Below are 111,189 nucleotides of genomic sequence, written 5' to 3' on the forward strand. Positions count from 1 at the left end.
CCCGGCGGGCGGGCGGGGCAGCCGTTTGTTCGGGCGGGCCCGAGTGCTTGCCCTCGGGCCCGCCCGAATCGCTTGCCAAGGGTGTTGGAGCTCTTACGGGTGGCCTGGCCGGGCCACCCGAAGGTTGTTGTGCTTGGGGCGGGTGGGTGGGGAGATCTGGTGTTCGGGCGGCCCAGCGTCTTCAGATGCCGGGCTGCTGGTCTCCCAGGTTTCCTGGGTCGGTCTCCGGTATGTGTTCCGCCCCGCCGCGATGTGATCGCGGCGGGGCGGAAGGCAGCCGGCGCCGGGGGCGTCCCGGGTCCTGCGCAGGAAGTCGGCCCCGCCGACTTCCTGCGCAGGGTCAGGAGCGGCCGCGGAGGTTGCGGAGGTGGGTGGCGATGGGGGCGAGGGCTTCGTACATGGCTTCGAGTTGGGCCGGGGTGAAGCGGTCGATGTAGTGGGCGCGGACGCTGCGGACATGGTCGGGGGCGACGCGCTGCATGGTCTCCCAGCCCTGTTCGGTGAGGTGGGCGTAGAGGCCGCGGCGGTCGCCGGGACAGTCCTGGCGCAGGACGAGGCCGGCGTTCTCCATGCGGGTGATCTGGTGGGAGAGGCGGCTCTTGGACTGCAGGGTGGCGGTCGCGAGGTCGGTCATCCGCATCCGGTGGTCGGGGGCCTCGGAGAGGACGACGAGGATCTCGTAGTCGTTGATCGCCAGGTTGTGGGGCTGGAGCTCACGGCTGAGCTGGTACTCCAGCAGCTTGGCGACCTCCAGATGGGCGCGCCACATCCGCTGCTCCCCGGCGGTCAGCCAGGGAGTCTCCTCCTCGGGTTTGGCCGGAGGAGTGTCGGCGGTGTCGGTCGTGTGCGTATCCATGGCGTCCACCATACCCGATTTAGTTAAATATTGTACAAGTTTACAGGCCGAAACGACGCCCGAGTTCGCCAAGGTTACCGAGCCCCGGTTGGGCGGGCACGGAACCCGCGTGCGCAGAGCCCGTCGGGACGCCCGCCTCGTTCTCGACCACGCCGACCGCCCGTTCCGCCATCAGCTGCTCGCTGGACTGCAGCAGCACCTGGCCGGCGCCGATGAACTCGAACTGGTGCTCCTCGCCGGAGGCCCCGCCGATGCCGGTGAGCCGGCGCAGGCCCCCGACCACCCCGTGGAGGTACTCGTGGTCGTAGTGGTGGCACGGCGCGGGGCAGTCCGCCCAGCCGACCAGGGCCTGAGGGTCCACCCGGATCGGCGGCTCGACGAAGTGCACCGGCCCGTTGGAGGCGGCGACGAAGCGGCCGGTGCCCAGCAGGGTCAGGAAGCCGGGGATGATCGACTGCTTCAGCCGCAGCGTCGGGTCGAAGGCGAGCAGGTTGCCGGAGCGGACGGTGAGGTTGCCGTCGTCCAGGTCGTAGGAGTTGAGGTCGAAGGAGCGGTCGGCGAGCAGCAGCTTGCCCCGCCCCTGGGCGACCACCCAGTCCGCCGCGTGCATCGGGGAGTTGAAGTGCATCCCGAGCATCCGGTCGATCATCCCGGCGCCGACGCCCCGGAAGGTGATGTCGCCGTAGTAGGCGATCATCTTGCCCTTCTGGAGGAAGTAGGAGCCGTCGAGTTCCACCGAGAAGGCGTACGGGCTGACGTTGTCGTTGACGGGGAGCGAGTACGCGTCGTGGACCGCCGGGGCCTCGACCTGGGCGGCGTACGGCTGCCCGGCGGGCTTCGGCGGCACGGGCGGGACGACGAAGCCGGGCTGCGTCGGCTGGTCGTGGTACGGGGACGACGGCGGCGGTGGCGGTGGCGGGTAGGACGACATCAGAGCTTCTCCTCGCTCGCCTGGACGAACACCGTTCCCTGGCCGGACAGTTCGAGCTGGAACGCCTCACCCGACCCCCGACCGACCATCTCGCGCCATCCGATCGCGGTGGACAGCTTGTTGCGGACGTCGCCGCGGTGGCCCACGTACGCCTGGGGGTCGACGTGCACCGACTGCCCGGGGAGGATGGGCAGTTCGAAGACGCCGCCGTGGGCCAGCACCGCGGCCGAGCCGTGGCCCTCCAACCGGGTGGTGAACAGGCCCTGCCCGCTCACCTGGCCGCGCACCATGCCCATCACCCCGCCCTGGGAGCCCAGGAACACGGTGGACTGGCGCAGCGTGCCCTCGAAGGCGAGCAGCCGGTCGGCCTCGACGAACAGGGTGTCGCCCGCCAGGTCGATGACGTGCACGTGGTGGCCGCCGTGGCCGAACATCACCCGGCCCTGGCCCTCGACGGTCATCAGCGGGGTGTCCTCGTTGGCGACCCGGCGTCCGATCATCGACATCACGCCGCCCTGCCCGCCGGTGATGTTCGGCGTGAAGCGGACGTCCCCGGTGTACGCGAGCATCGCGCCGCGCTGACTGAACAGCCGCTGACCGGGCTGGACGTGGGCCTCGATCATCTTGCCGTTGATCCGGGTGAAGGCCATCAGACGTCGCCCCCGAGGGTGGTCTTCTCCGAGGGCTGGACGTACACCAGGCCCTCGCCGGTGAACTCGACCTGGACGGCCTCGCCGCCGCCCTCGCCTATCACCGTCGTCCAGCCCGCGCCGGACTTCAGCGCGCGGTGGAGGTTGCCGGTGTGGGCGACGTACGCGCCCGGGTCGACCCGCAGCGGCATGTCCCGGCCGACGCGCAGGATGACGGCGGGCCCGTTGGAGGTGAGGGCGGCCCAGCCGTGGCCCTCGACCTTGGTGGTGAACAGGCCGTTGCCCGAGGACATGCCGTTCAGCCCGGTGAAGCTGGTGCCGGTGTGCAGACCGGCCTCCGTGCAGAGAAGGTTGTCCGCCTCGACGTACAGCGCCTCGCCGGTCAGCCGCACCAGGTTGATCTCGGTGGCCCGGTCGGCGAAGTAGCAGGTGCCCTGCCCCTTCACCTCCATGACCGTCATCTTCTCGCCGGTCAGCCGGCGGGTGACGACCCCGCGCAGGCCGTCCCCGCCGCCGGTCATCTTCTTGAAGGTCATCTGCCCGGTGTACGCGACCATCGAGCCGTGCCGGGCCTTGACCGCGTCGCCCGCCAACTCGACCGCGAGTACCCGCGATCCCTGGAGTCTGAACTGTGCCACGGCCGCAATCTAGCGGCAGCGGCCGCGGCACGGGGAGGGGGCATGCCCCCAGGGGGTTCGGGCCGGGGGTTCGGGCCGGGGGTTCAGGTACGGGCGTGTGCGCCGTGGCCGGGGCGGGGGACGGTGCCCGCCGCCTCCTCGACCTCCAGGAGGGAGGCCGAGTGGCGCTCCGCCTCGAAGGCCACCACGCCGCCGCGCAGGCCGAACAGGCGCTTGGAGAGCATGATCCAGAGCACGGCGGCGATGTTCAGCAGCAGCGTGCAGATCTTGAGCGGGCTGACGTGGTGGCTCAGCTCGTAGCCCTCGAGCGGCAGGAAGGCGGCGGTGGCGACGACCGTCAGGTACTCGGCCCAGCGCTTGTTCAGCCAGAGGCCGACCGCCTCGACGATCTCGACCAGCGCGTACGCCACCAGCGCGCCGGCGACGATCAGCAGGGTGCTCTTCTTGTAGTCGAAGGTCTTGCGGACCGTCTCGACGATCGGCGCGTGGTCGAGGTCCCAGTGGAAGTGCTCGGTGACGGGCTTGAAGACCGTGAGGTTCTCGTCGAAGACCCGGTGCACCGCGTCCTGGCTGTTGGAGAACTTCCACACGCCCCAGGCGATCAGGATGATCACGATGCCGCGGATCACCCGCTCGACCGCCAGGAACCGCAGGATGAACAGGTCGCGCAGGGCCTTGCCGCGCGGCACCAGCGGGGCGTTCTCGGCGGGGCCGGAGCCGTGCGGGTTGCCGAGGGCGAAGTCGCCGCAGCGCAGGCAGCGCCAGGCGTCGCCGAGGGCGGTGGCGGCGTGCAGCCGGGCGGCGAGTTCGGGCTCGGCGGGCCGGTACGTGATGTGGCCGCGCTTGGCGCAGGTCCTGCGGTCCCAGTCCCTCTTGAACATCTGGTGGCTACCCCCGTGTGCGTTGCCTCGTGGACGCCCGGATCGGTGGGCGCGCGGGCAGCAGGATAGGGGCTGCGGGTGACGGGGCGCTGCGCCAGCGGGGCTTCTGGCGCAGGTCTGTGACATCGGGCACGTGGGCCCACCCCGGCCGGGGGTTCGGACATGTGCTCGGTGATAATGACCCGGAGCTTGTGAGTCGGTTCACAAGTGATCACCGACCCCCCGCAGTGAGGTATCCATCGTGAACAGCAGCGCCGTCCACCGCCTGCGCCTGGTCTCCGTCCCCGAGGGGATCTCGTTCATCCTGCTGCTCACCTGCTCGGTGCTGAAGCGGACGACCTCCTTCGACGCCGTCCCGGTGATGGGCATGGTCCACGGGATCCTGTTCATCCTGTACGTGGTGTTCTGGATCCAGGCGTGGCAGACGCAGAAGTGGGAGCCCAAGCGCGGCATCCTGCTGTTCGTCCTCTCGGTGCTGCCCTTCGGCGGTTTCTTCGCCGAGAAGACCCTGGGCCAGGAGGAGCGCGGCGAGCTGGAGCCCGCCACCGCCTGAGCGCCCCCGAAACGCACGGTCGACAGGCTGCCACGGCCTCCTCTCCCAAAGGGCCGCGGCAGCCTGCCGCCGTTTTTCACCGGAAGTGGCTCATGAGGGGAGTCAGTTGACGTTGACGCCGCTCCAGGCGGCGGCGACCGCCTTGTACTCGGTGCTGGTGGCGCCGTACAGGTCGCTCGCGGCCTTGAGGGTGCCGGTGCGGGCGGCCTTGTAGTTGGTGGTGGAGGTGAAGTAGACGGTCAGCGCGCGGTACCAGATCGCCGCGGCCTTGTCCCGGCCGATGCCGGTCACCTTCGAGCCGTTGGAGGTCGGGCTGTCGTAGTTGTACCCGTTGATGCTCTTCGCACCACTGCCTTCGGCCAGCAGGTAGAAGAAGTGGTTGGCGACGCCCGAGGAGTAGTGGACGTCGAGGTTGCCGACGCCCGAGTACCAGGAGTCCGCGGACTTGCCGTCCTTGCTGGGCTTGTCCTGGTAGCGCAGCGGCTTGCCGTTGCCGAACAGGTTGATCTTCTCGCCGATCCAGTAGTTCGGCGGGTTGGCCGGCAGGTTGGCGTACCACTCCACCATCGTGCCGAAGATGTCCGAGGTGGCCTCGTTGAGGCCGCCGGACTCGCCGGAGTAGTTGAGGCCCGCGGTGGCGGAGGTGACGCCGTGGGTCATCTCGTGGCCGGAGACGTCGATGGCGGTGAGCGGGTTGTTGTTGCCGGAGCCGTCCCCGTACGTCATGCAGAAGCAGGAGTCGTTCCAGAACGCGTTGACGTAGCTTGCGCCGTAGTGGACGCGGCTGGCGGCGCCGACCCCGTTGTTCTTGATGCCGCTGCGGTTGAAGGTCTTCTTGTAGTAGTCCCAGGTGGCGCCCGCGCCGTACTGGGCGTCCACGGCGGCGGACTGGCGGTTGGAGGCCAGGCCGTTGCCCCAGCTGTTGCTGGTCGAGGTGAAGAGCGAGCCGCTGCCCGAGGTGGCGCCCTTCAGGTCGGTGGTGGACTGGTTGCCGCGGGTGGCGTCCTTGAGGGAGTACGTGGAGCCGCTCTGCGTGGTGGTGAGCGGGACGGTGCCGACGTTGACGCCCTTGCCGGTGCCGGCGGCCGTCTGTATCTCCTCGTGGGTGGAGAGCACGGCGCCGGTGGCGGCGTCGGTGACGATCTGCTGGCTGCTCGGGGTGCCGTCCGCCCGCTCGCCCGTGACGGTGGTGCGGTGGGCCAGGCGGGGGGAGCCGTCCACGGCCCAGACGACCAGCTGGGCCGCGCCGGCGCCGTCGACGCGTACGAGGTCGGCCGCGTCCTCGTCGTCGGAGAGGCCGATGGTGGCCCGGACGGCGGCGAGGGCCTGCTCGGAGGCGTGGTCGGCGGCCAGGCCGGGGGAGAGGGTCGGCAGGGACAGCCGGCCGGCGAAGGCGCGGTCGACGGAGCCGACCGAGCCGTCCGGGCGCTGGTGGACGACGAGGTCGCCGCCGATCACCGGCAGGCCCGCGTAGGTGCGCTCGTAGCGCAGGTGCCGGGTGCCGTCGCGGTCGGCCACCACGTCCTTGACGACCAGGCTCTCCCGGCCGTCGAGGCCGATCGCGCCGGCGATCCGGCTGCTCTGGCCGTCTGCGGACGCGAGCAGCGAGGACTGCTGCTGCTCGGGTGCCGGGGCCTGGTCGACGGGAACGGCGGCGGCCTGGGCGACGCCGGCCAGCAGGGCGGCGACGGTGAGCGCGGCGGTGGCTGTCAACTGACGCTTCACGTAGGGGGGTTCCCTTCCATGAGGCCCGCGTGTGGGCGCGGGTGCGCCGCCTACCGGGGCGCCGGTCGGCGCCCTTGGGGGCGGTGGGGCGCGGACGTGCTCCTCCCGTGCGGCGCCTGACGCTCCGCCGGTGGGTGGGGCGGCGGAGGTCGGACGGGAGCGTGGTCATAAGCATGACAACCGAGGACGGGAATGGACAGACCGCGAACGGGATTGGCCAGGAATCGTCAGTAACGGAACGTCGCCCGGACGGGCGGACGCCCGGGGCCTCCCCTCCACGGGGACCCCGGGCGTCTCTACTGCCGTGAGCCGTACGTCAGTTGACGTTCACGCCGCTCCAGGCCGCAGCCACCGCCGCGTACTCGGCGCTGCTCGCGCCGTACAGGTCGGAGGCGGCCTTGAGGGTGCCGGTGCGGGCCCCGGCGTAGTTGGTGGTGGAGGTGAAGTAGACGGTCAGCGCGCGGTACCAGATCTGCGCGGCCTTGTCGCGGCCGATGCCGGCGATCGAGGAGCCGTTGGAGGTCGGGCTGTTGTAGCTGAACCCGTTGATGGTCTTCGCGCCGCTGCCCTCGGAGAGCAGGTAGAAGAAGTGGTTCGCCACGCCGGACGAGTAGTGCACGTCCAGGCTGCCGACCGAGGGGGACCAGGAGTCGGCCGAGCCGCCGTCCTTGCTGGGCTTGTCCATGTAGCGCAGCGGGGTGCCGTCGCCGTTGAGGTTGATCAGCTCGCCGATCCAGTAGTTCGGCGGGTTGGTGGGCAGGTTGGCGGAGAACTCGACCATCGTGCCCATGATGTCCGAGGTGGCCTCGTTGAGGCCGCCGGACTCGCCCGAGTAGTTGAGCGCGGCGGTCGCGGCGGTGACGCCGTGGGTCATCTCGTGGCCCGCCACGTCGATCTCGGTGAGCGGGGCGGAGTTGCCCGAGCCGTCGCCGTAGGACATGCAGAAGCAGGTGTCGCTCCAGAACGCGTTGACGTAGTTGGAGCCGTAGTGGACGCGGCTGAGCGCGCCCTTGCCGTCGTTCCTGATGCCGTTGCGGCCGAAGGTGTTCTTGTAGAAGTCCCAGGTGGCCGCCGCGCCGTACTGCGCGTCCACGGCGGCGGACTCGCCGTTGGCGACGGTGCCGTCGCCCCAGGTGTTGGTGGACTTGGTGAAGAGCGTGCCCTTGCGGGTCGTGTTCTTCATGTTCTGCGTGGACTGGCCGCCACGGCTCGCGTCCTGCAGCGAGTAACCGGTGCTGGTCTGGGTGGTGGTCAGCGGGACGGTGCCGACGAAGACGCCGGTGCCGCTGCCGGCCGCGGTCTGCACCTGCTCGTGGGTGGAGAGGACCTGGCCGGTCGCGGCGTCGGTGACGAGCAGCTGGCTGCTCGGGGTGCCGTCGGCGCGCTCGCCCTCGACCGTCGTGCGGTACGCCAGGCGCGGGTTGCCGTCGCTCGCCCAGATCACCAGCTGGGCGGAGCCGGTCTGGTGCACGGCCTTGATCGGGGACTCGTCCTTGTCGGCGGCGACGCCCACGGTGGCCTGCACGGCGCCGGTGGCCTGCGCGGCGGCCTGGTCGGCCGGGATCTTCGGGGTGAGGCTCGGCAGGCTCAGCTGGGCGCCGACCGCCTTGTCGACGGACTCCACGGCGCCGGTGACGCTCTGGTGGACGACCAGGTCGCCGCCGAGCACCGGCAGGCCCGCGTAGGTGCGCTCGTAGCGCAGGTGGCGGGTGCCGTCCCGGTCCACGACGGCGTCCTTGGCGACGAGCTTCTCCTGGCCGCCGAGCTTGAGGGCCTTGGCGAGCTGGCCGGCGTCGGAGGGGGCGCCGGTGGGGCCGGCCTGGGCGGAGCCCGCCTGGACGATGCCGGTGAGCAGGGCGGTGGCGGAGAGTACGGCGACTGCTGCGAGCTTTCGCTTCACTGACGGGTCCTTCCGGGAAACCGCGGTCGGGCGCGGTCGCACCTCGTCCCGGGGAGCCGGGCTCGGCCCCTGAGGGGCGGGACGGGCGCTGACGTGCAGTGACCCCGCGCGGCCGGACGGCCGGCCACCGGTGGGTGGGGGTGGTGGCCTGCCTGGCGGGGTTGGCGGAAAGCATGACAATCGAGCAAATCAAATGACAGGTCTTGTTCATGGATTGGCCAAGTCCCGCCAGCGACGCGTTATGTGAACAGGGGGACGAAACGGGGCGAACCACCCCGGCCGTTCGGCGGGTTACCGGCCGAATCCCGGCCTGGTACAGGGCAGTTCGAGCGGGTGGTCGGCAACTCCCGTGCGAGGTGGCCGGGTTGCCGTGCGTTCACACCGGTGCAATGTCCTGGTATGGACCTGGCCGCCCGATTGGCGGGATCCCGCCACGCGTCGCGCTTGTCCACCATCAGGACGGCTGGTAGCCCACGTACCGTGCGCCGGTACGGTAAGGAGGTGGCCAAGCCCCTCGCACTCGACTTCGACCCGATCGCCCGCGCCGACGAACTGTGGACCCGCCGATGGGGCGGAGTGCCCTCGATGGCGGCGATCACCTCGATCATGCGCGCCCACCAGATCCTGCTGTCCCGGGTCGACGCGGTGCTCAAGCCGTACGGGCTGACCTTCGCCCGGTACGAGGCCCTGGTGCTGCTCACCTTCAGCCGCACCGGCGAACTGTCGCTCTCCAAGATCGGCGAGCGGCTCATGGTCCACCCCACCAGCGTCACCAACACCGTCGACCGCCTCGAGCGCGCGGGCCTCGTCGCCCGCCGCCCCAACCCGCTGGACGGCCGGGGCGTGCTCGCCTCGATCACCGAGCGCGGCCGGGAGGTCGTCGAGGAGGCGACCCGGGAGCTGATGGGGATGGAGTTCGGGCTCGAGGAGTACGGCCCCGAGCAGTGCCGCCAGGTGTTCGAGCTGCTCAGGCCGCTGCGGGTCGCCGCCGGGGACTTCGCCGACCCGGACGAGGGGGCTGAGGGGGAGCGCGCGTGAAGGCGGCTACCCTCGATGCCATGAAGCAGAGTGTGCTGACCCGCTACCGGGCCATGGCGTATGTCACCGGTGTCCTCCTCGTCCTGCTGACCGCCGGTGTGATCGCCAAGTACGTGCTCGGTATCGACGGCGCGTCCGGATTCACCACCGCGGTGGGCTTCGCGCACGGCTGGCTGTACGTGGTCTACCTGGCCTTCGCCTTCGACCTGGGCAGCAAGGCGAAGTGGCCGATCGGCAAGCTGGTGTGGGTGCTGCTGGCCGGGGTCGTCCCGACCGCCGCCTTCTTCGTCGAGCGCAGGGTGTCCCGCGAGGTGGCGCCGCTGATCGTCGCTCCGGAGCCCGTCTCCGCCTGATCGCCCGGCTTCCGGGGCCCCACTCCCTCCGGGGGAGTGGGGCCCTCGGCGTTCCCCGGTTTTCCAGGGGTTCTCCGGCGCGCCTCCAAGACGACCGTCGACAACTACTAGGACGTCCGAGTAAATTAGTAGGACGTCCTATCACTGTTTGCCGCCCGGTGCCGAGGCGGCCGCACGGAGCGGAGTTCTGGCATGGACGCCGAGGAGATCGAGCGCGGACGTCGGCGCTGGCAGGAGCGGTACGACAAGGCCCGCAAGCGTGACGCGGACTTCACCACCCTGTCCGGCGACGACGTCGAGCCGGTGTACGGCCCGCCCGCCGGGCAGCCGTACGAGGGTTTCGAGCGGATCGGCTGGCCGGGCGAGTACCCGTACACCCGCGGTCTGCACCCGACCGGCTACCGCGGCCGGACGTGGACCATCCGCCAGTTCGCCGGCTTCGGGAACGCGCAGCAGACCAACGAGCGCTACAAGATGATCCTGGAGGCGGGCGGCGGCGGCCTCTCCGTCGCCTTCGACATGCCGACCCTGATGGGCTACGACTCGGACGACGCCCGCTCGCTCGGCGAGGTCGGCCACTGCGGCGTCGCCATCGACTCCGCCGCCGACATGGAGGTGCTGTTCGACTCCATCCCGCTCGGCGAGGTCACCACCTCGATGACGATCAGCGGCCCGGCCGTCCCGATCTTCTGCATGTACCTCGTCGCCGCCGAGCGCCAGGGCGTCGACCCGGGGGTGCTCAACGGCACCCTGCAGACGGACATCTTCAAGGAGTACATCGCCCAGAAGGAGTGGCTCTTCGCCCCCGAGCCGCACCTGCGCCTCATCGGCGACCTGATGGAGCACTGCGCCCAGGGCATCCCCGCCTACAAGCCGCTGTCCGTCTCCGGCTACCACATCCGCGAGGCCGGGGCCACGGCCGCACAGGAGCTGGCCTACACCCTCGCGGACGGCTTCGCCTACGTGGAGCTGGGCCTGTCCCGGGGCCTGGACGTGGACGTCTTCGCCCCCGGCCTGTCCTTCTTCTTCGACGCGCACCTCGACTTCTTCGAGGAGATCGCCAAGTTCCGCGCCGCCCGCCGGATCTGGGCCCGCTGGATGCGCGACCGCTTCGGCGCCAAGACCGACAAGGCGCAGTGGCTGCGCTTCCACACCCAGACCGCCGGCGTCTCGCTCACCGCGCAGCAGCCGTACAACAACGTGGTGCGCACCGCCGTGGAGGCGCTCAGCGCCGTCCTCGGCGGCACCAACTCGCTGCACACCAACGCCCTCGACGAGACCCTGGCGCTGCCCTCCGAGCAGGCCGCGGAGATCGCGCTGCGCACCCAGCAGGTGCTGATGGAGGAGACCGGCGTCACCAACGTGGCCGACCCGCTGGGCGGCTCCTGGTACGTCGAGGCGCTGACCGACCGGATCGAGCAGCAGGCCGAGGTGATCTTCCAGCGCATCCTGGACAAGGGCCGCGAGGACCACGAGATCGGCCCGATCACCTCCGGCATCCTGCGCGGCATCGAGGAGGGCTGGTTCACCGGGGAGATCGCCGAGGCGGCCTTCCAGTACCAGACGGCGCTGGAGAAGGGCGAGAAGCGCGTGGTCGGCGTCAACTGCCACCCGCGCAGCGTCACCCCCGAGCTGGAGATCCTGCGGGTCAGCCACGAGGTCGAGCGCGAGCAGGTCCGTGTCCTGCGTGAGCGCAAGGCCGCCCGCGACGACGCCGCCGTCCGCGCCGGCCTGGACGCCATGCTCGCGGCCGCCCGCTCCGGCGAGTCGATGATCCCCCCGATGCTCGACGCCGTCCGCGCCGAAGCCACCCTCGGCGAGATCTGCCACGCCCTCCGCGACGAGTGGGGCACCTACCAGGAGAACGCGATGTTCTGACCCCCGAGCCACGCCCTCCAGCCGCTGCCCGCCCCCACCAGGGCGGGCAGCGGCCTGTGCGCAGGAAGTCGACCCAGCCGACTTCCCACACACCTCTTTGACCGCCGTCCCTGTTGGGTTCGCCGGCCCTGGCTTTCCTTCGGGTGGCCCGGCTGAACCGGCCGGGCCACCCGAAAGCGCGATCGGGCCGCAGTATCTGCGCGTGCCCGTGGGGGCTCTCGAAGGTGGCGGGGGTCAGGCGAGGGCGAGGGGGCCGAGGAGGAGGTCGGTGAAGCGGCGGGTCCAGGCGGGGGTGATGGGTTCGCCGCTGACGAGGACGCGGTGTTCGACGGTGCCGGCGATGGTGTCGAAGATGATGTCGACCTCCTCGCAGGCGGTCGTGTGGTCGGCGTCGGAGGCGAGTTCGCCGCGGGCCTGGGCGGCGGCGCGGCCCTGGCGGACGAGGCGCTTCTGCGGGTCGACGATCGACTCGCGGATGCGGCGGCGCAGTTGGGGGTCCCGGGTGCCCTCGGCGAACAGGGCGAGCAGGGCGGCCTGGGTCTCCGGGCGGGCGAGCAGGTCGGCGAACTGGCCCACGACGGCCTCGATGTCGGCGCGCAGGCTGCCGAGGTCGGGCATCTCCAGTTCGTCGAAGAGGCTGGCGACGGCGTCGACCACCAGCTCGTTCTTGGACGGCCAGCGACGGTAGAGGGTGGTCTTGGCGACCTTGGCGCGGGTCGCGACGTGGCCCATGGTGAGCCCGCCCCAGCCGAGTTCGGCCAGGGCCTCGCGGGTGGCGTCGAGGATCGCGCGGTCGGCGGCGGCGCTGCGCGGGCGGCCCTTGGCACGGGAGGCGGCCTCGGGGCGGGAGTTGTCCGGGCTCTCGGGGGGCTGGGCGGCCGACACCGGGGCCTCCTTGCGCTTTACTCATGGGTAACTTGGGTGGGGCTGGTAACGGTAGCGACTGTTCGCCGATTCGGGGAGGCGCGCGGGACGGGAAAGTGGGGCACGTCACGTCCTCGAACCACCGGTGGGGCTTGCGGTCACGCCCCCGGCTCCAGTTACGCTACGAGTCGTAGCGAAAGCTGACGACAACCAGAGCGCCGCGACCCGTGGGACGGGAGCGGCGCAGGCGCGGGTGGGGACCCGCGCCGAATGGTTCAGGCTACCGGGGGGACGGCACCGCGCCCCGGAATCCGCGCCGCACAGCCCGTGCGGGGCGAACTTCCGGAGGTTGGTGCCCGCGAGCAGCGCGGACGGGGGAGGATAGTGCCATGCAGCCACGGAATTCGCGTCTCAACAGCTCCGCCCTGCGCGGTGCCGTCGACCTCGCCGCAGTGAAGGCCGCCGGCGAGGCCGCCCAGAAGGCCGAGCAGGCCCGGGCCGATCGGGCCCGCCAGGCGGCCGCCGCGGAGGCGGCCGGGGGCGCCCCCGCGCAGGCCCCGTACGAGCTCGTCGTCGACGTCACCGAGGACACCTTCGAGACCGAGGTCGTCCAGCGCTCCACCGAGGTGCCGGTCGTCATCGACTTCTGGGCCGAGTGGTGCGGCCCCTGCAAGCAGCTCAGCCCGGTGCTGGAGGGCCTGGCCGAGGAGTACGCCGGCCGCTTCGTGCTCGCCAAGATCGACGTGGACGCCAACCCGCTGATCTCCCAGCAGTTCGGCATCCAGGGCATCCCGGCCGTGATGGCCGTGGTCGCGGGCCAGCTGGTCCCGCTGTTCCAGGGCGCGGAGAGCGCCGCGAACGTCCGCAAGGTGCTGGACCAGCTGCTGCTGGTCGCCGAGCAGCGCTTCGGCATCGTCGGCGGGGCCGGCGCGCCCGTCGCCGACGGTGAGGGCCCGGCCGCCGCGCCGCTGCGCCCGGAGGACCCGGCGCTGGCCGCCGCGCACGACGCGCTGGACCGGGGCGACCTGGGCGGCGCCATCCAGGCGTACAAGAACGTGCTGGCCGACCAGCCGGGCAACACCGAGGCGAAGCTGGGCCTGGCGCAGGCCGAACTGCTCAGCCGTGTCGAGATGTTGGACCCGCAGGCCGTCCGCGCGGACGCCGCGGCCGACCCGAAGGACGTTGAGGCCCAGCTCCGGGCGGCGGACCTGGACCTGGTGGGCGGTCACGTCGAGGACGCCTTCGGGCGCCTGGTGAACACCGTCGGGCGGACGGCCGGGGAGGACCGGGATGCCGCCCGGGTCCGGCTGCTGGAGCTGTTCGAGGTGATCGGCGCGGAGGACCCGAGGGTCGTCGCGGCCCGGACGGCGCTGGCGCGCGTGCTGTTCTAGCGGCACTCCCGCCGGTCGGACGGCACGGCGGGTGACCTGCGGTGTCGTCGGGGGATTTGCCGACAATCCGGTCAGCCGTCGAGACGTTTACCAAATCTTGATTTCACCCGTGGGTAGTCACTTTCAGTGACTGCCCACGGGTGTTTCACTGGTGTTTCCGGGGGATTTCGTCCACGGCCCGACCGTGGGATGTCACGCAGGGTGCAAATGGCGTCAATTTCGCGCGCGGCGTCACCGGATGTTGCATTACCCGTCAGTAAGCAACCCCTTGTGCTTCGCCGGGGATTCAAGCACGATCGGCCACGCCCGGTCCCCAGACTCCACACCCTCCGACAGCCGGTCGGCGCGAGGAGCGAGGGGAACCCCACCGGGTGCTCCGTCGGCTCCGGTCGGCGGTAGGGAGGGCAGGGGGGTATCCGCGGTCCCACGGCGGTTCCTGTCCTTCGACACGGCCGCGCACCCCTGCGCGGTCGCTGGTTGTCGCTCGGGGGTGATCGCCGAATTGTCGCCGGTCCAGCCCGCCGTCCCATCCGGACGGTCGGCGGAGGGACGGGAGTGCCGCCGTACACCGGCCGCTCCCGCGACCGACGACGCCCAAGGCGCTCTCCGCTACCGAGGACGTAGCTCTCTCCCATCCCAGGCTCCCACCGGTGCGGGACGCGCCGCCGGGAGGCCGGAGATGTACGTCCTAGAAGGAGGACTCGCATGTCCCAGACCTACGGCAAGACCCGCTGGAAGCGCTTCGCCCTGGTGATGGTGCCCAGCGTCGCGGCCACCGCGATGGTCGGTGTCTCGATCGCGAACAGTGCGCTCGCCGCCTCGTTCAGCATCTCCGGCCAGCAGTTCAAGGTGACCACCACGCACCTGGAGGGCACCAACTTCTCGCAGTTCGGCACCGTCGACATCGAGGCCAGCGGCAAGCCGCACCCGGTCGCCGTGTCCGCTTTCGACAAGGCCACCCTCAGCAACCTGTGCCAGTCGGTCGTGACCGACCTGTCCGCGTTCGGCCTGGGCAAGATCACCCTCCGCCTGGAGGCCGGCACCGACCCGGCCAAGCCGGTCGAGGCCGAGAAGCTCCTGATCGACCTGGAGGAGCTGAAGGCCGACGCGACCTTCAAGGAGCTCAACATCGGCCAGGACGCCTCCACCCTCCCGGGTGAGGCCACCCAGGGCTGGCACCCCCACCCGGGCGTGACCAAGGCGGGTGGCGGCGCCGGCCTGCCGACCGGCATGACCGGCTTCGCCCAGTCGGCCAAGTCGGCCAGCCTGGACGACGTCAAGCAGACCGCGCGGGCCACTTCCGCCGGTTCGTTCAAGCTCAGCAACCTGAACCTGTCGCTCAAGAACGGCGACGGCAAGGGCAACGAGTGCTACTGAGTCCTGCCTGACGTCCCGTCCCGACGCCCCGGCGCCCTGCGTCGCGGCGAAGGGCGGGGCCGAGTGACGGGTCTTCGCGAGGCCGGGGGCGGCGGGCGACCGCCGTTCCCGGCCAACCCCCTTTTGTTCCTTCCCTCGTAGCTACATCGAGGAGCTGCACCATGTCCAGCGCAACGGTCGAACCGCGGCCCGCCCCCCAGAATCCCGTCGTGTGGCTCTGGCGGCACTTCCGTGAATTCCGCCGCACCAGGCCCTTCTGGGGCGGCCTGCTGGCCATGATCGCCGGCGTCCCGATCCTCTACTTCCCGTACGCGCACCTCTCGCTCGGCGGCGTGACCATCGCGATGTCCACCACGGCGGGCGCCGGGTCGCTGATCATCGGCGTGCTGATGATCATCCTCGGCCTGACCGCCTGGTTCCAGCCCGCCGTCCGGGTCTTCGGCGGCATCGCGACCATCCTGCTGACCCTGGTCTCCATCCCGGTCTCCAACCTGGCCGGCTTCGGCATGGCGCTGCTGCCCGGGCTGATCGGCGGCGGCCTGATGGTCTCCTGGGCGCCGCTGCCGGAGCCGAAGGCCGAGGGAGCGACCAAGGGGCGGCGCGGCCACCGGGCCCGCAAGGGTGCGGCGGTTGCCGAGAGCGTCGCGGCCGAGCCGGTCGCTGAGGCCGCCGAGCCGACCGCCGGGGCGCCGACCGCCAAGCTGCCCGCCCAGTCCTCCGCCGAGCCGCTCTCCAAGTGGTCCGCGAAGTCGCCCGCCAAGGGCGGAGCGGCCAAGCCCGCCGCCGAGGCGAAGCTGCCCGAGCAGGCCGCGCGGGAGCGGGCCGCCGAGAAGCCGAGCGCCGGGGAGCCGAGCGCCGAGAAGCAGGCCACCGACGAGCAGGCCGTGTCCATGGACAAGCAGGCCGCGGAGGAGCGGGAGGAGACGCGGTGAGCGAGCGGGCCGAGCAAGCGGACGGCGGGGCCGTCCCCGAGCGCAGGGCCGGCCGGCACGCCGCGCCGCGTACGCCCGTACGGGTCCGGCTGCGGGGTCGCGCGCTGGCGATGGCGGCGGTGCCGACCGCGCTGCTGATGGCCGCCGCCTACACGCCGAACCCGGCCGTCGCCGACGCCGCCGCGGGCAAGTGCGGCACCGCGCCCGCCGCCGTGCCGGACGTCGCGCCGATCGAGACGCCCGTCCCGAAGAGCGAGCTGCCCGCGCCGCCGCCCGGCCCGTCCGCGACGCCCACGGGCGCGCCCACCAACCTGCCGACGGGCGGCCCGAGTTCGGTGCCCGCCCCGACACAGGTGCCGACGCAGGCGCCGACTCAGACCCCGACGACCGCGCCCGTGAAGACACCGGCCGTCCGGTCCGCCGCCACCGGCGGTGCGAACACCGTCAGCGCCGTCTACCAGGGCACCGACGCCGGTGCGGGCACCGTCGCCCAGGCGGGGTTGATCGACGACATCATCGGCGGCGTCAACCACCTGCTGAACCCGGGCAGTTCGACCCCCTCGCCGACCGCGACCCCGACCACCCAGGCCCCGGCCCCGGCCGTCCCCGCCCCGCGCGTGGGCACCCCGGCGCAGCCCGTACAGCCGCAGGCCCAGCAGGCCCCTGCGGCCCAGGCCGCTCCGTCCGCCGGGAAGCCCGCCGCGCCGCAGAAGACACCCACCACGGGCACGCCCTCCGCCGCCCCGACCGCGGGCGCCAAGACGGCCCCGTCCGCGAGCGCGACCCCGTCGGCCTCGCCGACCGCCTCGCCCACCGCCGACCCCAACTGCGCGGTGGACGCCCGGAAGCTGACGGCCGGCAAGGCGGCCGCCGAGCAGGTCGTCCCCGAGCAGAACTGGACGCTGCTGACCAGCAGGCTGGGCCTGCACGGCGCGGCCTTCCACGGCGTCTACGACGTGAAGACCCCGAGCGGCAGCAAGCGGGTGCTCAAGTTCGTGGTCAGCGGCGTCGACATCGAGAACCTCGACATGTCGACCCTCGAGGGCAACGGCGTCACCTTCCACGTCCAGGGCGCCCCCGGGTCCACCTCGACCATCCGGGACGGTCAGGTCACCATGTACGTGGAGCGGCTCTCCGGCCACCTCTCCAAGGTGCTGGGCCTGCCGATCCCGATCGACCTGGGCGAGATCACCCTCACCCCGGACACCCTGCCCCGCTGGCTCTACGACCTGATCGGCTCCGTCCCGATCCCGCTGGACCTGGAGCTGACCGGCGTCACCGCCAAGCAGGCCGGCCAGTTCGGCGGCACCCTGCACATCCCGGGGATGCACCTCTTCAACGACAACGCGCCCTACAGCGACAAGTAGCAGCGCCCGTACAGCAGTCGAGGCGGCCCTCCCGGGAAGGGAGGGCCGCCTCGACGGCGTTTCAGCGGGGTGTCACTGGCCCCGGTTGCCCAGGTGGTGGACCTGCACCATGTTGGTGGTGCCGGGGATGCCGACGGGGACACCGGCGGTGACGATCACCGTCGCGCCCTCCTCCAGGCGGCCCATCTTGAGCAGCTCGCGGTCGACCTGCGCGACCATCGCGTCGGTGGTGGCGACCTGCTCGGTCACGTACGACTCGACGCCCCAGCTCAGCGAGAGCTGGTTGCGGGTGGCGCTGTCCGGGGTGAACGCGATCACCGGGATCGGCGAGCGGTAGCGGGACAGCCGGCGCGCGGTGTCACCGGACTTGGTGAACGCGACCAGCGCCTGCCCGTTCAGGAAGTCGCCCAGCTCGCAGGCGGCGCGGGCGACGGAACCGCCCTGGGTGCGCGGCTTGCGGCCCGGGTTGAGCGGCTGGAGGCCCTGGGCGACGAGCTCCTCCTCGGCCTTCTCGCAGATCCGGCTCATGGTGCGCACGGTCTCGACCGGGTACTTGCCGACGCTGGACTCGGCGGAGAGCATCACCGCGTCGGTGCCGTCCAGGATGGCGTTGGCGACGTCGGAGACCTCGGCGCGGGTCGGGCGCGAGGCGTGGATCATCGACTCCATCATCTGGGTGGCGACGATGACGGGCTTGGCGTTGCGGCGGGCCAGCGTGATCAGCTTCTTCTGGACCAGCGGCACCCGCTCCAGCGGGTACTCGACGGCCAGGTCGCCGCGGGCGACCATGATGGCGTCGAAGGCGAGGACGATCTCCTCCATGGCCTCGACGGCCTGCGGCTTCTCGATCTTGGCGATGACCGGCACGCGGATGCCGACCTCGTCCATGACCGCGTGGACGTCCTTGATGTCGGCCGCGTTGCGGACGAAGGACAGCGCGACCATGTCGACGCCCAGGCGCAGGGCGAAGCGCAGGTCGTCCTTGTCCTTCTCGGACAGCGCGGGCACGTTCACGGCCGCGCCGGGCAGGTTGATGCCCTTGTTGTTCGAGAGCACGCCGCCCTCGACCACCACGGTCCTCACCCGCGGGCCGTCGACGCTGACGACCTCCAGGGCGATGACGCCGTCGTTGATCAGGATCGGGTCGCCGGGCTTCACGTCGCCGGGCAGGCCCTTGTAGGTGGTGCCGCAGATGTGCTGGTCACCGGGGACGTCCTCGGTGGTGATGGTGAACTCGTCGCCGTTGTCGACGGTCACCGGGCCGTTGGCGAAGGTCGCCAGACGGATCTTGGGACCCTGGAGGTCGGCCAGGACGCCGATGGCCTTGCCGGTGTCCTCCGAGACCTGGCGGACCTTGCGGTACCGCTCCTCGTGGTCCGCGTGGTTGCCGTGGCTCATGTTCAGTCGGGCGACGTTCATGCCCGCCTCGACGATGGCCTTCAGCTGTTCGTAGGAGTCCGTCGCGGGACCCAGGGTGCAGACAATTTTCGCTCGGCGCATATCCGTCAGTCTATCCGTTCGAGTTGAGGGCGCATTCGGCGGGAATAGGGAGGAATCGCCGTCGAATCGTCCCGGGGAGCGAGACCGAACTGTCTCACTTCCCGGACTCGCCACCCTCGCGGTGGACCAGGGCGAAGGTCTGGCGGGCGATCTCCAGCTCCTCGTCGGTGGGCACCACGGCGACCGCGACCCGGGCGTACGCGGGCGAGATGATGCGCGGCTCGCCCGAGCGCACCGAGTTCAGCTCGGGGTCCACGGCGATGCCCAGTTCCTCCAGCCCGGCGGTGGCCGCGGCGCGCACCGGTGCGGCGTTCTCCCCGACGCCCGCGGTGAACGCGATCGCGTCGACCCGGCCGAGGACGGCGTAGTAGCCGCCGATGTACTTGCGCAGCCGGTGGACGTACGTGTCGAAGGCGAGCTTCGCGTCCGCGTCCCCGGCCTCCGCGCGGCGCATGATCTCGCGCATGTCGTTGTCGCCGCTCAGGCCCCGCAGGCCGCTGCGGCGGTTGAGCAGGTCGTCGATCTCGTCGACCGACATCCCGCCGACCCGGTGGAGGTGGAACACCACGCCGGCGTCGATGTCGCCCGAACGGGTGCCCATGACCAGGCCCTCCAGCGGCGTCAGGCCCATGGAGGTGTCCAGGCAGCGGCCGCCGCCGACGGCCGAGGCGGAGGCGCCGTTGCCCAGGTGCAGCACGATGACGTTCACCTCGGCCGGGTCCTTGCCGAGCAGCCGGGCCGTCGCCCGCGAGACGTACTGGTGCGAGGTGCCGTGGAAGCCGTAGCGGCGCACCCGGTGCTCGTCGGCCACGGCCTTGTCGATCGCGTACCGGGCGGCGTACTCGGGCATCGAGGCGTGGAAGGCGGTGTCGAACACCGCCACCTGCGGCAGGTCGGGGCGCAGCGCGCGGGCCACCTCGATGCCGATGATGTTCGCCGGGTTGTGCAGCGGCGCGACGGGGATGAGGCGGCGGATCTCCTTGAGCACCTCGTCGGTGATGACGGTCGGTTCGGTGAACCGCTTGCCGCCGTGCACCACCCGGTGGCCGATCGCGGCGAGTTCGGGGGAGTCCAGCCCGAGGCCGTCCGCGGTGAGCTCCTCGGCGACGGCCTTCAGCGCCGCGGTGTGGTCGGGGAAGACCTGGAGCGTCTCGCGCGGCTCGCCCGAGCGGGGGGTGTGCACCAGGCGGCCGCCGGGCTCGCCGATCCGCTCGACCAGGCCGGCGGCGAGCCTGGCGCCGTCCAGCATGTCGATCAGCTGGTACTTGACCGAGGAGGAGCCGGCGTTCAGGACGAGAACGCGCGTACCTTCACTCACTGTTCGGTCCCCTTCCTGTCCTGCGACTGGATGGCGGTGATCGCGACGGTGTTGACGATGTCCTGCACCAGCGCGCCGCGCGAGAGGTCGTTGACGGGCTTGCGCAGCCCCTGGAGCACCGGGCCGACGGCCACGGCGCCCGCCGAGCGCTGGACGGCCTTGTAGGTGTTGTTGCCGGTGTTGAGGTCCGGGAAGATCAGCACCGTCGCCCGCCCGGCCACCTCCGAGCCCGGCAGCTTGGTGGCCGCGACCTTCGGGTCCACCGCGGCGTCGTACTGGATCGGGCCCTCGACCAGCATGTCCGGCCGCAGTTCGCGCACCAGCTCGGTGGCCTTGCGGACCTTGTCGACGTCCGCGCCCGAGCCGGAGGTGCCGGTCGAGTACGAGAGCATCGCGACCCTCGGCTCCACCCCGAACTGGGCGGCGGTGGCGGCCGACTGGATGGCGATGTCGGCGAGCTGCTGGGCGTCCGGGTCGGGGTTGACCGCGCAGTCGCCGTACACCAGCACCTTGTCGGCCAGGCACATGAAGAAGACGGAGGAGACGATCGCGGCGCCCGGCGAGGTCTTGATGACCTCGAAGGCGGGCCGGATGGTGGCGGCGGTGGAGTGCACCGCGCCGGAGACCATGCCGTCGGCGATGCCCTCCTGGACCATCAGGGTGCCGAAGTACGAGACGTCGGTGACGAGGTCCAGCGCCAGCTCGACCGTCATGCCCTTGTGGGCGCGCAGCTTGGCGTACAGCTCGGCGAACTGGCGGCGCAGCGGGCTGGTGGTCGGGTCGACGATCCGGGCCTGGGCGCGGTCGGCGCCCGGGCTCTCCTGCGGCAGCTCGATGCCCAGGCTCGCGGCCTTGCGGCGTACGGCGTCGACCTCGCCGAGCAGGGTGAGGTCGCAGATGTTGCGGCGCAGCAGGATCTCGGCGGCGCGCAGCACCCGCTCCTCGGTGCCCTCCGGCAGCACGACGTGCCGGCGCTCGCCGCGGGCGCGCTCCAGCAGCTCGTGCTCGAACATCATCGGGGTGACGCGCTCGGAGCGGCCGACCTCGATCCGGTTGGTCAACTCGGCGGTGTCGACGTGCAGTTCGAACAGGCCCAGGGCGATCTCGGCCTTGCGGGGGCTGGCCGCGGTGAGCTTGCCCTCCAGGTGGGTGAGGGTCGCGGCGGTGGGCCAGCTGCCCTCGGGGACGACGGCCACCGGGGTGCCGGGGGCGAGGCGGGCGGCGAGCGCCATCACGTTGGGGCCCGGGTGCTGGCCGAGGGTCAGCAGCACCCCGGCGATCGGCGGGGCGCCGGCGGCGTGGGCGGCCAGCGAGCCGATCACCAGGTCGGCGCGGTCCCCGGGGGTGACGACGAGGGCCCCCTCGGTCAGGGCGTCCAGGAAGGTGGGGAGCATGGCGCCGCCGAAGACGTAGCCGCGCACGTCCCGGGCCAGGCCCGCGGCGTCCCCGAGCAGGACCTCGGCGCCGGTCGCCTCGACCAGCTGCCCGACGGTGGGCGCGGCCAGGGCCGGCTCCTCCGGGATGACGTACGCGGGGATCGGCAGCTTCTCGGTGAGGGTGCGCTGGACGCGCTGCTTGACGCCGGGGGCGACGCGGTTGGCGATCATCGCCAGGGTCTCGCAGCCGAGGTCGGTGTACGCGCGGTGGGCGTTGCGCACCTCGGCGATCACGGCCTCGGCGTCCTCGCCGTGCCCGCCGACCACCGGGAGCACGGCGGCGCCGAACTCGTTGGCGAGGCGGGCGTTGAAGGCCAGTTCGTCGGGGATGTTGGTGTCCGCGAAGTCGGTGCCGAGGACCAGGACGGCCTGGCAGCGGCGCTCCACCGCGCGGAAGCGGTCGATGAGGACGGAGACCAGCTCGTCCTGGCCCTGGGCGGCCTGGAGGGCGGCGGCCTCCTCGTAGGTGAGCCCGTACAGCTCCGTGCCGGGCAGGTCGATCCGGTACCGGCCGCGCAGCAGCTCGACCACGTGGTCCGCCCCGGGCTCCCCGGGGGCGCTCGCGTGCACCAGCGGCCGGAACACCCCGACCCGGTCCACCTGCCGGGTGAGCAGTTCCATGACCCCGAGCTCGACCGCCTGCCGGCCGTCCCCCCGGTCGATCCCGGTCACGTACACGCTGCGCGCCACCCGGCTGTCTCCGTCCCGTCGCCTCGGCAGATGGTCATGTCGACCATACATTCGCACCGCGAACGCCCGCCCGCGAGCAGAGGGCGGAGGAGGGAACAAGGGGGCGAAGGTCCCCCACCGGAGGACCTTCGCCCGGGCGCTCACCGCACGGGGCTCACCGCACGGGGCTCACCGCACGACGCTCATCGCACGACGCTCATCGCGCGGCGCTCACCGCACGGGGCGGAGCCAGAGCGTGGCGAGCGGGGGGAGGACGAGTTCGGCGGAGCGGGGCTGGTCGTTCCAGGGGACGGGGTCGGCCTTGACGGGGTGGGAGTTGCCGATGCCGCTGCCGCCGTACTCCTCGGCGTCGGTGTTGAGGGCCTCCTCCCACAGCTGTTCGCGGCCGTCGAGGGCGGGCAGGCCGACGCGGTGGCCGTGGCGGACCACGGGGGAGAAGTTGCAGACGGCGACGAGCGGGGTGCCGTCGGCGGCGTGGCGGACGAAGGAGAGCAGGTTGTCCTCGGCGGCGCCGCCGTCGAGCCAGCGGAAGCCCTCCGGGGTGGTGTCGAGCTCCCACAGGGCGGGGGTGTCGAGGTACGTCCGGTTGAGGTCGCGGACCAGGTTGCGCACGCCGCGGTGGTCGCGATGGGCCGGCCACTGCTCGTCGAGCACCCACCACTGCGGGCCCTGCTCGTGGTCCCACTCGGATCCCTGGGCGAACTCCTGCCCCATGAACAGGAGTTGCTTGCCGGGGTGGGACCACATGAAGCCGAGGTAGGCGCGGTGGTTGGCGCGCTGCTGCCACCAGTCGCCGGGCATCTTGGAGACGAGCGCCTGCTTGCCGTGCACGACCTCGTCGTGGGAGATCGGCAGGACGTAGTTCTCCGAGTAGGCGTACACCATCGAGAAGGTGATCTCGTTGTGGTGGTAGCGGCGGTGGACGGGCTCCTTGGACATGTAGACCAGCGAGTCGTGCATCCAGCCCATGTTCCACTTGAGCCCGAAGCCCAGGCCCCCGGCGTCGGTGGGCCGGGTGACGCCGTCCCAGGCGGTGGACTCCTCGGCGATGGTGACGGCGCCCGGGCAGCGCCGGTAGACGGTGGCGTTCATCTCCTGGAGGAAGGAGGCCGCGTCCAGGTTCTCCCGGCCGCCGAACTGGTTGGGCGTCCAGGCGCCGCTGTCGCGGGAGTAGTCGAGGTAGAGCATCGAGGCGACGGCGTCGACCCGCAGGCCGTCGACGTGGAACTCCTCGCACCAGTACACGGCGTTGGCGACGAGGAAGTTGCGCACCTCCTTGCGGCCGTAGTCGAACTCCAGGGTCCCCCAGTCGGGGTGCTCGGCGCGCAGCGGGTCGGCGGGCTCGTACAGCGGCTCGCCGTCGAAGCGGGCGAGGGCGAAGTCGTCCTTGGGGAAGTGCGCGGGCACCCAGTCGACGATCACGCCGATGCCGTGCCGGTGCAGGGTGTCGACGAGGTGGCGGAAGTCGTCGGGGGTGCCGAGGCGGGCGGTGGGGGCGTAGTAGCCGGAGACCTGGTAGCCCCAGGAGCCGCCGAAGGGGTGCTCCATCACCGGCATGAACTCCACGTGGGTGAAGTTCAACTCCTTCAGGTAGCGCGGCAGTTCCTCGGCGATGGCCCGGTAGGAGGTGAGGTCGGGCCGCCAGGAGGCGAGGTGCAGCTCGTACACCGACATCGGCGCGCGGTGGTGCGCGGCGCGGGCCCGGCGCTCCATCCACTCGCCGTCCTGCCACCGGTACGCCGAGGAGGTGACCACCGAGGCGGTGCCGGGCGGGCACTGGGCGGCGCGGGCGAGCGGGTCGGCCTTGTCGAGCACCCAGCCCTGCCGGGTGTGGATCTCGTACTTGTAGGCCGCGCCCTCGGCCAGGCCCGGGACGAACAGCTCCCAGACCCCGGAGGAGCCGAGGGAGCGCATCGGGTGCCCGGTGCCGTCCCAGTGGTTGAAGTCGCCGATGAGCCGGACCCCGGCGGCGTTGGGCGCCCAGACGGCGAAGGCGGTGCCGGCCACGCCGTCGACGGTGCGCGGGTGCGAGCCGAGCACCCGCCACAGCTGCTCGTGCCGGCCCTCGGAGATCAGGTGCAGGTCGAGCTCGCCGAGGGTGGGCGGGGTGCGGTAGCCGTCCTGCTGGCGCAGCGGCTCCCCGCCGGGGTACGTCACCAGCAGCTCGTAGTGCGGGAGTTCGCCGCCCGCCAGCAGGCCCGTGAACAGCCCGCCCTGCTGGTGGGTGAGCTCGGCGGGGCCCTGGCCGGTCTCGACCACCACCCGCTCGGCGAGGGGCCGCAGCACCCGGATCGCGGTGCCGCCGTGAACGGGGTGCGCGCCGAGCAGGGAGTGCGGGTCGTGGTGCTGCCCGCCGACCAGCCGGTCCACTTCGGAGGGTGGCAGCGGCGCCTCGGGCAGCCGCAGCGGGGCCGGGCGGGCGGGCTCCCGGGGCTCCTCGGTCGGTACGGGCGCCGCCGGCCCGGCCAGGAAGGTGGCCGGTACGGGGCGGGTGGGGCGGCCGGTCGGGTCGAGCGGCGTCACGACGGGTCCTCCTGCGACGGCGACGGGTGGGCGGACTGCGGGGTGGGCGAACTCCGGGGGAAGGCGGTAAGGCGGTCGGGCGGTTCAGACGGTTGGACGGTTCAGCGGTTCAGCGGTTCGGACGATTCAGATGGTTCGGGCGGTTCAGACGGTGAGGGCGAGCCGGTTGATGGCGGCCAGCGGGATCGGCAGCCAGCCGGGCCGGTGCCGGGCCTCGTACACGACCTCGTAGACGGCCTTGTCGATCTCCAGCGCCCGCATCAGCTCCGGCGAGGCCGCCGGGTTGGCGCCGCCCCCGGCGGTGTAGCCGGCGCAGAAGGCGGTGCGGTTGCGCTGCGCCCAGGCGGCGGCGAGGTGGGCCAGCTCCGGGTCGGGCGGCCCGCCGGCGAGCAGGTGGGCGGCGGCGTAGTCGAAGGAGCGGAGCATCGCGGCGACGTCGCGCAGCGCGGGCTGCGGCTCGCGGCGCTCGTTGACGGACTTGGCGGGCTCGCCCTCGAAGTCGAGCAGCACCCAGCCGTGCGGGGTGCGCATGGCCTGCCCGAGGTGCAGGTCGCCGTGGATGCGCTGGACGGGCAGGCCGTCCGGGTGGGCGTCGGCGAGCTGCTGGAAGGCGGTGCGCAGGGCGGCGCGGTAGCGCAGCAGTCCGGGGACGGCGGCGACGGCGCTGTCGAGGCGGTCGGCCATGGCGGTGGCCAGGCGGCCGGTCTGGGTGCGGTCGAGCCGGGCGACGGGCATGGAGCGGGAGAGCACCCGGTGGACCTCGGCGGTGGCCCGGCCGAGCCGGTGGGCCTCGATGGCGAAGTTGCCGGGGGAGCGGTCGCCCTTGAGCCGGCCGACCTGGTCCAGGGCGAGCTCCCAGCCGTCCTCGGCGTCGGGCAGGTAGCGCTGCAGCAGGCCCAGGGTGGCGGGCTCGGCGCGCTCCATCCGGCTCTCGAACCAGGCGGCGACGCGGGGGATGCGCGTGGAGCCGGCCCGGGAGAGGGCGAGGGAGAGTTCGAGGTCGGGGTTGGTGCCGGGGTGGATGCGGCGGAACAGTTTGAGGATGTACGAGGTGCCGTAGATGACGGAGCTGTTGGACTGCTCGGCGGTGGAGGCGCGGCCGGGCAGGTTGGTGGGGAGCCCGGAGCCGGGGGTGCGGCGGAAGGAGAGGGCGCCGAACCGGTCGCCGGTGGCGAGGTGCTCGAGCAGCCGCCCGGTGAGCTCGGGGTCGTGGACGGCGTCGTAGAGCGCGGCCCCGTCGTACTGGCCCTGGCTGAGGCGGCCGAGCACGGCGGCCGGCTCGACGCCCGCGGGCCCCTGGGAGCGGATGCCGAGCAGGAGTTGGTAGACGTCGCCGTGGGGCAGGCCCGCGGTGGTGGCGTGCTCGACGCGCAGCAGCAGGTGGAGCAGGGCCGGGTCGCCGACCTGCAGCGGGGTGCCGACGACGGGGGTCAGGCCGGTGATCGGCCGGCCCTTGCCGGCGTACCAGCGCTGGGTGGGGAGCCACTGCGCGATCAGCGGCAGGGCCGCCTGGACGAGCTCGCTCACCCCCAGGGCGGTTCTGCGGGCCCCGGAGCCCCGCGCGCCCGCCGGCGCGTCGTGTTGAACGTTGGCTTGAGAACGGGAGGTTTCGGACATGACTCCCTTTCCCCGGAAGCGCGCGGGCGGCCCGACGGTCGTTGCCGGGTCTGGCAGTCTTCCGGATTTCGGCGGCGCGGCGGTGGCGGCACGCGAGCTCGGCTCGGGTGTCACGCCTTCGTGTGGGTGGCCGTTGGGCTGTTCTCCGTACGCGGTGGTGCAGAGAACTCCGGGGGCGCGGGGTTCAACTCGCGCCCCCGGAGGGTCTGGTGGTGCTTCCCGGCCCTCGGCGCGGTGGATCGTTACTTCGGGCGCCCGGTGCCGCTGGGGCGCGGGGGCTGCCGGAGCTGGAACCAGTAGAAGCCGTGGCCGGCGAGGGTGAGCAGGTAGGGCCACTCGCCGATCGACGGGAAGCGCACCCCGCCGATCAGCTCGACCGGGTACCGTCCGCCGTACCGCCGCAGGTCCAGCTCGGTCGGCTGCGCGAACCGCGAGAAGTTGTTCACGCACATGACCAGGTCCCCCTCGTGCTCGCGCACGAAGGCCAGGACGGCGGGGTTGCTGGACGGCAGCTCGGTGTAGGTGCCCAGGCCGAACGCCGGGTTGAGCTTTCGGATCTCGATCATGCGACGCGTCCAGTGCAGCAGTGAACTCGAACTGCTCTGCTGCGCCTCGACGTTGGTCACCTGGTAGCCGTACACCGGGTCCATGATGGGCGGCAGACTGAGCCTGCCCGGGTCGGCGGAGGAGAAACCCGCGTTGCGGTCCGGGGTCCACTGCATCGGCGTGCGCACGCCGTCCCGGTCGCCGAGCCAGATGTTGTCGCCCATGCCGATCTCGTCCCCGTAGTAGAGCACCGGGGAGCCGGGCAGGGAGAGCAGCAGGGCGGTGAAGAGCTCGATCTGGTTGCGGTCGTTCTCCAGCAGCGGGGCGAGCCGGCGGCGGATGCCCACGTTGGCGCGCATCCGGGGGTCCTTGGCGTACTCCGCGTACATGTAGTCGCGCTCCTCGTCGGTGACCATCTCCAGGGTCAGCTCGTCGTGGTTGCGCAGGAAGATGCCCCACTGGCAGCCGCCCGGGATCGCCGGGGTCTTGGCGAGGATCTCCGAGACGGGGTAGCGGGACTCGCGCCGCACGGCCATGAAGATCCGCGGCATCACCGGGAAGTGGAAGGCCATGTGGCACTCGTCGCCGCCGGCGGTGAAGTCGCCGAAGTAGTCGACGACGTCCTCGGGCCACTGGTTGGCCTCGGCGAGGAGCACGGTGTCCGGGTAGTCGGCGTCGATCTCCTTGCGGACCCGCTTGAGGAACTCGTGGGTCTCCGGCAGGTTCTCGCAGTTGGTGCCCTCGCGGGCGAACAGGTACGGCACCGCGTCGAGCCGGAAGCCGTCGATGCCGAGGTCCAGCCAGAACCTCAGGCCGGCGATCATCTCGTCCTGGACCCGGGGGTTGTCGTAGTTGAGGTCCGGCTGGTGCGAGAAGAAGCGGTGCCAGTAGTACTGCTTACGGACGGGGTCGTACGTCCAGTTGGAGGTCTCGGTGTCGACGAAGATGATCCGGGCGTCGGGGTACTGCTTGTCGTCGTCGGCCCACATGTAGAAGTCGCCGTAGGGCCCGTCCGGGTCGGAGCGGGACGCCTGGAACCACGGGTGCTGGTCGCTGGTGTGGTTCATGACGAAGTCGATGATGACGCGCATGCCGCGGGCGTGGGCGGCGTCGACGAACTCCATGAAGTCGGCGAGGTCGCCGAACTCGGGCAGCACCGACTTGTAGTCGGCCACGTCGTACCCGCCGTCGCGCAGGGGTGAGGCGAAGAAGGGCGGGAGCCAGAGGCAGTCGACACCGAGCCACTGCAGGTAGTCGAGTTTGGTCGTGAGCCCCTTGAGGTCCCCGACACCGTCGCCGTTGCTGTCCTGGAAGGACCGCACCAGCACCTCGTAGAAGACCGCGCGCTTGAACCAATCCGGGTCCAGGTTCTTCGTCGAGGTCTCCGGGAAGGTGTCGGGGACGGGCTCGTTCACTGTCACGCTGGGTTCCTCCGAACCGTGAGGAGGTGAGCCGGCTCGGCTGAGGGATCGAGCCGGACGTAGTTGTGCCGGCCCCAGGTGTACGCGGCGCCGGTCAGCTCGTCGTGCACCAGGTGGGGGCCGTCGCCGTCCAGCGTGACGGTGGCCTCCTGCGCGTGGTGCGGGTCGAGGTTGACCACGGTGATGACCTGGTCGGTGAGGCCGTCCTCGGTGGTCGCGGTCTTGGAGTAGGCGATCACCCGGTCGTTGTCGGTGGCGAGGAAGCGCAGGTCGCGCAGCTGCTGGAGGGCGGGGTGGCGCCGGCGCAGCCGGTTGAGCACGGTCAGCAGCGGGGCCAGGGTGTCGGTGCGGTTCCAGTCGCGCGGGCGCAGCTCGTACTTCTCCGAGTGCAGGTACTCCTCGGAGCCGGGGTGGGCCGGCTCGTTCTCGTACAGCTCGAACCCGGCGTAGACGCCGTAGCTGGGGGAGAGGGTGGCGGCGAGCACGGCGCGGATCGCGAAGGCGGCGCGGCCTCCGTGCTGGAGGTAGGCGTGCAGGATGTCGGGGGTGTTGGCGAAGAAGTTGGGCCGCATGTAGGCGGCGGCGTCACCGGTGAGTTCGGTGAGGTACTCGGTGAGTTCGGTTTTGTCGTTGCGCCAGGTGAAGTACGTGTACGACTGGTGGAATCCGATCTTCCCGAGGGTGTGCATCATCGCGGGGCGGGTGAACGCCTCCGCGAGGAACACCACGTCCGGGTCGGTGCGGGCGATGTCGGCGAGGACCTTCTCCCAGAACACCACCGGTTTGGTGTGGGGGTTGTCGACGCGGAAGATCCGTACGCCGTGGGACATCCAGAAGCGCAGGAGGCGGAGGGTTTCCTTGACGATTCCGTCCATGTCCTGATCGAAGTTGATCGGATAGATGTCCTGGTACTTCTTCGGCGGGTTCTCGGCGTACGCGATGGTGCCGTCCGCGCGGTGGCTGAACCATTCCGGGTGCTTGTTGACCCACGGGTGGTCGGGGGAGCACTGGAGGGCGAAGTCCAGCGCCACCTCCAGGTGCAGGGCCTGCGCCTCGGCGACGAAGTGGTCGAAGTCCTCGATGGTGCCCAGGTCCGGGTGGACGGCGTCGTGGCCGCCCTCGGGGGAGCCGATCGCCCAGGGCGAGCCGACGTCGTGCGGACCGGCCGTCAGGGTGTTGTCCGGGCCCTTGCGGAAGGCTCGGCCGATCGGGTGGACGGGCGGCAGGTAGACCACGTCGAAGCCCATCGCGGCGACGGCCGGCAGCCGCTCGGCGGCGGTGCGCAGGGTGCCCGAGCGCGGGGGCTCCACGCCCGTCGGGTCCACCACGGCGCCCTCGGAGCGGGGGAAGAACTCGTACCAGGAGCCGAACAGCGCGCGCTCGCGGTCCACCTGCAGCGGCAGCGGGCGGGAAGCGCTGAGCAGCTCCCGCAGCGGGTAGCGGGCCAGCAGCTCCAGCACCTCGGGGGCGAGGGCGGCGGCCAGCCGGGACAGCGGCGGCAGGCCGGGGTCGCGCAGGGAGTCGGCGGCGGCCAGCACGTGCGCGCGCCCCTCCTTCTTCGGCACCCCGGCGGCGGCGCGCTCCAGCAGCCGGGCGCCCTCCTCCAGGACGAGCGCGGTGTCGATCCCGGCGGGCAGCTTGATCGCGGCGGCCTTGCGCCAGGTGGCGACCGGGTCGCTCCACGCCTCCACCAGGTACGACCAGCGGCCGGGGGCGCCCGGGGTGACGTACGCGCCCCAGCGGTCGGTGCCCTCGGCGAGCTCGCGCATCGGCGTCCACGGGCCGCTGCGGCCGCGCGGGTCGCGCAGCACCACGTTGGCGTTGACGGCGTCGTGGCCCTCGCGGAAGACGGTCGCGGTGACCGGGAAGGACTCGCCGACGACCGCCTTGGCCGGGCGGCGGCCGGCGTCGACGAGGGGGCTGACGTCCAGGACGGGGATGCGGCCGATCACGGTGTCGCTCTCTGTCGTCTTGCGGGCGGCGGTCTTGCGAGCGGGGGTCTTACGGTCAGGAGCCTTACGGTCAGGAGCCTTACGGGCCGGTGCCTTGCCGCTGGGCGTTCCGCCGGGTGTGCCGGCGGGCGTTGCGGCGGCGGGCGCGGGCTTCGCGGCGGTGGTCGCGGTGGCGGCGGTGCGGCGCGTGGTGGTGGCGCGCCGGCGGGGTGTCGCCGTCCGGCCCTCCTCGGCCCCGGGGTGTCGGGCCTCGGCCTGTTCCTCGTGGACGGCACCGGCGGCCCGGGGGGCCGGCATCGCCGTGTCCGTCCGAGGGTCAGAATCCGTCCGTACGGCGGATTCCGCGACCGGTGCGCCGAGGGTTTCGGCCACCGGTGTGGACTGGTCCCGCGTGTCGCCGTGCATGCCAAGCTCCTGCCCGAGATCGGCGGCAGCTCCCGCGGCCCGCGGGCAGGGGGAGTACCGGGAGGACTGCGTGGGTGGGGGTGGGCGCGCGACCGGAACCCTGTCCGTGCCGCTCGCCCCGGCAACCTGCCCGGCGCCCGTCGAGCCGGTGGCGGGGAGCCCCGGCAGCCGCGCGCGTCCCGGCGCGCGGCTGCCGCGACGCGCCCCCGGGCGGTCCGGTCCACCCGTGAACGAGCGGCCCGGGCGAGAGGACACGCGGCGGTGCGCGGCGCACGCCGAATGGGCTAAGGAGGAAGGGGAAGGGCCGACACGAAAAGGGTTCGGACGTGCTGCCGAAGGGGGCGTCACCCGTCGCCGTAGTCCCCACGACATCTAACGACTCCGGCCCATCCTCGCACCGGGGAGAGGATTTTTGCAGCGGTACGACAGTAGTTTCGGGCGCGGCCGTGATCCCAGGAGACTTCGGAAATGGATCTGTTCCACGGAGTTCACATACGAGGTGGTGTGAACCCCCGAAATGTGCGCCCCGCGCGCCCCCCGTGCAGACGGATGCGCCGAATGCGATCTCATCAATAGGCCGAACGGATGCCCAATAGCCCACTTGACGCACTGTCATGACGGCCGTCGGGGCTACGCTTCACGCCGTGAAGGCAATCCGCAGATTCACCGTCCGCACCGTCCTGCCCGAACAACTCCAGCCGTTGCACGAGCTGGCCCTCAATCTGCGCTGGTCCTGGCACCCCGAGACCAGGGACCTCTTCCGGTCCGTGGACCCGGAGGTCTGGGCGGCGACCGGTGAGGACCCGGTGCGGCTGCTCGGAGAGGTCCCGGCCGCCAGGCTCGCCGCCCTCGCCACCGACCGGCGCTTCCTGCGCAGACTCGGCGACCTCGCCGACGACCTGCACGAGTACCTGACCGGCCCGCGCTGGTACCAGGCGCAGCAGGGCGGCGAGCCCGCCCCGCCGCCCGCCGCCATCGCCTACTTCTCCCCCGAGTACGGCATCGCCGCCGCGCTGCCCCAGTACTCCGGTGGGCTCGGCATCCTGGCCGGCGACCACCTCAAGGCCGCCAGCGACCTCGGCGTGCCGATCATCGGCGTCGGCCTGTTCTACCGGCACGGCTACTTCCGGCAGTCCCTGGACCGCGACGGCTGGCAGCAGGAGCGCTACCCGCTGCTCGACCCGGACGAGCTCGCCGTCAGCCTCCTGCGCGAGGCGGACGGCTCCCCCGCCCGGGTGGACCTCGCCCTGCCCGGCGGCCGCACCCTGGCCGCCCGGATCTGGAAGGCCCAGGTCGGGCGCGTCCCCCTGCTGCTCCTCGACTCCGACACCGAGGAGAACTCGCCCGCCGAACGCGACGTCACCGACCGGCTCTACGGCGGCGGCAGCGAGCACCGCCTGCTCCAGGAGATACTGCTCGGCATCGGCGGCGTCCGGGCCGTGCGCGCGTACTGCCGCCTCACCGGGCACCCCGCGCCCGAGGTCTTCCACACCAACGAGGGCCACGCCGGCTTCCTCGGCGTCGAGCGCATCCGCGAGCTGGTCGCCGACCGGGCCGCGGGCGGTGACACCCAAGGGCTCGACTTCGCCGCCGCCCTGGAGTCCGTCCGGGCGGGCACCCTGTTCACCACCCACACGCCCGTCCCCGCCGGCATCGACCGCTTCGACCGCGAGCTGGTCGCCCGTCACTTCGGCGGCGAGACCGCCCTGCCCGGCGTCCCCGTCGAGCAGGTGCTCGCCCTCGGCGCCGAGACCTGGCCCGGCGGCGACCCCGAGCTGTTCAACATGGCCGCCATGGGCCTGCGCCTGGCCCAGCGCGCCAACGGGGTCTCCACCCTGCACGGCGAGGTCAGCCGGGCCATGTTCGACGGCCTCTGGCCCGGCTTCGACCCCGCCGAGGTGCCGATCACCTCCGTCACCAACGGCGTGCACGCCGCGACCTGGATCGACCCGGCCGTGGTGCGCCTGGGCGCCGCCGAGATCGGCGCCGACCGCGCCGAGGAGGCGATGACCACCGGCGAGACCCAGCGCTGGACGGGCCTGGAGCGCATCGGCAACACCGAGATCTGGGACCTGCGCCGCAGCCTGCGCGCCCAGCTGGTCGAGGAGGCCCGCCACCGGCTGCGCGCCTCCTGGCGCCAGCGCGGCGCCGGCGAGGCCGAGCTCGGCTGGATCTCCTCCGTGCTCGACCCCGACGTGCTCACCATCGGCTTCGCCCGCCGCGTGCCCTCGTACAAGCGGCTCACCCTGATGCTGCGCGACGCCGACCGGCTGCGCGCCCTGCTGCTCCACCCGACCAGGCCCGTCCAGATCGTCGTCGCCGGCAAGGCCCACCCGGCCGACGACGGCGGCAAGCGGCTGATCCAGCAGATGGTCGCCTTCGCCGACGACCCGACCGTGCGCCACCGGATCGTCTTCCTGCCCGACTACGACATGGCGATGGCCCGGCACCTCTACCCGGGCTGCGACGTGTGGCTCAACAACCCGCTGCGCCCGCTGGAGGCGTGCGGCACCTCCGGGATGAAGGCGGCGCTCAACGGCTGCCTCAACCTGTCCGTCCTGGACGGCTGGTGGGACGAGTGGTACGACGGCCAGAACGGCTGGGCGATCCCCACCGCCGACGAGGGCGCCGGCGTCCTCGACCCGGACAGCGGCGAGGCCGAGCGGCGCGACGACATCGAGGCGGCCGCGCTCTACGACCTGATCGAGGACCAGGTCGCCGCCCGCTTCTACGACCGCGACGGGGACGGGCTGCCGCACCGCTGGATCGCCATGGTCCGGCACACCCTGGTCACCCTCGGGCCCAAGGTGCTGGCCGGCCGGATGGTCCGCGAGTACGTCGACCGGCTGTACACCCCGGGCGCGCTGGCCCAGCGGGAGCTGGCGGCGGGGCGGCACGCCGGGGCGCGCGAGCTGGCGCTGTGGAAGGCCAAGGTGCGCGAAGCCTGGCCGGCCGTGCGGGTCGAGCACGTCGAGGCGGAGGGGACGGGCGAGGCGCAGGAGCTCGGCGGGGCGCTCGCGCTGCGGGTGCAGGTCGCGCTCGGGGCGCTGGAGCCCGGGGACGTCGAGGTGCAGGTGGTCTCCGGCCGGGTGGACGAGGGGGACGGCATCTCCGACGCCGCCGTGCTCGCCCTCAAGCCGGTCGGCGGGCCCGACCTCGACGGGCGGACCCGCTACGAGGGCTCGCTGGAGCTCGACCGGACGGGCCCCTTCGGCTACACCGTCCGGGTGCTGCCCTCCCACCCCCGGCTGGCCTCCCCGGCCGAGCTCGGGCTCGTCGCCCTTCCGGCCGAGTCGGCCGGGATGGACGCGGGGCTGCTGCGCTGACCTCCTCGCCCGACACGCCGGTTACCACGGACGGCAGCCGTCCGGTTGCCCGGCGTGTCGGGCGGCGGGAGCGTGAGGGCCATGATGCGAACCCTGCGCGCGGTCGCCCTCGCCGCGCTGTCCGTCGTCCTCGTGGCGGGCCCGGCCCAGGCCGCCGCCCGCCCCCTGGCCGCCCCTCCGGCCGAGGCACAGATCTCCGTGGAGCTCTGCCCGCCGGACGCGGTCGTCCCCGGCGAGACCGGGACGCTGGAGGTGAAGGTCACCAACAACGGCCCGAACGCCACCACCGACGCCACCCTGGTGGTCGTGCACTTCCCGCCGCCCGGGGTCGTGAAGTCCGCCGACCCGCCCGTGGCGCTCACCTACTTCGGTACCGGCAGCTCCTACTCGGTCCCGGCGGGCCTGGCCCCCGGCGCCGCCTCGGTGGAGAAGCTGGCGATGTACGTCGCGCCGATCACGCTGCCGGGCGAGACCATCAGCGGCGACGTCAAGGCGTTCTACCCGGGCGACCCGGACCAGTCCGGCCACACCACGCCCTACAGCTTCGTCACCGCCGACACCAAGGCGCACATGATGGTCGGCGCCTCCTCCGCCTGGCAGGCCGGGCACCCCGTCCCGCAGCCGGGCGACCTCACCGGCAAGCCCGGGTCGACCATCAACCTGCCGCTGTGGGTGTACAACGCCGGTCCGTCCTACTCGCGCCACCCGATCGACCTGATGGTCACCGTGCCCGAGCACACCGCGCTGACCGGCACCCCGCCGTTCGGCTGCACGGCCACCGGGCCGAGGTCGCTGACCTGCCACTTCGGGGAGGGGCCGCGCTTCCAGAACGCGATCTTCATCGACCCGGCCGTGGAGATCGACCCGGACACCGTCGCGGGGCAGGTCCTGCCCGGCGGGACGCTGGACGTGATGCCCTCGCCCGAGGAGGACTGCGGGCCGATGTCCGACTGGCACACCGGCTTCGTGGTGACCGTGGACTGACCCGCTCCGGGAGACGTAAAGGCCCGGCCGGGTACGTGACGGCGCACCCGGCCGGGCACATCTGTGGCCACGCTAGACGAGACTGTCCCGCCATGCGCGGTGGAGGGCGGCGAAACGCCCGGAACCGTCGATCAGCTCCTGCGGGGAGCCGTCCTCGACGATCCGGCCCTGGTCCATCACCAGGACGCGGTCAGCGATCTCCACGGTGGAGAGCCGGTGCGCGATGATCACCGCCGTACGGCCGGCCAGCACCGTCCGCATCGCCCGCTGGACGGCGCGCTCCCCGGGGACGTCCAGCGAGCTGGTCGCCTCGTCCAGGATCAGCACGGCCGGGTCGGCCAGCAGGGCGCGGGCGAAGGCCACCAGCTGGCGCTGGCCGGCCGAGATCCGGCCGCCGCGCTTGCGCACGTCGGTGTCGAAGCCGTCGGGCAGGGCGGCGATGAACTCGTACGCGCCGATGTCCCGGGCGGCCTGCTCGACCTCGGCGCGGGTGGCGCCGGGGCGGCCGATGGCGATGTTCTCGGCGACGGTGCCGGAGAACAGGAAGGACTCCTGCGTCACCATCACCACGCCGCGGCGCAGCTCGGGGGTGGCGAGCACGCGCAGGTCCACGCCGTCCAGGAGGACGCGGCCGTCCGTCGGGTCGTAGAAGCGGGCCAGCAGCTTGGCGACCGTCGACTTGCCCGCGCCCGTCGCGCCGACCACGGCGACGGTCTGCCCGGCCGGGACGGTCAGGTCGAAGGGCGCCAGCACCTGCTTGCCGGTGCGGTAGCCGAAGGCCGTCCGCTCGAACCGGACCTCGCGGCCCTTGCCGCCCCGGTCGGCGCGTACGGGCAGGGGCGCGGGCTCGGTGGGCTCGGCGACCGTCGGCTCGTGGGCGAGCAGGCCCGCGATCTTCTCCAGGGCGGCGGCGGCCGACTGGTACGAGTTCAGGAACATCGCCAGGTGGTCGATCGGGTCGAAGAGCCGGCGCAGGTACAGCGTCAGGGCGGTGAGCGCGCCCAGGGCCAGGGTGCCGTCGGAGACGCGGTAGGCGCCGAGCAGCACCACGCCGGTGATCCACACGTTGGCGGTGACGCGGGACAGGCCCACGTAGCGGGCGATCTCCAGCAGGCCGTCGGCCGTCGCCCGCACCGAGTCCTCGTTGACCACCGCGAAGGCCGCGTCCCCGGCCCGCTCGCGGCGGAACGCCTGGACGGGGCGGATGCCGTTCATGGTCTCCGTGAACCGGACGATCATGGAGGCGGCCTTGGTGCGGGAGCGGCGGTAGACCCGCAGCGAGCGGCGGCGGAAGGAGCGGGCGATCAGGCCCAGCGGCACGAAGGAGGCCAGCGAGACCAGGCCGAGCCGCCAGTCCATCACCAGCATCAGCACCGAGATGTAGCAGACCGACAGGAAGACGGTCAGCAGCTCCTGGAGGCCCTCGGAGAGCAGCTCGCGCAGCGCGTCGATGTCGCTGGTGGCGCGGGAGATGATCCGGCCCGAGGTGTAGCGCTCGTGGAAGTCCAGGCTGAGGCGCTGGGCGTGGCGGAAGATCCGGCCGCGCAGCTCCAGCAGGACGTCCTGGTTGATCCGGGCGCCGATCTTGACGAACGCCCACTGGAGCAGCGGGCCGAGCACCGCGCAGAGCGCGTACGCGCCGATCACGGCGATCAGCGGCCCGGCGTCGTGCTCGCGCAGGGCCGGGATGCCGCGGTCCATCGCGACGGCGACCAGCAGCGGGCCGGACTGCAGGACGGCCTGCTGGACGAGGATGGCCGTCATCGCGACGGCGATCCGGCCCCGGTGCGGGCCCAGCAGCGAGCGCAGCAGCGCCTTCGCCGCGCCGGGCGGGACGGGGATGTCCTCCTCGTCCTCCGGCGGCGGGGGCAGCTCCTCCTCGACGGGCTCGACCGGATCGACGAGTTCGGCGGGCTTCGCGGGCTCGGCGGGCTCGACGGGCTTGGCCTGGACGGTCGTCACGCGCTGCTCCCCTCGGGGACGAGGGACGCCTCGCCCGACATCAGTGCGCGGTAGCGCGGACAGTCGCGCAGCAGGTCCTGGTGGGTGCCGACCGCCTCGATCCGGCCGTCGGCCAGCAGCGCGACCCGGTCGGCGAGCAGCACCGTGCTCGGGCGGTGGGCGACCACCAGGGCGGTGGTGGAGCCCAGCACCTGGCGCAGCGCCCGCTCGACCAGGGCTTCGGTGTGCACGTCCAGCGCGGAGAGCGGGTCGTCCAGGACGAGGAAGGCCGGGGTGCCGACCACCGCGCGGGCCAGGGCGAGCCGCTGGCGCTGGCCGCCGGACAGGCTCAGGCCCTGCTCGCCGACCTCCGTGTCCACGCCCTCGGGCAGCTTGTCGACGAAGCCGGCCTGGGCGGTGGCGAGGGCGGAGGCCAAGTGCTCCCCGCTCGCGCCGGGGGCGCCCATCAGGACGTTCTCGCGGACGGTGGCGGAGAAGAGCGTCGGCTCCTCGAAGGCGACGGCGACGAGCTCGCGCAGCCTCTCCCGGGGGAGCTCGCGGATGTCCACGCCGTCCAGGGTGATCGTTCCCTCGGTGGCCTCGTACAGCCGGGGGAGCAGGGAGGTGAGGGTGGTCTTGCCGCTGCCGGTGGCGCCGACCAGGGCCATCGTCTCGCCGCTGCGGACGTGCAGGTCGACACCGGTGAGCAGGTCGGGGGTGCCGTCGGGGGCGTCGGGGTAGCGGAAGCGGACGCCGGTGAGGCGGATGCCGTCCTTCCCGCCGTCGAGGCCGGTGACGGTGCCGGTGCCCCCGTCCCAGGAGGTGGAAGCCTCGGTGGCGGGCTCGTCCATCACCTCGAAGAAACGGTCCGTCGCGGTGGCGGCCTCGTTGGTGTAGGCGAGCAGCCAGCCCAGCGACTCGATGGGCCAGCGCAGGGCGAGCGCCGTGGACAGGAAGGCGACGAGGCTTCCGGCGCTCATCTCGTCGTGGGCGACGAGGTAGGCGCCGACGGCGAGGGCGCAGCAGAGGGCGACCTCGGGCAGTCCGATGACCACGGCCGACAGGCGGGCCAGCAGGTGGGCCTTGTGCATCTCGGTGCGGCGCAGCCCCCGGGACTGGGCGCGGAAGCGCTCGGCCATCGAGCGGTGGCGGCCGAACGCCTTGAGGATGCGGATGCCGAGCACGGACTCCTCGACCACGGTGGCGAGGTCGCCGTTCTGGTCCTGGGCGAGGCGGGAGGCGGTGGAGTAGCCCGTCTCGAAGCGCTTGGTGAGCAGCAGGATCGGGGCGGCGGGCGTCAGGAAGAGCAGCGCGAGCCGCCAGTCCTGGGCGAACATCACCACCGCGCCGGCCACGAAGGCCGTCGTGTTGACGAGGAGGAAGACCAGGGCGAAGGCCAGGAACAGCCGGATGACGAACAGGTCGGCCGTGGCCCGGGAGAGCAACTGGCCGGAACCCCAGCGGTCGTGGAAGGCGACGGGCAGCCGCTGGAGCTTGGCGAAGAGGTCGGCGCGCATCCGCCCCTCCACCTCGGCCAGCGGGCGGGCCAGCACCACCCGGCGGGTGTAGAAGAGCCCGGCCTCGACCAGGCCGAGGAACAGCACCAGGCCGACCAGCGGCCACAGGCCCGCGAGGTCGGGCCGGGTGAGCGGGCCGTCGACGATCCGGCCGAGCACCACGGGGACGGCGATGGTGGTGAGCATGCCGAGGGTGGCCGTCGCCATCGACACGGCGATCCGGCGGCGCACGGGCCGGGCGTAGGGCCACAGGCGCAGCAGGGAGCGGACCGTGGAGCGGCGCCCGGTCGGGAGGTCGGCTTGTCTGTTCTCGGCCATCGCGGTGAGGGTAGGCCGGGAGCCCGACATTTATCATCCGGTTTTTCGCCCCTGTCGCCGCGGCCCGTGGAGAACCGGCCACTCGAACGGGCGGGGCGGGCGCGAATCGCGGGGCGCGCGCGGCCGTTCGTGCAGGGAACAGTGCGCCGTGCGCCTCTTGCGGGCGCCCCCACAACGGCCGATTACATCTCCTGACGAGTGTTCAGCTGTGAAACGAGTGGCGGGAGATTCAGGACATGACGGTCGATACCGAACCCACGACCCCGGGCGGCGGCGCCGCACTGGTACAGGTACGGGCCCAGCTCAGCCTCAGCACGGCAGCCGCGCGGAACCTGGCGACGACGACCAAGTCGGCCCCGCAGATGCAGGAGATCACCTCCCGCTGGCTGCTCAGGATGCTGCCCTGGGTGCAGGTCAACGCCGGCACGTACCGCGTCAACCGGCGGCTGAGCTACGCCACCGGGCGCGGCCGGGTCGGCTTCGCCAAGACCGGCTCCTCGGTGACGGTGATCGCCCCCTCGCTGACCGAGGTGCCCGCCCTGCGCGGATTCGGGGACGAGGCGGTGCTCGAGGAGCTGGCCCGCCGGTTCGTGCAGCGGGACTTCGCGCCGGGCGACGTGCTGGTGCGCGAGGGCGAGCCGATCTCCGAGGTGTTCCTGATCGCGCACGGCAAGGTCGAGCGGCTCGGCACCGGCAAGTACGGCGAGGAGACGGTCGTCGGCACACTTGCCGACGGCGACCACATCGGCGACGAGGGGCTGACCGAGGCGTCCGGCAACTGGCCGTACACCGTGCGGGCGGCGACGCCGGGCGTGGCGATGGCGCTGCAGTGGTCGCAGTTCCAGGAGCTGACCGACCGCTCGCCCGGGCTGCGGGAGCACCTGCTGGGCGTCGCGGCCGACGCCGCCCAGGCCCGGAACGCGCACGGCGAGGCGGAGATCGACCTCTCCGCCGGCCACGAGGGCGAGTACGAGCTGCCCGGCGCCTTCGTCGACTACGAGCTCAGGCCGCGCGAGTACGAGCTGAGCGTCGCCCAGACCGTGCTGAAGGTGCACACCCGGGTCGCCGATCTCTACAACCAGCCGATGAACCAGACCGAGCAGCAGCTGCGGCTGACCGTCGAGGCGCTGCGCGAGCGCCAGGAACACGAGCTGATCAACAACCCGGAGTTCGGGCTGCTCAGCAACACCGACTTCGACCAGCGCATCCAGACCCACTCCGGGGCGCCCACCCCCGACGACCTGGACGACCTGCTCGCGATGCGCCGCGACACCGACTACCTGTTCGCGCACCCGCGGGCCATCGCCGCGTTCGAGCGCGAGTGCAACCGGCTCGGCGTCTACCCCGGCACCGCGGAGGTGCTCGGCAAGCAGCGGCCGACCTGGCGCGGGGTGCCGCTCTTCCCGTGCAACAAGATCCCGGTGGCGGCCGACCAGACCAGCTCCATCATCGCGATGCGGGTCGGCGAGCAGAACCAGGGCGTCATCGGGCTCAACCAGATCGGCATCCCGGACGAGGTCGAGCCCTCGCTGAACGTCCGGTTCATGGGGATCGACGAGAAGGCCATCGCCTCGTACCTGGTCAGCGCGTACTACTCGGCGGCGGTGCTGGTGCCGGACGCGATCGGCGTGCTGGAGAACGTCGAGGTCGGGCACGCGCGGGGCTGATCCTCCCGGGCGGGCACGCGCAGGAGCAGCAGCGCGTGCCCGCCCAGCGGGACCGCGGCGTGCGGGTGCCGCTCGGTGGTGCCGGTGGTGTCGACGAGCGTGGTGTACGGGGTGTCGGGGGCGGCCCAGGGCTCCTCGGGGAGGGTGAACAGGGCCGGTTCGGGCCCCGCGTTGAGCAGCAGGAGGAAGCTGTCGTCCGCCAGTTCGGTGCCGGAGAGCAGCATGCCCAGGCAGGCCGTGGGGGTGAACCAGTCGGCCTCCGTCATCTCCTTGCCCTGGGGGGTGAACCAGGCCAGGTCGGGCCGGCCGTCCGGCGCGTTGGCCCGCCCGGAGAAGAACGCGCGCCGGCGCAGCACGGGGTGGGCGCGGCGCAGGTGGACCAGGCGGGCCGTCAGGTCGGTGAGCTCGCGCCAGTCGGGGTGGTCGAGGAGCGACCAGTCGAGCCAACTCGTCTCGTTGTCCTGGCAGTAGGCGTTGTTGTTGCCGCGCTGGGTGCGGCCGAGCTCGTCGCCGGCGGTGATCATGGGGACGCCGGTGGAGAGCAGCAACGTGGCCATCAGGTTGCGGAGTTGGCGCAGGCGCAGGGCGGTGACGGCCGGGTCGGAGGTCTCGCCCTCGGCGCCGTGGTTCCAGGAGCGGTTGTCGTCGGTGCCGTCCCGGTTGTTCTCGCCGTTGGGACGGTTGTGCTTGCGGTCGTACGAGACCAGGTCGCGGAGCGTGAAACCGTCGTGCGCCGTCACGTAGTTGACGGAGGCGTAGGGGCGCCTTCCGCCGCGCTGGTAGAGGTCGGAGGAGCCGGACAGGCGGTAGCCGAGCTCGCGGACGTCGGGGCGGGCGCCGCGCCAGAAGTCCCGTACGGTGTCGCGGTACCGGTCGTTCCACTCCGCCCACAGCGGCGGGAAGCCGCCGACCTGGTAGCCGCCGGGGGCCACGTCCCAGGGCTCGGCGATGAGCTTCACCCGACTGAGGAGCGGGTCCTGGGAGACGGCGGCCAGGAACGGGTGGTGCATGTCCACGCCGTCGGCGGTGCGGGCCAGGGCGGCGGCCAGGTCGAAGCGGAAGCCGTCGACGCCCATCTCGGTCACCCAGTAGCGCAGCGAGTCGGTGATCAGGCGGATCACCTGGGGGTGGCGGGTGTTCAGGGTGTTGCCGCAGCCGGTGAAGTCGGCGTAGCCGCGCGGACGGTGAGGGGCGAGGCGGTAGTAGGCGGCGTTGTCGACGCCCCGGAAGCAGAGGCTCGGGCCCAGCTCGGCGCCCTCGGCGGTGTGGTTGAACACCACGTCGAGGATCACCTCGATTCCGGCCGCGTGGAGGGCGCGGACCATACGCTTGAACTCGCCCACCTGGGCCCCGCGGGAGCCGGAGGAGGAGTAGGCGGCGTGCGGGGCGAAGTAGCCGATCGTGTTGTAGCCCCAGTAGTTGACCAGGCCCCGGGCCTGGAGGTGGTCCTCGCTGGCGAACTGGTGGACGGGCAGCAGCTCGACGGCCGTCACGCCGAGACGGGTGAGGTGGGCGATCGCGGCCGGGTGGGCGAGGCCCGCGTAGGTGCCGCGCAGGGGCGGGGGGACGTCGGGGTGGCGCATGGTGAAGCCGCGCACGTGCAGCTCGTAGATGACGGTCTCCGCCCAGGGGGTCTTGGGGCGGTGGTCGTCGAACCAGTCGTCGTCGTCGTGGACGACGACCGAGCGGGGCACGTGCGGGGCGGAGTCGCGGTTGTCGCGGACGGTGTCGGCGACGGAAGCCTCCGGCCAGTTGCGGACGGCGGCGCAGGCGGCGTCGTGGGAGGCGTAGTCGCCGTCCACGGCGCGGGCGTACGGGTCCAGGAGCAGCTTGGCGGGGTTCCAGCGGGCCCCCGTCCACGGGTCCCACCGGCCGTGCACGCGGAAACCGTAGCGGGTGCCGGGGGTGACGCCGGGGAGGAAGCCGTGCCAGACCTGGAAGGTCTGCTCGGTGAGGCGGTGGCGGGTCTCGTGGCCGTCGTCGTCGAACAGGCAGAGGTCCACGGCCTCGGCGTCGGGCGCCCAGAGGGCGAAGTTCGTCCCGTCGGAATGCACGCGGGCCCCCAGGGGCTGCCAGCTACCGGGCCACGGGGGCATTGCGGTGTCCATGGCTGTGCCCTCCGTGCGTGGGGGTGGGTGGGGGCCCGCTCGTTTTCTCTTTCCCGGATTGTGGCGAGGGGAAGCAGATGAACAACACCTTGCCAGCGGCTGGCGTCCCGGCCCACCTCGCACCGGGGCGGCCGCGCGGGCCGTGCCCCGCGCGGCCGCCGACCCGTCCGCCCGCCCTGCAGGGCCTGTCGTCGCCGGCGCCCGAGCCGCTCGTCCTGCCGGGGCTGTTGGGGTGGTTGGCGTGTCTCCGCCGGGATGGGGCTCGTTGTGCCGGGGGTAGCGGTTGTGGATGGTGGGAGGCCCCGGGATGTGGGTGTGGGCGCGGCGTGTGGGGGCGGCGGCCTGGGGGCTGGTGTTGCTGAGCGGGTGCAGCAGTGGTGCCGCTCCTGCGGGCGATGCGGTTTCGGCCGGGCCGAGTGCTCCGCCGGCGGTGTCACGGGCGGTGCTGAGCGCGCAGCCGGCGGACGGGGCGCAGGACGTGCAGCCGGAGGGCGCGGTGCGGGTGAGTGCGGCGCAGGGGCGGCTGGTCTCCGTACGGCTGGCGGACGCCAAGGGCGCGGAGGTGTCCGGGACGATCGCCACGGACGGGGCCTCCTGGGCGCCGGACGGGCCGCTGCCGCTCGGGACGGCGTTCACGCTGGATTCCGTCGCCGAGGACGAGCAGGGCCAGAGGGCCGCCCAGCACTCGGAGTTCTCGACCGTGGCCCGCGCCCACACCTTCGTGGCCTTCTTCACCCCGGAGGACGGCTCGACGGTCGGCGTCGGCATGCCGGTCTCGCTGCGGTTCAGCCGCCCGATCGTCGACCGGGCGGCCGTGGAGCGCGCCGTGCAGGTGAGCGCGGACCCGCCGGTGCCGGTGGCCGCGCACTGGTTCGGCAATCAGCGGCTGGACTTCCGTCCGCAGCAGTACTGGGCGGCGGGCACGAAGGTCTCGGTGGCGCTGCGTCTCAAGGACGTGCAGGGCGCGCCGGGGGAGTTCGGGTCGCAGAGCCGTGATCTGCGGTTCGTCATCGGCCGGGCGCAGGTGTCCACCGTGGATCTGGACGCGCACACGCTGACGGTCCGGGCGGGCCAGGGCGGGAAGGTGGTCCGGGTGCTGAAGGTGTCGGGCGGGAGCCCCGAGCACTCGACGTACCGCGGTGTGATGGTGGTGTCGGAGAAGTACCAGGTGACGCGGATGAACTCGCAGACGGTGGGGATGGGCGACGAGTACGACATCAAGGACGTCCCGCACGCGATGCGGCTGACGGCTTCGGGCACGTTCGTCCACGGGAACTACTGGGCCAACCCGTCGGTGTTCGGCTCGGCGAACACGAGCCACGGCTGCATCGGCCTGGCCGACACCAAGGGCGGCACGGGCAGGGACACCCCGGCGGGCTGGCTGTTCGAGCACACCGTCCCCGGGGACGTGGTGGAGGTGCGGGCCGCGACGGGGGACGTGGTGCCGCCGTCGAACGGGCTGAACGGCTGGAACCTGCCCTGGGACCAGTGGTTGGCGGGCAGCGCGCTGCGCTGAGAGCGGCGGGGGCGGGTTTTCACGGAGGCTTCACCCCTGCTCCACCCACCTCCCCTCGGGATTCACTCAGACGGCCCAGCTATCCTTCTCCGGCGCGCCGGGGTCCCGGCGCGGAAGATCGGCGCCCGGTGCAACTCGGGAGGGCGTTCGAGGCGTCATCTGAGTGGACACCGGGAGGGAGAGAACCGTGAGTACGGGTACGGCGGCAGGCGCCGCGATACGCACTGGCCGGCGCTTCGGGCGCAGGGGTGCTGCGGCGGTGCTGATGGGCGGGGTGCTGCTGCTCACGGCGGCGTGCAACGACGACAAGGGCGGCGGGTCCACGGACGCGGCCGCCACGGCGCCGGCGGACGCGGGCGCGGGTACGGGCGGGGGTACGGGCGCGGCTTCGGCGGCGCCGAAGAACTCGGCCGCGGTGCTGAGCGTGGAGCCGAAGGACGGCGCCCAGGACGTGGCGCCGGGCGCGCTGGCGGTGTCGGTCGCCAACGGCAAGCTGACGACCGTCGAGGTGACGGACAAGAACGGCAAGCCGGTCGAGGGCGCGATCACCCCGGACGGCACCGGCTGGAAGCCGTCCGCGGCGCTGGCCGTGGGCATGGCGTACAAGGTGAACGCGCAGGCGAAGGACGCGGACGGCCTGGTCGCCGCGTCGACGACGAACTTCACCACGCTGACGCCGGCGAAGAAGGTCTCCACCAACGACAACATCAGTGACGGCTCCACCTACGGCGTCGGCATGATCGTTTCCGTCGAGTTCAACAAGGACGTCAAGAACAAGGACGCCGTGTTGAAGGGCATCACCTTCGCGACGGACAACAACACCGAGGTGAAGGGCCACTGGTTCGGCGACCGGCGGCTGGACTTCCGTCCGGCCGAGTACTGGAAGCCGGGCACCAAGGTGACCATCAAGTACCGGCTGAAGAGCGTCGAGGTCGCGCCCGGCATCTACGGGGACATCGACAAGGACGAGCCGTTCACCGTCGGCCGCTCCCGGGTCTCCACGGCGGACGCCAAGTCGCACATGATGACCGTCGAGACGGCGGGCAAGTCCACCACCGTGCCGGTGACCCTGGGCGCGGACGCCACGCCTTCCTGGGGCGGGACGATGGTGATCATGTCCAAGGAGAAGGTCACCCGGATGAACTCGCAGACCGTCGGTCTCGGCGGCGAGTACGACATCCAGGACGTGCCGCACGCGATGCGGCTGACCACCACGGGCACGTTCGTCCACGGCAACTACTGGGCCAGCCCGTTCGGCAAGACCAACGCCAGCCACGGCTGCGTGTCGATGGCCGACGAGAAGGGCGGCAGCGACAGCTCGGTGGCCGGGAAGTTCTTCAACGACTCGATGGTCGGCGACGTCGTCAAGATCGTGAACAGCAAGGAGAAGACCGTCTCGCCCTCGAACGGGCTGGGCGGCTGGAACGTCCCCTGGGCCAACTGGTAGGCCCTACCCGGGAGTCGGCCTGGTGAATCCGGGCTTCCCGGGGGTTTGTGCGGGGTTTTTCACAGCCGGGCGGTCCGACCTCACCCGTTGGGGTCGGGCCGCCCGGGTTTTCGGGGCAAGAAGGCCCTCGAAGGGCGCAACCTTTCCGAGGGCTTGAGCGTGTAGCGGTCGGGGCTTCTGGCCCGTGGGGAGCAAGGGAGGGATCGACTGTGAGGTCGATACGCAGGGTCGTGGCCGCCGGACTGGTCGGCGGGGCGATGGTGATGACGGCCGCGTGCAGCAGCGGCGGCAGTGGCGGCGGCGGCGGTGCCAAGGCCGACATCGGGGCCGGCGCGGCCCCCACCTCGGCGTCGGCGGCGCCGACCAGCGCGGCGCCGAAGGTGTCGCAGGCCAAGGTGAACATCGAGCCGAAGGCGGGCTCGGTGGACGTGGCACCGGGCGCGCTCAAGGTCGGTGCGACGGGCGGCAAGCTGACCACCGTCAAGGTCAGTGACAAGACCGGAAAGGAAGTTCCCGGCACCATCGCCGCGGACGGCCTCTCCTGGACGCCGACGACGGGCCTGTCGGTCGGCACCGCGTACCTGGTCAGCGCGATGGCGGCGGACGCCGACGGCGCTGTCGCGGAGGCGGACAGCAACTTCACGACGCTGACGCCCGAGGCGCTGGCGAAGGCGGCGGACAACGTGGACAACGACGCCACGTACGGCGTCGGCATGATCGTCTCGGTCGACTTCAGCAAGGACGTGAAGAACAAGGAGGCGGTGGCGAAGGCCATCACCTTCGACACGGACAACGGCACGGTGGTCAAGGGCCACTGGTTCGGCGACCGGCGCCTGGACTTCCGTCCGGCCGAGTACTGGAAGCCGGGCACCAAGGTGACCGTCCACTACCGGCTGAAGAGCGTGGAGATCGCCCCCGGCATCTACGGCACGGACCGGGACGAGCCCTTCACTATCGGGCGAAGCCAGATCGCGACGGTTGACGCGGCGGCGCACCAGATGACGCTGGTCTCTGCCGGGCAGACCTCGCAGCTCGACATCACCTCCGGTTCGGACGACCACCCGACCTGGAACGGCACGATGGTGATCATGTCGAAGGAGGGCACGGTGCGGATGCAGTCCAGCACCCTGCCCGGCATGAGCGGCGCGCCGTACGACCTCCAGGTGCCGCACTCCATGCGGCTGACCACCTCGGGGACGTACTTCCACGGCAACTGGTGGGCCAGGAACGGGGTGTTCGGCGGCGACAACGTCAGCCACGGCTGCGTCGCGCTCAAGGACGCGGAGGGCGGCAGCGACTCCTCGGCGGCCGGCAAGTTCTACGCCGGGTCGATGGTCGGGGACGTGGTGATCGTCAAGAACTCCGTCAAGAAGGAGACGCTGGAGCCGGACAACGGGCTCAGCGGGTGGAACATCCCCTGGAGTGCCTGGTAGGTCGCTGTGCGGGTCAACCCGGGCTTGACGTACGTCGGCCCGGGTTGGCCCTTTTTCGTGGCCGGCTTGCTTCCGGCATATGCCGACTCGTGGGAGATCGTTTGCTCATTGTCCGTACGCGGCCGCTTGCGTTCCGCAATGATGGTCCGCATGGCGGGTTGGGGCGAAACAGATCAGTCGACGGTTCCCGGGGTCGGCCCGGTCGCCGGGGCGTCCTGGATCGACGTGCAGGGCACGCTCTCGGCGCTGGAGCGGCTCAGCTCCGAGGAGCTGGAGGAGATGTATTCCGGGAGGCTGTGCGACCCGTCCTCGCCCAGTGAGGTGCGGTTGCCGTCCAGGGCGGAGTCGGGGCCGGTGGCGCGGCGGCTGGTGCTTTCGGTGTTGGAGTCCTGGGAGCTGCACCAGCACCTGGAGGTGGGGGAGTTACTCACGAGTGAGTTGGTGAGTAACGCGGTGAGGCACGCGGCCGGGAGGACGATCGGGCTGCATGTCGGCCGGAAGCCCGGGTGGCTGCGGATCGAGGTGAGGGACTCGTCGCGGGCGCTGCCGTGCATGATCCTGGCGGAGCCGCACCCGGTGAACGAGCGGGGGCGGGGGCTGAAGATCGTGGATGATCTCGCGGACAGGTGGGGGGCGGACCTGCTGCCGCGCGGCAAGGGTGTGTGGTTCGAGCTGAAGGTGCGCGAGCGCGGCTGAAGTTGGGGATGTGGAGCGGGAAACACGCAGGGCCCCCGGGTGCGCCGTTTGTTCGGCGGAGGGGGCCCTTGCTAGTCATCGCGCCGGCCAAGGGGGTGCGTGCCGCGCGATGGTCGTCGGCAGTGCCAGGTCGGGCCCGCCGAAGTCGTGTCTTGACTATCGCATGGATCTCAGCATGTGGGCAAACCGGGTGGCTTGGAATGAAAGGTTTGTAACCTACTTCACCTTTGGATTTTGCATAGGTTAACGCTGGCGCCTGTGAATATTCACCGTGGTGGCGAAGGTGAGGAAGGTGGACCAGGCGTCGGGGGAGAAGGTGAGGGAGGGTCCGGAGGCGTCCTTGGAGTCACGGACGTGGATGGCGGAGGGGGAGGGGGCGACCTCGACGCAGTTGCCGCCCTCGTAGTCGCTGTAACTGGACTTGAACCACGTCATCTTGGCACTCATAGTTGCTCCATCGTCTTCCTGATGAGCCTCACTGAACCCTGAACGTTTAGGGCCTGCGCGCGGATCATCGCGTGTCGCCTACTGAGTTCGCCGACGAGACACGGGTCTGAGTGGAGCGCGTTCGTTCCGTGGGTCTCGACGTACGCGTACTGCTCGTTGTTGATCGTTTCCATGATGACCAGTGATCCCGAGAGTGCAGATGGGATCGCATGCCCGATCGGGATGACCTGGGTCCGGATGTTGCGTGAGTGCTCAAGCTCAAGCAGCCGCAAGAGCTGGCCCCTCATGACTTCCTTGCCGCCGATGAGTGTGTGCAGGGCGGCTTCGTAGATGGTGAAGCTGAACAGCACCGTGGACTTCTTCAACCGATCATCAGAGTCCTTGGGAGTACGAGGAATCGGGCACTCAGCCCGCCGACTCCATCGAGTGGATGCTCCCCCGCCACCCCCGCAGCGCGGGCCGCGCTCGCATCCAACTCCTCCGGCAAGCCTTCGAGTGGCAGATCCCCGACGAGTCCACCGAGATCGCGATGCTCCTCCTCAGCGAACTCGTCTCCAACGCCTGCCGCCACCCCCGCGTCCCCCGCGACCGCCTGATCGGCGTCGGCCTCCTCCTCCCCACCCTCACCACCCTCCGCGTCGAGGTCACCGACGCCGCCCCCGACCTCCCCGCCCTCCGTCACGCCGCCCCCGACGACGAGTCCGGCCGGGGCCTCGCCCTCGTCGACGCCCTCGCCACCACCTGGGGCGCGCACCCGCGAGGCCCCGGCTACCTCGGCAAGGTCGTCTGGTTCGAACTCGCCCTGCTCTCGCCCGCCAGGGTCGCCTCAGATAAGCTCCGCCGCCGTGCTGGACTCGGCTGAGCACGGCGAAACGATCATCGTTACCCGAGGGGGTCGCCGCATCGCGGTGATCGGGCCCGCGCCTTCCGGGAACGGCGCCGCGCTCAATGACCTCCTCCGGCGGTTCGGACCGGACGAAGACTTCGCGGCGGATGTGGAATCCGTGCGTGACCTGCTCAGCAACGAGGTGGCTGAGTGGCCCGCCGACTGATTCTCGACACCGGCGTCCTGATCAAGGCGGACTGTTCGCCTCGGATGACGACGTGGCCATCGCCGCGATCACTGCCGCAGAACTGCACCTTGGGGTGGAGACGGCAGACGATGCCCGACGCCTTCGCCGACTTCTCGGACCTTTCCGGCGTCCAGGCAATCACCCTGGGCGCCCTCGGCTGAAGACGCCCTGGTGCGCAGGAAGTCGGCTGGGTCGACTTCCTGCGCGGTCGTCCATCTGCCCTGTCGCCGCTCACAAATCGCGCGCCCGGCGTCACACCTCGCCCATCCTCCTGCCGCCGATCGGGTCGCCGAGTAGCATCGGCTCCGTGAACCTCTACTGGCGCGTCTGCCTGCCACCGCTCGCCGCCTGACCGGGCGTACGCGACGGTGGTCTGAGTTCTGCGTGCGCCCGTTCTCGAAACCACCCCATCCGCTGGTTTTCGACGACGGAAGTTCACGACTGTGTCGACGCGTACGTTCCCCCCTGCCCGCCTCCTCGACGGGCCCGCTCCCATCCTCGCCGCCGCCCTGCTGTGGGGCACCACCGGGACCGCCAGCTCCCTGGCACCCGGCGGCGCCCCGGCAGCCGGCATCGGCGCCGCCGCCCTGGTGCTCGGCGGGCTGCTGCTCTTCCTCACCTCCCGCGCCGCCTGGGCCCTTCCCCTGGTCTGCCGCACACGCGAACGGTGGCTGCTCGCCCTCGGTGCGCTGGGGGTGGTCGGGTACCCGGTCACCTTCTACCCGGCCGTCGTCCGCACTGGGGTCGCCGTCGCCACGGTGATCGCCCTCGGCAGCGCACCGGTGTTCACGGGCCTCCTCGCCTGGCTCACCGGTCAGGGACGCCCCAGCGCACGCTGGAGCGGGGCGACGGCGCTCTCCGTCCTCGGATGCGCCCTCCTCGTCCTCGGCCCCCGCCTCTCGGGCGGCACGCCGATCGACCTCCTCGGTGTGCTGCTCGCGGCGCTCGCCGGGCTCTCGTACGCCCTCTACTCGCTGATCGGCGGGCGCCTCATCACCGCCGGGCACCCCTCCGGTGCCGTCATGGGCGCGATGTTCGGCGGAGCGGCGGTCCTGGTCCTGCCCGTGCTCGCCCTGGAACCGTCCGACTGGCTCGCCTCCGTACGCGGCACCGCCGTCGTCCTCCACCTCGCCGTCATCACCACCTACCTCGCCTACCGCCTCTTCGGCCACGGCCTCCGCCACACCACCCCCCAAACCGCCACCACCCTCACCCTCGCCGAACCCGCCGTGGCAGCCCTCCTCGGCGTCCTGGCCCTCGGCGAACACCTCCCACCCCTCTCCTGGTGCGGCCTCGCCCTCCTCGCCACGGGCCTGGCCGCCCTCGCCGCCTGATCACGGGAGTTTGCGAAGGAGTTCCTTCTCCTCGACGCAGGACTGGTCCGGGTCCGTGACGAGGCAGAGGTTGAGGCCGTCGTCATCGCGCTTGACCGTTGCGTCGACGTAGCAGGACGTGGACGCCTGGGGGCTCAGTTGTAGGGAGAACGTGTCCTTCCTGGCTGTCTTCGATCTTTCCAACTTCCAAGCGGCGTCCGTCGCGACGGTCGGACACCCCGAGGGGAGGGTGGCAGGGTCGAGCCCGCTCACGGTGGCGCTGTGGTCGGCCGCCACGTGCAGTCGGGCGCCGGAGCCGCTGCCCCAGTCGCCCACCATGTCGGCCTGCTCGACGAGGGCAGCATCGCCACCCACTTCACATGAAGGAGCCGATGACGCGGAGGACTACGAGGAGGCCCACCAGCAGCACATACCCCCCGATCACCGAGCCGCAGCCGATCGCGCACCCGTTGAACAACCTTCCGGCCCAACTCCGCCGCTGCTTCTGCTTGTACACCCTGCCCCCCACGCCCGATCCGATGTGCCGAGTCCGGCACATCAATTTGAACGCGTTCAACACCACTCAAGGTGAGCCAAGCCGAGGCCCCGGTCCGAGGTCGCAAAGCCCCACCCGAGGTGGGGTCCTGGCAACCATGGGGGCGTGCGGCCACCAACGCCGGCAGCTTGTGGCGGGCCGGGGTCTCAGCGCGGCTGCGCGAGGCTTCGCCCCGCGCAGCCGCAAAACCCCACCCGGGGTGGGGCCTTGCGGGTTGGAGTCCTCTCGGCCACAGGGCGTGTGGCCACCAATGCCGGCGGCTTGAGTGGGTCGGGGTTGTGGTGCGGCCGTGCCTGAGGTGGGGTTTTGGGGTGGGGGCCGGGCGACGCGCGGCCCGTGGGGCTGCTGTGGCTGGAAGTTCGTCTCGGGCCGGGGTCTCATCGCGGTTGTGCGAGGCTTCGCCCCGCGCAACCGCAACGCCCCACCCGGGATGGGGCGTTGCGGGCTGGGGCCCTCTCGGCCGCAGGGCGTGTGGCCGCTATGGCTGGCAGTTTGAGCGGGCCGGGGTTGTGAAGCGGCTGTGCGAGCTTCGCCCGCACAGCCGCAAGGTCCCACCTGGGGTGGGGACCTGGCAGCCGTGCGGCTGCTGTGGCTGGTGGCTTGTGTCCGGCTGGGATTGTGGCGTGGCCGTGCGAGGGTTGCCGCGCACGGCCGCAGGCCCTACCTGAGGTGGGGGTGTGGTGGGGGCCCGGCAGCCGTGCGGCTGCTGTGGCTGGTGGCTCGTGCCGGGCGAGGTCCCGGCGCGGCTGTGCGAGGCTCCGCCCCGCACAGCCGCAAGGCTCTACACCTGCGGTGGGGTTTTGGGGCGGGAGCTCGGGGTGCGCGGCTCGTGTGGCTGTTGTGGCCGGCAGTTGGTGTCGGGTCGGGGTTGTGACGCGGCCGTGCGGGGCTTCGCCCTGCACGGCCGCAAGGCTCTACCTGGGTGGGGTTTTGGGGCCGGGGCTCAGGGTGTGCGGCCGGTGTGGCCGGCAGTTGGCGTCAGGCTGAGGCTCTCGCTCAGCCGCAAAGCCTCACCTGGGGCTGGGCCGAGGCCGGCAGCTCGTGTCGAGCCAGGGTTGTGGCACGGTCGCAAGGGCCCAGATCGTGCAGCCTGCGAGGTCACCGCCGTATCCAACCCCACTCTGCCGGGAGAGGGCCAAGAGTCGCTGCGCAGGGCACCCCCCGACCCCGGCCAGGTGCCCCCGGCAGCCGCGTGACAACCCCAGCCCCACTCAAGCTGCTGGGAACCGGTCGCGCAGGAAGTCGGCCCGGCCGACTTCCTGCGCGTGGGCCACCTTGCCAGAGGCAGTTGAACGCGTTCAAAAAATCTGCGAAGCTGGCGGCGGGCTGATGGTTCGTGTCATCTCGACGCGTCGCGGCCCTTGATCCGTGGGGGCGGCATGGGTTTGGCGCGTGTGCCGAAATGGGCCTGGGCACTGGCTCTGTGCATCGTGGTGCCAGTGGGATGCGGGACGTTCTACGATTTCGTCCTGCCAACTGATGCCGGAGGCGACCGAGTCGTCATCGAGCAGGCCGACTTCGTGGGCGACTGGGGCAACGCGGCCGGCGCCCGATTGCACATCGCAGCCGACCACAGCGCCTCTGCGCGCGGGCTCGACCGTGCCCTGCCCGACGGGTTGTGTCGGCCGACGCTTCCGGTCGCGCACTGGGAGTTCTTCTCCGAGCCGGACAACATCCTTGGCCATGATCGGTCCGACCCTTCGCCGACCAAGGGCCGTGACTTCTACCTGACACCGGAGGCGGACCCGGTCGCCCGCCCCGATCCTTGCAGTGTGTCGGGGCGGGTTCACCGGGACAGCGGTGGATACAGCCTCTGCCTCGTCAATGACCTGGACCAGACCTGTGCGGACGGCGACCTACTTCGTAGGGCCGCGCCGCGATCCGGCTGATCGCCCCGCACAGGAAGTCGGCTGGGCCGACTTCCTGTGCGGGTGGGCGGGGCGTCGATAGGGTGGCGTGACCGTGTGATCTATGGGGGCCGGACATGTCGGATGTGCTGCAACTGCTCGCCCGCTACCGCCGGGCGATGCTCGATCTCGACGCGGACGCGCTGGCCGGGCTCTACGCCGAGGACGGGGTGCACGAGTTCCCGTTCCTCTTTCCCGGGATGCCCGAGCGCTATTCGGGCCGGGAGGAGGTCCGGGCCGGGTATCGGGCCGCCTGGGGTGCGAGTGCCGCGAGGCCGCAGGAGATCCGGGAGGTGGCCGTCCACCCGGGTGCCGACCCCGAGGTGCTCACCGTCGAGCAGACGGTGATCGGCACGATCGCCGGCACCGGCGCGCCGTTCGCCCTCCCCGGCCTGCTGGTGCTGCGGGCCCGGGACGGGTTGCTCGTGCACGTCCGCGACTACATGGACGGCCTCGGCGTCGCCCACGCGATGGGGCGGCTGTCCGCCGTCGCGGCCAGGCTGGAGAGCGGTAGCTAGAGCCCGAAGTGGGTGGCGATGCCGTCGAGGACGCAGTTGAGGCCCGTGTGGAAGTGCCAGGCGGGGTCGTCCTTGCGGGTGGCGCGGTGGAGGTACTGCTCGTAGGCGGGGTAGCGGCCGGTGCCCATCAGGTAGGACATCCGGGGGGCCAGGGCGGCGCGGGTCTCCTCGCCGTCGGCCCAGCCGTGGTCGCGGCGCAGGTTCTCCAGGGCGAGTTCGGTGGCGACGGAGCCGTGGACGTAGCCCGTGACGGTGCGGAAGACCGCCATGGTGGTGTCGGCGTCCAGGCCGTGTTCGGCGAGGGCGGCGAAGGCCCGTTCGGGAACCGCGAGTTGGTTGGGGCTGAGGACGGTCGGGGCGGCCGCCCGGACGATCCAGGGGTGCTCCAGGTTCATCGCGCGCAGGTGGACGGCCAGTGAGTGCATGGTCGCGCGCCAGCCGCCGGCCGGGGTGTCCAGGGGGAGGCGGCCGTAGACGAAGTCGACCATCAGCTCGATGAGTTCGTCCTTGCCGGAGACGTACCGGTAGGCGGCCATCGGGGCGACGTCGAGGACGGCGGCCAGGCGGCGCATGGTGACGGCGTCCAGGCCCTCGGTGTCGGCGATGGCGACTGCGGCGGCGGCGATCCGCTGAGGGGTCAGGGTGCTGCGCGGCGCGGGGCTCGGGCGGTCGAGCCGCTCCCAGAGTGAGGGCTGGTCGGAGGGTGTCTGCTGGGCGGGCATGGGCCCCACGGTACCACTCGAGTGTACGTCGTATCGGTGAGTGGACGACGTACGCGCCGATGTGTACGTTGTATCGAAGGTGATACGGCGTACACAGAGTCGCCGTGCCCGTCGTCCGGAGGGGATCTCCATGTCCACGCACCAGAACCTCAAGGTCGCCGTCCTCCTGGGCAGCACCCGCAACGGCCGTTTCGGCCCGGTCGTCGCCGACTGGCTGCTCGGCCACCTCAAGACCCGCGGCGACATGACCGCCGACCTGGTCGACCTGAAGGCCACCCCGCTGCCGACCGTCATGCCCTCCTTCGGCGGCGAACTCCCGCCGGAGGAGATCGAACTGCTCGGCGCCGTCTCGCCCCGGCTGGAGGCGGCCGACGCCTTCGTGGTCGTCACGCCCGAGTACAACCACAGCTTCCCGGCCGCGCTGAAGAACGCCATCGACTGGCACAACCACCAGTGGCACGCCAAGCCGGTCGGCTTCGTCTCGTACGGCGGGCTCTCCGGCGGGCTCCGGGCTGTCGAGCAGCTGCGCGTGGTGATGGCCGAGCTGAACGCCGTGACGATCCGCAACACCGTCAGCTTCCACGGTGCCGCCCAGAGCTTCGACGAGCACGGCAGGCCGCGCGACCCGGCCGCCGACGCCGCCGCCGACGCGCTGCTCGACCAACTGGACTGGTGGGCCCGGGGGCTGAGGGTCGCCCGGCAGGCCCGTCCGTTCGCAGCCTGAGCCGGGAAGGGCACGGCGCCACCATGACCACGGAACCGGTCGCCGACGACCGCCCCAAGCCGCCGCTGATCGGCGTGATCGGGCTGATGCTCGGCATCTTCCTCGCGGCCCTCGACGGGCAGATCATCGGCACCGCACTGCCGACCGTCGTCGGCGACCTCGGCGGGCTGGAACACCTCGCCTGGGCCGTCACCGCCTACCTGCTCACCTCCGCCGCTGCCACCCCGCTCTGGGGCCGGCTCGGTGACCTCTACGGGCGCAAGGGCGCCTACCAGTGGGCGGTGGTGGTCTTCCTGGCCGGCACGGCCCTGTCCGGACTGGCGCAGGACATGACCGAGCTGATCGCCTTCCGCGCCCTCCAGGGCGTCGGCGCGGGCGGGCTGATGGTCGGTGCGCTCTCGGTGATCGGGGTGCTCGTGCCCGCCTCCGACCGGGGCCGGGTGCAGTCGGTGATCGGCGTGCTGATGCCCGTCGCCTTCGTCGGCGGGCCGCTGCTCGGCGGGTTCCTCACCGACCGGCTCAGCTGGCGCTGGGCCTTCTACGTCAACCTGCCGGTCGGCCTGTTCGCCCTGTTCGCGGTCGGCGTCGGCGTACGGCTGGCGAAGGCCGAGCCGGTCCGCGCCCCCTTCGACCGGGCCGGGGTCGCCCTGCTGACCACCGGCATCCTCGGGCTCACCCTGGTCGGCAGCTGGGGCGGGACACAGTACGCCTGGACGTCTCCGCTGATCCTCGGGACAGCCCTGGTCGCGGTGGCCGCACTGGCCGGCTTCGTCCGGACCGAACGGCGCGCCCCCGGGCCGCTGATCCCGCCGACGCTGTTCCGCAGCCGCAACTTCACGGTGTCCCAGGTGCTGGGCTTCCTCACCGGCGCGGTCATGATCGCCCTGATCGGCTACGTGCCGCAGTACTTCCAGTTCGTCCAGGGCGTGTCACCGACCACCGGCGGCCTGCTCCTGCTGCCGCTGATGCTCGGCATGATGGGCACCCAGCTGGTCACCGCCCGGCTGATGGGCCGTCCCGGCGGCGAACGGCGCTACCCGCTGCTGGGCGGCGTGCTGACCCTGACGGGGGCCGCGCTCCTGCTGCTCCTGGGGACGGACACCCCGGTGGCCCTGGCCTCCGGGCTCACGGCGGTCGCCGGGATCGGCATCGGACTGCTGATGCAGAGCACCATGCTGACGTCGATGGGCTCGGTGCCGCTCCAGGACATGGGCGCGGCGATGGGCGTGGTGACCCTGCTGCGCAGCATCGGCGGCTCGCTCGGCATGGCCGCCCTCGGCGCGGCCTACACCGCGCGGCTGACCGCCTCGCTGGAGGAACGCGTCGGCCCGGCGGAGGCCGCCCGCCTCACCGGTGGCGGCCTCACCCCGGCCTCCCTGGCGGGGCTGCCCACCACCGTCCGACACGCCGTCGGCAGCGCCGTCACCAGTGGTCTGCACGCCACGGTGGTCGGCGGCGTGGCCCTGGCGGCGGTGGCCACGGCCGTCGCCTGCCTGGCCCGGCCGAACGCGAACCCGGTGCTCGCCCCGAGCCCGGCGCCCGCCCCCAGCCCCGGCGAGAGCCCGGTGTCACAGCAGGCGTGACTCCGGCCCGGGGAGAGGGCCCGTCAGCCGCCCGGGGTGGCCGGCGTGGCCGGGCAGTGGCCGGCGAGGCAGAAGGAGGACGCCAGGGACTGCTGGACGTCGCGCAGCGGCGTGGGCCAGCCGGTCTCGGGCCCGGCGACGAGGAGGGCGTACACCTGGCCGTCGGGCGTGGTGACCATCTGGTCGACGGTGTGCCGCACGCCCTTGCCCGCGAGGTCGTACGCGTACTCCAGCACCGCGCCGCCGCCCGGGGTCTGGGTGAGCGAGAGCTTCCGGTAGCCGGGGAAGCGGGACGGGTTGGCGGCGAGGCTGGCATCCGTGGCGACGGCCTGGTTGTACGGGCTGTCGGTGCCCATGGAGAACACCTGGATGAGGCTGCTGCCGTCCGGCGAGTCGTAGAAGACGGACGTGCCGTCCACCCGCCGCTGCCACCCGTCCGGCACGGTCAGCGTGAAGCCGGCCGCGTCCTGGACGGTGGTCGAGCGCAGCCCGGTGGTCGGGGTGGGGGTCGGCGTCGCCGTCGGAGCGGCGGTCGGCGAGGCCGGGAACGTGAAGTCCGAGGAGGGCGGCGCAGCGCCCGGGGTGGTCGGAAGCGGCGTGGCGAGCGCGGCCGGCTTCACCTTGGAGCCACCGTCGTTCCGCGAGTACAGGTACCACCCGCCGCCCACACCCGCCCCGGCGAGCACCCCGACGAGCGCCGCCACCAGCACCGCCCGCGGCCGCATCCGCCCACCCGAGCGCGCCGGGGGAGGCGGAGGAGCAGCCGCAGGGGGCGCCGAGGGAGAGAAAGGCGGAGGCGGCACCGGCTGCGAGCCCAGCAGCGGCGCCGTCAGCGGCGGCGGAGCCATCGGCGGAGGCGGCACCGCCCCGATGGGCGGAGGCACCGCGCCCAGCGGGGGCGCGGGCGGAGCCTGCTGCACCCACTGCCGCCGCTGCTCGTCCCAGTACGCCCCCACGCCGCCCCCCAAGTTCGAGACCCGCCCGTCCGGCGACGGCCGGGGGCGAGACCGGAGACTACCGCTACAGAGCGCCGCCCTGTAGCGGTAGCCCCTGTTCCGCCGACAACGCGCTCCCGGTCAGCACTCGATGACGTTGACGGCGAGGCCGCCGCGCGAGGTCTCCTTGTACTTGATCTTCATGTCGGCCCCGGTCTCCTTCATCGTCTTGATCGCCTTGTCCAGCGAGACGTGGTGCCGCCCGTCCCCGCGCAGCGCCATCCGCGCCGCCGTGACGGCCTTCACCGAGGCCATGCCGTTGCGCTCGATGCAGGGGATCTGGACGAGCCCGCCGACGGGGTCGCAGGTGAGGCCGAGGTTGTGCTCGATGCCGATCTCGGCGGCGTTCTCGACCTGCTCGGGCGTGCCGCCCAGGACCTCGGCGAGGCCGCCGGCGGCCATGGAGCAGGCGGAGCCGACCTCGCCCTGGCAGCCGACCTCGGCGCCGGAGATGGAGGCGTTCTCCTTGAAGAGCATGCCGATGGCGCCGGCCGCGAGGAGGAAGCGGACGATGCCGTCCTCGTCCGCGCCCGGGATGAAGTTCAGGTAGTAGTGCAGGACGGCCGGGATGATGCCCGCCGCGCCGTTGGTGGGCGCGGTGACCACCCGGCGCCCGGAGGCGTTCTCCTCGTTGACGGCCATCGCGTAGAGCGTCACCCACTCCATGGCGTTGGCCGGCCCGATGCCCTCGGCCCGCAGGGCCCGCGCCGCGGCGGCGGCCCGGCGGCGCACCTTGAGGCCGCCCGGCAGGATGCCCTCGCGGCTCATGCCGGCCCGGACGCACTCCTGCATCACGGCCCAGATCTCCAGCAGGCCGGTGCGGATCTCCTCCTCGCTGCGCCACGCCTTCTCGTTCTCCAGCATCAGGCCGGAGATCGACAGCCCGGTCTCCCGGGTCAGGCGCAGCAGTTCCTCTCCCGTACGGAAGGGGTAGCGCAGCGAGGTGTCGTCCGGCTTGACCCGGTCGGCGCCGATCGCGTCCTCGTCGACGACGAACCCGCCGCCGACGGAGTAGTACGTCTTCTCCAGCAGCGTGGAGCCGTCCTCCGCGAACGCCCACAGGGTCATGCCGTTGGCGTGGTACGGCAGCGAGCGGCGGCGGTGCAGGACCAGTTGGGTGTCGGGGTCGAAGTCGACGGTGTGCTCGCCGAGGAGGCTGAGCCTCTTCTCGGCGATGATCCGCTCGACGTCCTTGTCGGCCTGGTCGACGTCGACGGTGCGCGGGGACTTGTTCTCCAGGCCGAGCAGGACGGCCTTCGGCGTGCCGTGGCCGTGGCCGGTGGCGCCGAGGGAGCCGAAGAGCTCGGCGCGTACGCCCGTCACCCGGGGCAGCAGGGCTTCGGACCGCAGACGGCGGGCGAACATCCGGGCCGCGCGCATCGGGCCGACGGTGTGGGAGCTCGAGGGGCCGATGCCGATGGAGAAGAGGTCGAAGACGCTGATGGCCACGGGGGACGTCCTTGTCTGGTCTCGTGGAAGGACAGAGCAGAAGGCGAGTGGGGACACGGGACGGGGCACCGCACGCACTGTCCAGTGTGCGCGGTGCCCCGGGGTCCCAGGTACGCGTACGGGGTGAGGCCGGTCACCCCGGCCCGGTACGGCGTCAGTCCTGGTTGGCCAGGTTCGGGTACAGCGGGTACTTCTCGGCCAGCGCGGTGACGCGGGCCTTGAGCGCCTCGGCGACGGTGTCGTCGAAGCCCGGCTTGAGGGCCTCGGCGATGACGTCGGCGACCTCGCGGAAGTCCTCGGCCTGGAAGCCGCGGGTGGCCAGGGCCGGGGTGCCGATGCGCAGGCCGGAGGTGACCATCGGCGGACGCGGGTCGTTGGGGATCGCGTTGCGGTTCACGGTGATGCCGACCGTGTGCAGACGGTCCTCGGCCTGCTGGCCGTCGAGCTGGCTGTTGCGCAGGTCGACCAGGACGAGGTGGACGTCGGTGCCGCCGGAGAGCACGGAGGCGCCGGCCTCGGCGACGTCGGCCTGGAGGAGGCGCTCGGCGAGGATGCGCGCGCCGTCCAGGGTGCGCTGCTGGCGCTCCTTGAACTCCTCGGAGGCGGCGACCTTGAAGGCGACCGCCTTGCCCGCGATGACGTGCTCCAGCGGGCCGCCCTGCTGGCCGGGGAAGACCGCGGAGTTGATCTTCTTGGCGAACTCGGCCTTGGACAGGATGACGCCGCCGCGCGGGCCGCCCAGGGTCTTGTGGGTGGTGGTGGTGACCACGTCCGCGTACGGCACCGGGTTGGGGTGCAGGCCCGCGGCGACCAGGCCCGCGAAGTGGGCCATGTCGACCATCAGCAGCGCGCCGACCTCGTCCGCGACGCGGCGGAACTCGGCGAAGTCCAGCTGGCGCGGGTAGGCGGACCAGCCGGCGATGATCAGCTTCGGCTGGTGCTCCTTGGCGAGGCGCTCGACCTCGGCCATGTCGACCTGGCCGGTCTTGTCGTCCACGTGGTACGCGACCACGTTGTAGAGCTTGCCGGAGAAGTTGATCTTCATGCCGTGGGTCAGGTGACCGCCGTGGGCCAGGTTCAGGCCCAGGATGGTGTCGCCCGGCTGGATCAGCGCGAACATGGCGGCGGCGTTGGCCTGCGCGCCCGAGTGCGGCTGGACGTTGGCGTGCTCGGCGCCGAACAGGGCCTTGACCCGGTCGATCGCGATCTGCTCGACCACGTCGACGTGCTCGCACCCGCCGTAGTAGCGGCGGCCGGGGTAGCCCTCGGCGTACTTGTTGGTGAGTACCGAGCCCTGGGCCTCCATGACCGCCACCGGGGCGAAGTTCTCGGAGGCGATCATCTCCAGGGTGGTCTGCTGGCGGTGCAACTCGGCGTCGACCGCGGCGGCGATCTCCGGGTCGAGGGCGTGCAGGGACTGGTTCAGAACCGTCATGGTGTGGTCTTCCCGGGAGGAGGAGAGCGAGGGGGACGGTGGTGGGTGGGCCTCGCCGTCAAGGCCCACCCGGGTCACGCGTGCGTCAGCCGGCGTGGGTGAGCGCGTCGTACTCGTCGGCGCTGAGCAGCTCGTCGGTGTCCTCGACGCGGACCTTGAACAGCCAGCCACCCTCGAACGGGGCGCCGTTGACCAGGGCGTTGTCGTCCAGGACGTCCTGGTTGACCTCGATGACCTCGCCGGTCACCGGGGAGTACAGGTCGCTGACCGACTTGGTGGACTCCAGCTCGCCGCAGGTCTCGCCGGCGGTCACGGTGTCGCCCACCTCGGGCAGCTGCACGTAGACGATGTCACCGAGGGCGTCGGCGGCGTGCTTGGTGATGCCGATCGTCGAGACACCGTCCTCGGCGTCGCTCAGCCACTCGTGCTCCTTGGTGTACTTCAGGTGCTGGGGGTTCTTGCTGCTCATGGCGTCATTCTCCAGGATGCGAAGCGGGTACGACGACGCGGGCCGCCACCGGGACGGCTGCGACGTGCGGATACGGGGGAAACGCGTGGGTCAGCGGGCGCGCTTGTAGAAGGGCAGCGCCACGACCTGGACCGGCTCGTGCTTGCCGCGCACGTCCACCGCGACGGTGGTGCCGGGGGCGGCGTGGGCGGCGTCGACGTACGCCATGGCGATCGGCTTGCCGAGCGTCGGGGACGGCGCGCCGGAGGTGATCCGGCCGATCGGGGCACCGTCGGTGGACACCACGGTGTACTCGGCGCGCGGCACGCGCTTGCCCTCGGAGACCAGGCCGACCAGGACCTTCGGCGGGTTGGTCTCGGCCGCGGCGGCGGCCTGCTCCAGGGCGGCGCGGCCGACGAAGGCGCCGTCGTTGGTGGTCTTGTCGAAGCGGACGACCCGGCCCAGGCCCGCGTCGAACGGGGTGAGGTCGGTGGAGAGCTCGTGCCCGTACAGCGGCATGCCGGCCTCCAGGCGCAGCGTGTCGCGGCAGGACAGGCCGCACGGGACGAGCCCGCGGCCCTCGCCGGCGCCGGTCAGCGCCTGCCAGATCGGCTCGGCGTCGGCCGGGGCGCAGAAGATCTCGAAGCCGTCCTCGCCGGTGTAGCCGGTGCGGGCCAGCAGCACCTGGCGGCCGGCGACCTGGGCCGGGAGGATCGCGTAGTACTTGAGGCCGGGCAGGTCGGCGTCGGTGGTGTCGGCCAGGATCGCGGTGGCCTCCGGGCCCTGGACGGCGATCAGGGCGTAGGTGTCGCGGTCGTCGGTGACGACGGCGTCGAAGCCCTTGGCGCGGGCGATCAGCTCGTCGAGGACCAGCTGGGCGTTGGAGGCGTTGGCGACGACCAGGAAGGCGTCCTCGCGCAGGCGGTAGACGATCAGGTCGTCCAGGATGCCGCCGTTCTCGGCGCAGATCATCGTGTAGCGGGCGCGCAGCACGCCGAGGGCGGAGACGAAGCCGACCAGGGCGTGGTCGAGCATCTCGCCGGCCTGCGGGCCGGTGACGGTGATCTCGCCCATGTGCGAGAGGTCGAACAGACCGGCCTGGGTGCGGACGGCGAGGTGCTCCTCGCGCTCGCTGCCGTAGCGCAGCGGCATGTCCCAGCCGGCGAAGTCGGTCATGGTGGCGCCGAGGCTGCGGTGCAGCGCGTCGAGCGCGGTCAGGCGGAGGGACGACATGGCCAGGAACTCCTCGGTCGGGGCAGGGGCACTCAGGGGTGCGCGCGCCGGACCGGGCCCGCTCGGGACCGACCCTGCGCGCGGGCATGCGGCGGCGTGGGTCTCCCCATCTGTCGTCGGACCTGAGAGCTTCACCGCACACCTGCCCGAAACCAGCTTCGGGCACGGCATGGCGGCTTGCACCGTGGGTGGGCGCACGACCGGGGCCGTGCGCCGCTTTCCAGATGTGCCTAACCCGTGCGGTAGGGGGGCCTGAGAGATTCCGGGGAGGACTTGCTCCTTCGGCGCCGGCCGTACCGCCTCGAGGCGGCACTCCGGGCTCTCCCGCACGGGTTCGAGCGGCCGGTGTGGAGTTGTGGGGCCCGCGGCGCATGCCGTCGGACGCGGACATCATGGCACGTCCGGGTCGTTCAAGGGAGAGGGGACCTCGTCACACCGGCCGCCCGTACCGAACAAGGGCCCTAAACTGCTGCGCGTCGGTGCGGCACAGGGCGGCCGGCGGTACGGCGGCGGATGGGATACCCGTGGAGCAGCAGCAGGGGTGGGGCGGCCCGGAGGCGGCGCCGTCCGGGGGCGCGTGGCCGGCCAACGAGCTGGAGCAGGTGCTGACCGCCGCGCTGGGCGATCCGGGGGCGACGCCCCGGGTGTTCGAGGTGCTGGGCCGCAGCCAGGTGTGGATCCCGCTGCCCGCCGGGGGAGACCCGCAGGGGCAGGGGCTGGACCTGCCGACGATCGAGCTGGGCGGGGACCCGTACGTGCCCGTCTTCTCCTCGCAGGAGGTGTTCCTGCAGCAGGCACCGGGGATGGCCTTCGCGGTCGCGCCGGTCTGGGAGTTCGCCCGGGGGCTGCCGCTGGGCGTGGGGATCGCCGTCAATCCGGAGGCCGCGGTGGGCATCCCGGTGCCTCCGCAGGGGGTGGCCGAGCTGCGCCGCGGGCCCCGGGAGGACAGGTGGGAGCACCCGGAGGCGCCCACCGGCGGGCGGGTCGCGCTGCGCGAGCCCGTGCCGGGGGAGGACCCGGAGTACTTCCTCGCCGCCTGCCGGGCCGAACTGGCGGCCCTGCCCGGGGTGTTGACCGCGCGCCGGGCGCTGGCGAGCATCGAGGGCGAGGCGACCGTGATGTTCGTGGGCGTCCAGCTGGACCAGGCGGCCCCGGCGGACCCCGCGGCGGTGAACGAGGCACTCGGCCGGGCGCTGGGAACCGCGCCGCTGCCCGGTGGCGTCCACCTCGTGCTGCTCGACCTCGCCGACGACCCGGTGGTCGAGTGGCTGCTCACCCGGGTGATGCCGTTCTACTCGCGGGTGTGAGCCGGGCGCGAGCCGGGCGTGAGCGGGGTTCTCGAGCGGTGTTCTGTCGAAGTTCTGTCGAAGGCACGTCGCCGTGGCGGTGGCCCTCTGCCGCGCCATAGGGTGCGTGCAGACGGCTGACGGCCGGCGGGATGAGCGAAAGAGGCGCGGCGAGGTGGGCGCATGAGTGCGGGAGCGGGAGCGGTCGGTGGACCGGGGCCCTGGGGCCAGGCACCGGCCGGGCGCCCCGGGGCGGACCCGGGCGCGTTGGAGCGCGCCCTGCGCGAGGTCGCACCGGAGCGTTACGAGGCGTACGAGCAGCTGCTGCACGCCCTGGCCGCGGGCCAGGTCTGGATGCTGCTGTGGCACGGCACGCCGGGCAGCCCCGACGCCCAGTACGGGAACATGGAGATCAGCGGCCACGGCTACGCGCCGGCCGTCACCTCCCCCGAGCAGCTGACGGCCTCGGGCTGGACGCGGGCCCACGAGGTGATCTCCGGGCGGGAGATCGCCGCCTCGCTGTACCGGACGCGCTGGGGCCTGTGGCTGAATCCGCACGCCCCCGGCGGCGGCGTCGGCGTGCCCTGGGCGGACCTGCGGCGGATCGCCGCCGGGCTGGACCGGCTGCCGGCCGGGCCGCTGAAGCTGAGCGAGCCGCAGGTCAACGCCCAGCAGTTCTTCGCGCTGCTGGAGCGCCAGGCCGCCGAGGTGCGCGCCGTACGGGCGCTGCGCCGGGCGTGGGTGCAGCCCTCGGTGGGGGAGCCGTACCTGGCGATCGGGCTGGAGCTGTACGAGAGCTCGCCGCCGGCGGTGGAGGCGGTGCGCGCGCTGATGCAGCGGGCGATCGCGGTGGCCCCGGAGGGGCTGGCGGTGTCCACGGTGGCGATGGCGGACGAGTTCGACCCGGTGGCGCTGTGGATGCGCGCCAACGCCCGGCCGTTCTACGACCGGGAGGCCGGGCGGCCGCCGGTGTACCCGCAGCGGCCCGCGGGCCCGTACGGCTATCCGCACCAGCCCCAGCCCCAGCCGCCGACCGGCGGATGGCCCGGGCAGCCGCCCTCGGGGGCCTGGCCCGGGTACCCGGCGCGCTGATCGCCGAACCTCTGCGATGAAGCCGACCTGATGCACCGTCAGGTCGGCTTCGGTGTCTTCCTGAGGAGTTTCCGGACGGGTGTCGGGGGCATCTTGACATGGCTGTTACAGCCGTGTGAAGAGGGATATGCCGCGAGCCCGGGAGGTGCATGCGCACAGATCACAGTTGGGCATCTCTCGCCTGGCAGGGCTGGCGCAAGCCAGTTCGGATGACAGAGAGTTCTGCGCACAACGAAAAGCACAGCGCGAACTGGTAACCCCACGAAGGTGAACGCGCACGCCGACCGCTCGATCCACGCGACGCCCATCCCGCGTGGTGGCAGTACCTCCGCGCACGGCCCAGGGCCGCGCGCACCCGTTCTCATACGCACCTCCGCACGTCCGCTGCCAGCCGTACCGCCGACCCCCGGCGACCGGCGCCCGTGGGCCGGCCACCGTCGGCGAGGGGACCAACTGACCATGACCGCACCCGTAGCAACCGCCGGGAACGAACCGGAGGCCCCGGCCTCCGCGGACCCGGCCAAGAAGATCGAGGGCCGTTCCCTCGGCCGCATAGCCTGGACCCGCTTCAAGCGGGACAAGGCCGCCGTCGCCGGCGGCATCGTGGTGATCCTGCTGATCACCCTCGCCGTGCTGGCCAAGCCGATCGAGGCGCTGTTCGGGCTCGACCCCGACGCCCTCCACCAGGATCTCCTGGACGCCGACCTCGGCGGCATCCCGTTCGGCGACTGGGGCGGGATGAGCGCGGACCACCCGCTCGGCGTCGACACCGTCCAGGGCCGCGACCTGCTCTCCCGTGTCATCGAGGGCTCCTGGGTCTCGCTGCTGGTCGCCTTCGGCGCGACCGTGCTCTCCAACACCATCGGCACCGTCCTCGGCGTCGTGGCGGGCTACTACGGCGGCTGGGTCGACACCCTGATCAGTCGGCTGATGGACATCTTCCTGGCGTTCCCGCTGCTGCTGTTCGCGATCGCCATCTCGGCCTCGCTGCAGGGCGGCGCCTTCGGCCTGCACGGCCTGCCGATGCACATGGCGGTGCTGATCTTCGTGATCGGCTTCTTCAACTGGCCCTACATGGGCCGGATCGTGCGAGGCCAGACGCTCTCGTTGCGCGAGCGGGAGTTCGTCCACGCGGCCCGCAGTCTCGGCGCCCGCGGCCCGTTCATCCTGTTCAAGGAGCTGCTGCCGAACCTGGTCGGTCCGATCCTGGTCTACTCGACCCTGCTGATCCCGACCAACATCCTCTTCGAGGCCGGCCTCAGCTACCTCGGCGTCGGCATCCAGCCGCCGCAGGCGTCCTGGGGCGGGATGCTCCGCGACGCCATCCAGTTCTACCAGGTGGACCCCCAGTACATGGTGGTGCCCGGTATGGCGATCTTCATCACCGTGCTCGCGTTCAACCTTCTCGGCGACGGGCTCCGCGACGCCCTCGATCCCAAGAGCAACTGACGTCCCGTCAGAATCCTCCTTCCTCCACATCCTCAAGGGGTTGATCTCACCCATGCGTAGGTCACGTACTGTCGCGCTGACCGCCGCGGCCGCCGCCGCGGTCCTGGTCGTCACCGGCTGCGGCTCGAGCTCCAAGGGCGGCTCCTCGTCCGCCTCGGCCGGCACCAACGACTCGAGCGCCGGCGAGAACGCCGCCACCAAGAACATCGTCAACGTCTCGGACAAGAAGGGAGGGACGGTCACCTACGAGATGAAGGGCACCCCGGACTCGCTCGACCCGGGCAACACGTACTACGCCTACATCTACAACTTCTCGCGGCTGTACGGCCGTCCGCTCACCACCTTCAACCCGGCCGCGGGCGAGGCGGGCAACAAGCTCGTCCCCGACCTGGCCGAGTCCCTCGGGCAGCCGAGCCCGGACGGCCTGACCTGGACGTACAAGCTGCGCGCCGGTCTGAAGTACGACGACGGCACCCCGATCACCTCGAAGGACGTCAAGTACGCCGTCGAGCGCTCCAACTTCGCGCCGGACGTGAACTCCAACGGCCCGACGTACTTCAAGGAGCTGCTGGTCGACAACGAGACCCCGTACGCCGGTCCGTACAAGGACAAGGAGGGCAGTCTCAAGTCGATCGAGACCCCCGACGACACGACGGTGGTCTTCCACCTGAAGCACGCGTTCGCGGACTTCGACTACCTGGTCAGCGCCCCGCAGACCGCCCCCGTCCCGCAGGCCAAGGACACGGGCTCCGACTACGTCAAGCACGTGCTCTCCTCGGGCAGCTACAAGTTCCAGACGTACGAGGACGGCAAGCAGGCCGTCCTGGTGCCGAACGAGAACTGGAGCGCGAGCAGCGACCCGATCCGCAAGCAGCTCGCGGACAAGATCGTGCTCAAGATGAACATCGACCAGGCCACCATCGACAAGGACCTGATGGCCGGCAACGCCCAGGTCGACCTGGTCGGCGGCGGCGTCGACCCGCAGACCCAGGCGCAGATCCTGCGCGACCCGAAGCTCAAGGCGAAGACCGACAACGCCTACGGCGGCCGCCTGACCTATGTGGCGATCAACAGCAAGGTCGCGCCGTTCGACAAGCTGGAGTGCCGCCAGGCCATCCAGTACGCGATCGACAAGGTCTCGGTCCAGACCGCCTTCGGCGGCCCGATCCGCGGCCAGATCGCCAACACCGTCCTCCCGCCGGACATCCCGGGCCACCAGGACTTCAACGCCTTCGAGACGAAGGACAACAAGGGTGACGAGGCCAAGGCCAAGGACGCCCTCAAGGCGTGCGGCAAGGCCGACGGCTTCAGCACCGTGCTGAGCGCCCGCACCGAGCGCACCGCCGAGGTCCAGGCGGCCACCTCCATCCAGGCGGCGCTGAAGAAGTTCAACATCAACGTCGAGATCCAGCAGTACCCGCAGGGCAAGTACCTGACGGACAACGCGGGTGCCCCGCAGTTCACCCAGGACCACAACATCGGCCTGATGATGATGCAGTGGGGCGCCGACTGGCCGACCGGCTACGGCTTCCTCCAGCAGATCGTCGACGGCCGCGCGATCAAGGCGTCCGGCAACAGCAACCTCCAGCAGCTGAACGACCCCGACGTCAACAAGCTGCTCGACGACGCGGCCGTCAACCCGGACCGCGCCGCCCGCGAGAAGATCTACGGCCAGATCGACAAGAAGGTCATGGACTCGGCCACGATCGTGCCGCTGACCTACTTCAAGGTCTTCCTGTACCGCCCGGACAGCGCCACCAACCTCGGCTCCACCCCCGCCTTCTCAGGTGAGTACGACTACCTGAACATCGGCACCACCAAGTAAGAGCCCGAGCGAGAGCACGAGCACGGCTCCGCATCCCTGAAGGCAGGTGAAGGCAGCGGCGCCCGCCGCCGGTCCGGACGATCCCGGACGGCGGCGGGCGCCGGAGCCGCCCAACTGTGTTTGCCTACATCATCCGCAGGATCTTCGCGGCCCTGGTGCTGCTCCTGGTGGTCAGCGCGGTCACCTTCGCGATCTTCTTCCTGCTGCCGCGGCTCGCCGGCGAGACCGTCGACCAGCTGGCCGCCCAGTACATCGGGAAGAACCCGTCACCCGAGACGATCGCGGCGGTCAAGCAGAACCTCGGCCTCGACCAGCCGCTGTACACCCAGTACTGGAACTTCCTGAAGGCGCTGTTCACCGGCGCCGAGTACCAGTTCGGCCCGGAACCGGCCACCTGCAACGTGCCCTGCTTCGGCTACAGCTTCAAGAACCACCTCGAGGTCTGGCCCGAGATGACCAGCCGCATCCCGGTCACCATCTCGCTGGCCACCGGTGCAGCGGTCATCTGGCTCGTCTCCGGCGTCGCCGCCGGTGTCGTCTCCGCCCTCAAGCCGCGCTCGATCTTCGACCGGCTCGCCATGGGCGTCGCCCTGGCCGGCGTCTCGCTGCCCGTGTTCTTCACCGGCGCCCTGCTGCTGACCCTGTTCAGCTACGAGTGGCCCATCCTCGACAACCTGCAGTACGTCGACTTCACCGAGGACCCGCTCAGCTGGGCCCGCAACCTGATCCTCCCCTGGATCTCGCTGGCCTTCCTCTACTCCGCGCTCTACGCCCGCCTCACCCGGGCCGGGATGCTGGAGACCATGAGCGAGGACTACATCCGCACCGCCCGGGCCAAGGGCCTGGCCGAGCGCAAGGTCGTCGTCCGGCACGGGCTGCGCTCCGCGCTCACGCCCATCATCACCATCTTCGGCATGGACCTCGGTCTGCTGCTCGGCGGTGCGCTGATCACCGAGCAGGTCTTCTCGCTCCAGGGCGTCGGCCAGTTCGCCGTCCAGGCGATCTCCGACAACGACCTGCCGAAGATCCTCGGCGTCACGCTGCTCGCCGCCTTCTTCATCGTCGTCTGCAACCTCGTGGTCGACCTCCTGTACGCCCTCGTCGACCCCCGGGTGAGGATCTCGTGACCGACCTCGACAAGACCGCGACGCCGCAGCCCGAGGACCCCCAGTCCTCGGACGCCGCAGCCGACGCCGCCGCAGCCGACGCCGCGCCGCGCCTGCCCGCCGGGGACCCGTTCCTGTCGGTGCGCGACCTGCGCATCCACTTCGACACCGACGACGGCCTCGTCCGCTCGGTGGACGGCGTCAGCTTCGACCTGCACAAGGGCCGCACCCTCGGCATCGTCGGCGAGTCCGGCTCCGGCAAGTCCGTCACCTCGCTGGGCATCATGGGCCTGCACCGCTCCAAGCGGGCCCTGATCAGCGGCGAGATCCGCCTCGACGGCGAGGACCTGATCGCCGCCGGACCGGACCGGGTGCGCCAACTGCGCGGCCGCGAACTGGCGATGATCTTCCAGGACCCGCTGACCGCGATGCACCCGTACTACACGGTCGGCGCCCAGATCGTCGAGGCGTACCGGGTGCACCACCCCGAGGCGACCAAGAAGCAGGCCCGGACCCGAGCGGTCGAGATGCTCGCCCGCGTCGGCATCCCGCAGCCCGACCGGCGGGCGGACGACTACCCGCACCAGTTCTCGGGCGGCATGCGCCAGCGCGCGATGATCGCCATGGCGCTCGTCAACGACCCCTCGCTGCTGATCGCCGACGAGCCCACCACCGCCCTCGACGTCACCGTCCAGGCGCAGATCCTGGACCTCATCCGCGACCTCCAGGACGAGTTCGGCTCCGCCGTCATCATCATCACCCACGACCTCGGGGTGGTCGCCGAGCTCGCCGACGAGATCCTCGTCATGTACGGCGGCAAGTGCGTCGAGCGCGGCCCCGCCGAGACCCTCTTCGACGCGCCCGAACACCCCTACACCTGGGGCCTGTTGGGCTCGATGCCCCGCCTCGACCGCGAACTGCAGGACAGGCTGGTGCCGGTCAGGGGCACCCCGCCCAGCCTGATCAACGTGCCGTCCGGCTGCGCCTTCCACCCGCGCTGCCCGTACGCGTCGCAGACCGGCGGGCGCTCGGAGAACGAGGTGCCGGTGCTGGCCGAGGCCACCCCCGGGCACTTCGCGGCCTGCCACCTGCCCGCGGCCGACCGGCACCGCATCTTCACCGAAGAGATCGCGCCCCGGCTGTGAGCCAGGCCCCGTACCACCATCCTGGAGAGAACCGATGACGGACACTCAGGCGGCCGGGACCACCGCGACCGCTCCGGCCGCGGACCGCGAGCCGCTGCTGAAGGTGACCGGCCTGACCCGGCACTTCCCGATCCGCGGCGGGCTGCTGCAGCGCCAGACCGGCGCCGTGCGGGCCGTCGACGGCATCGACTTCACCGTCAACGCGGGCGAGACGCTCGGCGTCGTCGGCGAGTCCGGCTGCGGCAAGTCGACCATGGGCCGACTCGTCACCCGGCTCGACGAACCCACCGGCGGGACCGTCGAGTTCGAGGGCACCGACATCACCCACCTGGGGGTCGGGGCGATGCGGCCGCTGCGGCGCGACATCCAGATGATCTTCCAGGACCCGTACTCCTCGCTGAACCCCCGGCACACCGTCGGCACCATCGTCAGCGCGCCCTTCAAACTGCAGAACGCGACCCCCGAGGGCGGGATCAAGAAGGCCGTCCAGGACCTGCTGGAGCTGTGCGGGCTCAGCCCCGAGCACTACAACCGCTACCCGCACGAGTTCTCCGGCGGCCAGCGCCAGCGCATCGGCATCGCCCGGGCGCTCGCCCTGCGGCCCAAGATGATCGTCGCCGACGAGCCGGTCTCCGCGCTCGACGTCTCCATCCAGGCCCAGGTCGTCAACCTGCTGGACGACCTCCAGAAGGAGCTCGGCCTGACGTACCTGATCATCGCGCACGACCTCTCGGTGGTCCGGCACGTCTCCGACCGGGTGGCGGTGATGTACCTCGGCAAGATCGTCGAGATCGCCGACCGCGACTCGCTCTACCGCAACCCGCGCCACCCGTACACCACGGCCCTGATGTCCGCGGTGCCCGTCCCCGACCCGCGCCGGCGCCAGCGCTCGGGCCGCGAGCGCATCCTGCTCAAGGGCGACGTCCCCTCGCCGATCAACCCGCCCAGCGGCTGCCGCTTCCGCACCCGCTGCTGGAAGGCCCAGGACGTCTGCGCGAGCCAGGAGCCGCCGCTGGCCACCCTGGCCACCGGCCACCAGGTGGCGTGCCACTTCCCCGAGGGAACCGAGGGGAACGAGGGGAACGGCCGGCGCAGCCCGGAGAGCACGGAGGCGGAGCCGGCCGCCTGAGCCGCTGTACGCAAGAAGTCCGCCCGCCCCTGACGTTCGGGGACGGGCGGACTTCTTGCGTACGGGCCTCAGCGGGAGCCGGTGAGCACCTGCTCCGCCGCGGCCGTCGCAGGAGCCTCGGGGGTCTGCGCCGCCTGGCCGGGAATGGCCGGGGCCGCGGGGGCGGCGGCCGGGAAGCGGCGGTTGACGGCCTTCACGGCCTTGCGGCCGAGGTTCTGGAACGGGATCTCCACCAGCCGGTAGGAGAGGTAGCTCACCAGTACCAGCGCGCCCATGAACGCGGTGAACTGGATGCCCCGGTCCTTCCAGGTGACGATCGGTGCGTGCCCCTCCAGCAGCCAGTTCATGCCGTGGATCAGAGGGTTGTGCAGCAGGTAGACCGAGAAGCTGATGGAGCCCAGCCAGCTGAGCCAGCGCGGCCAGCGGCGCTTGCGCAGCAGCATTCCGGCCGCGAACACCACCCAGGCGGCGAGGTAGGCGAAGGAGAACGCCTTCCACGAACCGCCGGTGAAGGTCCGGCCCATGGCCGCGCCGTGGTTGTAGAGGTAGCCGACCACGACGCCGGAGACGGCCACGAAGGTGCAGGTCAGCAGGGCCGGGAGCCGGTCGATCTGGCCGTGCTCCAGGCGGTAGAGGACGGTGCCCGCGAACATCGTCGCGAAGATCATCATGGTCTCGAAGCCGGTGGACCGGCTGTTCAGCAGGATCAGCGTCAGCCCGAGACCGCCGAGCATGAGCCCGCCCCAGCGGGTCATGTCGAGGCGACCGGTGAAGATGCACGCCATCGCCATGAGGACGACCAGGGCGGCGGCGCCGACGAGGTGCCGGGTCGAGGCCAGGTCGGTGGAGATGGTTCCGAGGGCCAGCCAGCCGCCGAGCACCAGGGCGAAGCCCGCGAAGCCGATCGCGATGGGCGCGCTCCTGCGGTGCCACCCCATGACGAACAGGGCCGTCACGAAGTAGTAGAAGATCATCTCGTAGGTGAGCGTCCACATCACGCCGACGATGTTGGGGACGCCCATCATGTCCTGCAGCATCAGGCCGTTGGCCACCGTGGACAGCAGCGGGTGGTCGAAGGCGAAGCCCTGCACCACCGTGTACGGCCGGGGCAGGACCAGGAGGCTGCCGACCACGGTGAGGATCACGACCGGGAGGATCCGGAAGAACCGGCCCGCCCAGAACCCGCGGACGTCACCCCGCCGCTCCAGGGAGGCCGGGATGATGTACCCGCTGACCAGGAAGAACAGCATCACGCCGAATACCCCGGGGTCCGCGTACGCGGGAACCTTGGTGCCGTGGGGCACCCAGTAGAACGGCAGCGCGAGGTGGTACACCGCGACCGACAGGGCGGCTATGCCGCGCAGCGCGTCGAGCCAGGCGAGTCTCGACGAGGCGGGGGAGGCGGGAGCGCCCTCGGCGGTGCGACCGCCCGTGCGTCGCCTGGATACGCGTTCGATCAGCTTCACAGGCGGGAGGCTAGCCGACGCCGGGGCGCGGGGATCGTCCGAGGAAGGAGGAACGGGCCCTCGGGGGCACTTCGTGGCCGGGTCGTGATCCGGGGGCGGTTCCGGGCGGGGCGGCCGTACGCGGAGGGGAGGGTTCCGGACGGGTCATAGTTGTCTCCGTGACCTCCCAGATCTTCCCCTCCGACGTGCAGCAGTCGCTGGACCTCGTCGGCATCTTCGTCTTCGCCCTGTCCGGGGGCCTGCTCGCCGTCCGCAAGAACATGGACATCTTCGGCATCGCCGTGCTGGCCGAGGTCACCGCCCTGGGTGGCGGGGTGATGCGGGACCTGGTGATCGGGGCCACGCCCGTCGCGGCCTTCACCAACCTCGGGTACTTCGTCACGCCGCTGGCCGCCGCGCTGGTGGTGTTCTTCCTGCACCCCGAGGTGGAGCGGATCAACCGGGCGGTGCAGACGCTGGACGCGCTCGGGCTCGGGCTGTTCTGCGTCACCGGCACCGCCAAGGCGCACGACTACGGGCTGGGCGCGGTCTCGGCCGTCGCGCTCGGGATGGTCACCGCCGCCGGCGGCGGGGTGATCCGTGACGTGCTGGCCGGGGAGATCCCCTCGCTGCTGCGCTGGGACCGGGAGATCTACGCCGTCCCGGCGCTGGTCGGGGCCGCGCTGGTGGCCGTCCTGATCGGCCTGGACCGGCTCACGGGCATCACCGGCACCGCCGCCGCGCTCACCGCCTTCGGGCTCCGGATGCTCGCCCTGAAGTACGGCTGGCGTGCGCCGCGGGCTTGGCGCCGCAACGGTTCTCGCACCAGCGAGGAGTAGGCGAGCCGCCGTACGCCAGCGAGATCGCCTCCGCCGTGCAGAGCAGCTCCGGCACCATGCGGGCCAGCTCCGCCGGGGCCACCCGGCTGGCCGGGGCGCTCAGCGCGCAGGCCGCCACCGCACGGCCGTCGCTGCCCGCCACCGGCGCGGCCACGCAGGTCACCGGCTCCCGGTGCTCGGCCGACTCCGCCGCCCAGCCGCGCCGGCGCACCGCCGCCAGCTCGGGCGGCAGCTCCTCCTCGCGGGCGTCGTCCTGCGGAAGCCCGGCCAGCAGCACCCGGCCCACCGCCGTCCCCGTCACCGGCGCCCGGCGCCCGATCCGCGGCGGCCGCTCGGCCCAGTGCCCGGCCACCTCGTCCACGTACAGGACCTCGCCGTCGTGCAGCACCGCCAGCTGGACGGTGTAGCCGCAGCGCGAGCTCAGCGCCGCGAGGTGCGGCGCGGCCACCTCGCGGACGTCGATCTCCTCCAGCGCCCGGTGGGCCAGCGACAGCAGCCGGCCGCCGAGGCGGTAGCGCAGGTCGGGCTCCCGGCGGGCGAAGCCGTGCTCCTCCAGGTCGCGCAGCAGGCGCAGCGCCGTCGACTTGTGCACGCCGAGGCGGGCGGAAGCCTGGTCGAGGGAGAGCGGGCCGTCGCCGAGCGCGGCGAGCAGCGTCAGCGCGCGGTCGACCGACTGCGACATGGCGGCCCCCGGGAGGTCTGGAGAGAAGTGCTCGTCAGGCTAACCGCTGGGTGGCGCACCGGTACAAACCGGTACCGGACGCCGGTGTCCGTCGGGCGGCACGGGCCGGGCGGGGCGGGTTGGCCGGATCGGTGCGGGCCGGGAACGGCGCCCCGGGCGGCCCACTACAATCGGGGGGTTATGCCATACCTGGACCATGCGGCGACATCGCCGATGCTGCCCGAGGCGATCGCCGCGATGTCGGCGCACCTGGGGGTGGTCGGCAACCCCTCGTCCCTGCACGCGGCCGGCCGCCGCGCCCGCCGGGTGGTGGAGGAGGCCCGCGAATCGCTGGCCGATTCGCTGGGCGCGCGCCCGAGCGAGATCGTGCTCACCGGCGGCGGCACCGAGTCCGACAACCTGGCCGTCAAGGGCCTGTACTGGGCCCGCCGCGACGCCGACCCGGCCCGCACCCGGGTGCTGTGCAGCCCGGTCGAGCACCACGCGGTGCTGGACGCGGTGCACTGGCTCTCCGAGCACGAGGGCGCGGAGGTCGAGTACCTGCCGGTGGACGCGCTCGGCCGGGTGCACCCCGAGGCGCTGCGCGCGGCGATCGAACGGGACCCGTCCTCCGTCGCCCTGGTCACCGTGATGTGGGCCAACAACGAGGTCGGCACCGTCCAGCCTGTGCACGAACTCACCGCCGTGGCCGCCGAGTTCGGCATCCCGATGCACGCGGACGCGGTGCAGGCGCTCGGCCAGGTGCCGGTCTCCTTCGCCGACTCCGGGCTCACCGCGCTCACCGTCACCGGCCACAAGATCGGCGGTCCGTTCGGCATCGGCGCCCTGCTGCTGTCGCGCGGGGCCGCGCCCGTCCCGCTGCTGCACGGCGGCGGGCAGGAGCGCGACGTGCGCTCCGGCACCCTCGACGCCCCCGCCGCCGCCGGCTTCGCGGCCGCCACCGCCTGGGCCGTCGAGCACCGGGAGAAGCACGCGCTGACGCTCGGGGCGCTGCGCGACGAGCTGGTCGCGGGCGTGCTGGCCGCCGTCCCGGACGCGGTGCTCAACGGGGACCGGGCCCCCGAGGGTCGGCTTCCCGCCAACGCCCACTTCTCCTTCCCCGGCTGCGAGGGCGACGCCCTGCTGATGCTGCTCGACGCGGCCGGCATCGAGTGCTCCACCGGCTCCGCCTGCTCGGCCGGGGTGCCGCAGCCCAGCCACGTGCTGCTCGCCATGGGCGTGGACCCGCTGCTGGCGCGGGCCTCCCTGCGGTTCTCGCTCGGGCACACCTCGGTGCGGGAGGACGTGACGGAGCTGGTGGAGGCGATCGGGCCGGCGGTGCAGCGGGCGCGCAACGCGGGGCTGGCGTCCGTACGGCGGTGATCATCGCGGCTGTCGGGAACAGGGCGGCCACCCCGTACCCTTGTTGCCATCATGACTGACTTCCCGGGCGCCCCGACCACCCCTTCCACCGGCCGTCTGCGCGTGCTCGCGGCGATGTCCGGCGGAGTCGACTCCGCCGTCGCCGCCGCGCGCGCCGTCGAAGCGGGGCACGAGGTGACGGGCGTCCACCTGGCGCTGTCCGCCAACCCGCAGTCCTTCCGCACGGGCGCCCGCGGCTGCTGCACCATCGAGGACTCGCGCGACGCCTGGCGGGCGGCCGACGTGATCGGCATCCCGTTCTACGTCTGGGACCTCGCCGAGCGCTTCCGCGAGGACGTCATCGACGACTTCGTGGCCGAGTACGCGGCCGGCCGCACGCCCAACCCCTGCCTGCGCTGCAACGAGAAGATCAAGTTCGCGGCGCTGCTCGACAAGGCGGTCGCCCTCGGCTTCGACGCCGTCTGCACCGGGCACTACGCCCGCATCGTCGACCTTCCGGACGGCTCGCGCGAGCTGCACCGGGCCGTCGACTCCGCCAAGGACCAGTCCTATGTCCTCGGCGTGCTCGACGCCGACCAGCTCGCCCACTCGCTCTTCCCGCTCGGCGACACCACCAAGGAGGCCATCCGGGAGGAGGCCGAGCGGCGCGGCCTGGCCGTGGCCAAGAAGCCCGACAGCCACGACATCTGCTTCATCGCGGACGGCGACACCCAGGGCTTCCTCGCCCGCCACCTCGGCACCGCCACCGGCGACATCCTCGACACGGACGGCACCAAGCTCGGCGAGCACGACGGCGCGTACGGCTTCACCATCGGCCAGCGCAAGGGCCTGCGCATCGGCCGCCCGGCGGCGGACGGCAAGCCGCGGTACGTCCTCGACATCTCGCCGGTGAACAACACCGTGACCGTCGGACCGGTCGAGGGCCTGGACGTGGTCGGGCTGACCGCCATCCGCCCCCGCTGGTGCGGCACCGAGGCCCTCGCCGACGGCCGCTACACCGCCCAGCTGCGTGCCCACGGCGAGGAGGTCCCCGTGGCCGCCACCGTGGTCGACGGCGAGCTCCACGTGCGGCTGGACACCCCGGCCCGCGGCATCGCCCCCGGGCAGGCCGTGGTCCTCTACGACGGCACCCGCGTGGTCGGCTCGGCCACCATCGCCACGACGGAGCGCCCGGCCCTGACGGCCTGAGCGACGACGCCCCGGCCGGCTTCTCCTGCGGGTCCTCCTGCGGTTTTCCGCAGGGGAAGCGGGCGGTCGACCTCATGGTGGCGGCCCCGGCGGGTTCCTAGCGTGGACGGCATGATCGCAACGCCGAACGCCTCATCCCTCCTCGCCTCGTCCCTCCTCGCCCCACCGCTCCTCGCCTCCTCCGCCGAGCCCGCCGGCGGCATCGCCGGCTGGGCCGCCGACGTGATGGGAAGCCTCGGCGCCCCGGGCGCCGGCCTGACCAACCTCGTCGACACCGTCCTGCCGTTCATCCCCAGCGAGGTCATCCTCCCGATCGCCGGATTCGCCGCCGGACAGGGCCGGTTGAGCCTGCCGGCCGTCATCCTGTGGACCACGATCGGCTCGATCGTCGGCTCCTGGATCGTCTACGCCGCCGGCGCCCTCCTGGGCCGCGACCGCACCCGCGCGCTCGCCGCCCGCATCCCCTTCGTCAGTCCGCACGAACTGGACAGGGCCGAAGCCTGGTTCGAACGGCACGGCCGCACCGCCGTCCTGATCGCCCGCATGGTGCCGGTGGTGCGCAGCCTCATCTCGGTACCGGCCGGGATCCAGCGGATGCCGCTGACCGCCTTCACCCTGATGACCGCCGTCGGCAGCCTGGTCTGGAACACCGCCTTCGTGCTGTTGGGATACTGGCTCGGGGACAACTGGCAGCTGGTGGAGGAGTACGGGGGATGGGTGTCGAAGGGCGTGGTGGCGGTCGTGCTGCTGGTCGTCGCCCGCTGGTTCCTGGTACGGATGCGCCGCCGCCCGAGCGCCCGGCACCGTGGGTGAGGGCCGTGCGCGCCGCGGCGGGCATCGCGCTGGGCGCGGTCTCGGCGCTCGCCGCCCTCGCCGTACTGGCGGCCGCCGCGGTGGTGCGGACCCCGGGGCCGGTGGTCCGGCTGGCGGCCCTCGAACGGCGGCGCGTCGCCGCGCTCCTCGGCGGCGGGCCGGGCTCCCCGGGCTCCCCGGCCTCCCCGGATTTCCCAGCCTCCCTGGATTCCCCGGATTGCTCTGAGCCGATCGAGCCGAGGCGGGCCTCCGCCTACCTGTGGTGCCGCGTCCCCGTCGGCCTGCTCGGGGGCGGGGCCCTGTTCCTGCTGGCGGTGGGCGGCTGGACGGCCACCGCCGGGCTGCGCCGCTGGCTCACCGGCCACGAGTTCGACGGCATGGCCCCGACCTGGCCGGTCGCCGGATACCTCCTCTCCGTCGGCCTGCTGCTGCTCTTCCTCGACCTCGCCGGGCTGGCCGCCGTCGCGGAACTCGAACGCGCACTGGTCCGCCGGTTCCTGGAGCCCGACGAACTCGCCCGGATGCGCCGCCGGATCGACGAACTCGCCGCCAGCCGCTCCGGGATCGTCGAAGCCGTCGACGCCGAACGGCGCCGCATCGAACGCGACCTGCACGACGGCCTCCAGCAACGGCTGGTCGTGGTGTCGATGCTGCTCGGACGGGCACGCCGCAAGGGCTCCGACGAGCTCTACCGGCAGGCGCAGACCGAGGCCGAGCACGCGCTGGAGGAACTGCGCCAGGTGGCCTGGCGGGTGTACCCCGCCTCCCTCGACGAGCTCGGACTGTACGAGGCCCTGGCCGTCGACGCCGAGCGCTCGCCCGTCCCCGTCCACCTCACCGGCGGCCTGACCCGGCGGCCGGCCCCCGCCGTCGAGACGGCCGCCTACTTCACCGTCCGCGAGGCCGTCACCAACGCGGCCAAGCACGCCGGAGCCGGCCGCATCGATGTGACGGTCAGTCAGGACGCCGGCCTGGTCCGGGTGTCGGTGCGGGACGACGGGTGCGGCGGCGCCGACCCCGCCGGAGCGGGCCTGTCCGGCCTGGCCCGCCGGATCGCCGCGCTCGACGGACGCCTGAGCATCGACAGCCCACCGGGGGGACCGACCAAGGTGATTGCGGAACTGCCATGCGCCTGATGATCGCCGAGGACTCCGCGCTGCTGCGCGAGGGCCTCGTCCGCCTGCTGGCCGACGAGGGCCACGAGGTGACCGCCGCCGTCGGCGACGCCGACGCCCTGCTGACCGCCGTCGCCGCGGCCCCGCCGGAGGTGGTGGTCGTGGACGTCCGCATGCCGCCCACCCACACGGACGAGGGCCTGCGCGCCGCCCTGCACCTGCGCGCCGAACACCCCGAGGTGGGCGTCCTGGTGCTGTCCCAGTACGTCGAACAGCGCTACGCCGTCGAACTGCTGGCCTCCGGCACCGAGGGCGTGGGCTACCTGCTGAAGGACCGCGTCGGGAGGGTGGAGGAGTTCCTGGCCGCCCTGGACCGCGTGCACTCCGGCGGCACGGCCTTCGACCCGGAGGTCGTCCGCCGCCTCCTCGCCCGCACCCGGCACACCGACGACCTCGACCGGCTGACCAACCGCGAACGCGAGGTCCTCTCCCTGATGGCCCAGGGCCACACCAACGCGGCCGTCGCCGAGCAGCTCATCGTCTCCAGGAGCGCGGTGGAGAAGCACGCCAACGCCGTCTTCGACAAGCTGCGCCTGCCCCGCGACGGCGGCACCAACCGGCGCGTCCTGGCGGTCCTGCGCTTCCTGGGGAGCTGAGCCGCCGGCCGATCGGAGTCGTCAGCCAGTCGGAGCCGTCAGCCGAGGGCGCTGAGGATCGGGGCCCAGGCGGGGCCGGTCAGGGCGGCGACCGCCTCCTGGTCGGTGAGCGGGGGAGCGGTGCGGGTCGGGGCCGGTCCGTCGCCGCCGGTGCTGTTCCACTGCACCATCTGGAGCTGCGCGCCGGTCGACTTCAGTGTCACCGTGGTCGTCCAGCGGCGGACGCCGCCCTGCGCCGGGCCCTTGGCGGCGTTCTGCTCCTGCATCACCAGGGCCCCGCCGGGGAGTTCGGCGCTGCTCGGCAGTTCGCTCATCCGGCAGGTGTCACCGGGGGCGCGCTTGGGTGCGTCGTCGCAGCTCAGCCCGTCGCCGTCCTGGAGGGGCAGCCTGAGGCGCAGGCCCGAGACGCCGACCGAGGCGGGGCCGTGCCCGTCGTCGAGGATCAGGCCGGCGTTGGCGACGGCGCCGTCGCCCGGGTGGTTCGGGTTCTCGCCCTGACCCTTCACCTGACTGAACCGGCCGCCGGGGAACGTCCCCTCCAGGGCGCGGATCATCTGCGCGTCGCTGATCGCGGTCCGCGGCGCGGCCATCGGGGTCGGCTCCCGGTCGTGGCTCCGGGAGAGGGCGCCGGGGAGCACGAGGCCCGCCGTCGCGATCACGGCGCAGCAGGCGCCGGCCCCGGCGAGGAGACCGGCGGTGCGCCGGCGCCGGAGGCTGCGCCCGCGGGTGACGGCCCCCCGCGTCAGCACGGCGAGATCGGGTTCGAGGGTGTCGGCCGTACGGTCCAGGGCGTGGGCGAGGTCTGCTTCGAAGGGCATCTCGGTGTCGTCTCTTCCGTCTCGGAGGGGGTGCGGGTCAGAGGGAGATCAGGTCGGAGAGGCTGTCGCCGAGCAGCACCCGCGCCTTGGCGAGCGCCCGGGTGCCCCGGGAGCGGACCGCGCTGCTCGTCATCCTGAGCATCCCGGCGGTCTCCTCGATGCTGCGGTCCTCCCAGTAGCGCAGTAGCAGCACCGCCCGGTCCCGGGGCGGCAGTTGGGCCAGCGCGTCCAGCAGGGTCAGCCGCAGTGCGGTGTCCGGGCCGGAGGCCGTGCCCTCGGGCAGGCTCCCGCTCCCGGTGGGGCGCTCGGAGGCGCTCATCCGCCGCCGCAGGCTGAGGAAGGTGCGGACCAGCACCGTCTGGGCGTACGCCGCGGGGTTGTCCGCCCGGGCCACCTTCCGCCAGTGCACGTACACCTTGCCGAGCGCCTCCTGGACGAGGTCCTCCGCCAGATGCGCGTCCCCCGCCGCGAGCACGTACGCCGACCGGTAGAGCGCCTTCGCCCTCCCGGCCACGAACGCCACGTACTCGTCCTCCTGTGCCGCCTTCACCCGTTCCCCGCCCGTCCGCTCGTTCCGTGTTCCCTGTGCATGCCCTACACGACTACGCGGGGCGCCCGGGATGTCGCACGGGAGGCCATAGTGCACGGCATGACCTTCTACGAGCAGCACCGCGACTTCATCGAGGAACTGGAGCGGATCGCCCCGGAGGGCGTCCGGATCGAGTGGTCCGGGGACACGCTGATCGTGCAGGCAGCGCCGTCCAACATCCACCAGCTCAACGTGGCGCAGGTGCGCCGGCAGTTCGAGCAGCACGTGCCGGACGGCTACCTCCCCAGCGAGCGGAGCGAGATCGTCAGCCCGGACGTCTCCAGGGGCCGTGAGCCGGACCTGACGTACTCCTTCGGCTTCACCCTGGAGCTGTCGAAGCTGGTCCCGTACGCGGACTGAGTGGCGCGTGGGGGGCGGCGGCGTGGTAGACCAGTTCGCACTATGAATATCTGTGTTTTCTGCTCCGCGTACTCGCTCGACGACCGTTACACCGCTCCCGCCGCGGAGTTCGCCCGGCTGTTGGGGGAGGGCGGGCACACGCTGGTCTGGGGTGGGTCGAACGCCGGGCTGATGGGGGTGCTGGCGGACGGGGTGAAGGCCGCCGGGGGCGGGCTCGTCGGGGTGATGGTGGAGATGCTGCGGCACAAGGCGTACGCCGGTGCGGACGAGCTGGTGTGGACGGCCGACCTCGCGGAGCGCAAGGCGGAGCTGGCGAACCGGGCCGACGCGATCGTGGTGCTGGTCGGCGGGCTGGGGACGCTGGACGAGGTCACCGAGGTGCTGGAGCTGAAGAAGCACGGCATGTTCGACAAGCCGGTCGTGGTGCTCGACACCGAGGGGTTCTACGGGGGCCTGCGCACCCAGCTCGAGCGGATGGACGAGGAGGGCTTCCTGCCCAGGCCGCTCGCCGAGCTGATCACCTTCGCGGACACGCCCGCCGAGGTGTTCGCCCGGCTCAAGGCTTGAGAGGATCGGGACCATGGCTGCACATCTGATCACCGGCGCCGGCTCCGGCATCGGCGCCGTCCTGGCCGAGCGACTCCAGGAGCGCGGGGAGGAGCTCTGGCTCCTCGCCCGCGACGCCCGGCGGGCCGCCGAGCTGCGCGAGCGGTTCTCCGGCGCGAAGACCCTGGTCGGCGACCTCGGGGACCCGGCGAAGCTCTCCTGGGCCTTCGGGCAGCAGCAGCTGCCCGTCCGGCTGGACTCGCTGCTGCACGTGGCGGGCGTCGTCGAGCTGGGCCAGGTCGGCGAACTGCCCGTCAAGGCTTGGCAGGAGACGCTGAACATCAACCTCGTCGCGCCCGCCGAGCTGACCCGGCTGATGCTGCCCTCGCTGCGCCTGGCCAAGGGGCACGTGGTGTTCGTCAACTCCGGCGCCGGGCTGAACGCCCACGCCGAGTGGTCGGCCTACGCGGCGAGCAAGCACGGGCTGCGCGCGCTCGCGGACTCGCTGCGGCAGGAGGAGCACGCGGGCGGCGTCCGCGTCACCACCGTGTACCCGGGGCGCACCGCCACCGCGATGCAGGTCAAGGTGCACCAGCAGGAGGGCAGGGAGTACGACGCCTCGCGCTTCATCGCCCCGGAGTCGGTGGCGAAGGCCGTCCTCGCCGCGCTGGACGCCTCGCGGGACGCGGAGATCACCGACATCACCGTCCGCCCGGGGCAGTGATCACGGCTGAAGGAGTGATCGCGCGGCACTAGGCTCGGTGGGGTGAGCACCGAACACCCCTTCCCCGACCTGACCGGCGCCGCGACGGGCGTCGGTTCGCTGCCCGGCACCGACGCCCGGGAGGCGGCCAAGACCGCCACCGGGGCGTTGGAGCACCTGCCGTTCCTGCCCGAGCTGCCCGCCCGCGGCCCGGGCGCCGACATGATCGGCCGCAGCGCCGGCCTGCTGGTGGAGCTGTTCGCGCAGACCGAGCCCAGCGGCTGGCGCTTCGCCGACCGCCCCGGCCGGGACACCCGGCGCGCGCACTCCTGGCTCGGCGAGGACCTGGACGCCCTGGAGGAGTTCACCCAGGGCTACGCGGGCGCGCTCAAGGTGCAGGCGGTGGGCCCGTGGACGCTGGCGGCGAGCATCGAGCTCAAGTACGGGGAGAAGGCGCTCGCCGACCCCGGCGCCTGCCGGGACATCGCCGGCTCGCTCACCGAGGGCCTGCGCCGCCACCTGGCCGAGGTCCGCAGGCGAGTCCCGGGCGCGCAGGTGGTGCTGCAGCTGGACGAGCCGTCCCTGCCGGCCGTCCTCTCGGGCCGGGTGAGGACGGCCAGCGGCTTCCAGCGGCTGCGCTCCGTCGACCGGCAGGTGGCCGAGGAGGCACTGCGGGAGACGATCCGGGCCCTGGGCGTGCCCGTGGTGGTGCACTGCTGCGCGCCCGAGGTGCCGATCCCGCTGCTGCGCCGGGCCGGGGTGGCCGGCGTCTCGCTGGACTTCTCCCTGCTCACCGACCGTTCCGACGACGATCTGGGCGAGGCCGTGGAGGCCGGTACGGCGATCCTGGCGGGCGTCGTCCCGGCCACGGAGCAGGCTGCTTCTCAATCAAGTGGGATGTCAGACCCTGCCGGTAGTGTCCAGGGTGTCAGGACCTTGTGGCGCAGGCTCGGGTTCGCTCCGGAGCTGCTGGGCCGTCGTGTGCTGGTGACGCCGACCTGCGGGTTGGCCGGGGCCTCCCCGGCCTACGCCCGCGAGGCGCTGTCGCTCGCCGCGCGGGCGGCGCGGAGCCTGGTGGACAACCCGGAATGAGACTGTAGGAGGCTTCGGTGACGGCTGTCGAGGGCTGGGAGGACGTCCCGGCGGAGGTGCGCAGGCGGCACGCCGAGCTGGCGGCGGAGATCACGGACCACCGCGCCCGGTACTACGAGCAGGACGCACCGACGGTCAGCGACGCCGAGTTCGACGCGCTGATGCGGGAGCTGGAGGGCCTCGAGGCCGAGCACCCGGCCCTGGTCACCCCGGACTCGCCGAGCCAGAAGGTCGGCGGCGCCCCCACCGCGCTGTTCGCGGAGGTGGAGCACCGCGAGCGGCTGCTCAGCCTGGACAACGCGATGGACGACGAGGAGCTCGGCGCCTGGGCGGACCGGGTCGCCACCGAGCTCCACGGCATCGACTACCACTACCTCTGCGAGCTGAAGGTGGACGGCCTGGCCGTCAACCTCACCTACGAGAACGGCCAGTTGGTGCAGGCGGCGACGCGCGGCGACGGCCGCGTCGGCGAGGACATCACCGCCAACGTCCGCACCATCAAGGAGATCCCGCACCAGCTCAAGGGCGAGAACATCCCCGAGCTGGTGGAGATCCGCGGCGAGGTCTACTTCCCGACGGAGGAGTTCGACGCGCTCAACGCCTCCTTCGCGGAGGAGAACGAGCGCCGCCGGAAGGAGAACGAGGAGCGCGCCAGGGAGGGCAAGCGCCCCCGGGCGATGATCCGGCTCTTCATGAACCCCCGCAACGCCGCCGCCGGTTCGCTGCGCCAGAAGGACCCGCACGTCACCGCCTCGCGCCCGCTGCACATGGTGGTGCACGGCATCGGCGCCCGGGTCGGCTTCGACATCGACAACCAGTCGCACGCCTACCAGCTGCTGCACGAGTGGGGCCTGCCCACCGCCCGGCACAACAAGGTGGTGGGGACGCTCGCCGAGGTCCGGGCCTTCATCGCGCACTTCGGCGAGCAGCGGCACTCGGTCGAGCACGAGATCGACGGCGTCGTGGTGAAGGTGGACGAGATCGCCCTGCAGGGCCGCCTCGGCGCCACCTCCAAGTCCCCGCGCTGGGCGATCGCGTGGAAGTACCCGCCGGAGGAGGTCACCGGCAAGCTGGCCGAGATCAAGGTCGGCATCGGCCGCACCGGCCGGGCCACCCCGTACGCGGTGCTGGCCGAGCCGGTGAAGGTGGCCGGCTCGATGGTGCAGTACGCGACGCTGCACAACCAGGACATCGTCAAGGCCAAGGACGTACTGCTCGGCGACACGATCGTGCTGCGCAAGGCCGGAGACGTCATCCCGGAGATCCTCGGCCCGGTCTACGACCTGCGGGACGGCACCGAGCAGGCGTTCGTGATGCCCTCGCACTGCCCGGAGTGCGGCAGCGAGCTGCGCCCGATGGCCGAGGGGGACATCGACCTGCGCTGCCCGAACGCGCAGCTCTGCCCGGCCCAGATCCGGGAGCGGATCGCCTTCCTCGGCGGGCGGTCCTGCCTGGACGTGGAGGGGCTCGGCTACGTCGCGGCCACCGCGCTGACCCAGCCGCTGGAGCCGGCCGTGGCGCCGGTGCGCACCGAGGCGGACATCTTCGGCCTGACGGTCGAGGAGCTGCTGCCGCTCACGGTGCTGGTGCGCGACCAGAAGTCGGGCATGCCCAAGCTGGACGACGAGACGGGCGAGGAGAAGCGGGTCGCCTTCTTCGCGAACCTCAAGGGCGAGCCGAAGAAGAACACCCAGCTGCTGCTGGAGAACCTGGAGAAGGCGAAGGACCGCCCGCTGTGGCGCTTCCTCAACGGCCTCTCCATCCGGCACGTCGGTCCGGTGGCCGCGCAGGTGCTGGCCCGGGAGTTCCGCGACCTGGACGCGGTCTTCGCCGCGACCGAGGAGGAGCTGGCCGCCGCCGAGGGCGTCGGCCCGACGATCGCCCGCTCGATCAAGGAGTGGTACCAGGAGGAGTGGCACCGGGAGATCCTGGAGAAGTGGCGCGCCGCCGGTGTCCGCTTCACCGAGGAGTTCGCCGACGAGGAGGAGGCGGAGCGCCCGTTGGAGGGCCTCACCGTCGTGGTGACGGGCACGCTCGCCGGTCACACCCGGGACGGCGCCAAGGAGGCGCTGACCTCCCGTGGCGCGAAGGTGACCGGATCCGTGTCGAAGAAGACCGACTTCGTGGTCGCCGGTGACAATCCCGGGTCGAAGTTCGACAAGGCTTCCCAGCTCGGCCTGCCGATCCTGGACGACGCCGGATTCGCCGTGCTCCTCGCGGACGGCCCCGCGGCCGCCCGCGCCCACCTGGGGCTTCCGGAGCCGGAGGCTCCTGCCGCGGCCGACGGGGCGCCGGAGGCTCCCGCCGAGGGCTGACCCGGGGCCCTCGGGTCGAACCCGGGTTGTTATCGTCCTGATGCAACGTCATCGGGTGCCGCTCCGTGAAAGCGGGCATTGTGTCACCGTGCGGCACCCGGTGTGTCAGCGCTTTTCCGGTTGTCCGAAAGTCTGCCCAGCGAGTTGACCCCGGCATACCCTGGAGCGCAACAGAGTGTCAGCAGGGGTGGGGGCACCGGCTGAGCCGGTGGCTCACGGGGTCGCTCCATGCCCGGCAGCTGTCGGTACCGGCACGGTGCCTCACCTGAAGGCGGCCTGACGGGGCGGGCCCGACGGAGGACAGGGCTTATGGATCGTACGACCGGCGGCGCGCCCACACGCCCGCCGCAGGGGGTGGCGGGTGCGGTCCTGCTGCTCGGCGTGCTCCTGGCCGGAGCCGCGCCGCTCATCCCGCTGGCCGTCCTGGTCTACCGCTACGAACCCGAGTTGCTGCCGCTGTTCGCGGTGCCCCTGGCCGTGCTGGTCGCGGCCTGGCGGATCGCCCGTGACCGCGCCCGCGACCAACTGACCGACCCGCTCACCGACCTGCCCAACCGCCAGGCGTTACTCCTGGCCGCCCAGGAGGCGATCGCCGAGCGCGGCGAAGGCGCCAGCGTCGGTCTGATACTGCTCGACCTCGATCGATTCCGATCGCTCAACGACACACTCGGGCACACCGCCGGCGACCGGCTGCTCGTCCACATCGCCGGCCGCCTCCACCGCGCCCTGCGCTCCGGAGGCCCCGCCGGCAGCGCCACCCGGGAGTCCATCGACGACGTCTTCGCGGGCCTGCCCCGGAACTACCGTCGCGGGCGCCCGATGGTGGCCAGGATGGGCGGCGACGAGTTCGCCGTCCTGCTGCCCGGCATCAACTGCCCCGACAGCCTGGAGTGCGTCGCCAAGGCCCTGATCGCCGAACTCGCCGCCCCGATCCGCATGGACGGGCTGCTGCTCGTCCTGGAGGCCACCGCCGGCGTCTGCGTCTACCCGCAGCACGCCCAGGACGCCGAAGCCCTGCTGCGCCGCGCCGACGTCGCCATGGGCCACGCCCAGCGCGGCTGCAGCGGCGTCGCCCAGTACGACGAGACCCAGGACGCCGACACCCCGTACCGCATAGGGCTGTTGGGGGACCTGCGCCGGGCGCTGGAGACCGGCGAGGTGCAGCTGCACTACCAGCCCAAGGTCGCCTTCGACGGCCGGGTGGTCGGCCTGGAGGCGCTGCTGCGCTGGGAGCGGCCCGGGCAGGGGAAGGTCTCGCCGGACGAGTTCGTCGGGCTCGCCGAGTCCAGCGGCCTCATGCCCCGGCTCACCGACTACGTACTCGAGGCGGCGGTCGGCCAGCTCGCCACCTGGCGCGACCAGGGCCTCCAGGTGCAGGTCGCCGTGAACGTCTCCCCGCGCGACGTACTCAGCCCGGGCTTCGCCCAGCGCGTCGCCGGGCACCTGCTGCGCCACCGGGTGCCGGCCCACGCCCTCCAGCTGGAGATCACCGAGCGGCTGCTCCTCGACGACTCCCGCCGGGCCGCCGACACCCTCGCCGAACTGCGCGGCTACGGCGTCGGGATGTCCCTGGACGACTTCGGCACCGGGCACTCCTCGCTGGTGCGCCTGCGCAGCCTGCCGGTGGGGGAGTTGAAGATCGACCGCTCCTTCGTCTCCCGGATGGTCGCCGACGACCACGACGCCGCCGTCGTGCGCTGCTCGGTCGAGCTCGCCCACTCGCTGGGCCTGACCGTCGTCGCCGAGGGCGTGGAGGACGACGAGACCTGGGAGCGGCTGCACGGCATGGGCGTGGACGCGGTGCAGGGCTGGCTGGTGTCGGCCGCATTGCCGGCCGAACAGGCCACCGCCTGGCTGCTGGTGCACCGCACCGCCACCCCGCCGTACGTCGAGCGGCTGAGCGCGGCCCGGCAGGCGTCGCCGGTCACCGGGCCCGTCGTCCCCCGGCCCGCCGTTCCGCACGCCGTCGTTCCGAAGGCCGTCGCGCCGGCCGTCCCCCAGCCGGCGGTCGCCTCCCCGGTGCTGCCGCCGACACTCCCGCCCGCGGTCGTGCCGATCGCACCGCCCGCCGCGAAGCCCGTGATGCCGGTGATGCCGCCTGCCGCGAAGGCCGTCCCCAAGCCCGTCCCGCAGCCCGCGGTGCTGCCCGCCGTGCTGCCCGCCGCGCTACCCCAGAGCGCCCCCGCGGCCCAGCCCCTGCCCGTGCAGCCGGGGCCCGTCAAGCCGGTGCCCGTCCAGGCCGCGCACGCGCAGCACGTCCAGCACCCGCAGCTCGTCCAGCACGTCCAGACGCTCCCGTCCGTCCCTCCGGGCGCGCAGAGTTGGGCGCACACCGGGCCCCAGTGACGCGGCCCCGGATCAACTCGTTGGCCGGTGGCCGGGCCGGGCCCCATAGGATGGGGTCCAAAGACCATGAGGACGGAGCGCCGAACCCGGCCGCTCCTGCCCGGGCCCGGCACGCCGGCAGGCGCCGCCGGGCCTCACCAGAACTCACCCTGAGGATCGCTGCATGCCTGGCATCACGCGCGAGGAGGTCGCCCACCTCGCCCGGCTGTCGCGTCTTGAGCTGAAGCCCGAAGAGCTGGACCACTTCGCCGAGCAGCTCGACGTGATCATCGGCGCGGTCGCCCGCGTTTCCGAGGTCGCCGGACAGGACGTACCGCCGACCTCCCACCCGCTCCCGCTGACGAACGTCATGCGTGCGGACGAGGTGCGGCCGTCGCTCACCCCGGAGCAGGCGCTGTCCGGCGCCCCCGCCGCCGAGGAGCAGCGTTTCCGTGTGCCGCAGATCCTCGGGGAGGACTGACCGAGATGACCGAGCTCATCCGTTACACCGCGGCCGAGACCGCGAGCGCCATCGCCAAGGGCGAGGTGTCGGCCGTCGAGGTCGCGCAGGCGCACCTGGACCGCATCGACGCCGTCGACAAGAAGGTCAACGCCTTCCTGCACGTCGACACCGAGGGCGCCCTGGCCGCGGCCAAGGCCGTCGACGACAAGCGCGCCAAGGGCGAGGAGCTGGGCCCGCTGGCCGGTGTCCCGCTCGCGCTCAAGGACGTCTTCACGACCAAGGGCATCCCGACCACCTGCGGCTCCAAGATCCTCGAGGGCTGGGTGCCGCCGTACGACGCCACCGTGACCTCGCGGCTGAAGGACGCGGGCGTCGTCATCCTCGGCAAGACCAACATGGACGAGTTCGCGATGGGCTCCTCCACCGAGAACTCCGCCTACGGCCCGACCGGCAACCCGTGGGACCTCACCCGCATCCCCGGCGGCTCCGGCGGAGGTTCGGCCGCCGCGCTGGCCGCCTTCGAGGCCCCGCTGGCCATCGGCACCGACACCGGCGGCTCGATCCGCCAGCCCGGCGCCGTCACCGGCACCGTCGGCGTGAAGCCGACCTACGGCTCGGTCTCCCGCTACGGCCTGGTCGCGTTCTCCTCCAGCCTGGACCAGGGCGGCCCGTGCGCCCGTACGGTGCTGGACGCGGCGCTGCTGCACGAGGCCATCGCCGGCCACGACCCGCTGGACTCCACCTCGATTGACGCGCCCGTCCCGGCCGTGGTCGAGGCCGCGAAGATGCGCGACATCCGCGGCATGCGGATCGGCGTCGTCAAGGAGTTCGCGGGCGAGGGCTACCAGGCCGGCGTCATGCAGCGCTTCAACGAGTCGGTGGAGCTGCTGCGCGAGCTGGGCGCCGAGGTCGTCGAGGTGTCCTGCCCGTCGTTCAACCTGGCGCTGCCGGCGTACTACCTGATCGCGCCGAGCGAGTGCTCCTCCAACCTGGCCCGCTTCGACGCCATGCGCTACGGCCTGCGGGTCGGCGACGACGGCACGCGCTCGGCCGAGGAGGTCACCGCACTGACCCGCGAGGCCGGCTTCGGCGACGAGGTCAAGCGCCGCATCATCCTGGGCACCTACGCGCTCTCCTCGGGCTACTACGACGCCTACTACGGCTCGGCCCAGAAGGTCCGCACGCTGATCTCGCGCGACTTCGACACCGCCTTCGCCGGCGTGGACGTGCTGGTCTCCCCGACCACGCCGACCACCGCCTTCCCGATCGGCGAGCGCGCCGACGACCCGATGGCGATGTACCTGGCCGACCTGTGCACGATCCCGTCCAACCTGGCGGGCAACGCGGCCATGTCGCTGCCGGTCGGCCTCGCCCCGGAGGACAATCTCCCGGTCGGCCTGCAGATCATCGCGCCCGCGATGGCGGACGACCGCCTGTACCGCGTGGGCGGCGCCGTCGAGGCCGCACTCAACGACAAGTGGGGGCACACCCTGCTGGAGGAGGCACCGGCACTGTGAGCAAGATCGAGAAGGCCAAGGCCCAGACTTCCATCAAGGGGTGGAAGCACTCGAAGCCCGGGCTCTGGCTGTCCATCGGTACCAGCGCGTTCGGCGCGATCTCGGTGGTCAAGGACGTCCGCAAGGCCCGCGAGGAGAGCGACACCCTCAAGCTGGTCAACGCCCTGGTCGGCGCCGCCGCGCTGATCACCGGCACCGCCCTGCTGGTGCGCGAGCTGCGCCGGCTGGGCGACGACGACGTGCTGCTGGGCTGAGCGGAAGCTGAGCGCCTGGGCGTGTCCTGTGGGTTTTGTCGGATCAGGCCGCGGCGTTGGGGTGCGTGCATCGCAAGGCGGAGGAGGGAGCCACTGCGGAGCATTGGCGACCGACGACAACGCGGCGAGGTGCGTGCCCCAACGCCGCGGCCCCGGCAAGGACCCGCAGGACACGCCCTGAGCCCGGCCGCCCATTGTGTGGCGGCCGGGCCCGTACCTCCCAAGTCTTTAGTTGAGAAGGGACGCTGTGAGCGTCATGAACCTGGTCTCCTACGAGGACGCTCTCGCGTCGTACGACCCGGTGATGGGCCTTGAGGTCCACGTCGAGCTCGGTACCAAGACCAAGATGTTCTGCGGTTGCTCGACCGAGCTGGGCGCCGAGCCGAACAGCCAGACCTGCCCGACCTGTCTGGGCCTGCCGGGCTCGCTGCCGGTGGTCAACGCGGTGGGCGTGGAGTCGGCCGTCAAGATCGGCCTGGCGCTGAACTGCGAGATCGCCGAGTGGTGCCGGTTCGCGCGGAAGAACTACTTCTACCCGGACATGCCCAAGAACTTCCAGACCTCGCAGTACGACGAGCCGATCGCCTTCAACGGCTACCTCGACGTGCAGCTGGAGGACGGCTCGACCTTCCGCGTGGAGATCGAGCGCGCCCACATGGAGGAGGACACCGGCAAGTCCAGCCACGTCGGCGGCGCCACCGGCCGCATCCACGGCGCCACCCACTCGCTGCTCGACTACAACCGGGCCGGCATCCCGCTGATCGAGATCGTCACCAAGCCGATCGTCGGTGCGGGCGAGCGCGCCCCCGAGGTCGCCAAGGCGTACGTGGCCGAGCTGCGCGAGGTCATCAAGTCCCTGGGCGTCTCCGAGGCCCGCATGGACAAGGGCCAGATGCGCTGCGACGTCAACCTGTCGCTGCGCCCGAACGGCACCGAGACCTTCGGCACCCGCTCGGAGACCAAGAACGTCAACTCCCTGCGCAGCGTGGAGCGGGCCGCCCGCTTCGAGATCCAGCGCCACGCCACCGTCCTGACCGACGGCGGCACCATCATCCAGGAGACCCGTCACTTCCACGAGGAGGACGGCTCCACGACCTCGGGCCGCATCAAGGACAACGCCGAGGACTACCGCTACTTCCCCGAGCCGGACCTGGTGCCCGTGGCCCCGGCCCGCGCGTGGGTCGAGGAGCTGCGCGCCGCGCTGCCCGAGCTGCCGCGGGTGCGCCGCGCCCGGCTGCAGGCCGAGTGGGCGCTGTCCGACAAGGACATGCAGGCGGTGCTCAACGCCGGTGCGGTGGAGCCGATCCAGGAGACCATCGCGGCCGGCGCCCCCGCCGACCAGGCCCGTAAGTGGTGGATGGGCGAGCTGGCCCGCCGCGCCAACGAGACCGGCACCGAGCTGAGCGAGCAGCCGATCACCCCGGCGCAGGTCGCCCGGGTCACCGCGCTGGTCGCCGAGGGCAAGCTGAACGACAAGCTGGCCCGTCAGGTCATCGAGGCCGTGCTGGCCGGCGAGGGCGAGCCGGACGAGGTCGTCGAGAAGCGCGGCCTGGCCGTGGTCTCGGACGACTCCGCGCTGGGCGCGGCCGTCGACCAGGCCATCGCCGAGAACGAGGCGATCGCCGCCAAGATCCGCGACGGCAAGGTCGCCGCGGTGGGTGCGCTGGTCGGCGCGGTCATGAAGGCGACCCGGGGCCAGGCGGACGCGGCGCGCGTCAAGGATTTGATCCTGGAGCGGCTTGCCGCGGAAGGACAGTAAGCACAGCCTGGAGAAGCTCGGCGCTGCCTGATCCTCAGGTTGCTTAGGCCGTCACGGGCGCCTTTCCAAGGTACCTAAGGCATCTAAGGCATCTAAGTAAGGTCTAAGGCCCGGTTTCACCTCCGTAAGGGGGTGGGACCGGGCCTTTGCCGTACCCGGGGTGCCCCCCTAAGTCATCCGGCCTTCGAAACATCGGGCACGCTCCCGATGTGGCACCCCCATCTGGGAGAGGAAGCTCTTACATGTCAGGGAAACGCAGTGAAACCCACAAGGGGAACAGAAGTGATCGAGTACCAGCTCATCCAGCAGCAGGCCCACGAGCTCGCCGACCGCGCCGAGCACGACCGCCTGGTCCGCGAGGCCAAGCAGGCCGGCCGCCTTCGGCGCCGTCCGGTGGCCGCCCGCTTCGCGCGGCGCTCCGTCAAGCAGACCGCGTGCTGACGGCAGGGCACCGTGAAGGTGCCGCCGAGGTTCCGGAGGGGGAGGCGCAGCCGAAAGGCGCCTCCCCCTCCGGGCGTTCGCCGCAGGCGATAACCCCTCTCACCAGTGGCTCCGGCTATGGCATGCTCGCCTCCATGCAGCAGATATCGGTGAGTCCCGTCTTCGTAGGCCGTGGCAGCGAGATCACCGACCTGACCGGTGCGCTGCGCCGGGTGGGCTCCGGCAGCCCGCAGGCCGTCCTGATCGGCGGCGAGGCGGGCGTGGGAAAGACCAGGCTGCTGGAGGAGTTCCTGCGCAGGGCCGCGGACGGCGGAGCGGTCACCACGCTCGGCGGCTGTCTGGAGGTCGGCGCCGAGGGGCTGCCGTTCGCGCCGCTGGCTTCCGCGCTGCGCCGGCTGTACCGCGCGCTGGGCGCCGAGCTGGAGAGCGCGGCGGCGGGCAGCGAGGGCCATCTCGCCCGGCTGCTGCCGGAGTTCGGCGAGGCTGACGGCGAGCCGAACGACGAGTATGGCCGGGCCCGGCTGTTCGAGCACACCGCAAGGCTGTTCGAACGGCTCGGCGCGGACCGTACCCTCGTCCTCGCCGTCGAGGACCTCCACTGGTCCGACCGTTCCACCCGGGAGCTGTTCGCCTTCCTGGTGCGCACCCTGCACAGCTCCCGGGTGCTCCTGATCGGCACCTACCGCACCGACGACCTGCACCGCCGCCACCCGCTGCGGCCCTTCCTGGCGGAGCTGGAGCGGGTGCGCAACGTCCAGCGGATGGAGCTGGACCGGTTCCGCCGCCGCGAGGTGGCCGCCCAGCTGGCGGGCATCCTCGGCACCGGCACCCCCGACCAGCAGTTGGTGGACCGCGTCCACCGGCGCTCCGAGGGCAACCCGTTCTTCGTCGAGGAACTGGCCACCGCCTTCCACGACGGCTGCGGCGCCGGGCTGCCCGACTCGCTGCGCGACATGCTGCTGGTGCGGGTCGAGAGCCTCGGCGAGGACACCCAGCGGGTGGTGCGGATCGCCGCCGAGGGCGGCTCGAAGGTCGAACACGCCCTGCTGGCGGCCGTCCTGGCCGACGACGAGGACACGCTGATCGAGTCCCTGCGGGCGGCCGTCGGCGCCAACATCCTGCGCCTGGACACGGACGGCGAGGGCTACCGCTTCCGGCACGCCCTGGTCCGCGAGGCCGTCTCGGACGACCTGCTGCCGGGTGAACGGCACCGGATCAACCGCAAGTTCGCGCTCGCCGTGGAGGCGCAGCCGCAGCTGGTGCGCGCCGACGCGCTCGCGGCCCGGCTGGCCAACTACTGGTACCACGCGCACGATCCGGCCCGCGCCCTGCCGACGGCCCTGGACGCCGCGCGGGCGGCCCGCCGCCGCAACGCCTTCGCCGAGCAACTCGGCATGCTGGAACGGGCGCTGGAGCTGTGGGACTCCGTCTCCGAGGAGGTGCTGGCGAACACCCTGCGGCCGTACGACTGGGCCGAGACCTACCCGCCCGGCTCCTGCGACCGCGACGCGGACGACCGCGAGAGCATCCAGCTGGTCGACGTGCTGGCGGAGGCGGTGGTCGCGGCCCGGCGCTGCGGAGACCGCGAGCGCGGCCTGAGCCTGGCCAAGCGCGCCCTGAAGCTGGTCGACGAGGCCGTGCACCCGATGCGCGCGGCGTGGTTCCGGATGAACCGGGCCCGCCTGCTGGACACCCTGCTGCGCCCCGGCGCGGACGAGGAGATCGCGCACGCGCTGCGGCTGGTGGAGGGCAGACAGCCGTCCGCCGTGCAGGCCGAGGTTTTCTCGCTCAGCGCCGGTCGGGCGCTGTACCGGGGCCCGGGCCCCGAGGACATCGACCTGGCCGAGCGGGCGATCCGGATCGCGGAGGAGGTCGGCGCGCACCAGGTAGAGGTCCACACCAGGATGACGCTGGGCCACCTGCGCTACGACATCCTCGGCGACATCGAGGGCGGGGAGGCCGAGCTGACCGGGGCGGTCGAGCGGGCCCGCCGCCTCGGCGTGCCGGACCTGCTGCTGCGCGGCCTCAACAACCTCGCCAACATGCGGCGCGAACTGGGCCGGCCCGAGGAGGCCGTCGAACTGGCCAGGGAGGGCCTGGAGTTCGCGGACGGCAACGGGCTGCTGCGCAACATCGGCTCCGTCCTGGCCAGCAACCTCATCGAGGCGCTGATCGACCTCGGCCGGCTGGAGGAGGCCGCCGAGGTGCTCTCCTCCGCCGAGAGCTCGGGCCTGGCCGGCGGCAACGCCGAGCTGGAGCGGATGCGCGGGGACCTCGCCCGCCTAGCCGGCGACCTCACCGGCGCGGCCGACGCCCTCACCCGGGCCCGGGCGGCCGTGGGCGCCGACGACGGGCACCGGGCGGTGTCGATCACCCGGCTCGCGGTGGCCCTGGCCGCGCAGGCCGGCCGGCCGCTGGAGGCCCGGGCCGAACTGCTCGGCGCCCTGGCGGGGGAGGGGCCGCTCGGCTTCGAGACGGACGTGTACCCCCTGCTGGTCGAGGGCGCCGCGGTGGAGGCCGACAGCCGGGGCCTGCCCGCGGCCGAGGAGGGCCGGGCCGAGGCGGTGACCGCGATCGCCGCCGCCGCCGGAAGGCTGCGCCGCCGGGCGCCGCTGCACCACGGGTGGGCCAGGCTGCTGGAGGTCGAGCTGGCCCGCGTCGAGGGGGCGGACACCCCCGGGCAGTGGGCGGAGGCCGTCGCGCTGCTGCGGCCGACCGGGCTGCCGTACCCGCTGGCGCTGGCCCTGCTGCGGGCCGGTGAGGCGGAGCTGCTGGCCGGGCGGCGCGAGGGCGCGGCCGAACTGCTGCGCGAGGCGGGCGAACTGGCGTCGGTGCGGGGCGACCGTCCGCTGGCGGCGCAGATCGCCGGGCTGGCCGAGCGGGCGGGGCTGGACCTGGCGCCCGCCGCGCCGTCGGTGCCGGCGGCCCGTTCGGAGTCGTCCGTCGGGGACTCCTTCGGGCTCACCCCCCGTGAGCGGGACGTGCTTCGACTTCTCGCGCGGGGTTGGACGAACCGCCAGATCGCCGAGGAACTGTACATCTCTCCGAAGACCGCAAGCGTGCACGTGTCCAACATCCTCGGAAAGCTGGGGGTCGCGGGCCGGGGAGAGGCCGCCGCACTGGCCCACCGGCTGCGGTTGTTCCCGGACGACCTGGCCGTCGCAGGGGGTTGAGCGCAGCCCCCGTAGGGCCTGCGACCTGCGGGGACGGGGCGGGCCCCGGCGTTCGAGCGCCGGGGCGTGCACCCGTGCGCGCCGCGTGAGCCCCTCCCCGTGCGCCTCCGCCAACCGGGCCGATCCGTTGGAATCGGCGGATTCACTCAACGCACACGCCATTACTCTAAGTTGAATGTGCGTGTCATTGAGTGACGGAATTGGTGTAGGGTCCCGACCGGGCCGGGGCGCCAGGCCCCGGGCCGGAGGGGGAGAGGTCCAGTGAGCTCCACCGATACGGTGCTGCCTGGGGCCGGACGCCCGGGCCCACCGACGATCGATGAGTCTGTGCCCGTGGACGCGTCCGCACCCGGCCTGCCCGGGCCCGGGCCGACCGTGCGCCCCGGGCCGCTGAGTCGGCTCCGGGCCAGCCGCGCCCTGCCCGGGCTCGCCCTCGGCGGGCTCTGCCTCGCCTACGCCGTCGGCGCCTCCGTCGGCTGGGGCTCACACCAACTCTCCATCTTCATGGGCGACTTCGGCCTGGCCGCCGCCGCCCTCGCCGCCGCGCTCTCCTGTCTGGTGTACGGCTGCACCGTCGGCGGGCACGCCCGCCCCGCCTGGCTGCTGTTCGGCCTCTCCTCGCTCATGGTCGCCTTCGGCAACGGCACCTGGGGCTGGTACGAACTCGTCGTCCGCCGCCCGCTCCCGCAGGACTCCCTCGCCGAGTACGCCTTCCTGCTGTTCGCCCCGCTCGCCATCACCGGCGTCCTCGTCCTCGCCCAGCACCCCCGCTCGGCGGCCGGCTGGCTCTGCCTGCTGCTCGACGGCTGGCTGATCGCCGGCTCCCTGTTCACCCTCAGCTGGAGCCTCGCCCTGGGCCGGATCGCCGCCGGCGAGGACGGCTCCCCGCTGCGCATCGCCCTCAGCCTGGCCTACCCGGTGCTGGACATCCTGCTGGTCAGCCTGGTCGTGGGCCTGCGCTTCGGCGGCCGGGACGGCAACCGGGCGGCCGTGCACACCGCGATGGTCGCGCTCGCCGTCACCGTGCTCTGCGACGCCCTGTTCACCTCGCCCGAGCTGCGCAACAGCTACCACTCCGGCGAACTCCTGGACGCCGGCTGGTTCTCCGGCAGCCTGCTGCTCGCCTGGGCGCCCTGGTCCTCGCGCTGGCGCCGCCCGCTGCGCGAACACCCCTCGGCCGGGGGCCTGCCGCGCCGCCGGGTCGCCACCACCTTCAGTGCGCTCACCCCGTACGCGGCCGCCGCCGTCTGCACCGCCGGAATCCTCTACAACGCCCTCGGCGGGCGGGAGCTGGACCGGGTCGTGGCCGCCGCCGCGTGCACCGTCGGCCTGGCACTGATCCTGCGCCAGGGCGTCATGCTGCTCGACAACCTCTCGCTGGCGCAGGAGCTCGCCCACAAGGAGGCCCACTTCCGCTCCCTGGTGCAGGGCTCCAGCGACGTCATCATGATCGCCGGGGCGAACGGCGTCCTCTCGTACGTCTCCCCGGCCGCGCTCGGCGTCTACGGGCGGGACCCGGAGGAGCTCGTCGGCGGCAACCTGCTGGACCTCGTCCACCACGACGACGTGGACCGGGTGCTCTCCGAGGTCCGCCGCTACCTCGCCCGGGTGCGGCTGACCGCCCACCGCAGCCCCGGCACCGCCGAGCCCTCCGCCCGCGTGGAGTGCCGGATCAGCTCCGGCGACGGAGAGTGGCTGCACGTGGAGTCCACCGTCAGTCGGCACCGCGACGGCCTCATCCTCAACAGCCGGGACGTCACCGAACGCGTCATGCTCCAGGCCCAGTTGCAGCACAACGCCTTCCACGACCCGCTCACCGACCTGCCCAACCGGGCGCTGTTCACCCAGCGCCTGCGCGCCGCCCTCGGCGCCCGCGGCCAGCAGGCCCCCGCGCCCGCCGCCCCGGACAACGGCCGGCCCGGCGCCGGTGTCGCGGTGCTCTTCCTCGACCTCGACGGCTTCAAGGCCGTCAACGACACCGCCGGCCACCAGGTCGGCGACGAGCTGCTCGTCCAGGCCGCCCGCCGCCTCCAGGGCGCCGTGCGCTGCGGGGACACCGTCGCCCGCTTCGGCGGGGACGAGTTCGCCGCCCTGGTCTGCGGCCCGCTCGGCCGCCTCCAGGTCCAGGAGCTCGCCGAACGGCTGCGCGTCGCCCTCTCCGAGCCGTACTGGATCGGCGGCACCGAACTCAGCGTCGCCGCCAGCATCGGCATCGCCTTCGGCACCCCCGAACGCGGCCCCGCCGCCGACCCGCGCGCCGCCGCCGACGAGCTGATGCGCAACGCCGACCTCGCGATGTACCGCGCCAAGTCCGAGGGCAAGGGCCGCGTCGTGCTCTACAGCCCCGCCATGCGCGCGGACCTGGAACGCCGCAGCGAACTGGAGGACCGGCTGCGCCTGGCCGTCCGCGAGGGCGGGTTCACCCTGCTCCACCAGCCCGTCGTGGACCTGGTCAGCGGCTCCGTCGTCGGCGTCGAGGCCCAGGCCCGCTGGCGCTCGGCGGGCGGGCTGCTGCTCACCCCCGCCGAGTTCCTGCGTTCCGCCGAGCACGGCGACGCCGCCGCCCGCTTCGCCCGCTGGCTCGTCCACGAGGCCGTCGCGGCCGCCGCCGACCGCCGCGACCTGCCCGGAAGGGGCCGCGGCACGCTCCCGCCCCCGCCCGTCCCGGTGGCCGTGCGCCTGTCCGCCGAGCGGCTCTGCACCCCCGGCCTGTACGAGACCGTCGCCGCCGCCCTGCGGGACAGCAGGCTGCCCGCCGGGGACCTGGTCATCGAGGTGGCCAGGATGGGCCCCGACGGGCTCGCCGACGAACTCGGCCGCCGCCTCGCCGCGCTGCGCCGCCTGGGCGTCTCCACCTGGCTGGCGGGCTACGGCGCCGGCAGCGGCTCGCTCGGGGCCCTGGCCCGGCTGCCCTTCGACGGGCTCAAGCTGGACCGCACCCTCGTCCAGGACCTCGGCGAGTCCGCCGTCGGCCGCACGCTCGCCGGGCACGCCCTTCGGCTCGGGCGCGACCTCGGGATGTCCACCGCCGCCGAGGGCGTGGACCTGCCCCGCCAGGTGGCCGCCCTCCAGGAGCTGGGCTGCCGACGGGCCCAGGGCTCGGCCTTCGCCCCGCCGCTGGACGAGCCCCGGCTGCGCCGCGCCCTGGCCCGCCGCGGCTACCCCCTCCCGGGGGCCGTCCCTGGCCCGCCGCCCGTCCCTCCGGGGTCGTCGGCGGGACCGCTGCCGAACCCGCCGGGGCCGATCGCCCCGCGCCGCCCGCACCCGGCCCCGGACACCCGGACGAGTGGCCGAGGGGAGTCCGCGCCGGGACGTGGCGCACATCACCACGGGCCCTCCGACCTGCCCGAACACCGGGCCGCGACCCATCCGGGCACGGGTCCGCATGGCGAGACGGTCATCCCACCTGCTTGACACACGGCCCCGCACCGGAGGAAGGTCGTTGCCATGCGCACCCGAATTCTCGTACTTGGCGGGCGCGTCGGCTGAGCGGGCTTCCACGCCCTGCTTGTGACAGACCGACGCGCCACCCCTCGCATGCCCTTGGCACGAGGGGTTTTTTGTTGCACCGACGCTGTTCGAACCCCGCAGTACCCCAACCTCGACCGCCCGATCCGTCCCGATTCGAGAGATTCGGTAGCGCCGGGAGGGAGGATCGAGGTAGAGCCGGCGATCGGCCCGACCGGGACCCCACCCTCGCACCACCGGGGCCCGAATCCGGGCCGGCGAAACCCGAGAAGAGACAGGCAGATGACCGAGCACGCCGCATCCCCCCGCCGCGGGGACAACCCGGCCGCCCACGCTCCCGCTCCCCAGCACGTCGTCGAGACCATGACCGGCGCCCAGTCGCTCATCCGCTCGCTGGAGGCCGTCGGCGCGGACACCGTCTTCGGCATTCCGGGCGGGGCCATCCTTCCCGCGTACGACCCGCTCATGGACTCGGTCAAGGTCCGCCACATCCTGGTCCGCCACGAGCAGGGCGCCGGCCACGCCGCCACCGGCTACGCGCAGGCCACCGGCCGCGTCGGCGTCTGCATGGCCACCTCGGGCCCCGGCGCCACCAACCTGGTCACCCCGATCGCCGACGCCTACATGGACTCCGTGCCGATCGTCGCGATCACCGGCCAGGTCGCCTCCAAGGCCATCGGCACCGACGCCTTCCAGGAGGCGGACATCTGCGGCATCACGATGCCGATCACCAAGCACAACTACCTGGTCACCGACCCGTCCGAGATCCCCCGGGTCATCGCCGAGGCGTTCCACATCGCCGCCACCGGCCGCCCCGGCCCCGTCCTCGTCGACATCGCCAAGGACGCCCTGCAGGCCACCACCACCTTCCGCTGGCCGGTCGAGACCGCATTGCCCGGCTACCGCCCGGTCACCAAGCCGCACGCCAAGCAGATCCGCGAGGCCGCCAAGCTGCTGGTCTCCTCCAAGCGCCCGGTGCTGTACGTCGGCGGCGGCGTCATCAAGGCCCGAGCCACGGCCGAGCTGCGCATCCTCGCCGAGCTCACCGGCGCCCCGGTCGTCACCACCCTGATGGCGCTGGGCGCCTTCCCGGACAGCCACCCGCAGCACCTGGGCATGCCCGGCATGCACGGCTCCGTCCCGGCCGTCACCGCACTGCAGAAGTCGGACCTGCTGTTCACCCTCGGCGCTCGCTTCGACGACCGCGTCACCGGCAAGCTGGACGGCTTCGCCCCGCACGCCAAGATCGTCCACGCCGACATCGACCCGGCCGAGATCGGCAAGAACCGCCCGGCGGACGTGCCGATCGTCGGCGACGCCCGCGAGGTGCTGGCCGACCTGATCGTCGCCGTCCAGGCCGAGTTCGACGCCGGCCACAAGGGCGACTACGCGGACTGGTGGGAGAAGCTCGACGAGTGGAAGCGCACCTACCCGCTCGGCTACGAGCCGGCCCCGGGCGGTCAGCTCTCCCCTCAGCAGGTCATCGAGCGCATCGGCCAGAAGGTCGGCCCGGACGCGATCTACGCGGCGGGCGTCGGCCAGCACCAGATGTGGAGCTCGCAGTTCATCCGGTTCGAGAAGCCCGGCACCTGGCTCAACTCCGGCGGCGCCGGCACCATGGGCTACGCCGTCCCGGCCGCGATGGGCGCCAAGGCGGGCCGCCCCGAGACGGCGGTCTGGGCGATCGACGGCGACGGCTGCTTCCAGATGACCAACCAGGAGCTGGTCACCTGCGCGCTGAACGGCATCCCGATCAAGGTCGCCGTCATCAACAACGGTTCGCTGGGCATGGTCCGGCAGTGGCAGACGCTGTTCTACAACCAGCGCTACTCCAACACCGTGCTGCACTCCGGCCCCGACCACGACGGCATCGAGCCGCCGGCCCAGGGCACCCGCATCCCGGACTTCGTCAAGCTCTCCGAGGCGATGGGCTGCGTCGGCCTGCGCTGCGAGCGCCCCGAGGACCTGGACGCGGTGATCGAGCAGGCGATGGCGATCGACGACCGCCCGGTGGTCATCGACTTCATCGTCCACCAGGACGCCATGGTCTGGCCGATGGTCGCGGCCGGCACCAGCAACGACGAGATCCAGTTCGCCAAGGGCGTCCGGCCCGACTTCGGCGACGATCTCGACTGAGCCCCCCTTCCAGAACGACTGAGGAACGCCACATGTCCAAGCACACCCTCTCCGTCCTGGTCGAGAACAAGCCCGGCGTGCTCGCCCGCATCGCCGCCCTGTTCTCCCGGCGGGGCTTCAACATCGACTCCCTCGCCGTCGGCCCGACCGAGCACCCGGACGTGTCCCGGATGACGATCGTGGTCAACGTCGAGGACCTCCCGCTGGAACAGGTCACCAAGCAGCTCAACAAGCTCGTGAACGTGATAAAGATCGTCGAACTCGACCAGTCCGCTGCGATCCAGCGGGAACTGGTCCTGGTGAAGGTCCGCGCCGACAACGAGACGCGGTCGCAGATCGTCGAGATCGTCCAGCTGTTCCGCGCCAAGACCGTCGACGTGTCGCCCGAAGCGGTGACCATCGAGGCCACCGGCAGTTCGGACAAGCTGGAGGCCATGCTCCGGATGCTGGAGCCTTACGGCATCAAGGAGTTGGTCCAGTCCGGCCTGGTCGCCATCGGCCGCGGCGCGCGTTCCATCACGGACCGCTCGCTGCGCGCCCTCGACCGCAGCGCCTGATCACCCGGCGCGCTGTCTCACCTTTCGAAGCGAAGACCCACACCGACGCCGGTCACCTCTACGGTGGAACCCCCGGCAACCATCACGCAAGGAGACGTGCCCCCGTGGCCGAGCTGTTCTACGAAGACGACGCCGACCTGTCCATCATCCAGGGCCGCAAGGTCGCGGTCATCGGCTACGGCAGCCAGGGCCACGCCCACGCGCTGTCCCTGCGCGACTCGGGTGCGGACGTCCGCGTCGGCCTGAAGCCGGAGTCCAAGTCCCGCGCCAAGGCCGAGGAGGCGGGCCTGCGCGTCGTCACCCCCGCCGAGGCCGCGGCCGAGGCCGACGTCATCATGATCCTCGTCCCGGACCCGATCCAGGCCGACGTGTACGAGGCCGACATCGCCCCGCACCTGAAGGCCGGCGACGCCCTGTTCTTCGGCCACGGCCTGAACATCCGCTTCGGCTTCATCAAGCCCCCGGCGGACGTCGACGTCTGCATGGTCGCCCCGAAGGGCCCGGGCCACCTGGTCCGCCGCCAGTACGAGGAGGGTCGCGGCGTCCCCGCGATCGTCGCCGTCGAGCAGGACGCCAGCGGCAACGCCTTCTCCCTGGCGCTGTCCTACGCCAAGGGCCTGGGCGCCACCAAGGCCGGCGTCATCAAGACCACCTTCACCGAGGAGACCGAGACCGACCTGTTCGGCGAGCAGGCCGTCCTCTGCGGCGGCACCGCCGCCCTGGTGAAGGCCGGGTTCGAGACCCTGGTCGAGGCCGGCTACCAGCCGGAGATCGCCTACTTCGAGTGCCTGCACGAGCTGAAGCTCATCGTCGACCTGATGTACGAGGGCGGCCTGGAGAAGATGCGCTGGTCGGTCTCCGAGACCGCCGAGTGGGGCGACTACGTCACCGGCCCGCGCATCATCACGGCCGACACCAAGGCCGAGATGAAGAAGGTCCTCGCCGAGATCCAGGACGGCACCTTCGCCAACACCTGGATCGCGGAGTACAAGGCGGGCCTGCCCAAGTACAACGAGTACAAGAAGGCCGACGAGGACCACCTGCTGGAGACCACCGGCAAGAAGCTGCGCTCGCTGATGAGCTGGGTCAACGAGAAGGCTTGATTCTCAAGATCCTCGGAGGCGTAGATTCCGTAACCTCCTTGTACAAGTAGGCTGCTCCCGTCCGGGTGATTTCGCCGGACGGGAGCAGCCGGGTATCCAGCCCGTCGATACACTCCGAGTGCGCGTCAGGCCCACAGCGTCGTGCGTCTACCTACGCGGCATGCCACCTTCCCCCGCCCTCCACGCCACCTACGTGCCCGGGGGAACCGGACAGTTAAGGACCCCACTGTCGTGAGCACTGCTTCAACTGTGAAGACTGGCGTTGTACTGATCGCCGAAGAGCTGTCGCCCGCCACGGTGGACGCGCTCGGCCCCGACTTCGAGATCCGCCACTGCAACGGCGCCGACCGCACCGAGCTCCTCGGCGCGATCGCCGACGTGGACGCGATCCTGGTCCGTTCCGCCACCAAGGTGGACGCCGAGGCGCTGGCCGCCGCGCGCAAGCTCAAGGTGGTCGCCCGGGCCGGCGTCGGTCTGGACAACGTGGACGTGGCCGCCGCCACCAAGGCCGGCGTGATGGTCGTCAACGCGCCGACCTCCAACATCGTCACCGCCGCCGAACTCGCCTGCGGCCTGCTGATCTCCGTCGCCCGCAACATCGCCCCGGCCAACGCGGCGCTCAAGCAGGGCGAGTGGAAGCGCAACAAGTACACCGGCGTCGAGCTGAGCGAGAAGACCCTCGGCGTCGTCGGCCTCGGCCGCATCGGCGTGCTGGTCGCCCAGCGCATGTCCGCGTTCGGCATGAAGATCGTCGCGTACGACCCCTACATCCAGGCCGCCCGCGCCGCGCAGATGGGCGTCAAGCTCGTCTCGCTGGAGGAGCTGCTGGAGGTCTCGGACTTCATCACCGTCCACCTCCCCAAGACCCCCGAGACCATCGGCCTGATCGGTGACGAGGCGCTGCACAAGGTCAAGCCGACCGTGCGCATCGTCAACGCCGCGCGCGGCGGGATCGTGGACGAGGAGGCGCTCGCCTCGGCCCTGCGCGAGGGCCGTGTGGCCGGTGCGGGCCTGGACGTGTACGCCAAGGAGCCGTGCACCGACTCCCCGCTGTTCGGCTTCGACAACGTGGTCGCCACCCCGCACCTGGGCGCCTCCACCGACGAGGCGCAGGAGAAGGCCGGCATCGCCGTCGCCAAGTCGGTGCGCCTGGCGCTCGCAGGCGAGCTGGTGCCGGACGCCGTCAACGTCCAGGGCGGCGTGATCGCCGAGGACGTGCGCCCGGGTCTGCCGCTGGCCGAGAAGCTCGGCCGGATCTTCACCGCGCTGGCCGGCGAGGTGGCCGTCCGCCTCGACGTCGAGGTGCGCGGCGAGATCACCCAGCACGACGTGAAGGTGCTCGAACTGTCCGCGCTCAAGGGCGTGTTCGAGGATGTCGTGGCCGAGACGGTCTCCTACGTCAACGCCCCGCTGTTCGCGCAGGAGCGCGGCGTCGAGGTGCGGCTGACCACCTCCAGCGAGAGCCCCGAGCACCGCAACGTCATCACCGTGCGCGGCACGCTCGCGGACGGCGAGGAGATCGCGATCTCCGGCACGCTGGCCGGTCCGAAGCAGACCCAGAAGATCGTCGGCGTGGACGCCTTCGACGTGGACGTGGCGCTCACCGACCACATGGCCTTCTTCAAGTACGAGGACCGCCCCGGCGTGGTCGGCGTGCTCGGCCGCCACCTCGGCGACGCGGGCGTCAACATCGCCGGCATGCAGGTCGCCCGTGACGGCGGCAGCGCGCTGGCCTCCATCACGGTGGACACCGAGATCCCGCAGGACGTGCTCTCGGCGATCGCCGCCGAGATCGGCGCCCGCTTCGCGCGCTCGGTCGACCTGGGCTGATCACGGCCCTGGCCCACAGGGCCCGGACTCCCGCTCGCGCGGGGGTCCGGGCCCTGTTGCGTGCGGACGGGTGGGTGCCGTCTCAGATACTAGGAAATCCAAGTATCCGTGCAGACACGGCGGAGTCATGGTCGTACCGTGGAAGAGCCATACGGTGTGCCGCCCCTGTAGCCAGGGTGTGCGGCCCGTGTGCGCGTGCGCCCTCACGGGCAGGCGACCCCTGCCCTCGCGCGTACCCCTCCAGTCCCTTCCGCCGCGCCCCCGGGCGCGCCGCTTCCAAGGAGCCAGGTATGCCCACCACCGCCGAACGCCGCGTCACCTCGACCCCCGCCGCCACCCCTGTCCGCGCCCCGCGCCGCCGCCGGTCCGCCGAGCGCAACCCCTTCGCCGCCGCCGCGCTCCAGCGTTCGCTGGACCGCCGGGACAACGGTGGCGTGACCGGCCACGGCGGGGCCTGATCGGGCGGGTCGGGGCCTGATGGGGCAGGTCGGGCCGTTCATCGGCCTATTGGGCCTTCCGGGCTGACGGCGCGTCACTCCGTCGAGTGCAACCTGGGTCCATTCGGGGGATGTTGTTCGCCCGGCCCGACGCGATCATCCTAATTTGGGGCCCCCGGAAGGGTGATCGACGTCCGCGAGGGCGGGCGTCAGCGACCACGGTGTGCGGATCAGTCCCCCGGCCGGGGGAGAGAACCCACAGTGCGCCTGCCACCCCTCCGTCGGCCCCTCCGTCGGCCGCTCCGCCGCGTGTCGGCCCGGATCGGCCTCACCCTCGCCCTGCTCGCCGGGGCCACCGCGCTCGCCGCCGGACCGGCCTCCGGCGGACCGTCCGCAGCCGGGCCGCCGGGCGTGCGAGGTGCCTCCGCCAGCGTCCTGCTCGAACTCGGCACCGAGGCGTCGGGGCCCGCCTGGCGCCGCGCCGCGGACGGCGCCCGGCGGGCCCGGCGCTCCCCGGAGGCCGTCCGCCGGGAGGCCGCCGACGCGGGCGCCGCCCAGCGGGCCCGGGCCGGTGAGGCGCTCGACCGGCTCTCCGCCGCCGTGCGCCGCGCCGCGCCCGCCGCCCGCGAGCTCTACCGCACCCGCACCCTGCTCACCGCCCTCGCCGTCGACGCCCCCGCCGACCGGCTCGACGCGCTGCGGGCGCTGCCCGGTGTCCGGGCCGTCCACCCGATCGTCCGCAAGCAGCGCGACAACGCCTACTCCGTGCCGCTCACCGGCGCCCCGCAGGTCTGGGAGGGCGCCGAGGGCAACACTGGCAAGGGCGTGCGGATCGGCATCATCGACAGCGGCATCGACTACACCCACGCCGACTTCGGCGGCCCCGGCACCGAGGAGGCGTTCCGCTCCGTCGAGCGCGGAAAGCCCGCGCCCGCCTCGCTCTTCCCCAACGCCAAGGTGACCGGCGGCAAGGACCTCGTCGGCGACGACTACGACCCCGACCCGGCCTCCCCGCACCACCAGCCCGTCCCGCACCCCAGTGACAACCCCCTCGACTGCGCGCGGAACGGCCACGGCACCCACGTCGCCGGCACCGCCGCCGGGTACGGCGTCACCGCGGACGGGCACCCGTACACCGGCCCCTACCGGACCGGGCTCGACCCGTCCGCCTTCAAGGTCGGCCCCGGCGCCGCGCCCGGCGCCCAGCTGTACGCGATCCGGGTCTTCGGCTGCGACGGCTCCACCGACCGCCTCGCCCAGGCCCTCGACCTCGCCGCCGACCCCGGCGGCAAGGGGGACCTCTCCGACCGGCTCGACGTCGTCAACCTCTCCCTCGGCAGCCGCTTCGGCAGCCCCGACGACGCCGACGCCCTCGCCGTCGACAAGCTCTCCGAGCTCGGCACCGTCGTCGTCGCGGCCGCAGGCAACGACGGCGACGTGTACGGCATCGGCGGCAGCCCCGGCACCGCCGCCCGGGCCGTCACCGTCGCCGCCTCCGTCCACGGGCACGCCGACGTGGACGGCATCACCGTGCTCGCCCCCGACGCCCTCGCCGGCGTCGTCCCCGGCCACTGGAGCCAGCGCTACCAGGGCTGGTCCACCGCCGAGGTGAGCGGCCGACTCGCCCTGCCCGCCGACCAGTCGGACGGCTGCACCGCGTTCAGCGAGGCCGACCGGGCACGGCTCTCCGGCCGGATCGCGGTGCTCGCCTGGCGCACCCGCGAATCCGAGCGGCCCTGCAACTCGGGCCCGCGCGCCGACCACGCCGCCGACGCGGGCGCCGTCGGAGCCCTCTACACCGCCGACAGCGACCACCTCGCCGAGATCTCCGGCAACGACCGCATCCCCGTCGCGCTGCTCGGCCGCGCCGACGGCGACCGGCTGCGCGAGGCGGCCGCCGCCGGGCCCGTCCAGGTCCGGCTCGCCACCCCCGGCAACACGCTGCACGGCTCCGTCTCCCAGCTCCAGCCCGGCCGGGTGGACACCCTCACCGACTTCACCTCGCGCGGCGTGGGCCTGCCCGGGATCGTCAAGCCCGACCTCGCCGCGCCCGGCGAGACCATCTGGTCCGCCCTGGTCGGCAGCGGCAGCGGCGGCCAGCGCGAGGCCGGCACCTCCATGGCCGCCCCGCACGTCGCCGGGCTCGCCGCGCTCGTGCGCGCCGCGCACCCGGACTGGCCGGTGGAGCAGCTCAAGGCCGCGCTGATGAACACCTGCGCGGACACCTACCTCGGCGACGACCGCACCGGGCCCGTCTACGGGCCGGAGCGCACCGGCGCCGGGCGGGCCCAGGTCAACCGGGCCGTCCGTACGCCCGTCGTCGCCTACGCGGCGGGGGAGGGGGCCGCGGAGGGCGCGGTCGGGGTCTCCTTCGGGCCCGTCGAGGTCGGCGGGCCGACCGCGCTCGCGCGGGAGGTCGAGCTGCGCAACTTCGGCGGGACGGCGGTCGGTTACCGCACCGGCTACGCGGCCGCCACCGAACTGCCGGGCGCCTCCTACGAGGTGACGCCCGAGCGGGTCGAGGTGCCGGCGGGCGGGACGGCCCGGGTGCGCGTCACGCTGTCCGTGCCGGGGGAGTTGGGGCGCGCGCCCGACCCGACCATCGACACCGAGCAGGGCGGCCGGGCCCGCAGCTACCGGGGCGAGCTCTCCGGGCGGGTGCTGTTCAGCGCGGACGACGCCTCCCTGCCCCAGCTGCGGGTGCCCGTCCTCGCCGCACCCCGCCCGGTGACCGGCCTCGGCGCGGGCCCCTCCGCCCGCACCACCCGGGACGGCACCCTCCTCACCCTCGGCGGCAGCTCCGCCCCCGGCAACCGGCCCGGCCTCCTGAGCGCCTTCGCCCTCGGAGGCGAGGGCGCCCGCTGGCCCGACTGCCCGCCCAACAGCGGCGCCGCCGTCGGCCCCGGCGCGGGCATCCGCCCCGAGGACGCGACCGACACCGCCGACCAGCCGCAGGACATCTGCGTCGAGCACCCCGGCGACCGGGCCGCCAACCTGCGGGCCGTGGGCGCCGCGGCCTCCGCCGACCAGCTGTCCATCGGCGTCCGGCTCTGGGCCGCGGCCCCGACCCCGGTCGGGCTGTACGGCGCCAGGGTCTCGCTGGACACGGACGGGGACGGCGTCACGGACGTGATCCTCAAGGCCGACCGGCTGCGGGGCAGCGACGTGCTCGTCTCCCGCGCGCTCGACGCCCGCACGGGTGCGGAGCTGGACGTGCAGCCGCTCAACGCGCGGTGGGGGGACGTGGACACCGGGCTGCTGGACGGCGACGTGCTCGTCCTGCCCGTCCGGCTGAGCGCCCTGCCGGGCGTCGGCCCCGGGCACAGCACCGTCCGCTACGGCGTCTGGACCGGCACCGCGGCCCCCGGCAAGCCGGACCCGACGCAGTCCTACTCCTCCATCGGCCTGCGCGGCGTCCGGCCGGTCCTGCCCCTGGACGTCCTGCACCCGGCGCTCACCGTGCAGTCCGGCCTCGGCGGCCCCACCGCGGTGGCCGTCCCGGAGGCCCCCGGCGACGTCCTCGAGGTCCACCGGGCGCCGGGGGACACCTCGAAGCTGCTGCTGCTCCACCACCTCAACCCGGCCGCCCGCCGGGCGGAGGTGGTCACCCTGCCCTGACGGGCTTACCCCTCCGACCCCGCGAGGCCGCGTTCGTGACGTTCGCGGCGTTCGCGGCGGGAGGCGCGGCCGGGGCGCCGGGAGAGGCGGGAGAAGGCGGCGACGAGGGCCAGGACGGCTGCGGCGGCGGAGGCCACCGTGAGGCCCTCGGTCAGGCCGGGCGGGCGGAAGGTGCAGCGGACGCGGTCGGCGCCCCGGCCGAGGGGGACGCCGACCATGCCGAGCACCGGGGTGGGCGCCGCGTACGGGCCGTCGCCGGCCGCGCAGGACCAGCCCTCCGTCGCCGGGACGGACAGCAGCGCCGTGCCCGTCGAGCCCGCCGGGAGCGTCGCACCGATCGTGTGCCCGCCCGCCTCCACGCGCGTGGCGCCGGTGGCCGCCAGCCGGGCCACCGCGGCGTCCAGCGCCCCCGCCCGCAGGCAGCCGACCGGGCGCGCGGGCACCTGGCTGACCCCGCCGTCCGGGCGCAGCGTCACCCGCACCACGCCGTCCGCCGGTACGGGCCCCAGCCGACGGATCGGCTCCGCCGTGGTGGGCTGCTCGCCCTCGCTGCGGTAGGTGGTGCCGAGCCCGCTGACCTCGCCCCGGAACCAGACGCCGTGGAAGTACGCCGTCGAGCCGGGCGTGCAGGCGGCCGTGAACACCGTGCCTCCGCCCCCACCCTCGCCCGGCACCGACCAGCCGCTGGTGCCGTGCAGAGTGGGCGCGGGCCCGCCGGCCGGGACGGGCACCGGGGCGTCGTACACCTGGGCGCCGAGCAGCGACTCCTGCCGGGACCACACCGAGGAGCTGTCCGGCCGGGTGCCCGGCGCCAGCACGGTGACCAGGGGCGGCGCGGGAGCCCGTCCCGGGGTGAAGCCCTGCGGCGGCGGCCCGTCGTCCAGGTGGGCGCGGACGCCGAACAGGGCCTGCCCGACCGGGTCGGTGACGCTGCCGGTCTGCCGCCCGCCGGCCGTCCAGCCGGCGCCGAGGTCGTGCAGGAGGTGGGCGGCGACGGTCGGCAGGTAGCCGCTGAAGTAGCCGCCGCCCTGGCCGCCCAGCAGCAGCGGGTCGTTGGTACCGAAGGCGTGCGGGCCGGGGTCGCTGCGCCCCTGCGGCCAGTCGTCGGCGCCGCGGACGGCCGCGTGCCCGGCCCGCAGGGCGGCGGGGGAGGGGCCGGGGTCGGGGGCCGCGCCGAGGGCGGAGTACCCGGACCAGACGGCGTTGCCGAGCACCGCGCCGCCGATGACCCAGGTGGCGAGGGCCTCGGCCCGCCGGTCGGTGTGGCGGCGGTCCAGGGTCCACAGCGCGGTCAGCAGGACGGCGCAGCCCACGCCCAGCAGCGTCCAGGTCGCGGCGCCCACCGCGTGCCGCGAGGCCGCCAGTCCGGCGATCACCGCGACGAGCGCGGCGCCGCCCAGCAGGGTGAACGCGTCCGGCCGGTGGGAGAGCGAGACCCAGCCGGCCAGCACCAGCAGCCCACTGAGCACGAACGCGACCCGGTACGGCCCGCCGGCCGGGATCGCCAGGCCGTGCCAGACCAGGTAGGTCGGCGTCCAGACGAAGGTGAGCACCACCAGCACCAGGGCCGTGCACCAGACGCCGCGCTCGCGCACCCGCACCCTGCGGTTGAACGGCAGTCCGCAGACCAGCAGCAGGCCCAGCACCCCGATCGCGACGTCCGGCAGCGGGCGTCCGTCGTTGGCGGCGGGCAGCAGCCGGGCCAGGTGCCCGCCGAAGCCGGAGGGGCCGAGCGGCTGCACCGGGGACTCGGGCTGGGCGCCGCGTGCGGCCCGGACGGCGACGAACAGGACGGGCGCGGCGAGGAGCACCCCGGTGGCGGTCATGGTGACGGCCCTGCCGGTCGCCCGGACGCGGTGCCGGAAGGGCAGCGGGGTCGCGAACAGCCGTACGGCGAACAGGAGTCCGGCGACGAGGGTCGCCAGCGCGGCGGTGTACAGGTTCCCGGCCCAGGCGAGCGCCACGCACAGCGCGCCGGCCACCCAGTGGCGCTCGCGCAGGCACCAGTCCCCGGCGAGGCCGAGCAGCGGCAGCGAGACCAGGCCCCAGAGCCACATCGGGGCGGCGCCGCCGATGTCCAGCACCCAGGCGCAGAGGCCGTACCCGAGGGCGGCGGCGACGCGCAGCCGGTGCGGGCCGGCGTGCACCCGGCCGAGGAGGTGGGCCATCAGGGCGGTGCCGAGGCCGATGGTGGCCAGGGCGACGAGGAAGACGGCGAGGTGCCCCTGGTCACGGGGGAGCAGGGCCGTCAACCACGAGAACGGGTTCATCAGATAGGCGAAGAAGTCCGCCAGGAACGGCACGCCGTACCCGCTGTTCCAGTTGAACAGCAGGTCCCCGGAGGACTGCCCGTGCACCAGGTCCCACAGGTGCGCGTGGTACGGGACCGCGACCTCCCCCGCCCCTGCCGGCCACCTCCCCCGCAACCCCGCCGCCCCCCAGCATCTCGGCGGCC

Annotated in this window: 87 protein-coding genes, 1 pseudogene and 1 riboswitch; of the genes and pseudogenes, 54 read left to right on the top strand and 34 right to left on the bottom strand. The window is 72.4% G+C overall.

The features are described 5' to 3' along the window. Window positions 1-340: 340 nt before the first annotated feature. From IH61_RS0110840 to IH61_RS0110860, 5 genes are all read right to left on the bottom strand, one after another. A complete protein-coding gene (locus IH61_RS0110840; protein ID WP_078911001.1) occupies window positions 341-856 on the bottom strand; it encodes a MarR family winged helix-turn-helix transcriptional regulator in 516 nt (171 codons plus the stop codon). A 40-nt stretch (window positions 857-896) separates the two neighbouring features. Next, window positions 897-1,787: an AIM24 family protein gene (locus IH61_RS0110845; RefSeq protein ID WP_078911002.1), complete on the bottom strand. Its 891-nt coding sequence runs from the start codon at window positions 1,785-1,787 to the stop codon at window positions 897-899. Beyond that, entirely contained in the window at window positions 1,787-2,437 is a 651-nt protein-coding gene (locus IH61_RS0110850) for an AIM24 family protein (RefSeq protein WP_031068201.1), read from the bottom strand. Before IH61_RS0110850 ends, IH61_RS0110845 begins: the two co-directional genes overlap by 1 nt. Further along, window positions 2,437-3,075, bottom strand: a complete 639-nt coding sequence (locus tag IH61_RS0110855) for an AIM24 family protein (RefSeq protein ID WP_031068203.1) — start codon at window positions 3,073-3,075, stop codon at window positions 2,437-2,439. The genes IH61_RS0110850 and IH61_RS0110855 overlap by 1 nt, the downstream gene beginning before the upstream one ends. Window positions 3,076-3,158: 83 nt before the next feature. After that, window positions 3,159-3,956 carry a DUF2127 domain-containing protein gene (locus IH61_RS0110860; RefSeq protein ID WP_031068206.1) on the bottom strand — a complete coding sequence of 266 codons (798 nt, stop codon included), beginning with the start codon at window positions 3,954-3,956 and terminating at the stop codon, window positions 3,159-3,161. Between the two features lie 241 nt (window positions 3,957-4,197). On the opposite strand from IH61_RS0110860, the gene IH61_RS0110865 reads away from it, so the two are divergent. Next, window positions 4,198-4,509, top strand: a complete 312-nt coding sequence (locus IH61_RS0110865) for a DUF3817 domain-containing protein (RefSeq protein WP_420713882.1) — start codon at window positions 4,198-4,200, stop codon at window positions 4,507-4,509. 102 nt (window positions 4,510-4,611) lie between these two features. On the opposite strand, the gene IH61_RS0110870 is transcribed toward IH61_RS0110865, so the two are convergent. Both IH61_RS0110870 and IH61_RS0110875 read right to left on the bottom strand, forming a co-directional pair. Further along, on the bottom strand, window positions 4,612-6,234 hold the full coding sequence (locus tag IH61_RS0110870) for a M4 family metallopeptidase (RefSeq protein ID WP_031068210.1): 1,623 nt from the start codon (window positions 6,232-6,234) through the stop codon (window positions 4,612-4,614). Between the two features lie 316 nt (window positions 6,235-6,550). Beyond that, window positions 6,551-8,134, bottom strand: a complete 1,584-nt coding sequence (locus tag IH61_RS0110875; RefSeq protein ID WP_031068211.1) for a M4 family metallopeptidase — start codon at window positions 8,132-8,134, stop codon at window positions 6,551-6,553. A gap of 501 nt (window positions 8,135-8,635) precedes the next feature. Here IH61_RS0110875 and IH61_RS0110880 point away from each other — a divergent pair. The 3 genes from IH61_RS0110880 (at window position 8,636) to IH61_RS0110890 (ending at window position 11,403) form a co-directional block, all read left to right on the top strand. After that, window positions 8,636-9,172: a MarR family winged helix-turn-helix transcriptional regulator gene (locus IH61_RS0110880; protein ID WP_031068214.1), complete on the top strand. Its 537-nt coding sequence runs from the start codon at window positions 8,636-8,638 to the stop codon at window positions 9,170-9,172. A gap of 20 nt (window positions 9,173-9,192) precedes the next feature. Further along, a complete protein-coding gene (locus IH61_RS0110885) occupies window positions 9,193-9,525 on the top strand; it encodes a DUF3817 domain-containing protein (RefSeq protein WP_031068217.1) in 333 nt (110 codons plus the stop codon). A 192-nt stretch (window positions 9,526-9,717) separates the two neighbouring features. Further along, window positions 9,718-11,403: an acyl-CoA mutase large subunit family protein gene (locus tag IH61_RS0110890; protein WP_031068219.1), complete on the top strand. Its 1,686-nt coding sequence runs from the start codon at window positions 9,718-9,720 to the stop codon at window positions 11,401-11,403. Between the two features lie 234 nt (window positions 11,404-11,637). On the opposite strand, the gene IH61_RS0110895 is transcribed toward IH61_RS0110890, so the two are convergent. After that, window positions 11,638-12,288, bottom strand: a complete 651-nt coding sequence (locus tag IH61_RS0110895) for a TetR/AcrR family transcriptional regulator (RefSeq protein ID WP_031068221.1) — start codon at window positions 12,286-12,288, stop codon at window positions 11,638-11,640. A gap of 368 nt (window positions 12,289-12,656) precedes the next feature. Here IH61_RS0110895 and IH61_RS0110900 point away from each other — a divergent pair, with 368 nt between their 5' ends. From IH61_RS0110900 to IH61_RS0110915, 4 genes are all read left to right on the top strand, one after another. Continuing rightward, window positions 12,657-13,658, top strand: coding sequence for a tetratricopeptide repeat protein (locus IH61_RS0110900; protein ID WP_031068223.1), 1,002 nt, complete (start codon window positions 12,657-12,659; stop codon window positions 13,656-13,658). Between the two features lie 705 nt (window positions 13,659-14,363). Next, on the top strand, window positions 14,364-15,035 hold the full coding sequence (locus tag IH61_RS0110905; protein WP_031068226.1) for a DUF6230 family protein: 672 nt from the start codon (window positions 14,364-14,366) through the stop codon (window positions 15,033-15,035). A gap of 161 nt (window positions 15,036-15,196) precedes the next feature. Continuing rightward, the gene (locus IH61_RS50240; RefSeq protein ID WP_063763183.1) at window positions 15,197-15,967 is read left to right on the top strand and encodes a DUF6114 domain-containing protein; all 771 of its coding nucleotides are present in this window, start codon (window positions 15,197-15,199) and stop codon (window positions 15,965-15,967) included. Beyond that, a complete protein-coding gene (locus IH61_RS0110915; protein WP_031068230.1) occupies window positions 15,964-17,334 on the top strand; it encodes a hypothetical protein in 1,371 nt (456 codons plus the stop codon). The genes IH61_RS50240 and IH61_RS0110915 overlap by 4 nt, the downstream gene beginning before the upstream one ends. Before the next feature lie 72 nt (window positions 17,335-17,406). Here IH61_RS0110915 and pyk read toward each other — a convergent pair whose 3' ends face one another. The 7 genes from pyk to IH61_RS0110950 all read right to left on the bottom strand — a co-directional run bounded on the left by pyk (window position 17,407) and on the right by IH61_RS0110950 (window position 30,337). Then, window positions 17,407-18,834: a pyruvate kinase gene (pyk, locus tag IH61_RS0110920; protein WP_031068232.1), complete on the bottom strand. Its 1,428-nt coding sequence runs from the start codon at window positions 18,832-18,834 to the stop codon at window positions 17,407-17,409. A gap of 94 nt (window positions 18,835-18,928) precedes the next feature. Next, window positions 18,929-20,152 carry an acetate kinase gene (locus tag IH61_RS0110925; protein WP_031068233.1) on the bottom strand — a complete coding sequence of 408 codons (1,224 nt, stop codon included), beginning with the start codon at window positions 20,150-20,152 and terminating at the stop codon, window positions 18,929-18,931. Continuing rightward, window positions 20,149-22,278: a phosphate acetyltransferase gene (pta, locus tag IH61_RS0110930; RefSeq protein WP_031068235.1), complete on the bottom strand. Its 2,130-nt coding sequence runs from the start codon at window positions 22,276-22,278 to the stop codon at window positions 20,149-20,151. The genes IH61_RS0110925 and pta overlap by 4 nt, the downstream gene beginning before the upstream one ends. A gap of 210 nt (window positions 22,279-22,488) precedes the next feature. Then, the gene (gene glgB, locus IH61_RS0110935) at window positions 22,489-24,801 is read right to left on the bottom strand and encodes a 1,4-alpha-glucan branching protein GlgB (RefSeq protein ID WP_078911003.1); all 2,313 of its coding nucleotides are present in this window, start codon (window positions 24,799-24,801) and stop codon (window positions 22,489-22,491) included. 144 nt (window positions 24,802-24,945) lie between these two features. Beyond that, a complete protein-coding gene (locus IH61_RS0110940) occupies window positions 24,946-26,418 on the bottom strand; it encodes a maltokinase N-terminal cap-like domain-containing protein (protein WP_031068239.1) in 1,473 nt (490 codons plus the stop codon). Window positions 26,419-26,660: 242 nt separating this feature from the next. Beyond that, a complete protein-coding gene (treS, locus tag IH61_RS0110945; RefSeq protein WP_031068241.1) occupies window positions 26,661-28,385 on the bottom strand; it encodes a maltose alpha-D-glucosyltransferase in 1,725 nt (574 codons plus the stop codon). Further along, on the bottom strand, window positions 28,382-30,337 hold the full coding sequence (locus IH61_RS0110950; protein WP_031068243.1) for an alpha-1,4-glucan--maltose-1-phosphate maltosyltransferase: 1,956 nt from the start codon (window positions 30,335-30,337) through the stop codon (window positions 28,382-28,384). The genes treS and IH61_RS0110950 overlap by 4 nt, the downstream gene beginning before the upstream one ends. Window positions 30,338-31,386: 1,049 nt before the next feature. On the opposite strand from IH61_RS0110950, the gene glgP reads away from it, so the two are divergent. Continuing rightward, a complete protein-coding gene (glgP, locus tag IH61_RS0110955; RefSeq protein WP_031068245.1) occupies window positions 31,387-34,068 on the top strand; it encodes an alpha-glucan family phosphorylase in 2,682 nt (893 codons plus the stop codon). An 81-nt stretch (window positions 34,069-34,149) separates the two neighbouring features. Next, window positions 34,150-35,052, top strand: a complete 903-nt coding sequence (locus tag IH61_RS0110960; RefSeq protein WP_031068247.1) for a hypothetical protein — start codon at window positions 34,150-34,152, stop codon at window positions 35,050-35,052. A gap of 72 nt (window positions 35,053-35,124) precedes the next feature. On the opposite strand, the gene IH61_RS45790 is transcribed toward IH61_RS0110960, so the two are convergent. Both IH61_RS45790 and IH61_RS45795 read right to left on the bottom strand, forming a co-directional pair. Continuing rightward, window positions 35,125-37,014 carry an ABC transporter ATP-binding protein gene (locus IH61_RS45790; RefSeq protein WP_199823294.1) on the bottom strand — a complete coding sequence of 630 codons (1,890 nt, stop codon included), beginning with the start codon at window positions 37,012-37,014 and terminating at the stop codon, window positions 35,125-35,127. Continuing rightward, a complete protein-coding gene (locus tag IH61_RS45795) occupies window positions 37,011-38,828 on the bottom strand; it encodes an ABC transporter ATP-binding protein (RefSeq protein WP_051836810.1) in 1,818 nt (605 codons plus the stop codon). The genes IH61_RS45790 and IH61_RS45795 overlap by 4 nt, the downstream gene beginning before the upstream one ends. Before the next feature lie 236 nt (window positions 38,829-39,064). On the opposite strand from IH61_RS45795, the gene IH61_RS0110975 reads away from it, so the two are divergent. Next, complete coding sequence (locus IH61_RS0110975) at window positions 39,065-40,495, top strand: family 2B encapsulin nanocompartment shell protein (RefSeq protein ID WP_031068253.1); 1,431 nt, start codon at window positions 39,065-39,067, stop codon at window positions 40,493-40,495. On the opposite strand, the gene glgX is transcribed toward IH61_RS0110975, so the two are convergent. After that, on the bottom strand, window positions 40,420-42,603 hold the full coding sequence (glgX, locus tag IH61_RS0110980) for a glycogen debranching protein GlgX (protein ID WP_078911004.1): 2,184 nt from the start codon (window positions 42,601-42,603) through the stop codon (window positions 40,420-40,422). The genes IH61_RS0110975 and glgX overlap by 76 nt on opposite strands. Window positions 42,604-42,892: 289 nt before the next feature. On the opposite strand from glgX, the gene IH61_RS0110985 reads away from it, so the two are divergent. The 3 genes from IH61_RS0110985 (at window position 42,893) to IH61_RS0110995 (ending at window position 46,999) form a co-directional block, all read left to right on the top strand. Beyond that, window positions 42,893-44,119, top strand: coding sequence for a L,D-transpeptidase family protein (locus IH61_RS0110985; RefSeq protein WP_199823295.1), 1,227 nt, complete (start codon window positions 42,893-42,895; stop codon window positions 44,117-44,119). Window positions 44,120-44,306: 187 nt separating this feature from the next. Further along, window positions 44,307-45,566 carry a L,D-transpeptidase gene (locus IH61_RS0110990; protein WP_234327127.1) on the top strand — a complete coding sequence of 420 codons (1,260 nt, stop codon included), beginning with the start codon at window positions 44,307-44,309 and terminating at the stop codon, window positions 45,564-45,566. A 209-nt stretch (window positions 45,567-45,775) separates the two neighbouring features. Then, the gene (locus IH61_RS0110995) at window positions 45,776-46,999 is read left to right on the top strand and encodes a L,D-transpeptidase (RefSeq protein ID WP_031068260.1); all 1,224 of its coding nucleotides are present in this window, start codon (window positions 45,776-45,778) and stop codon (window positions 46,997-46,999) included. A 173-nt stretch (window positions 47,000-47,172) separates the two neighbouring features. Here the strand turns inward: IH61_RS0110995 and IH61_RS48405 are convergent, their stop codons facing one another. Continuing rightward, window positions 47,173-47,430 (bottom strand): hypothetical protein, encoded by a 258-nt coding sequence (locus IH61_RS48405; protein WP_234327134.1) that lies wholly within the window; start codon window positions 47,428-47,430, stop codon window positions 47,173-47,175. Here IH61_RS48405 and IH61_RS0111000 point away from each other — a divergent pair. Then, window positions 47,378-47,695 carry an ATP-binding protein gene (locus IH61_RS0111000; RefSeq protein ID WP_234327132.1) on the top strand — a complete coding sequence of 106 codons (318 nt, stop codon included), beginning with the start codon at window positions 47,378-47,380 and terminating at the stop codon, window positions 47,693-47,695. The genes IH61_RS48405 and IH61_RS0111000 overlap by 53 nt on opposite strands. Window positions 47,696-47,938: 243 nt before the next feature. Here IH61_RS0111000 and IH61_RS0111005 read toward each other — a convergent pair whose 3' ends face one another. Continuing rightward, window positions 47,939-48,142, bottom strand: a complete 204-nt coding sequence (locus IH61_RS0111005; RefSeq protein ID WP_031068264.1) for a DUF397 domain-containing protein — start codon at window positions 48,140-48,142, stop codon at window positions 47,939-47,941. Then, window positions 48,139-48,507 (bottom strand): Scr1 family TA system antitoxin-like transcriptional regulator, encoded by a 369-nt coding sequence (locus IH61_RS0111010; RefSeq protein ID WP_051836788.1) that lies wholly within the window; start codon window positions 48,505-48,507, stop codon window positions 48,139-48,141. Before IH61_RS0111010 ends, IH61_RS0111005 begins: the two co-directional genes overlap by 4 nt. A 65-nt stretch (window positions 48,508-48,572) precedes the next feature. Between IH61_RS0111010 and IH61_RS0111015 the strand changes: the two genes are divergently transcribed. The 3 genes from IH61_RS0111015 to IH61_RS0111030 all read left to right on the top strand — a co-directional run bounded on the left by IH61_RS0111015 (window position 48,573) and on the right by IH61_RS0111030 (window position 50,549). Next, window positions 48,573-49,004: an ATP-binding protein gene (locus IH61_RS0111015; RefSeq protein ID WP_051836790.1), complete on the top strand. Its 432-nt coding sequence runs from the start codon at window positions 48,573-48,575 to the stop codon at window positions 49,002-49,004. Further along, window positions 48,988-49,194 carry a type II toxin-antitoxin system Phd/YefM family antitoxin gene (locus IH61_RS0111020; protein ID WP_051836792.1) on the top strand — a complete coding sequence of 69 codons (207 nt, stop codon included), beginning with the start codon at window positions 48,988-48,990 and terminating at the stop codon, window positions 49,192-49,194. Before IH61_RS0111015 ends, IH61_RS0111020 begins: the two co-directional genes overlap by 17 nt. A 464-nt stretch (window positions 49,195-49,658) precedes the next feature. Then, complete coding sequence (locus IH61_RS0111030; protein ID WP_031068272.1) at window positions 49,659-50,549, top strand: EamA family transporter; 891 nt, start codon at window positions 49,659-49,661, stop codon at window positions 50,547-50,549. Here IH61_RS0111030 and IH61_RS0111035 read toward each other — a convergent pair whose 3' ends face one another. Together IH61_RS0111035 and IH61_RS0111040 are read right to left on the bottom strand one after the other, a co-directional pair. Further along, window positions 50,550-50,903: a hypothetical protein gene (locus tag IH61_RS0111035; protein ID WP_031068274.1), complete on the bottom strand. Its 354-nt coding sequence runs from the start codon at window positions 50,901-50,903 to the stop codon at window positions 50,550-50,552. Window position 50,904: 1 nt separating this feature from the next. After that, on the bottom strand, window positions 50,905-51,057 hold the full coding sequence (locus IH61_RS0111040; protein ID WP_158844893.1) for a hypothetical protein: 153 nt from the start codon (window positions 51,055-51,057) through the stop codon (window positions 50,905-50,907). A 1,406-nt stretch (window positions 51,058-52,463) separates the two neighbouring features. Between IH61_RS0111040 and IH61_RS0111045 the strand changes: the two genes are divergently transcribed. Both IH61_RS0111045 and IH61_RS0111050 read left to right on the top strand, forming a co-directional pair. Continuing rightward, a complete protein-coding gene (locus tag IH61_RS0111045; RefSeq protein WP_158844896.1) occupies window positions 52,464-52,973 on the top strand; it encodes a hypothetical protein in 510 nt (169 codons plus the stop codon). Between the two features lie 95 nt (window positions 52,974-53,068). Next, the gene (locus tag IH61_RS0111050; RefSeq protein ID WP_037972298.1) at window positions 53,069-53,509 is read left to right on the top strand and encodes a nuclear transport factor 2 family protein; all 441 of its coding nucleotides are present in this window, start codon (window positions 53,069-53,071) and stop codon (window positions 53,507-53,509) included. On the opposite strand, the gene IH61_RS0111055 is transcribed toward IH61_RS0111050, so the two are convergent. Beyond that, on the bottom strand, window positions 53,506-54,231 hold the full coding sequence (locus IH61_RS0111055) for a TetR/AcrR family transcriptional regulator C-terminal domain-containing protein (RefSeq protein WP_031068281.1): 726 nt from the start codon (window positions 54,229-54,231) through the stop codon (window positions 53,506-53,508). The genes IH61_RS0111050 and IH61_RS0111055 overlap by 4 nt on opposite strands. A gap of 130 nt (window positions 54,232-54,361) precedes the next feature. Here IH61_RS0111055 and IH61_RS0111060 point away from each other — a divergent pair, with 130 nt between their 5' ends. Next, entirely contained in the window at window positions 54,362-54,955 is a 594-nt protein-coding gene (locus IH61_RS0111060; protein ID WP_031068282.1) for an NADPH-dependent FMN reductase, read from the top strand. A 23-nt stretch (window positions 54,956-54,978) separates the two neighbouring features. Further along, window positions 54,979-56,538 carry an MDR family MFS transporter gene (locus tag IH61_RS0111065; RefSeq protein WP_037972300.1) on the top strand — a complete coding sequence of 520 codons (1,560 nt, stop codon included), beginning with the start codon at window positions 54,979-54,981 and terminating at the stop codon, window positions 56,536-56,538. 23 nt (window positions 56,539-56,561) lie between these two features. Here IH61_RS0111065 and IH61_RS46905 read toward each other — a convergent pair whose 3' ends face one another. The 5 genes from IH61_RS46905 to gcvT form a co-directional block, all read right to left on the bottom strand. Continuing rightward, window positions 56,562-57,263, bottom strand: coding sequence for a hypothetical protein (locus IH61_RS46905; RefSeq protein WP_031068284.1), 702 nt, complete (start codon window positions 57,261-57,263; stop codon window positions 56,562-56,564). A 351-nt stretch (window positions 57,264-57,614) separates the two neighbouring features. Next, window positions 57,615-58,982 (bottom strand): L-serine ammonia-lyase, encoded by a 1,368-nt coding sequence (locus IH61_RS0111075; RefSeq protein ID WP_031068285.1) that lies wholly within the window; start codon window positions 58,980-58,982, stop codon window positions 57,615-57,617. A 154-nt stretch (window positions 58,983-59,136) separates the two neighbouring features. After that, on the bottom strand, window positions 59,137-60,417 hold the full coding sequence (gene glyA / locus IH61_RS0111080) for a serine hydroxymethyltransferase (RefSeq protein ID WP_031068286.1): 1,281 nt from the start codon (window positions 60,415-60,417) through the stop codon (window positions 59,137-59,139). Window positions 60,418-60,502: 85 nt separating this feature from the next. Continuing rightward, on the bottom strand, window positions 60,503-60,886 hold the full coding sequence (gcvH, locus tag IH61_RS0111085) for a glycine cleavage system protein GcvH (RefSeq protein WP_031068287.1): 384 nt from the start codon (window positions 60,884-60,886) through the stop codon (window positions 60,503-60,505). A gap of 90 nt (window positions 60,887-60,976) precedes the next feature. Beyond that, window positions 60,977-62,098, bottom strand: coding sequence for a glycine cleavage system aminomethyltransferase GcvT (gene gcvT / locus IH61_RS0111090; protein WP_031068288.1), 1,122 nt, complete (start codon window positions 62,096-62,098; stop codon window positions 60,977-60,979). A 230-nt stretch (window positions 62,099-62,328) separates the two neighbouring features. Beyond that, window positions 62,329-62,435: riboswitch (glycine riboswitch) on the bottom strand. Window positions 62,436-62,622: 187 nt separating this feature from the next. Between gcvT and IH61_RS0111095 the strand changes: the two genes are divergently transcribed. The 7 genes from IH61_RS0111095 (at window position 62,623) to IH61_RS0111125 (ending at window position 71,130) form a co-directional block, all read left to right on the top strand. Continuing rightward, window positions 62,623-63,405 (top strand): enhanced serine sensitivity protein SseB C-terminal domain-containing protein, encoded by a 783-nt coding sequence (locus IH61_RS0111095; protein WP_031068289.1) that lies wholly within the window; start codon window positions 62,623-62,625, stop codon window positions 63,403-63,405. Between the two features lie 162 nt (window positions 63,406-63,567). Continuing rightward, window positions 63,568-64,476, top strand: a complete 909-nt coding sequence (locus IH61_RS0111100; RefSeq protein WP_078911005.1) for an enhanced serine sensitivity protein SseB C-terminal domain-containing protein — start codon at window positions 63,568-63,570, stop codon at window positions 64,474-64,476. Window positions 64,477-64,935: 459 nt separating this feature from the next. Then, window positions 64,936-65,925, top strand: a complete 990-nt coding sequence (locus tag IH61_RS0111105; protein WP_031068291.1) for an ABC transporter permease — start codon at window positions 64,936-64,938, stop codon at window positions 65,923-65,925. A 52-nt stretch (window positions 65,926-65,977) separates the two neighbouring features. Continuing rightward, complete coding sequence (locus IH61_RS0111110) at window positions 65,978-67,750, top strand: ABC transporter substrate-binding protein (protein WP_031068292.1); 1,773 nt, start codon at window positions 65,978-65,980, stop codon at window positions 67,748-67,750. A gap of 116 nt (window positions 67,751-67,866) precedes the next feature. Beyond that, a complete protein-coding gene (locus IH61_RS0111115; protein WP_031068293.1) occupies window positions 67,867-68,877 on the top strand; it encodes an ABC transporter permease in 1,011 nt (336 codons plus the stop codon). 92 nt (window positions 68,878-68,969) lie between these two features. Continuing rightward, window positions 68,970-70,001, top strand: a complete 1,032-nt coding sequence (locus IH61_RS0111120) for an ABC transporter ATP-binding protein (protein ID WP_051836819.1) — start codon at window positions 68,970-68,972, stop codon at window positions 69,999-70,001. A 34-nt stretch (window positions 70,002-70,035) separates the two neighbouring features. Beyond that, on the top strand, window positions 70,036-71,130 hold the full coding sequence (locus IH61_RS0111125; RefSeq protein ID WP_051836794.1) for an ABC transporter ATP-binding protein: 1,095 nt from the start codon (window positions 70,036-70,038) through the stop codon (window positions 71,128-71,130). A 68-nt stretch (window positions 71,131-71,198) separates the two neighbouring features. On the opposite strand, the gene IH61_RS0111130 is transcribed toward IH61_RS0111125, so the two are convergent. Then, window positions 71,199-72,596, bottom strand: coding sequence for an acyltransferase family protein (locus IH61_RS0111130; RefSeq protein WP_051836797.1), 1,398 nt, complete (start codon window positions 72,594-72,596; stop codon window positions 71,199-71,201). Window positions 72,597-72,754: 158 nt separating this feature from the next. Between IH61_RS0111130 and IH61_RS0111135 the strand changes: the two genes are divergently transcribed. After that, entirely contained in the window at window positions 72,755-73,414 is a 660-nt protein-coding gene (locus IH61_RS0111135; RefSeq protein WP_031068300.1) for a trimeric intracellular cation channel family protein, read from the top strand. Here IH61_RS0111135 and IH61_RS0111140 read toward each other — a convergent pair. Beyond that, window positions 73,320-74,096 (bottom strand): IclR family transcriptional regulator, encoded by a 777-nt coding sequence (locus tag IH61_RS0111140; protein ID WP_031068301.1) that lies wholly within the window; start codon window positions 74,094-74,096, stop codon window positions 73,320-73,322. The two genes, IH61_RS0111135 and IH61_RS0111140, sit on opposite strands and share 95 nt — an antisense overlap. A gap of 180 nt (window positions 74,097-74,276) precedes the next feature. Between IH61_RS0111140 and IH61_RS0111145 the strand changes: the two genes are divergently transcribed. From IH61_RS0111145 to IH61_RS0111165, 5 genes are all read left to right on the top strand, one after another. Then, window positions 74,277-75,458 carry a cysteine desulfurase family protein gene (locus IH61_RS0111145; protein WP_031068302.1) on the top strand — a complete coding sequence of 394 codons (1,182 nt, stop codon included), beginning with the start codon at window positions 74,277-74,279 and terminating at the stop codon, window positions 75,456-75,458. A 51-nt stretch (window positions 75,459-75,509) separates the two neighbouring features. Continuing rightward, the gene (gene mnmA / locus IH61_RS0111150; RefSeq protein WP_031068304.1) at window positions 75,510-76,646 is read left to right on the top strand and encodes a tRNA 2-thiouridine(34) synthase MnmA; all 1,137 of its coding nucleotides are present in this window, start codon (window positions 75,510-75,512) and stop codon (window positions 76,644-76,646) included. A 111-nt stretch (window positions 76,647-76,757) separates the two neighbouring features. Continuing rightward, the gene (locus IH61_RS0111155) at window positions 76,758-77,459 is read left to right on the top strand and encodes a DedA family protein (RefSeq protein WP_031068306.1); all 702 of its coding nucleotides are present in this window, start codon (window positions 76,758-76,760) and stop codon (window positions 77,457-77,459) included. A gap of 5 nt (window positions 77,460-77,464) precedes the next feature. Further along, entirely contained in the window at window positions 77,465-78,595 is a 1,131-nt protein-coding gene (locus IH61_RS0111160; RefSeq protein WP_234327128.1) for a sensor histidine kinase, read from the top strand. Beyond that, complete coding sequence (locus IH61_RS0111165; RefSeq protein WP_031068309.1) at window positions 78,586-79,230, top strand: response regulator transcription factor; 645 nt, start codon at window positions 78,586-78,588, stop codon at window positions 79,228-79,230. The genes IH61_RS0111160 and IH61_RS0111165 overlap by 10 nt, the downstream gene beginning before the upstream one ends. A 38-nt stretch (window positions 79,231-79,268) precedes the next feature. On the opposite strand, the gene IH61_RS0111170 is transcribed toward IH61_RS0111165, so the two are convergent. Both IH61_RS0111170 and IH61_RS0111175 read right to left on the bottom strand, forming a co-directional pair. Beyond that, window positions 79,269-80,048, bottom strand: a complete 780-nt coding sequence (locus IH61_RS0111170) for a hypothetical protein (RefSeq protein ID WP_031068310.1) — start codon at window positions 80,046-80,048, stop codon at window positions 79,269-79,271. 37 nt (window positions 80,049-80,085) lie between these two features. Continuing rightward, the gene (locus tag IH61_RS0111175) at window positions 80,086-80,598 is read right to left on the bottom strand and encodes a SigE family RNA polymerase sigma factor (RefSeq protein WP_031068312.1); all 513 of its coding nucleotides are present in this window, start codon (window positions 80,596-80,598) and stop codon (window positions 80,086-80,088) included. Between the two features lie 99 nt (window positions 80,599-80,697). On the opposite strand from IH61_RS0111175, the gene IH61_RS0111180 reads away from it, so the two are divergent. From IH61_RS0111180 to IH61_RS0111270, 19 genes and pseudogenes are all read left to right on the top strand, one after another. After that, window positions 80,698-80,997, top strand: a complete 300-nt coding sequence (locus tag IH61_RS0111180; RefSeq protein WP_051836799.1) for a Uma2 family endonuclease — start codon at window positions 80,698-80,700, stop codon at window positions 80,995-80,997. A 42-nt stretch (window positions 80,998-81,039) separates the two neighbouring features. Next, complete coding sequence (locus IH61_RS0111185; protein ID WP_031068316.1) at window positions 81,040-81,564, top strand: TIGR00730 family Rossman fold protein; 525 nt, start codon at window positions 81,040-81,042, stop codon at window positions 81,562-81,564. A gap of 13 nt (window positions 81,565-81,577) precedes the next feature. Then, a complete protein-coding gene (locus IH61_RS0111190) occupies window positions 81,578-82,267 on the top strand; it encodes an SDR family oxidoreductase (protein ID WP_031068317.1) in 690 nt (229 codons plus the stop codon). Between the two features lie 42 nt (window positions 82,268-82,309). Then, window positions 82,310-83,338, top strand: coding sequence for a methionine synthase (locus tag IH61_RS0111195; protein ID WP_031068321.1), 1,029 nt, complete (start codon window positions 82,310-82,312; stop codon window positions 83,336-83,338). Between the two features lie 17 nt (window positions 83,339-83,355). Further along, on the top strand, window positions 83,356-85,653 hold the full coding sequence (gene ligA, locus IH61_RS0111200; RefSeq protein ID WP_031068323.1) for an NAD-dependent DNA ligase LigA: 2,298 nt from the start codon (window positions 83,356-83,358) through the stop codon (window positions 85,651-85,653). Window positions 85,654-86,001: 348 nt separating this feature from the next. Then, a pseudogene (locus IH61_RS0111205) lies at window positions 86,002-87,681 on the top strand (EAL domain-containing protein); the annotation flags it as partial. Between the two features lie 481 nt (window positions 87,682-88,162). Further along, window positions 88,163-88,459, top strand: a complete 297-nt coding sequence (gene gatC / locus IH61_RS0111210; RefSeq protein ID WP_030057414.1) for an Asp-tRNA(Asn)/Glu-tRNA(Gln) amidotransferase subunit GatC — start codon at window positions 88,163-88,165, stop codon at window positions 88,457-88,459. A gap of 5 nt (window positions 88,460-88,464) precedes the next feature. Next, entirely contained in the window at window positions 88,465-89,958 is a 1,494-nt protein-coding gene (gene gatA, locus IH61_RS0111215) for an Asp-tRNA(Asn)/Glu-tRNA(Gln) amidotransferase subunit GatA (RefSeq protein WP_031068326.1), read from the top strand. Beyond that, complete coding sequence (locus tag IH61_RS0111220) at window positions 89,955-90,212, top strand: hypothetical protein (protein WP_031068329.1); 258 nt, start codon at window positions 89,955-89,957, stop codon at window positions 90,210-90,212. The genes gatA and IH61_RS0111220 overlap by 4 nt, the downstream gene beginning before the upstream one ends. A gap of 247 nt (window positions 90,213-90,459) precedes the next feature. Next, window positions 90,460-91,971, top strand: a complete 1,512-nt coding sequence (gene gatB / locus IH61_RS0111225; RefSeq protein WP_031068331.1) for an Asp-tRNA(Asn)/Glu-tRNA(Gln) amidotransferase subunit GatB — start codon at window positions 90,460-90,462, stop codon at window positions 91,969-91,971. A gap of 282 nt (window positions 91,972-92,253) precedes the next feature. Further along, window positions 92,254-92,412, top strand: coding sequence for a hypothetical protein (locus IH61_RS48415; RefSeq protein ID WP_234327129.1), 159 nt, complete (start codon window positions 92,254-92,256; stop codon window positions 92,410-92,412). 134 nt (window positions 92,413-92,546) lie between these two features. Further along, on the top strand, window positions 92,547-95,585 hold the full coding sequence (locus tag IH61_RS0111235; protein WP_234327130.1) for a helix-turn-helix transcriptional regulator: 3,039 nt from the start codon (window positions 92,547-92,549) through the stop codon (window positions 95,583-95,585). Window positions 95,586-95,960: 375 nt separating this feature from the next. Next, complete coding sequence (locus tag IH61_RS0111240) at window positions 95,961-98,999, top strand: EAL domain-containing protein (RefSeq protein WP_031068335.1); 3,039 nt, start codon at window positions 95,961-95,963, stop codon at window positions 98,997-98,999. Between the two features lie 336 nt (window positions 99,000-99,335). Beyond that, window positions 99,336-101,189 (top strand): acetolactate synthase large subunit, encoded by a 1,854-nt coding sequence (locus IH61_RS0111245; protein WP_031068337.1) that lies wholly within the window; start codon window positions 99,336-99,338, stop codon window positions 101,187-101,189. 32 nt (window positions 101,190-101,221) lie between these two features. After that, the gene (ilvN, locus tag IH61_RS0111250) at window positions 101,222-101,746 is read left to right on the top strand and encodes an acetolactate synthase small subunit (protein ID WP_030286969.1); all 525 of its coding nucleotides are present in this window, start codon (window positions 101,222-101,224) and stop codon (window positions 101,744-101,746) included. A 104-nt stretch (window positions 101,747-101,850) separates the two neighbouring features. After that, entirely contained in the window at window positions 101,851-102,849 is a 999-nt protein-coding gene (gene ilvC, locus IH61_RS0111255; RefSeq protein ID WP_031068339.1) for a ketol-acid reductoisomerase, read from the top strand. Between the two features lie 249 nt (window positions 102,850-103,098). Next, entirely contained in the window at window positions 103,099-104,679 is a 1,581-nt protein-coding gene (gene serA / locus IH61_RS0111260; protein ID WP_031068341.1) for a phosphoglycerate dehydrogenase, read from the top strand. Between the two features lie 290 nt (window positions 104,680-104,969). Next, entirely contained in the window at window positions 104,970-105,137 is a 168-nt protein-coding gene (locus IH61_RS47715) for a hypothetical protein (protein WP_199823296.1), read from the top strand. Window positions 105,138-105,425: 288 nt separating this feature from the next. After that, the gene (locus IH61_RS0111270; protein ID WP_031068343.1) at window positions 105,426-108,734 is read left to right on the top strand and encodes a S8 family peptidase; all 3,309 of its coding nucleotides are present in this window, start codon (window positions 105,426-105,428) and stop codon (window positions 108,732-108,734) included. 5 nt (window positions 108,735-108,739) lie between these two features. Here IH61_RS0111270 and IH61_RS0111275 read toward each other — a convergent pair. Beyond that, window positions 108,740-111,189, bottom strand: a 2,450-nt coding sequence (locus IH61_RS0111275) for a YfhO family protein (protein ID WP_234327131.1), incomplete at its 5' end; no start/stop codon positions are given.

This window comes from Streptomyces sp. NRRL WC-3742 (genome assembly GCF_000720635.1).
Lineage (GTDB): Bacteria > Actinomycetota > Actinomycetes > Streptomycetales > Streptomycetaceae > Kitasatospora.

What these genes read in the sequence shown, in the direction of transcription:
- IH61_RS0110840 (WP_078911001.1), bottom strand. Translation starts at nt 856, where the DNA reads ATGGATACGCACACGACCGACACCGCCGACACTCCTCCGGCCAAACCC.
- IH61_RS0110845 (WP_078911002.1), bottom strand. Translation starts at nt 1,787, where the DNA reads ATGTCGTCCTACCCGCCACCGCCACCGCCGCCGTCGTCCCCGTACCAC.
- IH61_RS0110850 (WP_031068201.1), bottom strand. Translation starts at nt 2,437, where the DNA reads ATGGCCTTCACCCGGATCAACGGCAAGATGATCGAGGCCCACGTCCAG.
- IH61_RS0110860 (WP_031068206.1), bottom strand. Translation starts at nt 3,956, where the DNA reads ATGTTCAAGAGGGACTGGGACCGCAGGACCTGCGCCAAGCGCGGCCAC.
- IH61_RS0110885 (WP_031068217.1), top strand. Translation starts at nt 9,193, where the DNA reads ATGAAGCAGAGTGTGCTGACCCGCTACCGGGCCATGGCGTATGTCACC.
- IH61_RS0110890 (WP_031068219.1), top strand. Translation starts at nt 9,718, where the DNA reads ATGGACGCCGAGGAGATCGAGCGCGGACGTCGGCGCTGGCAGGAGCGG.
- IH61_RS0110900 (WP_031068223.1), top strand. Translation starts at nt 12,657, where the DNA reads ATGCAGCCACGGAATTCGCGTCTCAACAGCTCCGCCCTGCGCGGTGCC.
- IH61_RS0110905 (WP_031068226.1), top strand. Translation starts at nt 14,364, where the DNA reads ATGTCCCAGACCTACGGCAAGACCCGCTGGAAGCGCTTCGCCCTGGTG.
- IH61_RS50240 (WP_063763183.1), top strand. Translation starts at nt 15,197, where the DNA reads ATGTCCAGCGCAACGGTCGAACCGCGGCCCGCCCCCCAGAATCCCGTC.
- pyk (WP_031068232.1), bottom strand. Translation starts at nt 18,834, where the DNA reads ATGCGCCGAGCGAAAATTGTCTGCACCCTGGGTCCCGCGACGGACTCC.
- IH61_RS0110940 (WP_031068239.1), bottom strand. Translation starts at nt 26,418, where the DNA reads ATGTCCGAAACCTCCCGTTCTCAAGCCAACGTTCAACACGACGCGCCG.
- IH61_RS0110960 (WP_031068247.1), top strand. Translation starts at nt 34,150, where the DNA reads ATGATGCGAACCCTGCGCGCGGTCGCCCTCGCCGCGCTGTCCGTCGTC.
- IH61_RS45795 (WP_051836810.1), bottom strand. Translation starts at nt 38,828, where the DNA reads ATGGCCGAGAACAGACAAGCCGACCTCCCGACCGGGCGCCGCTCCACG.
- IH61_RS0110975 (WP_031068253.1), top strand. Translation starts at nt 39,065, where the DNA reads ATGACGGTCGATACCGAACCCACGACCCCGGGCGGCGGCGCCGCACTG.
- glgX (WP_078911004.1), bottom strand. Translation starts at nt 42,603, where the DNA reads ATGGACACCGCAATGCCCCCGTGGCCCGGTAGCTGGCAGCCCCTGGGG.
- IH61_RS0110985 (WP_199823295.1), top strand. Translation starts at nt 42,893, where the DNA reads ATGGTGGGAGGCCCCGGGATGTGGGTGTGGGCGCGGCGTGTGGGGGCG.
- IH61_RS0111005 (WP_031068264.1), bottom strand. Translation starts at nt 48,142, where the DNA reads ATGAGTGCCAAGATGACGTGGTTCAAGTCCAGTTACAGCGACTACGAG.
- IH61_RS0111015 (WP_051836790.1), top strand. Translation starts at nt 48,573, where the DNA reads ATGCTCCCCCGCCACCCCCGCAGCGCGGGCCGCGCTCGCATCCAACTC.
- IH61_RS0111045 (WP_158844896.1), top strand. Translation starts at nt 52,464, where the DNA reads ATGGGTTTGGCGCGTGTGCCGAAATGGGCCTGGGCACTGGCTCTGTGC.
- IH61_RS0111050 (WP_037972298.1), top strand. Translation starts at nt 53,069, where the DNA reads ATGTCGGATGTGCTGCAACTGCTCGCCCGCTACCGCCGGGCGATGCTC.
- IH61_RS0111055 (WP_031068281.1), bottom strand. Translation starts at nt 54,231, where the DNA reads ATGCCCGCCCAGCAGACACCCTCCGACCAGCCCTCACTCTGGGAGCGG.
- IH61_RS0111060 (WP_031068282.1), top strand. Translation starts at nt 54,362, where the DNA reads ATGTCCACGCACCAGAACCTCAAGGTCGCCGTCCTCCTGGGCAGCACC.
- IH61_RS0111065 (WP_037972300.1), top strand. Translation starts at nt 54,979, where the DNA reads ATGACCACGGAACCGGTCGCCGACGACCGCCCCAAGCCGCCGCTGATC.
- IH61_RS46905 (WP_031068284.1), bottom strand. Translation starts at nt 57,263, where the DNA reads ATGCGGCCGCGGGCGGTGCTGGTGGCGGCGCTCGTCGGGGTGCTCGCC.
- glyA (WP_031068286.1), bottom strand. Translation starts at nt 60,417, where the DNA reads ATGACGGTTCTGAACCAGTCCCTGCACGCCCTCGACCCGGAGATCGCC.
- gcvH (WP_031068287.1), bottom strand. Translation starts at nt 60,886, where the DNA reads ATGAGCAGCAAGAACCCCCAGCACCTGAAGTACACCAAGGAGCACGAG.
- gcvT (WP_031068288.1), bottom strand. Translation starts at nt 62,098, where the DNA reads ATGTCGTCCCTCCGCCTGACCGCGCTCGACGCGCTGCACCGCAGCCTC.
- IH61_RS0111100 (WP_078911005.1), top strand. Translation starts at nt 63,568, where the DNA reads ATGAGTGCGGGAGCGGGAGCGGTCGGTGGACCGGGGCCCTGGGGCCAG.
- IH61_RS0111105 (WP_031068291.1), top strand. Translation starts at nt 64,936, where the DNA reads ATGACCGCACCCGTAGCAACCGCCGGGAACGAACCGGAGGCCCCGGCC.
- IH61_RS0111110 (WP_031068292.1), top strand. Translation starts at nt 65,978, where the DNA reads ATGCGTAGGTCACGTACTGTCGCGCTGACCGCCGCGGCCGCCGCCGCG.
- IH61_RS0111125 (WP_051836794.1), top strand. Translation starts at nt 70,036, where the DNA reads ATGACGGACACTCAGGCGGCCGGGACCACCGCGACCGCTCCGGCCGCG.
- IH61_RS0111140 (WP_031068301.1), bottom strand. Translation starts at nt 74,096, where the DNA reads ATGTCGCAGTCGGTCGACCGCGCGCTGACGCTGCTCGCCGCGCTCGGC.
- IH61_RS0111145 (WP_031068302.1), top strand. Translation starts at nt 74,277, where the DNA reads ATGCCATACCTGGACCATGCGGCGACATCGCCGATGCTGCCCGAGGCG.
- mnmA (WP_031068304.1), top strand. Translation starts at nt 75,510, where the DNA reads ATGACTGACTTCCCGGGCGCCCCGACCACCCCTTCCACCGGCCGTCTG.
- IH61_RS0111155 (WP_031068306.1), top strand. Translation starts at nt 76,758, where the DNA reads ATGATCGCAACGCCGAACGCCTCATCCCTCCTCGCCTCGTCCCTCCTC.
- IH61_RS0111165 (WP_031068309.1), top strand. Translation starts at nt 78,586, where the DNA reads ATGCGCCTGATGATCGCCGAGGACTCCGCGCTGCTGCGCGAGGGCCTC.
- IH61_RS0111170 (WP_031068310.1), bottom strand. Translation starts at nt 80,048, where the DNA reads ATGCCCTTCGAAGCAGACCTCGCCCACGCCCTGGACCGTACGGCCGAC.
- IH61_RS0111180 (WP_051836799.1), top strand. Translation starts at nt 80,698, where the DNA reads ATGACCTTCTACGAGCAGCACCGCGACTTCATCGAGGAACTGGAGCGG.
- IH61_RS0111185 (WP_031068316.1), top strand. Translation starts at nt 81,040, where the DNA reads ATGAATATCTGTGTTTTCTGCTCCGCGTACTCGCTCGACGACCGTTAC.
- IH61_RS0111190 (WP_031068317.1), top strand. Translation starts at nt 81,578, where the DNA reads ATGGCTGCACATCTGATCACCGGCGCCGGCTCCGGCATCGGCGCCGTC.
- gatC (WP_030057414.1), top strand. Translation starts at nt 88,163, where the DNA reads ATGCCTGGCATCACGCGCGAGGAGGTCGCCCACCTCGCCCGGCTGTCG.
- gatA (WP_031068326.1), top strand. Translation starts at nt 88,465, where the DNA reads ATGACCGAGCTCATCCGTTACACCGCGGCCGAGACCGCGAGCGCCATC.
- IH61_RS0111235 (WP_234327130.1), top strand. Translation starts at nt 92,547, where the DNA reads ATGCAGCAGATATCGGTGAGTCCCGTCTTCGTAGGCCGTGGCAGCGAG.
- IH61_RS0111245 (WP_031068337.1), top strand. Translation starts at nt 99,336, where the DNA reads ATGACCGAGCACGCCGCATCCCCCCGCCGCGGGGACAACCCGGCCGCC.
- ilvN (WP_030286969.1), top strand. Translation starts at nt 101,222, where the DNA reads ATGTCCAAGCACACCCTCTCCGTCCTGGTCGAGAACAAGCCCGGCGTG.
- IH61_RS47715 (WP_199823296.1), top strand. Translation starts at nt 104,970, where the DNA reads ATGCCCACCACCGCCGAACGCCGCGTCACCTCGACCCCCGCCGCCACC.